Source organism: Plantactinospora sp. DSM 117369 (assembly GCF_053764795.1).
On the sequence record NZ_CM132446.1, the window covers coordinates 3,310,677 to 3,426,019 of the forward strand.

Annotated in this window: 91 protein-coding genes, 2 pseudogenes and 1 riboswitch (2 of these 94 cut by a window edge); of the genes and pseudogenes, 48 read left to right on the forward strand and 45 right to left on the reverse strand. The window is 71.6% G+C overall.

All coding sequences use genetic code 11. The annotated features are described in order from the left end of the window. Positions 1-6,249: the 3' portion of an RHS repeat-associated core domain-containing protein gene (locus ACSMXO_RS14620; protein WP_455418151.1), read on the forward strand. The gene continues 57 nt to the left of window position 1, outside the view; only the last 6,249 of its 6,306 coding nucleotides appear in the window; the start codon falls outside the window, past its left edge; its stop codon occupies positions 6,247-6,249. Between the two features lie 664 nt (positions 6,250-6,913). Continuing rightward, positions 6,914-7,102 carry a hypothetical protein gene (locus ACSMXO_RS14625; protein ID WP_318402260.1) on the forward strand — a complete coding sequence of 63 codons (189 nt, stop codon included), beginning with the start codon at positions 6,914-6,916 and terminating at the stop codon, positions 7,100-7,102. Between the two features lie 351 nt (positions 7,103-7,453). Here ACSMXO_RS14625 and ACSMXO_RS14630 read toward each other — a convergent pair whose 3' ends face one another. The 4 genes from ACSMXO_RS14630 to ACSMXO_RS14645 all read right to left on the reverse strand — a co-directional run bounded on the left by ACSMXO_RS14630 (position 7,454) and on the right by ACSMXO_RS14645 (position 10,933). Beyond that, positions 7,454-8,122 carry a DUF6882 domain-containing protein gene (locus tag ACSMXO_RS14630; protein WP_455418152.1) on the reverse strand — a complete coding sequence of 223 codons (669 nt, stop codon included), beginning with the start codon at positions 8,120-8,122 and terminating at the stop codon, positions 7,454-7,456. Between the two features lie 255 nt (positions 8,123-8,377). Next, positions 8,378-9,037: a DUF2306 domain-containing protein gene (locus ACSMXO_RS14635; protein ID WP_455418153.1), complete on the reverse strand. Its 660-nt coding sequence runs from the start codon at positions 9,035-9,037 to the stop codon at positions 8,378-8,380. A 91-nt stretch (positions 9,038-9,128) separates the two neighbouring features. Further along, positions 9,129-9,797, reverse strand: a complete 669-nt coding sequence (locus ACSMXO_RS14640) for a response regulator (protein WP_455418154.1) — start codon at positions 9,795-9,797, stop codon at positions 9,129-9,131. After that, on the reverse strand, positions 9,794-10,933 hold the full coding sequence (locus ACSMXO_RS14645; RefSeq protein ID WP_455418155.1) for a sensor histidine kinase: 1,140 nt from the start codon (positions 10,931-10,933) through the stop codon (positions 9,794-9,796). Before ACSMXO_RS14645 ends, ACSMXO_RS14640 begins: the two co-directional genes overlap by 4 nt. Before the next feature lie 554 nt (positions 10,934-11,487). Between ACSMXO_RS14645 and ACSMXO_RS14650 the strand changes: the two genes are divergently transcribed. Both ACSMXO_RS14650 and ACSMXO_RS14655 read left to right on the forward strand, forming a co-directional pair. Then, complete coding sequence (locus ACSMXO_RS14650) at positions 11,488-12,825, forward strand: glucuronyl esterase domain-containing protein (RefSeq protein WP_455418156.1); 1,338 nt, start codon at positions 11,488-11,490, stop codon at positions 12,823-12,825. Positions 12,826-13,019: 194 nt separating this feature from the next. Then, a complete protein-coding gene (locus ACSMXO_RS14655; RefSeq protein WP_455418157.1) occupies positions 13,020-14,723 on the forward strand; it encodes a cellulose binding domain-containing protein in 1,704 nt (567 codons plus the stop codon). Between the two features lie 88 nt (positions 14,724-14,811). On the opposite strand, the gene ACSMXO_RS14660 is transcribed toward ACSMXO_RS14655, so the two are convergent. The 4 genes from ACSMXO_RS14660 to ACSMXO_RS14675 are packed head-to-tail and all read right to left on the reverse strand — an operon-like array spanning position 14,812 to position 18,448. Next, positions 14,812-15,693: a hypothetical protein gene (locus ACSMXO_RS14660; RefSeq protein ID WP_346258531.1), complete on the reverse strand. Its 882-nt coding sequence runs from the start codon at positions 15,691-15,693 to the stop codon at positions 14,812-14,814. A 55-nt stretch (positions 15,694-15,748) separates the two neighbouring features. After that, positions 15,749-16,894: a galactonate dehydratase gene (gene dgoD / locus ACSMXO_RS14665; RefSeq protein WP_455418158.1), complete on the reverse strand. Its 1,146-nt coding sequence runs from the start codon at positions 16,892-16,894 to the stop codon at positions 15,749-15,751. Between the two features lie 56 nt (positions 16,895-16,950). After that, positions 16,951-17,661: a FadR/GntR family transcriptional regulator gene (locus ACSMXO_RS14670; RefSeq protein WP_346258533.1), complete on the reverse strand. Its 711-nt coding sequence runs from the start codon at positions 17,659-17,661 to the stop codon at positions 16,951-16,953. 40 nt (positions 17,662-17,701) lie between these two features. Then, positions 17,702-18,448, reverse strand: coding sequence for an SDR family NAD(P)-dependent oxidoreductase (locus ACSMXO_RS14675; protein ID WP_346258534.1), 747 nt, complete (start codon positions 18,446-18,448; stop codon positions 17,702-17,704). Positions 18,449-18,608: 160 nt separating this feature from the next. Here ACSMXO_RS14675 and ACSMXO_RS14680 point away from each other — a divergent pair, with 160 nt between their 5' ends. From ACSMXO_RS14680 to ACSMXO_RS14700, 5 genes are read left to right on the forward strand one after another with little or no spacing between them, the layout of a single operon-like run. Next, positions 18,609-19,904: an ABC transporter substrate-binding protein gene (locus ACSMXO_RS14680; protein ID WP_346258535.1), complete on the forward strand. Its 1,296-nt coding sequence runs from the start codon at positions 18,609-18,611 to the stop codon at positions 19,902-19,904. Then, positions 19,904-20,842: a carbohydrate ABC transporter permease gene (locus ACSMXO_RS14685; protein WP_346258536.1), complete on the forward strand. Its 939-nt coding sequence runs from the start codon at positions 19,904-19,906 to the stop codon at positions 20,840-20,842. Before ACSMXO_RS14680 ends, ACSMXO_RS14685 begins: the two co-directional genes overlap by 1 nt. Then, on the forward strand, positions 20,842-21,666 hold the full coding sequence (locus ACSMXO_RS14690) for a carbohydrate ABC transporter permease (RefSeq protein WP_455418159.1): 825 nt from the start codon (positions 20,842-20,844) through the stop codon (positions 21,664-21,666). The genes ACSMXO_RS14685 and ACSMXO_RS14690 overlap by 1 nt, the downstream gene beginning before the upstream one ends. Next, positions 21,663-23,759, forward strand: a complete 2,097-nt coding sequence (locus ACSMXO_RS14695; protein WP_455418160.1) for an alpha-galactosidase — start codon at positions 21,663-21,665, stop codon at positions 23,757-23,759. Before ACSMXO_RS14690 ends, ACSMXO_RS14695 begins: the two co-directional genes overlap by 4 nt. A gap of 37 nt (positions 23,760-23,796) precedes the next feature. Continuing rightward, on the forward strand, positions 23,797-25,884 hold the full coding sequence (locus ACSMXO_RS14700; RefSeq protein ID WP_455418161.1) for an NPCBM/NEW2 domain-containing protein: 2,088 nt from the start codon (positions 23,797-23,799) through the stop codon (positions 25,882-25,884). A gap of 296 nt (positions 25,885-26,180) precedes the next feature. Here the strand turns inward: ACSMXO_RS14700 and ACSMXO_RS14705 are convergent, their stop codons facing one another. Further along, positions 26,181-26,411 carry a hypothetical protein gene (locus ACSMXO_RS14705; protein ID WP_455418162.1) on the reverse strand — a complete coding sequence of 77 codons (231 nt, stop codon included), beginning with the start codon at positions 26,409-26,411 and terminating at the stop codon, positions 26,181-26,183. A 902-nt stretch (positions 26,412-27,313) separates the two neighbouring features. Here ACSMXO_RS14705 and ACSMXO_RS14710 point away from each other — a divergent pair. After that, complete coding sequence (locus ACSMXO_RS14710) at positions 27,314-28,093, forward strand: helix-turn-helix domain-containing protein (RefSeq protein WP_455418163.1); 780 nt, start codon at positions 27,314-27,316, stop codon at positions 28,091-28,093. After that, the gene (locus ACSMXO_RS14715) at positions 28,090-28,269 is read left to right on the forward strand and encodes a DUF397 domain-containing protein (RefSeq protein ID WP_455418164.1); all 180 of its coding nucleotides are present in this window, start codon (positions 28,090-28,092) and stop codon (positions 28,267-28,269) included. The genes ACSMXO_RS14710 and ACSMXO_RS14715 overlap by 4 nt, the downstream gene beginning before the upstream one ends. A gap of 263 nt (positions 28,270-28,532) precedes the next feature. On the opposite strand, the gene ACSMXO_RS14720 is transcribed toward ACSMXO_RS14715, so the two are convergent. The 7 genes from ACSMXO_RS14720 to ACSMXO_RS14750 all read right to left on the reverse strand — a co-directional run bounded on the left by ACSMXO_RS14720 (position 28,533) and on the right by ACSMXO_RS14750 (position 36,775). After that, positions 28,533-30,194 (reverse strand): amino acid adenylation domain-containing protein, encoded by a 1,662-nt coding sequence (locus ACSMXO_RS14720; protein ID WP_455418165.1) that lies wholly within the window; start codon positions 30,192-30,194, stop codon positions 28,533-28,535. Then, positions 30,191-31,492 (reverse strand): condensation domain-containing protein, encoded by a 1,302-nt coding sequence (locus ACSMXO_RS14725; protein WP_455418166.1) that lies wholly within the window; start codon positions 31,490-31,492, stop codon positions 30,191-30,193. Before ACSMXO_RS14725 ends, ACSMXO_RS14720 begins: the two co-directional genes overlap by 4 nt. Next, positions 31,492-32,724: a cytochrome P450 gene (locus tag ACSMXO_RS14730; RefSeq protein WP_455418167.1), complete on the reverse strand. Its 1,233-nt coding sequence runs from the start codon at positions 32,722-32,724 to the stop codon at positions 31,492-31,494. Before ACSMXO_RS14730 ends, ACSMXO_RS14725 begins: the two co-directional genes overlap by 1 nt. After that, positions 32,717-33,016, reverse strand: a complete 300-nt coding sequence (locus tag ACSMXO_RS14735; RefSeq protein ID WP_455418168.1) for a phosphopantetheine-binding protein — start codon at positions 33,014-33,016, stop codon at positions 32,717-32,719. Before ACSMXO_RS14735 ends, ACSMXO_RS14730 begins: the two co-directional genes overlap by 8 nt. Beyond that, positions 33,013-34,422, reverse strand: a complete 1,410-nt coding sequence (locus tag ACSMXO_RS14740; protein WP_455418169.1) for a condensation domain-containing protein — start codon at positions 34,420-34,422, stop codon at positions 33,013-33,015. The genes ACSMXO_RS14735 and ACSMXO_RS14740 overlap by 4 nt, the downstream gene beginning before the upstream one ends. Beyond that, positions 34,419-35,516, reverse strand: a complete 1,098-nt coding sequence (locus tag ACSMXO_RS14745; RefSeq protein WP_455418170.1) for an SDR family oxidoreductase — start codon at positions 35,514-35,516, stop codon at positions 34,419-34,421. The genes ACSMXO_RS14740 and ACSMXO_RS14745 overlap by 4 nt, the downstream gene beginning before the upstream one ends. A gap of 227 nt (positions 35,517-35,743) precedes the next feature. Next, the gene (locus ACSMXO_RS14750) at positions 35,744-36,775 is read right to left on the reverse strand and encodes a helix-turn-helix domain-containing protein (RefSeq protein WP_455418171.1); all 1,032 of its coding nucleotides are present in this window, start codon (positions 36,773-36,775) and stop codon (positions 35,744-35,746) included. 208 nt (positions 36,776-36,983) lie between these two features. Between ACSMXO_RS14750 and ACSMXO_RS14755 the strand changes: the two genes are divergently transcribed. Both ACSMXO_RS14755 and ACSMXO_RS14760 read left to right on the forward strand, forming a co-directional pair. Further along, positions 36,984-37,898: a hypothetical protein gene (locus tag ACSMXO_RS14755; RefSeq protein ID WP_455418172.1), complete on the forward strand. Its 915-nt coding sequence runs from the start codon at positions 36,984-36,986 to the stop codon at positions 37,896-37,898. Positions 37,899-37,973: 75 nt separating this feature from the next. After that, positions 37,974-39,074, forward strand: a complete 1,101-nt coding sequence (locus ACSMXO_RS14760) for an SDR family oxidoreductase (protein ID WP_455418173.1) — start codon at positions 37,974-37,976, stop codon at positions 39,072-39,074. Here ACSMXO_RS14760 and ACSMXO_RS14765 read toward each other — a convergent pair. Together ACSMXO_RS14765 and ACSMXO_RS14770 are read right to left on the reverse strand one after the other, a co-directional pair. After that, positions 39,071-39,913 (reverse strand): nucleotidyltransferase domain-containing protein, encoded by an 843-nt coding sequence (locus ACSMXO_RS14765; RefSeq protein WP_455418174.1) that lies wholly within the window; start codon positions 39,911-39,913, stop codon positions 39,071-39,073. The genes ACSMXO_RS14760 and ACSMXO_RS14765 overlap by 4 nt on opposite strands. Continuing rightward, complete coding sequence (locus ACSMXO_RS14770) at positions 39,910-40,851, reverse strand: nucleotidyltransferase domain-containing protein (RefSeq protein ID WP_455418175.1); 942 nt, start codon at positions 40,849-40,851, stop codon at positions 39,910-39,912. The genes ACSMXO_RS14765 and ACSMXO_RS14770 overlap by 4 nt, the downstream gene beginning before the upstream one ends. A gap of 281 nt (positions 40,852-41,132) precedes the next feature. Between ACSMXO_RS14770 and ACSMXO_RS14775 the strand changes: the two genes are divergently transcribed. The 10 genes and pseudogenes from ACSMXO_RS14775 (at position 41,133) to ACSMXO_RS14820 (ending at position 51,824) form a co-directional block, all read left to right on the forward strand. After that, entirely contained in the window at positions 41,133-43,190 is a 2,058-nt protein-coding gene (locus ACSMXO_RS14775) for a DNA gyrase/topoisomerase IV subunit B (RefSeq protein WP_346258555.1), read from the forward strand. A 76-nt stretch (positions 43,191-43,266) separates the two neighbouring features. Then, positions 43,267-45,792, forward strand: a complete 2,526-nt coding sequence (locus tag ACSMXO_RS14780; RefSeq protein ID WP_455418176.1) for a DNA gyrase/topoisomerase IV subunit A — start codon at positions 43,267-43,269, stop codon at positions 45,790-45,792. Positions 45,793-45,987: 195 nt separating this feature from the next. After that, complete coding sequence (locus ACSMXO_RS14785; protein WP_455418177.1) at positions 45,988-48,507, forward strand: alkaline phosphatase D family protein; 2,520 nt, start codon at positions 45,988-45,990, stop codon at positions 48,505-48,507. Continuing rightward, positions 48,504-48,638 (forward strand): hypothetical protein, encoded by a 135-nt coding sequence (locus ACSMXO_RS14790; protein ID WP_455418178.1) that lies wholly within the window; start codon positions 48,504-48,506, stop codon positions 48,636-48,638. The genes ACSMXO_RS14785 and ACSMXO_RS14790 overlap by 4 nt, the downstream gene beginning before the upstream one ends. 26 nt (positions 48,639-48,664) lie before the next feature. Further along, positions 48,665-48,865 (forward strand): hypothetical protein, encoded by a 201-nt coding sequence (locus tag ACSMXO_RS14795; protein ID WP_346258558.1) that lies wholly within the window; start codon positions 48,665-48,667, stop codon positions 48,863-48,865. A gap of 37 nt (positions 48,866-48,902) precedes the next feature. Beyond that, positions 48,903-49,337: a DUF1877 family protein gene (locus ACSMXO_RS14800; protein ID WP_455418179.1), complete on the forward strand. Its 435-nt coding sequence runs from the start codon at positions 48,903-48,905 to the stop codon at positions 49,335-49,337. 170 nt (positions 49,338-49,507) lie between these two features. Then, positions 49,508-49,651 (forward strand): annotated as a pseudogene (locus ACSMXO_RS14805) (IS1380 family transposase); the annotation flags it as partial. Between the two features lie 52 nt (positions 49,652-49,703). Further along, complete coding sequence (locus ACSMXO_RS14810; protein ID WP_346258560.1) at positions 49,704-50,510, forward strand: SAM-dependent methyltransferase; 807 nt, start codon at positions 49,704-49,706, stop codon at positions 50,508-50,510. A 244-nt stretch (positions 50,511-50,754) separates the two neighbouring features. Continuing rightward, a complete protein-coding gene (locus ACSMXO_RS14815; RefSeq protein ID WP_455418180.1) occupies positions 50,755-51,132 on the forward strand; it encodes a hypothetical protein in 378 nt (125 codons plus the stop codon). Next, a complete protein-coding gene (locus ACSMXO_RS14820; protein ID WP_455419239.1) occupies positions 51,132-51,824 on the forward strand; it encodes a class I SAM-dependent methyltransferase in 693 nt (230 codons plus the stop codon). The genes ACSMXO_RS14815 and ACSMXO_RS14820 overlap by 1 nt, the downstream gene beginning before the upstream one ends. A 199-nt stretch (positions 51,825-52,023) precedes the next feature. Here the strand turns inward: ACSMXO_RS14820 and ACSMXO_RS14825 are convergent, their stop codons facing one another. After that, positions 52,024-52,683: a hypothetical protein gene (locus ACSMXO_RS14825; protein WP_455418181.1), complete on the reverse strand. Its 660-nt coding sequence runs from the start codon at positions 52,681-52,683 to the stop codon at positions 52,024-52,026. Between the two features lie 138 nt (positions 52,684-52,821). Continuing rightward, positions 52,822-53,286 carry an aminoacyl-tRNA deacylase gene (locus ACSMXO_RS14830; protein WP_455418182.1) on the reverse strand — a complete coding sequence of 155 codons (465 nt, stop codon included), beginning with the start codon at positions 53,284-53,286 and terminating at the stop codon, positions 52,822-52,824. 331 nt (positions 53,287-53,617) lie between these two features. Between ACSMXO_RS14830 and ACSMXO_RS14835 the strand changes: the two genes are divergently transcribed. From ACSMXO_RS14835 to ACSMXO_RS14860, 6 genes are all read left to right on the forward strand, one after another. Beyond that, a complete protein-coding gene (locus ACSMXO_RS14835; protein WP_455418183.1) occupies positions 53,618-54,808 on the forward strand; it encodes a helix-turn-helix domain-containing protein in 1,191 nt (396 codons plus the stop codon). A 224-nt stretch (positions 54,809-55,032) separates the two neighbouring features. Beyond that, the gene (locus tag ACSMXO_RS14840) at positions 55,033-55,251 is read left to right on the forward strand and encodes a hypothetical protein (protein ID WP_455418184.1); all 219 of its coding nucleotides are present in this window, start codon (positions 55,033-55,035) and stop codon (positions 55,249-55,251) included. Then, a complete protein-coding gene (locus ACSMXO_RS14845; protein ID WP_455418185.1) occupies positions 55,221-55,475 on the forward strand; it encodes a hypothetical protein in 255 nt (84 codons plus the stop codon). Before ACSMXO_RS14840 ends, ACSMXO_RS14845 begins: the two co-directional genes overlap by 31 nt. Next, positions 55,472-55,993: a hypothetical protein gene (locus tag ACSMXO_RS14850; RefSeq protein WP_455418186.1), complete on the forward strand. Its 522-nt coding sequence runs from the start codon at positions 55,472-55,474 to the stop codon at positions 55,991-55,993. Before ACSMXO_RS14845 ends, ACSMXO_RS14850 begins: the two co-directional genes overlap by 4 nt. Before the next feature lie 185 nt (positions 55,994-56,178). Next, positions 56,179-57,258, forward strand: a complete 1,080-nt coding sequence (locus tag ACSMXO_RS14855) for an NADP-dependent oxidoreductase (protein ID WP_455418187.1) — start codon at positions 56,179-56,181, stop codon at positions 57,256-57,258. Between the two features lie 358 nt (positions 57,259-57,616). Next, positions 57,617-59,218, forward strand: a complete 1,602-nt coding sequence (locus ACSMXO_RS14860; RefSeq protein WP_455418188.1) for a flavin monoamine oxidase family protein — start codon at positions 57,617-57,619, stop codon at positions 59,216-59,218. A 78-nt stretch (positions 59,219-59,296) separates the two neighbouring features. On the opposite strand, the gene mdlC is transcribed toward ACSMXO_RS14860, so the two are convergent. After that, positions 59,297-60,898: a benzoylformate decarboxylase gene (gene mdlC, locus ACSMXO_RS14865; protein ID WP_346258569.1), complete on the reverse strand. Its 1,602-nt coding sequence runs from the start codon at positions 60,896-60,898 to the stop codon at positions 59,297-59,299. 256 nt (positions 60,899-61,154) lie between these two features. Next, positions 61,155-61,296, forward strand: a riboswitch (cyclic di-AMP (ydaO/yuaA leader). A gap of 482 nt (positions 61,297-61,778) precedes the next feature. Here mdlC and ACSMXO_RS14870 point away from each other — a divergent pair. Then, positions 61,779-62,630, forward strand: a complete 852-nt coding sequence (locus ACSMXO_RS14870) for a C39 family peptidase (protein ID WP_455418189.1) — start codon at positions 61,779-61,781, stop codon at positions 62,628-62,630. 151 nt (positions 62,631-62,781) lie between these two features. On the opposite strand, the gene ACSMXO_RS14875 is transcribed toward ACSMXO_RS14870, so the two are convergent. The 6 genes and pseudogenes from ACSMXO_RS14875 to ACSMXO_RS14900 form a co-directional block, all read right to left on the reverse strand. Continuing rightward, the gene (locus ACSMXO_RS14875; protein WP_346258571.1) at positions 62,782-63,321 is read right to left on the reverse strand and encodes a hypothetical protein; all 540 of its coding nucleotides are present in this window, start codon (positions 63,319-63,321) and stop codon (positions 62,782-62,784) included. Positions 63,322-63,528: 207 nt separating this feature from the next. Next, complete coding sequence (locus tag ACSMXO_RS14880; protein WP_455419240.1) at positions 63,529-64,323, reverse strand: GNAT family N-acetyltransferase; 795 nt, start codon at positions 64,321-64,323, stop codon at positions 63,529-63,531. A gap of 37 nt (positions 64,324-64,360) precedes the next feature. Next, positions 64,361-66,058, reverse strand: a complete 1,698-nt coding sequence (locus tag ACSMXO_RS14885) for a CDP-glycerol glycerophosphotransferase family protein (protein WP_455418190.1) — start codon at positions 66,056-66,058, stop codon at positions 64,361-64,363. Between the two features lie 265 nt (positions 66,059-66,323). After that, positions 66,324-67,772: pseudogene (locus ACSMXO_RS14890) on the reverse strand (D-ribitol-5-phosphate cytidylyltransferase); the annotation flags it as partial. A 251-nt stretch (positions 67,773-68,023) separates the two neighbouring features. Continuing rightward, positions 68,024-68,851 carry an ABC transporter ATP-binding protein gene (locus ACSMXO_RS14895; RefSeq protein ID WP_455418191.1) on the reverse strand — a complete coding sequence of 276 codons (828 nt, stop codon included), beginning with the start codon at positions 68,849-68,851 and terminating at the stop codon, positions 68,024-68,026. Next, on the reverse strand, positions 68,838-69,734 hold the full coding sequence (locus ACSMXO_RS14900; RefSeq protein WP_346258574.1) for an ABC transporter permease: 897 nt from the start codon (positions 69,732-69,734) through the stop codon (positions 68,838-68,840). The genes ACSMXO_RS14895 and ACSMXO_RS14900 overlap by 14 nt, the downstream gene beginning before the upstream one ends. Positions 69,735-69,890: 156 nt before the next feature. On the opposite strand from ACSMXO_RS14900, the gene ACSMXO_RS14905 reads away from it, so the two are divergent. The 3 genes from ACSMXO_RS14905 (at position 69,891) to ACSMXO_RS14915 (ending at position 72,835) form a co-directional block, all read left to right on the forward strand. After that, positions 69,891-70,517, forward strand: a complete 627-nt coding sequence (locus tag ACSMXO_RS14905) for a TetR/AcrR family transcriptional regulator (protein WP_455418192.1) — start codon at positions 69,891-69,893, stop codon at positions 70,515-70,517. A gap of 177 nt (positions 70,518-70,694) precedes the next feature. Continuing rightward, complete coding sequence (locus tag ACSMXO_RS14910) at positions 70,695-71,804, forward strand: DegT/DnrJ/EryC1/StrS family aminotransferase (RefSeq protein ID WP_346258576.1); 1,110 nt, start codon at positions 70,695-70,697, stop codon at positions 71,802-71,804. Beyond that, positions 71,801-72,835, forward strand: coding sequence for a Gfo/Idh/MocA family protein (locus ACSMXO_RS14915; protein WP_346258577.1), 1,035 nt, complete (start codon positions 71,801-71,803; stop codon positions 72,833-72,835). The genes ACSMXO_RS14910 and ACSMXO_RS14915 overlap by 4 nt, the downstream gene beginning before the upstream one ends. A gap of 162 nt (positions 72,836-72,997) precedes the next feature. Here ACSMXO_RS14915 and wecB read toward each other — a convergent pair whose 3' ends face one another. Beyond that, positions 72,998-74,086 (reverse strand): non-hydrolyzing UDP-N-acetylglucosamine 2-epimerase, encoded by a 1,089-nt coding sequence (wecB, locus tag ACSMXO_RS14920; RefSeq protein WP_455418193.1) that lies wholly within the window; start codon positions 74,084-74,086, stop codon positions 72,998-73,000. 358 nt (positions 74,087-74,444) lie between these two features. On the opposite strand from wecB, the gene ACSMXO_RS14925 reads away from it, so the two are divergent. The 9 genes from ACSMXO_RS14925 (at position 74,445) to ACSMXO_RS14965 (ending at position 88,008) form a co-directional block, all read left to right on the forward strand. Beyond that, positions 74,445-76,067, forward strand: a complete 1,623-nt coding sequence (locus ACSMXO_RS14925; RefSeq protein ID WP_455418194.1) for a glycosyltransferase family 4 protein — start codon at positions 74,445-74,447, stop codon at positions 76,065-76,067. Between the two features lie 72 nt (positions 76,068-76,139). Then, the gene (locus ACSMXO_RS14930) at positions 76,140-77,393 is read left to right on the forward strand and encodes a glycosyltransferase family 4 protein (protein WP_455418195.1); all 1,254 of its coding nucleotides are present in this window, start codon (positions 76,140-76,142) and stop codon (positions 77,391-77,393) included. A gap of 2 nt (positions 77,394-77,395) precedes the next feature. After that, positions 77,396-77,980, forward strand: a complete 585-nt coding sequence (locus ACSMXO_RS14935) for a hypothetical protein (protein WP_346258581.1) — start codon at positions 77,396-77,398, stop codon at positions 77,978-77,980. Positions 77,981-78,072: 92 nt separating this feature from the next. After that, positions 78,073-79,629 (forward strand): glycosyltransferase, encoded by a 1,557-nt coding sequence (locus tag ACSMXO_RS14940; RefSeq protein ID WP_346258681.1) that lies wholly within the window; start codon positions 78,073-78,075, stop codon positions 79,627-79,629. 232 nt (positions 79,630-79,861) lie between these two features. Then, the gene (locus tag ACSMXO_RS14945) at positions 79,862-81,424 is read left to right on the forward strand and encodes a glycosyltransferase family 4 protein (RefSeq protein ID WP_455419241.1); all 1,563 of its coding nucleotides are present in this window, start codon (positions 79,862-79,864) and stop codon (positions 81,422-81,424) included. Beyond that, complete coding sequence (locus tag ACSMXO_RS14950; RefSeq protein ID WP_455418196.1) at positions 81,421-82,992, forward strand: glycosyltransferase family 2 protein; 1,572 nt, start codon at positions 81,421-81,423, stop codon at positions 82,990-82,992. Before ACSMXO_RS14945 ends, ACSMXO_RS14950 begins: the two co-directional genes overlap by 4 nt. Before the next feature lie 5 nt (positions 82,993-82,997). Beyond that, positions 82,998-84,281, forward strand: coding sequence for a nucleotide sugar dehydrogenase (locus ACSMXO_RS14955; protein ID WP_346258583.1), 1,284 nt, complete (start codon positions 82,998-83,000; stop codon positions 84,279-84,281). 203 nt (positions 84,282-84,484) lie between these two features. Further along, positions 84,485-85,777: a glycosyltransferase gene (locus ACSMXO_RS14960; protein ID WP_346258584.1), complete on the forward strand. Its 1,293-nt coding sequence runs from the start codon at positions 84,485-84,487 to the stop codon at positions 85,775-85,777. Further along, a complete protein-coding gene (locus tag ACSMXO_RS14965; protein WP_455418197.1) occupies positions 85,774-88,008 on the forward strand; it encodes a glycosyltransferase family 4 protein in 2,235 nt (744 codons plus the stop codon). Before ACSMXO_RS14960 ends, ACSMXO_RS14965 begins: the two co-directional genes overlap by 4 nt. 78 nt (positions 88,009-88,086) lie before the next feature. On the opposite strand, the gene ACSMXO_RS14970 is transcribed toward ACSMXO_RS14965, so the two are convergent. Beyond that, positions 88,087-88,632 (reverse strand): acyltransferase, encoded by a 546-nt coding sequence (locus tag ACSMXO_RS14970; RefSeq protein ID WP_346258683.1) that lies wholly within the window; start codon positions 88,630-88,632, stop codon positions 88,087-88,089. A gap of 45 nt (positions 88,633-88,677) precedes the next feature. Continuing rightward, positions 88,678-90,381, reverse strand: coding sequence for a hypothetical protein (locus tag ACSMXO_RS14975; protein ID WP_455418198.1), 1,704 nt, complete (start codon positions 90,379-90,381; stop codon positions 88,678-88,680). Between the two features lie 179 nt (positions 90,382-90,560). Between ACSMXO_RS14975 and ACSMXO_RS14980 the strand changes: the two genes are divergently transcribed. Beyond that, positions 90,561-91,616 carry an App1 family protein gene (locus ACSMXO_RS14980; protein WP_346258587.1) on the forward strand — a complete coding sequence of 352 codons (1,056 nt, stop codon included), beginning with the start codon at positions 90,561-90,563 and terminating at the stop codon, positions 91,614-91,616. Between the two features lie 70 nt (positions 91,617-91,686). On the opposite strand, the gene ACSMXO_RS14985 is transcribed toward ACSMXO_RS14980, so the two are convergent. Further along, complete coding sequence (locus tag ACSMXO_RS14985) at positions 91,687-92,040, reverse strand: ArsR/SmtB family transcription factor (protein ID WP_346258588.1); 354 nt, start codon at positions 92,038-92,040, stop codon at positions 91,687-91,689. A gap of 141 nt (positions 92,041-92,181) precedes the next feature. On the opposite strand from ACSMXO_RS14985, the gene ACSMXO_RS14990 reads away from it, so the two are divergent. Continuing rightward, positions 92,182-93,048 (forward strand): PhzF family phenazine biosynthesis protein, encoded by an 867-nt coding sequence (locus tag ACSMXO_RS14990; RefSeq protein ID WP_346258589.1) that lies wholly within the window; start codon positions 92,182-92,184, stop codon positions 93,046-93,048. Between the two features lie 11 nt (positions 93,049-93,059). Here the strand turns inward: ACSMXO_RS14990 and ACSMXO_RS14995 are convergent, their stop codons facing one another. The 4 genes from ACSMXO_RS14995 to ACSMXO_RS15010 all read right to left on the reverse strand — a co-directional run bounded on the left by ACSMXO_RS14995 (position 93,060) and on the right by ACSMXO_RS15010 (position 96,740). After that, positions 93,060-94,694 (reverse strand): thiamine pyrophosphate-binding protein, encoded by a 1,635-nt coding sequence (locus tag ACSMXO_RS14995; RefSeq protein ID WP_455418199.1) that lies wholly within the window; start codon positions 94,692-94,694, stop codon positions 93,060-93,062. Positions 94,695-94,735: 41 nt separating this feature from the next. Beyond that, positions 94,736-95,497, reverse strand: coding sequence for a cyclase family protein (locus tag ACSMXO_RS15000; RefSeq protein WP_346258591.1), 762 nt, complete (start codon positions 95,495-95,497; stop codon positions 94,736-94,738). 144 nt (positions 95,498-95,641) lie between these two features. Continuing rightward, the gene (locus ACSMXO_RS15005; RefSeq protein ID WP_455418200.1) at positions 95,642-96,187 is read right to left on the reverse strand and encodes a hypothetical protein; all 546 of its coding nucleotides are present in this window, start codon (positions 96,185-96,187) and stop codon (positions 95,642-95,644) included. A 31-nt stretch (positions 96,188-96,218) separates the two neighbouring features. Then, a complete protein-coding gene (locus tag ACSMXO_RS15010) occupies positions 96,219-96,740 on the reverse strand; it encodes a hypothetical protein (RefSeq protein ID WP_455418201.1) in 522 nt (173 codons plus the stop codon). 162 nt (positions 96,741-96,902) lie between these two features. Here ACSMXO_RS15010 and ACSMXO_RS15015 point away from each other — a divergent pair, with 162 nt between their 5' ends. Continuing rightward, on the forward strand, positions 96,903-98,240 hold the full coding sequence (locus tag ACSMXO_RS15015; RefSeq protein WP_455418202.1) for an MFS transporter: 1,338 nt from the start codon (positions 96,903-96,905) through the stop codon (positions 98,238-98,240). Positions 98,241-98,299: 59 nt separating this feature from the next. Here ACSMXO_RS15015 and glgB read toward each other — a convergent pair whose 3' ends face one another. From glgB to ACSMXO_RS15050, 7 genes are all read right to left on the reverse strand, one after another. Beyond that, positions 98,300-100,405 (reverse strand): 1,4-alpha-glucan branching protein GlgB, encoded by a 2,106-nt coding sequence (glgB, locus tag ACSMXO_RS15020; RefSeq protein WP_455418203.1) that lies wholly within the window; start codon positions 100,403-100,405, stop codon positions 98,300-98,302. Continuing rightward, positions 100,393-102,441 (reverse strand): alpha-1,4-glucan--maltose-1-phosphate maltosyltransferase, encoded by a 2,049-nt coding sequence (locus tag ACSMXO_RS15025; RefSeq protein ID WP_455418204.1) that lies wholly within the window; start codon positions 102,439-102,441, stop codon positions 100,393-100,395. The genes glgB and ACSMXO_RS15025 overlap by 13 nt, the downstream gene beginning before the upstream one ends. Positions 102,442-102,578: 137 nt before the next feature. Further along, a complete protein-coding gene (glgA, locus tag ACSMXO_RS15030; RefSeq protein ID WP_346258597.1) occupies positions 102,579-103,805 on the reverse strand; it encodes a glycogen synthase in 1,227 nt (408 codons plus the stop codon). 69 nt (positions 103,806-103,874) lie between these two features. Beyond that, the gene (locus tag ACSMXO_RS15035; protein WP_455418205.1) at positions 103,875-104,768 is read right to left on the reverse strand and encodes a patatin-like phospholipase family protein; all 894 of its coding nucleotides are present in this window, start codon (positions 104,766-104,768) and stop codon (positions 103,875-103,877) included. A gap of 30 nt (positions 104,769-104,798) precedes the next feature. Then, positions 104,799-105,995, reverse strand: a complete 1,197-nt coding sequence (locus ACSMXO_RS15040; protein WP_455418206.1) for a hypothetical protein — start codon at positions 105,993-105,995, stop codon at positions 104,799-104,801. 15 nt (positions 105,996-106,010) lie between these two features. After that, positions 106,011-107,042: a fatty acid desaturase family protein gene (locus tag ACSMXO_RS15045; RefSeq protein WP_455418207.1), complete on the reverse strand. Its 1,032-nt coding sequence runs from the start codon at positions 107,040-107,042 to the stop codon at positions 106,011-106,013. Positions 107,043-107,488: 446 nt separating this feature from the next. Beyond that, positions 107,489-108,130, reverse strand: a complete 642-nt coding sequence (locus tag ACSMXO_RS15050; RefSeq protein WP_346258601.1) for a LysE/ArgO family amino acid transporter — start codon at positions 108,128-108,130, stop codon at positions 107,489-107,491. 72 nt (positions 108,131-108,202) lie between these two features. Between ACSMXO_RS15050 and ACSMXO_RS15055 the strand changes: the two genes are divergently transcribed. From ACSMXO_RS15055 to pgm, 3 genes are all read left to right on the forward strand, one after another. Further along, positions 108,203-109,093, forward strand: coding sequence for a LysR family transcriptional regulator ArgP (locus ACSMXO_RS15055; protein ID WP_346258602.1), 891 nt, complete (start codon positions 108,203-108,205; stop codon positions 109,091-109,093). 136 nt (positions 109,094-109,229) lie between these two features. Then, a complete protein-coding gene (glgC, locus tag ACSMXO_RS15060; protein WP_455418208.1) occupies positions 109,230-110,492 on the forward strand; it encodes a glucose-1-phosphate adenylyltransferase in 1,263 nt (420 codons plus the stop codon). Positions 110,493-110,564: 72 nt separating this feature from the next. Beyond that, on the forward strand, positions 110,565-112,211 hold the full coding sequence (pgm, locus tag ACSMXO_RS15065) for a phosphoglucomutase (alpha-D-glucose-1,6-bisphosphate-dependent) (RefSeq protein WP_455418209.1): 1,647 nt from the start codon (positions 110,565-110,567) through the stop codon (positions 112,209-112,211). A gap of 39 nt (positions 112,212-112,250) precedes the next feature. On the opposite strand, the gene ACSMXO_RS15070 is transcribed toward pgm, so the two are convergent. The 3 genes from ACSMXO_RS15070 to ACSMXO_RS15080 all read right to left on the reverse strand — a co-directional run. Beyond that, positions 112,251-112,694, reverse strand: coding sequence for a hypothetical protein (locus tag ACSMXO_RS15070; protein WP_455418210.1), 444 nt, complete (start codon positions 112,692-112,694; stop codon positions 112,251-112,253). 116 nt (positions 112,695-112,810) lie between these two features. Then, positions 112,811-114,187, reverse strand: a complete 1,377-nt coding sequence (gene mycP, locus ACSMXO_RS15075) for a type VII secretion-associated serine protease mycosin (protein ID WP_455418211.1) — start codon at positions 114,185-114,187, stop codon at positions 112,811-112,813. Beyond that, positions 114,184-115,343, reverse strand: the 3' portion of a protein-coding gene (locus tag ACSMXO_RS15080) for a hypothetical protein (protein WP_455418212.1). The gene runs 280 nt beyond the window's last position; 1,160 of the gene's 1,440 nt are visible here — the last part of the coding sequence; its start codon lies beyond the right edge, outside the window; the stop codon is at positions 114,184-114,186. The genes mycP and ACSMXO_RS15080 overlap by 4 nt, the downstream gene beginning before the upstream one ends.

Genomic DNA, 115,343 nt, shown 5'->3' on the forward strand with positions numbered 1-115,343 from the left:
ACGGTAGTGTGCGGTATCCCGGAACGGGCGGCAGCCGCACCGGCGGATGACCTCTCGCTCGCCAGGGAGCGCTCGGCGGCCGTCCGGCCGGTGTCGGTACCGGAAGCCAAGCCGGGCCTTGACGAGGAGTTGGCGCTGCGGGGTACCCCTGCGGTCTCCTGGCCCACGCCGGGTAAGGCGGAGGTCAGCCTGGCCACAGCCGGCGCCGCGGTCAGCGCGGACGCCGCCGGCAACGCGCGTGTTCGGGCGGGAAAGCTGCCGGTGTCGGTTGGCGCGGGCAAGACCACCGCCGCCCGTTCGGCAACACCCGGCCGGGTACGGGTCGAGATGCTGCCACGGCGCGCGGACGGTTTGCTGCTACGGGTGAACCGCGCCGACGGCGTGGCAATTGCCGGCCAGGTCAACCTCGAGGTCGACTACTCCACCTTTCGCGACGCCTACGGTGGAGACTGGGCAACCCGGCTGCGGTTGATGGCCCTACCGGAGTGCGCGCTGTCCACACCAGACCTCCAAGAGTGCGCCGGTACGCCGATCGCCACCCGCAATGACGGCTCGGGCCGGCTGAGCGGCGATATCGAAGTGCAGGCCAAGAGCGGGTCCGGCTTGTTCGCGGTCATGGCCGCCGCGTCCTCCGGGGCCGGCGACTTCAAGGCCACCGGGCTGTCGCCCTCCTCCACCTGGTCAGTCGGCACCTCCTCCGGCGACTTCAACTGGCGTTACCCCATGGAGACCGTTCCGGGCCTCAGCGGGCCGCAGCCGACCATGGATCTCGGCTACTCCAGCGGCGGCGTCGACGGCCGGACCTCGTCGACGAACAACCAGCCGTCGTGGGTCGGGGAAGGGTTCGCGTTCGACCCGGGAGGCTACATCGAGCGGCGGTACAAGTCGTGTGGCGAGGACACCACCGGCGGCAACAACAGCGGACGCAAGACCGGCGACCTGTGCTGGGCGACCGACGGCGGGCGTGCCCGAAGTTTCGACAACGCGGTCATGGCGCTCAACGGGCGCGGCGGTGAGCTGATTCGTGACGACGCCACCGGACAGTGGAAGTCGCGCGTCGACGACGGGACCAAAGTGGAGCTGTTGACCGACGGCGACAACGGCGACGACAACGGGGAATACTGGCGGATCACCACCCCGGACGGCACCCAGTACTACTTCGGCAAGCACAAGCCGACCGGCTGGGCGCTGAACAACGAGGTCACCAACTCCGTCTGGACGGTACCGGTCTTCGGCAACCATTCCGGCGAGCCATGCTACAAGTCCACATTCGACACCTCGTACTGCCAACAGGCGTGGCGGTGGAACCTCGACTACGTCGTGGACCGCAACGGCAACACCATGAGCCTGTTCTACGGGACCGAGAAGAACAACTATGCCCGCAACATAACCGCCACCAAGGTGTCGACCTACACCCGGGGCGGCTGGCTGAAGCGAATCGACTACGGGCAACGCGACGGCGAGGTCTACTCGAAGCAGGCGGTCGGCCGCGTGCTGTTCACCGAGGCGGACCGGTGCATCCCCGGCACCACCTGCACCGCTTCGTCGCCGGCGAACTGGCCGGACGTACCGTGGGACCAGGCGTGCACGAGCACCACAAGCTGCACCAACAAATACAACCCGACGTTCTGGACCCAAAAGCGCCTGGCCGCCGTGACGACCCAGGTCTGGGGCGGCACTTCCTACCGCAACGTCGACTCGTGGACGCTGACCCACTCGTACCCGAGCCCCGGCGACGGCACCCGGGCCGGAATGTGGCTGGCCTCGATCCAGCACAAGGGCCTCGTCGGCGGCGAGGCGAGCCTGCCCCCGATCACCTTCGACCCGATCCAGTTGCCCAACCGGGTGGACGGCGTCGACGGCATCCCGCCGATGAACTGGCTACGCGTCAACAGGATCCAACTCGACTCGGGCGGCGAGATCACGATCGCCTACTCGCCGAAGGAGTGCGCCGTACCCGGCAACCTGCCAGCGCCCGACTCGAACACCAAGCGCTGTCACCCGACCCGATGGACGCCGGACGGGCAGAGCACCGATCGCCTTGACTGGTTCAACAAGTACGTGGTCACGGAGGTGACCGAGGTCGATCGCACCACCGGCCTGCCGCCGGTGGTGACGAGGATCGAGTACCCGAGCACACCGGCCTGGCGGTTCGACGAGGCCGACGGCATGGTGCCGGACAACAAGAAGAGCTGGTCGCAGTGGCGCGGGTACGACCGGGTCCGGGTCCACAAGGGCCCGGTGGGCGGCCCGCGGTCCCTCACCGAGTCGCTGTACTTCCGCGGCATGGACGGCGACCGGACCGCGTCCGGCGGGAAGAAGGAGGTCTGGATCACCGACTCGGCCGGCACCCGGCTGCGCGACTCCGACCAGTTCGCCAACGTCGCGCGGGAGAACATCAAGTACACCACCGGCGGCGCGGTGCACGAGAAGGAGATCACCGACCCGTGGCTGTCCGGGGCTACGGCCACCCGAACCCGGAGCTGGGGCACGACCCAGGCATTCCGGGTCGAGGAGGGCAAGGTCCGGCAGAGCGAGGCCAACGGCTCGGGCGGCTGGCAGAACACGGGCGCGGAGAACGTCTACGACGCCGAAGGCACGGTGCTGCGCTCCAACGACCTCAACGATGTCTCGAACCCGGACGACGACACCTGCACCCGCTACTCGTACACGAGGAACGAGTCGGTATGGATCATCAACCTGCCGTACCGCATCGAGACCGTCGCGGTGAACTGTGACCGTGCCCCCGCGTACCCGGACGACCTCATCTCCGACGTCCGGCACTACTACGACGGCAGCACAACGCTCGGTGCGCCGCCGGTGCGCGGCGAGATCACCCGGACCGAAGAGCTGACAGGGTGGCGGAACGGGGCACCGACCTACGTGACGACGAAGCGGGCGAGCTACGACGTGCACGGTCGCGAGATCGAGGCGTACGACGTCAGGGGCGCCCGGACGACGACGGCCTACACCCCGGCCACCGGTGGCCCGGTTACCCAGATCGATGTCACCAACGCGCTCGGCCACCGCGCCCGCACCATGTACGACCCGGCCTGGGGCGAGGAAACCGCCGTCCTTGACGCGAACGACCGGCGGACCGAGCTGCGCTACGACCCGCTGGGCAGGCTGGTCAAGGTGTGGCTGCCGGGCCGGGCGACCACCCAGACGCCCAGCGCGGAGTACAGCTACCTGGTGCGGACCACCGGCGCCAACGCGGTGGCCTCGCGGACGCTGCAACCCAACGGCGACTACGAAACCGAGTACGAGCTCTATGACGGGCTGATGCGGCCACGGCAGACACAGGAGCCCGCACCCGGCGGCGGCCGCATCCTCAGCGACAAGTTCTACGACTCGCGTGGCCTCGTGACGAAGGAGAACGGGCCGTACTACAACGACGCGCCACCGGGTTCCGACGTGGTCATCGCGGACGAGAACACCATGCCGGCGCAGCTACGCACCGTCTTCGACGAGAACGAGCGCCCGACGAACATCATGTTCATGGTCGACGGATTGGAGAAGTGGCGCACCACGCACACCTACGGCGTCAACCGGCACGATGTCGATCCGCCCGACGGGGAGGCACCGACGACACGCATCACGGACGTGGAAGGCAACCTGATCGAGCTGCGCCAGTACCACGGCGCTTCGCCGAGCGGCACGTACGACGCGACGAAGTACACGTACACCAACCGCGGCCAACTCGCCACGGTTACCGACCCGGCCGGAAACGTCTGGCGGTACAGCTACGATCTGCGCGGCCTCCGGATCCGCACTGAGGAGCCGGACCGCGGCGCCACCGACTACACCTACAACGATGCCGGGGACGTCGTCGCGACACGGGACGCGCGCGACATCACCCTCGCGCACGCCTACGACATCCTCGGCCGGCAAACGGCGTCCTTCGAGGGATCGCCGAGCGGCACGAAGCTGACCAGCCGGACCTACGACGCGCTCCCCGACGGCACACCGGCCCGCGGCAGTCAGATCGCCGCGACTCGGTACGTCGGCACCAGCGCCTACATCTCCGAGGTCACGGGGTTCGACGTCGCCGGCCGGCCGACCGGGACGCGGATCACCATCCCGGCGAGCGAACGGGCGCTGGCCGGTAAGTACGAGTTCAGCCAGACGTACAAAGTGGACGGCTCGTTGGACACGATCGGGTTGCCGGCCGGCGGTGGGCTGCCCGCCGAGCAGCTCAGGAGCGGGTACGACGTCCTCGGGCAAGCGGTCACGCTCAGCGGGGCGAGCAGCTACGTCACCGCCACCGATTACACCCAGTTCGGTGAGCTACGCCAGATGACGCTCTCGGCCGGGGGATCGGCCACTCGGCTCGGCTACGAGTACGAGTACGGCACCCACCGGCTGACCCGGGCCGTGGTCTCCCGCGACACAGCGCCGCAACGCGTGGCCGACCTCGTCTACGCCTACGACCCGGCCGGCAACATCACGTCGATCGCCGATCAGGCCGAGGACGCCGAGGAGACCCAGTGCTTCCGGTACGACTACCTTCGACGGCTTTCCGAGGCGTGGACACCGACCTCGGGTGACTGCCAAGCGGCGCCAGCGGCGGGCGCGCTCGGTGGCCCGGCGCCGTACTGGCACTCGTGGACGTTCGACAAGGCCGGCAACCGGCTCTCGGAGACCCGTACCGTCCTGGGTGGCGCTCGGACCACGACGGCGTACAACTATCCGGCCGCAGGCCAGGCCAGGCCGCACGGGGTAAACCGAGTGACCACGACCGGACCCGACGGCGCGGCGCAGGTCGAGGAGTTCGGCTACGACGCCGCCGGGAACATGGCAAGCCGGCGCAAGGGAACCGGCGAGCAGAGTCTCAGCTGGGATGCGGAAGGCCACGTCAGCAGCATCACCAAGGCCGGCGTCACCACGAGCTTCCTCTACGACGCCGGGGGTAACCGGCTGATCCGGCGCGATGCCAACGGCACCACGCTCTACCTCGGCGAGACCGAGCTGCGCCTGGCGCCCAACGGCACGGTGACCGGCACGCGGTACTACAGTTTCGCCGGCCGTACCATCGCGGTTCGCACCTCGGCCGACAACGCGCTGAACTGGCTCGCGCTCGACCATCACGGGACGCCGGAGATCAGCATCGACGCGAGTAGCCAGAACGTGAAGCGCCGCAGGCACACCCCGTACGGCGAACTCCGCGGCGCGGCTGTGGCGTTGCCCGGCGAGAAGGCATTCGTCGGCGGCACCGCCGATCCCGGCACCGGCCTGGTCCATCTCGGCGCCCGCGAATACGATCCGGCGCTCGGCCGGTTCATCTCGGTCGACCCGGTGATCGACCACGGCGAGCCGCAACAGGTCAACGGTTACACCTACGCCAACAACAACCCGGTCACCTACGCCGACCCAGACGGTGATCGGTGGGTCATCAGCACCCGCCACGTCAAGAAGATGAAAGTCCGGACCGTGACGGAGAAGAAGCCCTACTGGCAAAGGTTCTGGGTGGCCGTGACGACCTGGGAGCCCGTGAGATGGGTCACCAAGATCCCGCTCATCGGTAGCCTCGTCAAGTGGGGCTGGAAACAAGTCACGAAGATGGTGGAGCAGGTCAGGCAACTCTGGCGCACGATCCGAAAAACCATCACGGAATGGGTCACGCAGGTCCAGCGGATAAAAACCTGGGTCAAGGACGAGGTCAAGAAGGCGTGGAAGAAGGTAACCCCGCACATCAACCGGATAAAGAAACGAGCCGGGAGCATCGCCCGCGGGGCCGGCCGGCTGGCCAAGTCGACCGGCAGGGGCCTTGCCGCCGCGGGGAAGTGGGCGGGGAACCAGATGAAGCCGGGCGAGAACGGTTGGAAGATTCTCAAAATGGGTCTGGCCATCGGAGCGTTTCTTCCCTTCTGCTCTGCTATCTGCGCCATAGGCGCGGCTGCGATGACCGCCTATGACATGGGCGACGCCGCCAGGCAGGGGAAGTGGAAAACCGCTGGCTGGGAGGCGGCCGGTTTGGCGACGTTCGGCCTTGGCCGGGTGGCGCAGGCCGGGATGAACTCGGCCCGTGTCGCGCAGTCGGCGGCCCGCGCCATGCCGTCCGGCGCGGCCGGCCGGGTCGACATGCTCACCAGGGCCAACGCCACGATCGCCAACGGCGAGCGGACGGAAGCGAGTCTCGGCGGCACCGACGCCGCACTGTTTCTCAAGGACGCCGTATCCTTCGGCATCGAAAAGGGGTTCGGGGACGCAGGGCAAAAGTTCGTCAGCATGGATCCCGACAAGGAGTAGGCCGGCACTTGGATAAGATCAGCGCCGCGTCTCGCGGCGCTGATCTTCGTTCTGCCCCTGAAGGCTCTCCAGGGCCTGTTTCACATTCCTTGCCGTTCAACCTGGACCGCGCGGTGCGTACGCACCGCGACCGATCTTGCGGTCCGTCGGACCGTAAGGGGAGGGTTGAAGAGGCTCATTGAGCCTGATGGTTCGCTCGCCAGCTCGCGCACGGCCGGTAAGGGTGACGCCGGTACGAGCTTGCCGCCGTAGCTGCTGAGCAGCGCACGACGTGGCGTGACCAGGGCCCGGAAGGCTCTCAGGATCTTGCGGGTGCGGTGCGGTATCTGACTGCCGCGACGGTCACAGATGGGCCCTGAACAGGGAACACGGTTCTTATCCTGCCACGTACGGTCTGGCACAGTTGGCAGTACGCGAACCGCGTTCTGCTGCCCGAAAGCGCTGGTCCGGCGAGGGCGCCCGCCGGACCACGCGCACCGGGCGGCGCTGGACCGCTGATTCACGCACTGCCGCCGCGGCCTTGAGGCGATGCTGGCCAGGGGTGTTTTCGATCCAACCTTCGGTCGACACCAGCCGGAACTCCGAGATGCACCTGACGCGGTGGTCCAGGGTGAGATAACGGAGGGTGGACCACCACGCCGGCTAGCCGAGAGGCCAGACAACCATGACCGACGCAACCGCACTCGTCACCGTCTTCGCGGAGCGCGACGCCGAAACCCTCGGCCTCACCGTCCGGGTGCTCGCGGACGGACGGATCCAGATCGTCACCGGGGACCGCGAGTGGACACTGCACCGGGACGACTCGTACACCATCGCCTCCACAGTCATGTCGGCGATGGAGGGCTCACGATGACCGACAACTGCTCGTAAGGTTCCGGAACACTCCGCGAGGTCGAGGCGGATGCGCTCCGCAACGCGCTGAGGGTGTGTTTGAGGGGCAGCCACCCCGGCCGAGGCTGACCGCCCGTTGGGTCGCGTGGCCAGGAAGGCGGCGCTGCGCGTCGAGGTTGCGAGCGAAAGCCCAACATGGCCGAGGAGGAAGGCGGCCATGGGTACCGCGTGCGCTGTTCGACATCACGTTCGCCGCCGGCCTGAACAAGCAGCTCTATCCGGATCTGGGACGGGCCGGCAGGGCTATTGCGTTGTCGGGTTGCTCCGGGTCACGGCGCCGATGAGGTCGTGTGAGCGATGGACCCTCAATCGACTACGCAACAGCCCTGACCGTGCCGGACATGTTGCTGACCCGACCCACGGCGTCGAAGTCGACGCGCAGGGTGGATCCGTCGGAGTGGTGCGCGGTCACCGACGTGGGCGCCTGGTCCAGGCGCCACGACTGCTGGTGCAGGAACGACTCCACGGCAATGCGGTGGTCCACCGGGAAGCCCTGAAGGACCTGGCCCAGAACGGTCAGCACGCGCTCCGGCCGGACAGGCGCGGTGATCTGCGGCGGGGCGTCGTCGAGGTGAAAGAAGACCGCGCCGCCGGGGTACGGGCCGCGGAAGTAACACCGGCCGGTCAGGCCGGAGGCCAGCATGGCGAGGCGGTGACCGTCTGCACGCTGAAGCGCGAACGTGGGCTCGGTGAGCTCGGCAACTCCCTGGCGGTGGCCGTACTCGCGCAGCCAGCCGCACAAATGCAGCAGCGCCGGCGGGAGGTCGCTCGCCTCGTTGGCCCATGCCCACAGCCAGCTGCCGTCGTCGTGGCTCTCAGTGCCGAGTAGCTGGATGTGGTACCGCAGGTCGTTCCCGAAGGTCACGGTGCCACTGGTTACGTCGAGTTGCCAGTCACGCTCGCCGATCAGCTCGCTCAGCGCCATTTGGCGGGCGAGCCCGGTCGCGACATGCTCGGCGAAGAGTCGATCAAACGTCAGCATCGCTGCAGTGTGCCAGACCGCAAGGTGAGGCGTGCCTCCGCATGCGGCGCGGATCCCGGGACAGATACGCCGGCGTCACCTCGTTGTCGCCGCAGGCTAGTTGAGATGTGAGTGGAAGCATCAACCGGAACAGGACCAGTAGTCGGTGTGCTCGCCACCGCGCCAGCCCCAGGGCTGTGGCGTAGTCGGTTGTGGGGCGGCCGGGGCAGCGTGCCCTGTCGGTGGACGGCGGGCTCGGCGACGCCCCGGAGGGCTTCATCCGGCAGCGACACGCGACCGGCGAGCTGCTCGCGCTCGCGCTGTGCGGGCCGGGCGGCGCAGGTACCACTCGGCCACGGCAAGGTTGATCAGCCAACCGGCGAGCACCAGCCCGGCCCGGATGTTCCCGTCGGGCTGTTCGCCGGTCGCCGCGACGTACGGTGCGTGCGTGAACGCCTGCGTACCGGCGCCGAGGCCGATCGCGTAGCCGCGCGCCATCCACGCCCGGTGCCGGGTGAAGTCGCGGCGCAGCGCGGCGGCGAGGCCGAGCAGGATCGAGGCGGCCATGGCCGAGCCGAAGACGAGCCGCATGCCGGCGAGCACGTCGTTGTCGTGGGCCGGCAGGTCGTACGCGAACGTCATCCACAGGCCGGTGAGGGCGACCGTCATTCCACAGGGAACGAGTAGCCGGCCGGCGACGCGGTGCCAGTGGTGGCGGCGCAGGCTGGGTACGAACTGGAAGGCGCCGAGGATCGTGTAGACCACCGCGCCGACGATGTGCAGTACCACCGGCAGCGGGTCGGCGACGAAGCGGATGTTCGCCGGGGTGACCTCCGGGCCGGTGCTCAGCTCGGTCACCCGTGCCGCGCCGGCGATTATCGGTATCAGGGCCAGCAGGATCAACGCGGACGGCAGCCGCCACTCACGCCTCGTCATGCCATCGATGGTGACCGCCGCAGCCGCCCCGGCTCATCGGCACATGGGCCGCGATCGGGCCGGTCCTTGGTCGTACGCCGTCGTCGTACTTTCAGCGGTCGCCCCGCGCCCGGTTGCGGTTGGTCTCGTACGCCCACATCGCGATCTCGACCCGGTTACGCACGCCGAGCTTGGTCATCAGGCTGGTGATGTGTGACTTGACGGTGCTCAGCGTGATGTAGAGATCGCCGGCGATCTCCTTGTTGGTGCGCCCCCGCGCGACCGCGACCAGCACCTGCTCCTCCCGGTCGGTGAGCGCCTCGATCGGCTGCTTCGGCGGCGCGGCGGGACCCGCGTCGGCGAACGCCTTCAACAGCCGCGTGGTGACGCTCGGTGCGATGAGCGCGTCCCCGTTGGCGGCCGCGTGCACGGCCTGGGTGAGCAGATCGGGGCCGGCCTCCTTGAGCAGGAAGCCGCGGGCGCCCGCGCGCAGTGCCGCGTACACGTAGTCGTCGAGATCGAAGGTCGTGATGACGACCACCGCGAGTGGCGCCGCGACCGATGGCCCGGCGAGCGCCCGGGTGGCCTCGATGCCGTCCATGCCGGGCATGCGGATGTCGAAGAGGCAGACGTCGGGGCGGAGCCGCCGGGCGAGCTCGACCGCACGGTGGCCGTCGCCGGCCTCGCCGACGACCTCGATGCCGGGCTGCGCGTTCAGGATCATGGTGAGGCCGGTGCGGACGATCTCCTGGTCGTCCGCGACGAGCACGCGCACCGTCACGCGCCAACCCCCGCGCGCGGGAGCACGGCCGTCACGGTCCACCCGCGGTCGGGGTTGGGGCCGGCCTCGCAGGTGCCGCCGAGCAGGTCGGCGCGTTCCATCATGCCCATCAGGCCGAACCCGGGCGAGCCGGGCGGGTGAGCGGCGCCGGTCTCGCCGTCGTCGCTGACCCGCAGGCGCACGGAGGTGTCGTCGGCCGCGACACTGACCTCGATGCGGGTGGCGTGCCGGGCGTGGCGGCGGGCGTTGGTGATCGACTCCTGGGCCAGGCGGAAGAGCGCGGAGCCGACCGTGGGCGGGAGGTTGTCAAGGTCGCCGCGGATCTCCACGTCGACGTCCGGCCCGGCGCGGAAGCGGCCGGCGAGCCGCTCGATGTCGGCGACCCGCGGACTGGGCGCCAGCTCGGCGGGCTGGTCGCGGCGCAGGACCCGGACCATCGCGCGCATCTCGGCGAGCGCGCGGGACGCCTCGGCCTCGATCACGCGGAGTGCCTCGACGGCGGCGCCCGGCTGGCTGGCCGAGGCGGCGATGCCGGCCTGGGCACGGATCGCCATCGCCGAGACGTGGTGGGCCACGGTGTCGTGCAGGTCGCGGGCGAGGCGCTCGCGCTCCAGGAGCTTGACCCGGTCGAGCTCGCGTAGCCGGGCGGCGGCGCGGAAGCGGACCGCGGCGCCGAGCGTGGCGGCGGCGAACATCACCGCGAAGCCGGCGACCACCTCACCGCCGCCGATCGAGCCGGTCATGCCGGCGGCGGCAACCTTGGCCGCCACGAACGCCGAACCGATCACGGCGTCCCGGCCGGAACCCCAGCGGATCAGCGCGTAGGACAGCAGGACGAGGAAGCTCGACGTGTACATGCGGCAGGCGTCGCCGGGCAGCACGAACGGGGCGACCGCCGTGAAGCCAAACGCGATCGCCACCATCGCGAGCGGCTGGGTGCGCCGCCACAGCAGCGTGGACAGCAGCGCGAGCGCGATGACGACGCAGCCCACCCGCCACGGCAGGTCGGGCCGGAGGATCCCCTCCAGCACGATCGCCGGCCCGAAGACGGCGATCAATGCCCAGTCGCGCCACACGCGGGCCGGGGCATGTGGGGCACGCGGCTCGACCAGCACGGCGCGCAGACGAGGGTGCACCGGACCATCGTACGAACGGTGGTGCGACTTCCAGATCAGCCCAAAGTACGACCGGTTCGTCCCACCGGAGTGCTTCGGGTCGGGTGCTCCCGCGGCGGGCCCAGGAGTGAACCCTTGCCAACCTGAACCGCGCGGCGTCACGCACCGCGTCTGACCTTGCGGTCCACCGCACCGCAAGGGGAGGTTGAAAAGGGTTCAGTGGTACGGCCACAGTGGCACGTCGAACCGCCGCCGCCTCTTGGACAACTTCACGATCTGCCTCCTCCGGGCAGGCGCTCAGCTTTCCATCCGATGCCGCCTGGTCACGCTCAGGCCCGCCGCTTGCGCCTTCCGCGCCGCCGCTCGGACGGTATGCCCGCTTTCGGTTTGGCGGCGGCGGATTCCGCCGAGTTTTGCCGCCGTGCCGGCCCGGGAGCGAGGGTTGCGGGCACATGAAGGTGAGGTTATGTTGGCGATCACATTGACCAACGCCAATGTGTCTCGCCAACGGGCACTCTGCTCCGTCGGATGCGGTCGCCCACCTTCCCACCACCCCTGATGAGAGGAGAGGCCAGATGGTCGTCCGCTCAGGTCGCTCCAGGTTCCGTTCGACGGTCGTCGCGCTGGCGGTAGCGGCGCTCGCCGTCGGTGCCGCGGCAACCGTCGTGGCGCACACCACCACGCCCGCTCGCGCGGCGGCCTCGCCCGTCGAGGACGAGGGCACCGACTGTTCGGTCTCGTTGCCCGGTTCGCTGACCGCGAACTCCCGGCTGCCCGACCCGTTCCGCAGGCTGGACGGCACGCGTATCTCCGGCAAGGCCGACTGGCGGTGCCAGCGCGCGCAGCTCAAGGAGTTGGTCGAGCGTTACGTCTACGGCGACAAGCCGGCGAAGCCGGCAAGTGTCACGGGTACCGTGTCGAACAGCAACATCACGGTGAACGTGTCGCACAACGGCAGGAGTTCCAGCTTCTCGGCCAGTGTCCAACTGCCCAGCGGCACCGGCCCTTTCCCGGCCGTCGTGGTCCTGGGCGGCTTCGGCGCGGACACCGCCGCCATCCGCTCCGCCGGCGCGGCGGTCATCAACTACGACCCGTACGCGGTGGGTCGGGAGGGTACGCCCCGGAACAACAAGCAGGGCGCTTTCTACAGCGTTTACGGCAACACGAGCAGCACCGGGCTGCTGGCCGCCTGGTCGTGGGGGGTCAGCCGGATCATCGACGTCATCGAGTCCTCCGGCGGCAACATCCTGCGCACCGACATCGGCGTCACGGGTTGCTCTCGGTTCGGCAAGGGCGCGTTCGCGGTCGGCGCGCTGGACCAGCGCATCGCGTTGACGATGCCGATCGAGTCCGGCAGCGCCGGTGTCCCCATCTTCCGTGGCATCCCCGGCGAGGGTGCGCAGAGTCTGAGCAGCGCGTACGGCGAGCAGCCGTGGCTCGGCGACGCCTTCGGCTCGTTCACGAGCAACCCGAACAACCTGCCGGTGGACACCCACGAGATCGTCGCGATGATCGCCCCGCGCGGGCTGTTCATCATGGACAACCCGCACATCGCCAACCTGGGCCCCCGGTCGGCCAGCGTCGCGGCGCTGGGCGGAGCGGAGGTCTACCAGGCCCTCGGCGCGGGCGACAACATCACCTACTGGTCCGACGTCCAGGACGGCAGCCACTGTGCCAACCGGGCCGAATGGCGGACCCCGTTGCAGCAGCACATCCAGAAGTACCTGTTGAAGACGGGCAACGCCCCGGGTGCGATGAGGATTTCGAGCCGGGCGGCCGGCTTCAGCTGGGACAGCAGCGGAAACGTGATGACCGTACGCGCCAACGGCAGCGGCAACACGTTCGGCTTCACCACCATGACGAACGGCAACAGTTCAGCCCGACCACAAATCAGGTCCTGCACCGCCGGCTGACGCCAGCGACTCGGCAGATTGTCTCTGGCGGATATCACTTCGACCTGCCGCAACCCATATATACACCGCAGCGGCTCAACGGCGATTGGTATCGAATGGATCAACCATGACAGCGAGAGCTGTCGGCGATCAGGAGCGCGCCATGCCCATCGACACCGCCCCGGCTGTTGCCGCACGAGCTAGTGGAGTAAACCGTGAAAAAATCCCCGATTCTGGTGGTGGCCGCGGCGACCGCGTTGGTCACCGTGGCGGGAGTCCTGACCGCCCCGCCTCTGTTGGCCGCAACGCCTGATATCACCGTCAATACCGCCTCGTCGTACCAGACGATCGATGGGTTCGGGGCGGCGACCCCGATCTTCGGTGGTTCCGGTAGCCCGTGGACGACCAGCGAGACCCAGACGCTCGTCGGCATGGGCCAGGGGCAGCTCGGCATGTCGATCGTTCGGACCGTGGTGTCGCCGGTGTCGAGCGAGTGGGGCTTGTACGCGAGCAGCCTGCAGACGGCAAAGTCGTACGGCTCCGATGTCAAGATTCTTGCTTCGCCCTGGACCGCCCCCGCCCACTTCAAGACGAACAACAGCAGGGTCGGCGGTGGCAAGCTCAGGACCGACTACTACGACGACTATGCCGAGCACCTCAACAGTTACGTGCAGTACATGAAGAGTCAGGGCGTCACGATCGACGTGACCTCGGTGCAGAACGAGCCGGATTGGCACCCTGACTACGATTCGATGGACTGGACCGGCACCGAGTTGCGGAACTTCGTCCGGGACCAGGGCGCCAAGGTCAGGGACACCAAGCTCATGGTTGCCGAATCCTTGAGATTCAACCGCGCGTATTCCGACCCCACGCTGCAGGATGCCACCGCGCGCAACAACATCGGCTATGTCGGCGGCCACCTGTACGACGCCGAGAACAGTGGAAACCTGTCCCCCTATCCGCTGGCGGCGCAGTACGGCAAGAACCAGTGGATGACCGAGTGGAACCTGCACGCGGCCGACGGGAGCGGTTCGAACATCTGGGGGAATCCCAGCAACGCGGCTGTCTGGAACGAGACGCTGGACGACATCATGCGGACCGTGCACCGGTCGATGGAGTCCGGTTGGAGCGCGTACATCTGGTGGTACGGCCGCCGCTTCTACTCCTTTATCGGTGACGGCGATTCGCAGTACGGGACCACGAAGGGCGCGGTCCTCAAGCGCGGCTACGCATTTTCACAGTACTCAAAGCACGTCCGGCCCGGCGACAAGCGGGTCGCCCTCTCGAAGAGCTCAAGAGCCTCTTCGCTGGAGGTCACGGCCTACCAGGGCGAGGGCAAGGTCACGCTGGTGATTCTCAACCGCTCGAACAGCGCGGTCGACAATGCCGTCGTCCAGGTCCCGCAGAACATCTCGAAGGCCGAGTACTCCGTCACTTCGCAGAACCTGAGCGCGCAGTCACAGCCGGCCAACGTGAGCGGCGGACAGGTGACTGTCAACATCCCTGCGCGGAGCATCTCCACGATCACCGTCAGCGAGGGTCCCGCCGCCACCAACCCGCCGACCACCCCGCCCACTAACCCGCCGACCACCCCGCCCACGGGCGCTGGAGGCTGCCAGGTGACCAATTCGATCAGTGCCTGGAACACCGGCCTGGCCGGCAACATCACCATCACCAACACCGGCACGAGCGCCATCAACGGCTGGTCGCTGAGATTCACCCTCGGATCCGGGCAGACCATCACCTCCGGCTGGAACGCCACTTACTCACCAGCCAGTGGTCAGGTGACCGCAACGAACGTCAGCTACAACGCATCCATCCCACCGGGAGGCTCAACCACCATCGGCTTCCAAGCCAGCCACAACGGCAACAGCGCCCCACCGAGCGGCTTCACCCTCAATGGCACCGCCTGTAGCTGAACAACCTGTTCTGGCCGGGTCCGCCGGAGCGCCGGACCCGGCCAGAACATCGAACCTTTTCAAGGTTGAAAAGGTACATTCGGGGTCGTCAGCGGTCGGCGCGGGGCGAGCGGTGAGCCGTGAGGACCAACTCCCACTCGACCTCACCGCTGGCCGGTACCACCGCGGCGTTCCCGCCGGGCGTGGTGTCGAGGTCCGCCTCGGCCAGGTCGAAGACCTGGCCGAGCATCGGCTCGACCCCGATGCTCCGGTACGGTGCCGCAGCCGGCCAGCCCCGCAGGTTGCGCCAGAGCGCGGTGGCGCGGGGCTGGTCCGGACAGTGCAGGCGCAGCCGGAGCAGATCGGCGCCGTCCACCACCCGTACGTCGTCGGCTCCGACCAGGACGGCACCGAGCGCGGTGCCGTCGTCCGGACCGAACCGGTCCAGCGGCAATCCGGCCGGGTCGGGCCAGGCGCCGGTGTGCCACCGGTCGCCGGTCCGCCACGTCCCGGGCGGCAGCAGGTCGGCGGCCTCCGGATAGAGCCGGGTGGGGGTGCCCGGCGGGGCGACCAGCCGGGCCGACGGTGACAGGTCGAGCAGGGCGTGCGCGGCCCAGACGAACCGGTAGCCCGGCTCGGCGGCCAGTCGGTAGCGGGCCAGCACCGCGCCCGCCTGCCCGGTGACCCGGCGGGCGAGAGTGAACTCGGCACAGTCGACGACCGCGCTGCCCGGACCGGTGGTCCGCCAGGGGCGGGACCAGGCGTCGCCGTGGTCCGGGATGCCGCGTACGGTCGGCACGCACTCCTCCAGGCCGCCCGCGTCGACGAACGCGTCGCCCGGGGCGACCCGGTCCCGGCCGGTCGCGCCGCCCCGCCAGAGCCACTCGCGTCCGCCACCGGCCAGGCTGGTCCACCGTCCACCGTGCCGGTGGTCGAGGGTGACCCGCAGCGGCACGGCGACCGGTGCGGGCCCGGCCAGCCGGCTCAGCATTCCGTCCCGCCGGCTGCTCGTCCCACTGCGCGGGCTCGCCGCGCCTCGTCCCGGCTCACCATTCCGCGAAGGAGCCGTCGTCGTGCCGCCAGACCGGGTTGCGCCAGGCGTGCCCCCGCCGGGCGGCGGCGCGAACGGCCTGCTCGTCGACGGTGATGCCGAGCCCGGGCGCCTCCGGCCGGCGCAGGTGCCCGTCGACGAACCGGAACGGCTCCCGGTCCAGCACGTAGTCGAGCAGTTCCGAGCCGGAGTGGTAGTGGATGCCGATGCTCTGCTCCTGGATCAGGAAGTTCGGCGTGGCGAAGGCGACCTGGAGGCTGGCGGCGAGCGAGATCGGTCCGAGCGGGCAGTGCGGGGCCAGCACCGCGCCGTACGTCTCGGCCAGCGCGGCGATCCGGCGTACCTCGGAGATGCCGCCGGCGTGCGAGAGGTCGGGCTGCACCACCGCCACGCCCGCGCGCAGCGGCCCCAGGAATTCGTGCCGGGCGAAGAGCCGCTCGCCGGTCGCGATCGGCACCGGCGAGGCGTTGACGAGATCGCCGAGTTGGTGGTTGTGCTCGGGGAGTACCGGTTCCTCCACGAAGAGCGGTCGCAGCGGGGCGAGTTCCGGCAGGACGCGGCGGGCCGCCGCCGGGCTCGCCCGGCCGTGGAAGTCCAGCGCGATGTCCCGGTCGTCGCCGAGCACCTCCCGGGCGGCGGCGACCCGGCGCACCACGGCCGCCACCTCGGTGGCGCTGGGGATGGCGGCGAGCAGGCCGAAGGCGTTCATCTTGATCGCCGTCATGCCGGCCTCGACCTGCGCGGCGGCGGCGTCGGCGAGTTCGGCCGGCTCGTCACCGCCGATCCAGGAGTAGACCCGGACCCGCTCCCGGACCGGACCGCCGAGCAGCGCGTGCACGGGTGCGCCGTACGCCTGGCCGGCGATGTCCCAGAGTGCCTGGTCGAGGCCGGCGACCGCGCTGGAGAGTACGGGGCCGCCCCGGTAGAAGCCGCCCTTGGTGAGTATCTGCCAGTGCTGCTCGATCCGCAGCGGATCCTCCCCGAGCAGATACTCGGAGAGCACCTCGACGGCGGCGCGGACCACTTCGGCCCGGCCCTCCACCACCGGCTCACCCCAGCCGACCAGCCCCTCGTCGGTCTCCACCCGGCAGAAGAGCCACCGGGGTGGGACGAGGAAGGTCTCGATTCGGACGATCTTCACTAGACGCCTCTCTGTAATGGCTCAGCCCGTGCTCGCGCACCGTCGGGCAGTGCTGCTCACTCGCGGTCGCCCCGGTGCCGGCGTACCTTCTGGACGTCCCGGATGGCCTTGTCCAGCAGGTCGCGCATGGCCTGCTCGGCGCCGGTCGCGTCGGTGCGCCGGATCGCGTCCACCACCGCGCGGTGGCTGGGCACCGGGTCGTCCTCGGGTGCCACACCGTGCACCAGGCGGTCCCGTTCGGCCAGTCCGGTCTCCATCACCACCTCCATGCGCTGCACCAGCTCGTTGTGGGTGGCGGCCAGCAGCGCACGGTGGAAGCCCAGGTCGGCGCGGACGGCGGTGACCGGATCGGTGGCGGCGGACATCTCGGCCAGCGCCTCGTCGAGGGCAGCCAGGTCGGCGCCGGTGGCGCGATCGGCGGCGAGCCGCGCGGCGGCCGGCTCGACGATGGTACGCACCTCGTGCAGTTGGTCGAGCAGGTGCTGCCCGGCGCCCTCGGCGAACTGCCACCGGATCACGTCACCGTCGAGCAGGTGCCAGTCCGACCGGGGGCGTACGAAGGTGCCCCGCTTCTGCCGGGCGTCCACGATGCCCTTGGCGGTGAGAACCTTGAGCGCCTCGCGCAGCGCGGTGAGGCTGACGTCGAGCTCCTGCTGGAGTGCGGCCAGGTTCAGGGTGGCGCCCTCGGCGATCTCACCGGCGAGGATGCGCCGGGCGATGACCTCGACGGTCTGACCGTGGACACCGCGACGTGCGTACTGTGCCAATGCTCTCCGCGCCTTCTCGTTCGTCCGATGGTGGTCTGTGTCAGGCCGAGGCTTTCACCGCGGTCCAACCGCCGTCCACCACCAGGGTGGTGCCGGTGACGTAGCCGGCATCCGGCGAGGCGAGGAAGGCGATGGCCGCCGCCACTTCGTCGGGGGTGCCGAACCGGCCGGCCACAGTCTCCGCGACGCTGCGCTGCCGGTCTACTTCGGACACCCTGTCCCAGGCGGCGGTGAGGATCGGGCCGGGCAGGACGGTGTTGACCCGCACCTCGGGGCCGTACTCGACGGCGAGCTGGCGGCCGAGCGCGACCAGCCCGCCCTTGGCGGCGGCGTACGCCGGGTGGCCGGGCAGCCCGACCATCGCGTGCACGGAGGAGACGAGGACGGCGGCGCCCCGGCCGGCGCGCAGGTCGGCCAGGCACGCCTTGAGGCCGAGGAAGGTGCCGGTGAGGCTCACCGCGAGCTGCCGGTCCCAGGACTGCCGGCTGGTCTCGTGCGCCGGGGCGACCTCGCTGAAGTAGGCGTTGCTGACCAGGATGTCCACCGGGCCGAACCGGTCACGGAGGGTGGTCGTCGCGCCGGCCCAGTCGGTCTCGTCGGAGACGTCGGCGACGATCGGACAGGCCCGGCCACCGGCTGCGGCGATCTCCTCGGCGACCTGCTCCGGTGCCCGGAGGTCGACCAGGCCGACCGCCGCGCCCTCGGCGGCGAGCCGTCGCGCGGTGGCCGCACCGATGCCACCGTAAGCTCCCGTGACCAGGGCAACCTTGCCGTCCAGTCGACGCATTCGCTGGCTCACCACCCGTCGCCGTCCGTAGATCAAAACATTAATTAGGAAGAAATCTTGACAGGCGTGACCCCTGGATGCAACCTTCTGGATCACACCGTTTACCTGAGCGATACACCCGCGACCCGGCCCCCGGGTCGATGAGGAAGGGATACTCCCCGTGAGCGACTTCGACCCCGGTCGTCGCCGGTTCCTCGGCCACCTCGGGCTCGCCGGCCTCGGCGCGCTCGGCGCCGGCAGCCTGCTCGGTTGCGCCAGTTCCGCCAGCACCTCCTCGGGTGGCGGCGGGAGCAACGGCCCGGTCACCGTGCAGTCCAACCTCTCCTCCCCGCAGGCGAAGGTCGCGATGGAGAAGATCATCGAGACCTTCAACAAGCAGGGCAAGGGCAGCGCGACGCTGAACACCATCGCCGCCGAGACCTACCGCACCCAGCTTCCGACGTACCTGACCTCGGCGAACCCGCCGGACCTCTACACCTGGTACGCGGGCTCGGTTGCCAACGACTACGCCAGCAAGGGCCTGCTGCTGGACGTCTCGGACGTCTGGCAGGGGCTGACCGACTACCCCGAGGCGCTGCGCACCATCTCCACCGACGCCTCCGGCAAGAAGGTCTTCGTGCCGATGACCAACTACTGGTGGGGCTTCTTCTACCGCAAGTCCAATTTCGCGAAGTGGGGCGTGCAGGAGCCGAAGACCTGGACCGAGTTCGTCGCGCTCTGCGAGACCCTCAAGGGCAAGGGCGTCCCGCCGATCGGCATCGGCCTCGGCGACACCCCGTGGGTGGCGTCGGCCTGGTTCGACTACCTGAACATCCGGATCAACGGGGCGCCGTTCCACCGCGAACTCCTCGCCGGCAAGCAGCGCTTCGACGACCCGAAGGTGAAGGCGGTCTTCACCCGGTGGCGCGAGGTGCTGCCGTACTTCGACCCGAAGGGCAAGGCGTACCCGTTCCAGGAGGCCACCGCCGCGCTGCTGGCGGGCAAGACCGGGATGTTCCTGATCGGCGCCTTCTTCGCCGACGCCGCCCCGAAGGACGCCCTCGGCGACCTTGACTTCTTCCGGTTCCCGATCATCGACCCGGCGGTGCCGGTCGCCGAGGAGGGCCCGACCGACGGCTTCTTCGCCAGCGCCAAGACCGGTAACCCGACCGGCACCAGGGCACTGCTGAGCTACCTGGCCTCGGTCGAGGCCCAGGAGGAGTACATCAGGCACAGCTCCGGGCTCGTGCTGCCGGCCAACCCGAAGGCCAAGCCGGCCGACTCCCCGCTGGTCGCCAAGGGCAAGGCGATGCTGGAGAGCGCGCAGGAGCTGACCCAGTTCTTCAACCGCGACTCCAGCGACGCGCTCCAGCCGACCGCCGACACCGCGCTGACCAAGTTCATCGACAAGCCCGACCAGATCGACGCGATCCTGCGCGAGTGGCAGGCGGGCGCGGAAAAGGTCTTCAAGGGCTGATGACCGCACTCGCCCCGACCGAGAGCCCCCGGCAGCGGCGGGCACCGGACCGGAAGCCGTCCCGGCGGCGACCGGCCCGGCGCCTGTCGCCGCTGCTGGTGGCCTTCGTGCTCGTACCCTTCGCGGTGGAGAGCATCTGGGTCTTCTGGCCGGCCCTACAGGGCTTCTACTTCTCGCTCACCCGCTGGGACGGGCTCGAACCGCCACAGTTCATCGGCCTCGACAACTACGCCGAGCTGGCCGGCGACTCGGTCTTCCGGGGCGCCCTGCTCAACACCGTGATCTGGCTGGTGCTCTTCGGCGGACTCTCGGTCCTCGGCGGGTTCGGCATGGCGCTGCTGTTGCAGAAGGAGCGGCGCGGCGTCGGCTTCTACCGGGCCGCGCTCTTCACCCCGGTGGTCTTCTCGCTGGTGGTGACCGGGCTGGTCTGGCGGGTCTTCTACCAGCCCGACGGGCTCGCCGACCAGGTGCTCCAGGCGGTCGGCCTGGAACACCTGATCCGCCCCTGGCTGGCCGACCCGCAGACCGCGCTCTACGCGGTCATCCTGCCCGCACTCTGGCGACAGATCGGGTACGTCATGGTGCTCTACCTGGCCGGTCTCAAGGCCATCGACCCGGCGCTGCACGAGGCGGCCCGGATGGACGGCGCCAACCGCTGGCAGCGGCTCCGGAATGTCACCATCCCGCAGCTACGCGGGGTCAACGCGGTGGTGCTCTCGGTCATCGTGATCGACTCGCTCCGCTCGTTCGACATCGTCTGGGCGCTGACCCGAGGCGGGCCGTACCACTCGTCGGAACTGCTCAGCACCTACATGTACTCGACCGCGTTCCAGAGCCTGCGGCTCGGCTACGGCTCGGCGATCGCCGTCGTGATCTTCGTGCTGGCGCTGGCGGTCATCCTCGGCTACCTCGTCCGCGCCTTCCGGGAGGACGACTGATGATTCGCAAGCTCCGGACCGGCGGCTTCCACCTCGGGATGAGCCTGGTGGCGCTGCTCTGGCTCGGCCCGATCCTCTGGGTCGTCAGCATGTCGGTCCGCTCCTTCGACGACATCGCCGCGAACGGGGTGGGCAGCCTGCCGCGCTCGTTCACCCTGGATACCTACCGCCAGGCGTGGACCGACGGCGGCCAGATGCGGGCGCTGGTCAACAGCCTGCTGGTGACCGTACCGTCGGTACTGCTCAGCCTGGCGCTGGCCGCGGTCGCGGCCTTCGCGCTGGCCCGGTTCCGGATCCCTGGCCGGCGCACCATCCTGCTGCTGATGCTCGCCGGCAACCTGCTGCCACCGCAGATCCTGCTCATTCCGGTGAACAAGTTCAGCGAGCTGATCGGTCTCTACGACACCCTCTGGGCACTGATCGCGGTCCAGGTCGGCTTCGGGCTCGGCTTCTACACGTTCGTACTGCACGGCTTCATGCGCGACCTGCCGAACGAGATCCAGGAGGCGGCCCTGATCGACGGTGCCGGGGTCGGGCAGATCTTCGCCCGGGTGATCCTGCCGCTGACCCGGCCGGCGCTGGCCGCCCTCGGGGCACTCTCCTTCACCTGGATCTTCAACGACCTGCTCTGGGCCATCACGGTGCTGCGCACCGACGACCGGATGCCGGTCACCCCGGCCCTGCTGGGCCTACAGGGTCAGTTCGTCTCCTCGTGGAACGTCATCGCCGCCGGCACGGTGATCGCGGCGGTGCCGACCGTGCTGGTCTTCCTCCGTTTCCAGCGACACTTCGTGTCCGGCCTCGCGATCGGAGCCGTCAAGTGAACGCTTCTGAGCCGAGGCGGTGGACGCTGCGCGGCGCGCGTACCGAGTACACGGTGGCGGTGCCCGGGCACGGGCGCTGGCTCGAACTGGTGGCGTGGGGGCCGCACGGGGTGAGCGAGGGGCCGTCGCCGGTGGAATACGGCGGCCCGGTGCCGTTCCTCACCGCCGGGGACGCCGCGCCGATCGAGTACGCCACCGACGCCGCCCGGCCGTTCACCGGGGCCGACCTGGTGGTGGAGACCGCCGGCGGAGACCGTCGGGTCGGCTTCGACTACGTCGGGGCGGAGAGTGCCCCGAGCCGGCTGGTGGTGACCTTCGCCGACCCGGTCACCGGGCTGCGCGCCGCCCTGCACTACGAGATTCCGGACGGCACCGACGTGCTGCGCCGGTGGGTCGAACTGACCAACACCGGCCCGGAGCCGCTGCGGCTGCACCGGGCCGACTCGGCCGGATTCTGCGTACCCACGCCGCACGGGGCACGGCTGAGCTACCAGTGGGGGCAGTGGGCGCAGGAGTTCCAGCTCGACCACGTCGACCTCGGGCACGGCGAGTTCACCATCGGCAGCGCGCAGGGCGTACCGGGGCACGCGTACGTCCCGTGGCTCGTCGTCCGGGACCAGGCCGACCCGGACGGCTCCGCCTGGGCGGTGGCGGTGGACTGGACCGGCTCGTGGGAGATCGCCGCGACCCGGGACACCGGCGGGCTGACCCGGGTACGCGCCGGCCGGCGCCTCGTCGACGGCCCGCTCGACCTGCCCGCCGGGTCGCGGCTGGCCCTGCCGGCGGTCACCGGTGCCTACAGCCCGGACGGGCTCGGCGGACTGGCCCGGGTCTGGCACGACTACCAGCGCCGGCTCGCCGCCGACCGGCTCACGCCCCGGCCGGTGCTCTACAACTCGTGGGAGGCGACCTACTTCGCGGTCGACGCGGAGAACCAGCTCGCGCTGGCCCGGATCGCCGCGGACCTCGGCGTCGAGACCTTCGTGGTCGACGACGGCTGGTTCGTCGGCCGCGACGACGACACCGCCGGCCTGGGGGACTGGACCCCGGACCCGGCGAAGTTCCCGGCCGGCTTCGACGCCTTCGTCACCGAGATCCGCGGCCTCGGGATGAACTTCGGGCTCTGGGTGGAGCCGGAGTGCGTCAACCCGCGCTCGACGCTCTACGCCGAACACCCGGACTGGGTCTACCAGGTGCAGGGCCGGCCACTGACCCCGATCCGCAACCAGTACCTGCTGGATCTGGGCCGCCCGGAGGTGGCCGAGTTCGTGCACTCCACCGTGGACGGGCTGCTCCGGCGGTACGACATCGGCTATCTGAAGTGGGACTTCAACCGGCCGCGTACCGAGCCGGGCCGAAGCTTCGCCGCGGCGACCGGTGCGGCCGGGCGGGTCGACCTCGACGGCGCGCACGTGGCCAACCTGCACCGGATCTACGAGCGGCTGCGCCGCGACCACCCGCACGTACTGCTCGAAGCCTGTGCCGGCGGCGGGGCGCGGACCGACCTCGGCATGGCGGCCCGGGCCGACGTCTTCTGGCCGAGTGACAACACCGGCCCGCTGGACCGGCTCGCCATCCAGTACGGCTTCCTGCATGCCAACGCCCCGCACCTGCTCAGTTCCTGGGTGACCGACTCGCCCGGGCTGTTCGACCAGCGCCCCCGGTCGCTGGCCTTCCGGTTCGTGCTGGCGATGGCCGGCGTGCTCGGCATCGGTGCCGACATCCGGCACTGGACGCCGGAGCAGCGCCGCGAGGCGGCCGGCTGGATCGCCCGGTACAAGGAGATCCGGGACGTCGTCACGCACGGCACCGTGCACCTGATCGGCGGCCCGGACCAGCCGCGCTGCGCCGTGCAGTACACCGCGCCCGACGAGGAGACGGTCGTGGTCCTCGCCTGGCACACCGGCCGGCTCGACGGCGCCGGCCTGCTGCCGTCCCGCCCGGTCCGGCTCCCGCTGGCCGGTCTCGACCCGGCCGCCGCCTACCGACACGACGAACGGCGCTACTCCGGCAGTCACCTGACCACCGTCGGTCTGCCGGTCCGGTGGACGCCCGACCACGACGCGGAACTCGTCGTCCTCCGGCGCGCCTGATCCACCACCCCCGTTCCCCGACAGTGAAGGAAACGATGTGAGACGACATGCGCTCGTCGGCGTACTCGCCCTCGCCGGCGGCCTGCTGGTCGCACCCGTCCCCGCCCAGGCCCAGCCCCTCGCCGCCGAACCGCTCGGCGCGGCACCGGCCGCCGGGCAGGTGCTCAGCCCCACCCCCTACCAGGGCTGGAACACCTACTACGGGCTCGGCGGGGAGTTCTCCGAGGAGTCCGTGAAGCAGGTTGCCGACGCCCTGGTCGACCGGGGTTTCGCCGCGGCTGGCTACGACATCGTCTGGCTCGACGGCGGCTGGCAGGACCCGGAGCCGCGTACCGCGGCCGGCGACCTCCAGGCCGACCGGACCCGGTTCCCCAACGGGCTGAAGCCGCTGGTCGACTACATCCATGGCTTGGGGCTGCGGGCCGGCATCTACACCGACGCCGGGCCGTACATCCCAGGTAAGTGCGGGCTCGGCAGCCACGGCTACTACCAGCGCGACGCGGACCAGTTCGCCGCCTGGGAGTTCGACGCGGTCAAGGTGGACTACCTCTGCGGGATCGCCGCCGACCTGGACCCGAAGACCGTCTACACGGAGTTCGCCGCCGCGCTGCGCAACAACGCCAGCAAGCGGCCGATCATCTTCAACCTCTGCAACCCGGTGACCTCCCCGGACTGGGGCAACTACCCGGAGGAGCAGCAGTCGACGTACTCCTGGAGCTACGCGCCGGCGATCGCGCAGTCCTGGCGGACGTACACCGACGTGGGCTTCGTCGGCGAGGTCAAGTACAAGGACGTGCTGCGCAACTTCGACGCGAACGCGCGGCATCCGGAGGTCGCCGGACCGGGGCACTTCAACGACCCGGACTACCTCGGGCCGGAACTCGGGATGACCGACGAGGAGTTCCGGACCCAGATGACCCTCTGGACCGTGGCCGCCGCGCCGCTGGTGATCGCCAGCGACGTACGCAAGATCAGCCAGACCTCGGTGGAGATCCTCACCGACCCGGAGGTGCTGGCGATCAACCAGGACCCGGCCGGGGTGCAGGCGGTCCGGGTCGGCCCGGCCGGCAGCACGGAGACCTGGGTCAAGCGGCTCGCCGACGGTGACCGGGCGGTGGTGCTGCTGAACCGGGGCGACAGCCCGAAGACCCTGACCACCACGGCGAAGGCGGTCGGCCTGACCGGCGACCGGTTCACGGTCGAGAACGCCTGGACGAACCAGGTCACCGAGAGCGCCGGCACGATCAGCGCGGCGGTGCCGGCGCACGGCGCGGCGCTGTTCCGGGTCGGGACGCACCGGGGGCTGCCGGGCGTACCGCACGTCACCGCCGGCCTGCCGCAGGTGACCCAGGTCGGCGGCGTCGCCACGCCGGACGGTTCGGCGCCGGTCGCCGCCGGCGGGGACCAGGCCCGGGTCGAGGTCGCCGTCCGCAACGACGGCCTGTTGCCGGTGCTGATGCCGCAGGTGACCCTGGCGGCACCCGCCGGCTGGACGGTCCGGCCGCAGGGCCCGTCGACGGTACCGCTGCTAGCCGCCGGGCAGAGCAGCACCTTCGGCTTCACGGTGACCCTGCCGGCCGGTGCTGCCCCCGGTGCCGCCAGCCTGACCGCGACCACCTCCTACCAGGTGCCCGGGCACGGCCGGTTGCGGCAGGCGACGGTCGGCACCCTGACGGTCGCCCCGGCGCCGCCGGACGGTGAGGTCGTGCTCTCGCACCACGACTGGATCAGCGCCACCAGCGGTTGGATGAGCCCGACGGTCGACGCCAGCGTCGGTGGCGGCTCCCCGATCAGCGTGGTCGGCCAGGTCTACCCGACCGGGATCGGCGTCGCCTCGCCCTCCACGGTCCGCTACTACCTCGGTGGCCGGTGCACCCGGCTCTCCGCGCTGGTCGGGCTGGACGACGCGGTCCGCAACGTCGGATCCGAGGGAGCGACGGCGACCTTCCAGGTGATCGGCGACGGCCAGGTCCGGTACGACAGCGGCGTGCTGACCCGGGACGACCCGCGCCAGGTCGACGTCGACCTGACCGGGGTACGGGTCCTCGACCTGGTGGTCGGCGACGCGGGCGACGGCGGCTACAACGACCGCGCCGACTGGGCGGGCCTGACCGCCACCTGCTGACACCGACGACGGACGGTCCGGGCCCGGGTGGTACCGCCATCCGGGTCCGGACCGTCCGGTGGCGAGAGCCGGTGCCGCTCTTCGGGCGGCTGCTCTGGGCCGGTTGTCGGGCGCGGTCGGACTGATCACGGTGGACTCCAACCGGTGAGGGGTGGAATCGACCGGCCCGGCGGACCATTCGACCAGCGCGCCCGGCCGGGGCGTTCCGGTCAGGACACCGGCCCACCCCGGGCCGCCACCGCTACGGGGGAAGAACTGGCGGCCCGGGGTGGGTGTTGGGTGATGAGGCAAGCTGGTCATCGTCGGCGCGGAACCCAGTAGATGATCTGGCCGACAATCAGTGCGGGATGCCGGTCGGGCAGCGCTTCCAGGGCGCGGGCGAGGTGCGTCATCAGCCCCACCCGGTCACCGTCGAACCCGATCAGCAGGGCCAGGCGGGCATCCGGACAGGGCCAGTCGTGTTCGCAGTCTCGACAGGCGTACCTGTCTGTGGGGAGGTGCTGCCCGGCCGCCTGGCGCTCGTGCACCCGCGCCCGCCGTCGGGCGACATGCCGCTCCCATCGCCCCCATGGCCCGATCACGGGTCTACATCCGCTCGGCGTGCCGGGCTCGGTGCTGCTGGGCTCGGTGCTGCTGGGCTGGAGTCAGGCCGCCCACCCGGCCGTTGGCCAGGTGCGCCCGGGTCGGCCCGTTCCACCCGTCATACCGGCCCGCATTGCGGAAGTCGGGGAAGTCGACCCACGGGCGCGGCGACTCCTCCGGCCGCGGGGGTGCCGGGAGCGGCGGTGGCGGCGCTTCTTCGTGCCCGGCCCGTGCTTCCCGGGCGATCCTGACATCGGTCGTGGCGACCCGGACCGCCCGGCGGAACTCGGCGTCCGTCAGGGACGCACTCTCGGCGGGTGCGGTGTCGGCACCCGCCGATCGTGTGCTCCTGCTACCCCGCCGGGGGTAGTAGGAGCACACGCCGGGATCCGAGTCGGGGCAGATCCATCGGTGTCCACACCAGCAATGAACCTTTTTCAACCTCCCCTTGCGGTCCGGCGGACCGCAAGGTCGGACGCGGTGCGTGAGCGCCGCGCGGTCCAGGTTGAAAAAGGTTCAATACCGCCACAAGCGCCACCAGGCCCGACGATGGCGAAGTCTGCTCCCTCGTACCTGTCTCATTCTTTTGCTCTCCCGTTCCGGTAAACAACAGGAATGGGGGCGGCGCCCGCGTGCCGTACGAGCGACCGCCCCCCGTTTGACGGAAAGACGACCCACCATCGGGGCGGATCTTGCGGGCCACGCCTCCGGCATGGTGAAGCGGGGCGCTGTAATGGCTTTTCCGTCTGCCCTCCACCCTGGACTGTCGGCCCAGCTCAGCGAAAGATGGGGGGCGTGGAGCACCGGACACTCAGGCGCGGACGGCTGACAGGAAAGGTCGGGAATAGTGAGTAACAGCGATCTTCCATTGATCCTGAAGTTCTTGCGGGGATCTCGGGGCATGACGCAAGAGCAGGTGGCGGGACGCTTGTGCGTCAGTACCTCATTGATTGCCAAGTTTGAAACGGGTCGGCTGGTGCCGATGCCGGACACGGCAGCGCAACTGGACGAAGTGCTGGAGTCCGGCGAACTTGTGCAGAAGTTGGCCGCCAGGGCGCGGAAGGGCGGGGCGCCCGAGTGGTTCCAGCCGTGGCCGGAGATCGAGCGTGAAGCCACCTCGCTGCGGGGTCACGAACCGAACTTCGTGCCCGGCTTGCTCCAGACGGAAGCGTACGCGCGGGCGGTCCTGCGGGCCGGGCTCCTCAACGGCGACGAGGCGGAGGAGCAGCTAGCGCTCCGGCTGGAACGCCAGGCGGCCGTGTTCAGCCGTGAACGCCCCCCGGTCTGCACGTTCATCGTGGACGAGACGGCGCTGATGCGCGGCCCCGCCGACCTGATGAAGGACCAGCTAGAGCGCCTGGTCGAGCTGTCCATGGAACCGCTGATCTTCGTGCACGTCGTACCGCGATCGGCCGGTCTATATGTTGGACAAACCGGGCCGCTGGTCCTAGCGTCCCTGCCAGGTGGGAGCGACGTGGCATACCTCGAAGACCAGGCGGCGGGCGGAGTGATCACCGACCCGGATCGGGTTGCCGCGTTGGTGCGGGCCTGGGACGCGATACGCTCGGTAGCACTACCCCGGGACATGTCTCGGGACTTGCTAATGAGGATGGCGAAAGAGCTATGACCCCCAAGTGGCGGAAGTCGACCCGCAGCAACACGAACGGCGGCAACTGCGTCGAGGTGGCCGACAACCTCCCCGGCCGGGTGCTGGTCAGGGACACCAAGGACCGGGACGGCGGAACGCTGACCTTCGGGCCGGACGCGTGGCGGGCGTTCGTCAGCCTGGCGAAGCAGCACTGACCCGGGTCCGCACCTCCAGTGCGGCAACCCGGTCCGGGCTCCGCGAGGGTGGTGGCCGCGGTTCCCGGTGGCGTCCCCGCTGTCACTGAGGGCCGCGATCGGCATCCGGGTGGCCCGGGGCGTGACGCGAGCCTGCATGCCGACCGCGCGGCGGTGCACCGGGACGCGGACCCTCCCGAGATGCCGCTCATGCCAGCGAAGTGAGCCTGCTGGCCGAACGGGTGGCGGTGCACCGGGCCGCGGGCCGTCCCGAGGCTGTGCGCTCATCCGGCCAGCAGTGCCCGCCCCCGCCGGTCGAGTTCGGTGTTGTCGATCTTGCCGTTGGGTAGCCGGGGCAGTGCCGCCACCAGCTCGATCCGGGCCGGCAACGCCGCCGCCGGCAGGAGCGCGAGCAGGTGTTCCCGCAGCCGCCGCCGGTCGAGCGGGTCGGCCGCCGGCACGACGAACCCGACCAGCCGGTGCCGCCCGCCCCGGCCGCCGGGTTCCGGATCGGAGACCACCCCGACCCCGGCCGCCCGCACCCCGTCTGCCGTACCCAGCGCGTGCGCGATCTCGGCGCGTTCCACCCGTACCCCGCCGAGCTTGAGCTGGAAGTCGGCCCGGCCGTGGAAGTCGAGCACGCCGTCGGCCCGGACCGACACCAGGTCACCGGTCCGGTACACCCGTTCACCGCCCAGTACACCGAACGGCGACCGGTCGCCACCTCCGGCACGGCCGGCACGGTCGCCACCTTCGGCACGGTCGCCGTCCGGGGCGCTGGCGCTGTCGCCGTCCGGAGCGCTGGCGCCGGCACGCTCGCCGTCCGGGTCGCCGACGCCGGTATGGTCCGTCGGGCCGTCGTCCGGGTCGCGGGAGACCGCCAGCCCGGGACCGCCGATACACAGCTCACCGATCTCGCCGGCCGGGACCGGCCCGCCGTCCTCCCCGCAGACGTAGACCCGGGTGCCCGGAATCGGGCCGCCGATCGGTACGGACCGGCCCTCCGCGTCCGCCGGCCGGCATTCGTGCACGGTGCTCCACACCGTGCACTCGGTCGGGCCGTACTCGTTGTAGAGGCGGGCCTGCGGCAGCGCCGCCAGGTGCCGGGCGACCAGCTCGGGCGGACAGGACTCTCCGGCCACGATGACGGTACGCAGCGAGCCGAGATGCCGGGCCAGCCCGCCGCGCAGCGCGACGCCGTACAGCGACGGGACCATCAGCAGGTGCGAGGCGGCGTACCGGCTCGCGGCCTGGCCGACCGCGACCAGGTCGGTGGGGCGGTCGCTGGGGACAACCAGGGTGCCGCCGCAGGCCAGCGTCCAGTAGATCCCGGCGACCGAGCTGTCGAACGAGATCGAGGAGCAGAGCAGGAACGCCGTCACCGGCTCCGGGTAGTAGCCGAGCCGGGCCGCGGTGGAGTAGGCCAGCGCGGCCGTGGAGATCGTCACCCCCTTCGGGCGCCCGGTCGAGCCACTGGTGAAGCACGTGTAGGCGAGCGTTCCGCGCGTCGACGCAGGGCCGGCGGACGGGGTGGGAAGCGCGTCCAGCCCGAGCGTGTCGTGCCGGCCCGGCAGCGGCGGCAGGCCGGGCTGCGCCAACGCGACCCGGGCACCGGAGGACCCGGCGAGCTGATGCTGCCGCCGCAGCGGAAAGGCGGCGTCGACCGCGACGTACCGGGCGCCGGCCCGGAGCACCCCGAGCATGCCGACCACCGCCCACCGGGACAGCCGGGTGTGCACCAGCACCGGCTCGTCCCGGCGTACGCCCCGGTCCCGCAGCGCCGCCGCGACCGCGCCGGACCACTCACGCAGCTCCGGATAGTCGAGCCCGCCGTCCCGGTCGACGACCGCCGGCCCGGCACCGGCCAGCCGCGGTTCGAGCAGGTCGAGGATGTGCTCCGGGTACGCCAGCTCCGGCCCGGTCAGGTCCGGCCGCCGAGCCGTCACCGGGGCGCCGCCAGGGTCCGCAGGGCCTGCCGGAAGGTGTCCACCCGCTGCCGCACCCAGCTCTCGCCGAACAGCTCGGTGTCGTAGGCGACCAGCCCGGTCAACGAGTCGTCCGAGTACATCGTCCAGAGCAGTGGCCCGGGGATGACCGCCGGTGCCCGCCGGTCGGTGGCGACCGGGGTGAGCGCCAGCGCCGTCGGGTCGGGCGGCGGCTTCACCGGCGTACGCGGGATGAGCTGGAAGAGCGGCAGGATCCGGTCCCGGCGGGGCAGCATCTCGAACAGCTCGGGTACGGCACGCAGCACGGTCAGCAGCGGGATGTCGTTCGCGTACGCCTGCCGGCAGGTCCCGTCCACCCGTCGGCGCAGCTCGGCCAGGTCCGGCCCGCCGGAGCGGTCCACCCGGATCAGCAGCGTGTTCAGCAGGAAGCCGACCGTCTCCCACTCGCTCGGGATCCGCCCGGCGGTGATCACCGGTACCAGTGCGTCGCCCGGATCCGACCCGTCCGGCGGGTACATCGCGGCGGTGAAGGCGGTGAGCAGCAGGCTGAACGGAGTGGTCCGGGCGCGTCGCGCCGCCTCGGTGACCGCCCGCCGCAACTCGTCCTCCACCGTGAAGTGCACGGTGGCAATCGTCCCGGAGCTGCCCGGCCGCCCCGGCGTCTCGGCCGGTACGCCCAATTCGGTCGCCCCGGCCAGCCGCTCCCGCCAGTACGGCTGCACCTGCCTGATCCGGGCCTGCCACTTCGCCGACCGGTCGTCCTCGGCGATCGCGGTGTACTGCATGACCGGCTCGCGCCACGGCGCCCGCCCGGCCAGCCGGGCGGTGTACGCCACCGCGAGGTCCCTTGCCAGCACGGTCATCGACCAGGCGTCCGCCGCCACGTGCTGGGCGACCAGCACCAGCAGCGCCCGCTGCGGGCCACGCCGGCCGAGGTGTGCCCAGAGCAGCGGCGCGGAGTCGTCGGGGTGGTCCCGGTCGCAGACCTCGGTGACGAACTCGGCGGCCGGCGTCACCGGGTCGAGGTCGCGGACGGCGAGCCGGGCCGGCATCGGCGGCAGCACCCGCTGGTACCGCCGCCCGTCGGCGTCCCGGACCAGCACGGTACGCAGCGCGCCGTGCCGGGCCACCACGTCGTCCAGCGCGGCCCGCAGCACCGGCACCTCGACCGGGCCGTCCACCTCGAAGGCGGCGTGCACCAGGAACCGCGGATTCAGCACCCGACCGGGCAGCCATCCGTCGATCTCGGTCAGCAGCTCCAGCGCGTACGTCAGTGGCGCTTCCTCGACCGCCGTCATCACCGCTCCCTCCGTGGCTGCCCGACCACGGGCAGCCGCTTGATCCCCGCCAGGAATGTCGACCGGACCCGGACCGGCTCGCCGACGACCGCCACCGACCGGAACATCCGGAACAGTTCGGCGAAGAGCAGCCGGAGAGTGAGCCGGGCCAGGTGCGACCCGATGCAGTAGTGCCGGCCGCTGCCGAACGCGAGGTGCCGGTTGGGCCGGCGGCGGATGTCGAAGGCGTCCGGATCGGCGAAGACCGCCGGATCGCGGTTTGCGGCACCGAGCCAGGCCACCACCGCGGCGCCGGCCGGGATGGTACGGCCGTGCAGCGACACCGGCCGGCGGGTGACCCGCATGAAGTGGCTCGCCGGGGACGCCCAGCGCAGCGCCTCCTCCACCCCCGGGTCGAGCAGGTCGGGGCGGTCGGCCCAGTCGGCGTACCGGTCGGTGCCGGCCAGCTCGACCAGCGCGGCGGCCGGTACGTGCGGCAGCGTGACGCTGGCCCCGAGTAGCAGGCTGTAGCAGTTGGAGACCACCGCGCCCGGCCGGGCCCGCTCGCCGTCGGTCCGTATCCCGAGCAGCAGGCTGACCAGGTCGTCGCCGGGCGAGCGGGTCCGCTGCCGGACCACCTCGGAGAAGTAGCCGAAGAGTGCCCGGTGCGCCTGGTCGAGCGTGCTCGCACTGCCGGCCGGCAGTTGGTAGTCGGGATCGTCCTCGGCGGTGCACATCATCGCCAGCCGGGACAGCTCCGGCCAGTCCCCGGCCGGCAGGCCGAGCAGCGGGCCGATCGCCACCAGCGGCAGGCCGGTCAGCGCGGCGGCCAGGTCGAACGGCTCGCCGCCGGCACCGGGGGCGAGCAGTTCGGTCACGCCGGCCCGGATCCGCCCGGCGTGCGCCTCCACCGGTCGGGCGTTCATCGCGCGGTACAGCGGGGCCCGCATCCGGTCGTGCCGGGGTGGGTCGGTGGCCGCCAGTTGCTGGCCGCTGGCCGGGTCGCCTCGGCCGAGCAGGTTGAGCAGGGTGCCCTGCTCGGAGCTGAACGACTCGTGTTCGGCGAGTACCCGGGCCACGTCCGGATACCGGGTCACCGCCCAGAAGCCGAGGTCGGCCGGGAGCCCGGGCCGGGACACCGGCTGCCAGTGCACCGGGCTGCGTTCCCGGAGGATCCGCCAGGCCGCGTGCGGGTCGCCGTCCGCGTGCAGGCCCGGGTCCGCCAGGTCGATCGTGGACAGTTCGTCAACCATGCCCGCCGCTCCCGCGCAGCGGGCCGAGTGCCTCGGCGAGGGCGGCGACGGTGGGCAGCAGGAACAGGGTGCCGGTGGTCGCCTCCACGCCGAGTTCGGTGTCGATGTCGAGTTGCAGGTCGGCCGCGAGCAGCGAGTCGCCGCCGAGTTCGAAGAAGTCGTCGTGCACCCCGATCGGCGCCACACCCAGCTTGGCGCTCCACATCCGGATCAGCCGCCGCTCCAACTCGGTGCGCGGTGGCACGTACTCCGAGGCCATCTCCAGCTCGTCCCGGGAAACCGTCGCGGTCACCGTGCCACCTCCATCGCGGCGCGGGCGGTCCGGACGCTGATCCGCGGCGTGGTGACCAGCAGCCAGAGCGCCCGCTGGAAGTCCTCGGCCAGCCGGGCGACGCTGGCCTCGTCGAACATCCGGGGGTTGTACATCACCCGGACCACGAACGAGGTGTACGGCTCCATCACCCAGAGGAAGTCCACCGGCATCACCGGCTGCTCCGCGACGACCTCCGGCGGAAGCTTCATCCGCTGGTAGCGCACGGTCGCACGGTCGTCGGCGAAGTCCGGGATCGGCTGGCAGAGCTGGATCGGCGTCGGTACCACGGTGGTGCTGTCGAAGGCCGAGGCGGCGATGTTCGGCAGCGCCTCCAGCACCCGGATCAGGGGTACGTCGTTGGTCTGCGCGGCGATCCCCGCCCGGTGCGCCCGGGCGAGCACGGTCGCGAGGGTCTGCTCGGCGGGCACGCCGAGCCGCAGTACGTGGCCGTTGACGAAGAAGCCGACGGTGTCCCACTGCTGCCGGCTCCGGCCGGCCCCGAGCACCGGGATCGCGATCTCGCTGCCGCCGGTCCGCCAGGTGAGGCTGAGCGCGTACGCGGTGAGCAGCATCGTGAAGAAGGAGGTCCGGGCGGCCCGGGCGGCCCGGCGTACCTCCTGCACCGTCCGGTCGGACAGCTCGAAGGTGTGCAGGGCGCGTACCCCGCCGGTGCCGTCGAGCGGGCGGGGGTGGTCGGCCGGGATGCCCACCACCGGCAGGTCGCCGAGGGTCCGTTCCCAGTACGGCAGGGCCGCCCGGATCTGCTTCTCCCGCTCGGCCGAGCCGTCGGCGAGGGCGCACTCGACGTACTGCGGCAGCGGGGTGGGGTCCGGCGGCTCGCCGCGCAGTCGGCGCTCGTAGGCGGCCATCACGTCCCGGATAGCGAGCTGCATCGTCCAGCCGTCGGCCGCCGTACGGTGGATCACCAGCACCAGTGCCGAGGCGTCCCCGAACCGGGCCAGGTACGCCGCGAGCAGCGGTACCCGGTCGCTGGGCTGCCCGTCGGCGAGGGCCCGGGCGGTGATCCGGGCCACCTCCGCGTCCCGGTCGTCCGGCGCGGTTTCGTGCCGGTCGAGCACGGTGAGCGGCACCGGGGCGGGTGGGCGTACCCGCTGGAACGGAAAGCCCTCCTCGCGCACCACGACGGTACGCAGCGCGCCCTGGCGCCGTACGACGTCGTCGAGCGCCTGGCGCAGCACGTCGACGTCGACCGGTCCGGTGAGCCAGTGTGCGCACCAGTTGACGAAGTTCGGGCCGAACACGCTGCCGCCCTCGTGCACCGCGAACGCGGCCAGCAGTTGCTGCGCGTACGACAGCGGCGCCTGGGCGCCGGTGATCCCGTCGTGTTCGGTCGGGGGAGCAGCCGCCACGTATGGCCCGGTCATGCCGGGTCCGCCTTCAGCACCATCGGTTTCCCATCCTCGAGACCTCCTTGCTCCGGAATCTGTGCAGCGGTTATCAGCCCCTCGGTCCGCGCCTGGTAGTCCACCGAGGCGACGAAGGCCCGTTCGATCAGGGCGGCGCTCGGCGCGGGCGGCCCGCCCGGGATCGTGCCCAGCCCGGTCGGAAAAGGGCCGGCGCCGTCGAAGAGGCTGGCCAGGGCCATCAGGTTGGCGAACCGGCGGCGCTGCTTCGCCGGCAGCGGGTCGATGAAGACCGGCCGGATGACCCGTTCCACCATGGCCGGCGGCGCGAACCGGGGCAGCGACACCGGCAGGCCGAGTTCGCCGCACCGGGCGACGACCAGGTCCACCAGCCGCTGCACGGTCGGCGCCGCGGCCCCCGCCGTGATCCAGTACTCGGCGGCCGGCCCGGTGGACGGCGTCGGGGGGAGGGCGAGGGCGACCAGCGCCTCCGCCACCAGGTCCCGGGGCAGCACATCGACGGTGGCGCCCGGGCTGAACGGCAGCACCGGCAGCAGGCTCCGCATGATCGCCGAGGTGGTGCTGTGCAGGCCCTGGAACCGGCTGGTCTCGCCACCGGCCGAGTCGCCGATCACCACCGAGATCCGGGCGATCGCGGCCGGCAGGCCGCTGCGGCGTACGACCTCCTCGGCGGCGAGCTTGCTGGCCAGGTACCGCCGGGGGTCCACCGTGCCGCCCGGTTCCTCGGTCCGGGCCGGCCGGGCCAGCTCGTGCCGGGCCACGAACGCGGTCGAGGAGAACACCAGCCTCGCCCCGGCATCGGCGGCGAACCGGACGATCTGTTCGGTGCCCCGGACGTTCTGCGTGCGCATCGTGTCGTCGTCCGCGGTGAAGTCGGTGACACCGGCGCAGTGCAGTACCACGTCGACGCTGGAGGCCAGCTCCGCGTACCGGCTGCGGTGCAGGCCGAGCCAGGGCCGGGTGACGTCGCCGCGTACCGCCCGGCCGGGTACCTCCGCCCGGTAGGTCAGGGCGGTCACCCGGTGCCCGGCCAGCCGGTGCAGCAGCGCGGCACCGACCACCCCGGACGCGCCGGTGAGCAGGATCGAAGTCATCGGTACCTCCCGGGGTGGCCGTCGGATCGCGCCACCGCGCCGACCGGCACCCACTGCTGCCGCGCGGTGTACGGCCGGAGAGCCTGCCCACGGGCTACCGCCCCGACCGCGCCCCGTCCGCTTCAGTTAGCAAAGGACGGTGCGGCCGGAGACGCCAGGTCTGGCTCCGTTCGAGGCTGTTCGGATGCGTTCCGAACGGGTCGAACGGGCGGATCGACGCTTCGGGGTCAGGGCAGCGGTGCGGGCCGGCTCTCCGGCGGTGCCGGTTCGACCAGGAACACCTGACCGGGGTGCCCCGGATCGCAGGGCAACTGGACCACTTCGGCCCACTCGGTGTCGACGTCGTCGACGGTGACGCAGAGCCCGCTGTGCACGAGACGGAGCCGGAAGCCCTGGCTGGGCGACCCGACCGGGTCCAGGTGGAACTCCTCGCCGGCCCCCTCCTGACCGCAGTGGTCGTCCTCGACCCGGGCGCCCACCTTCCGGCTGCCCTCCCGGATGCCCATGCAGCCGAGCTTGAACTCGGGATGGTCGGTCAGGATCAGATACCTGGTATCGCCACCCGCGGCGGTGGTGGGCGGGCTCAGGCTCCGCACCGGAAACGCCCCGGCGCAGTCCGCCTGGAAGACCTGTCCGTCATCGCGTTCCGGGCGTTCGGAGAGGCAGAGCCCGGAGTGCGCCACCCGGATCCGGGTCGCGCCCTGCCCGCCGGCGACCTGGGTTCCCGGGTCGCCGCCGGTCGGAGCGGATTGGCTGGTCACGGTCGGATCCGGCCGGGCGGTGCCGTCCCGGTCGGCCGGTCGCGACAGCCACCAGCCGGTCAGGACGGCGGCGATCGCGACCACCGCACCGGTCGCGGCGGCCAGCAGCAGCAGGGCGGGGCGGGGGCGCCGGTCGGCCGGAACGGGCGGGTCGGCCGGCTCCGGTTTGGCCGGTTCGGCTGGCGCCGGTTCGGCCGTCGGCGGCGTCGCGGCGGCGTCCGCGAGACGTCGGCGCGCCGCCAGCCACCGGTCCACCGACTCCGGGGATTCCCCACAGGCCCGGGTCAGCGCCCGGACCAACTCCTCCCGGGGCAGGGTGTTGCGGCCCAGCATGGTGGCGAGGGTGCTCGCCGGCAGGTTGTCACCGGCGGCTCGGGCCACCCGCTCGATCCGCCGAAAACTCAACCCCGACCGGTTGCGCAACTGCCGGAGCATTCCGACGAGGTCGGCCGACGTCTCGGCGCTGCCGGGATCGAGGTCGTCGGTGCCATCGGGCATCAGAAGGTACCTCCGGCGGGCGGTGCCACGGCCGCCGGCGGGACGGGCAGCCGGTGCGGACGGGTGCGGACCGGAGCCTCGGCACGGCACCGATCGCCGATCCTCGACATGTTAGCGTGCGCCCCGTTACGCCTCAGGGGCCGGCCGTGATCGTGCGGCCCGGCCAGAGCCCCCGCACGGTCGGTCCCGGCGGCTACGATCCTCGGTCGTGACCGCCGCCCGACACACCACCATCGCCAGCCCGATCAAGATGGCTGAGGTGTTTCCGCAGGTCGTGCCGTTCGCGCGGGTGGCGACCCGGCTGCACCCCCGCAAGGGGTCACCCGGCGTCGAGCAGAGTTCGGTCGGCGGGCCGCTACTGTGGCCCGCCGACGAACCGTGGCCCGGGTGCGGTGGCGAGCATCCCGAGGACCACCTCGACGCCGGCCCGGACGATCCCGCGCAAGGCCCGCTGGTACCGGTGCTCCAGCTCTTCGCCGCCGACGTTCCAGACCTGCCGTTTCCCGCCGGGACCGATCTGTTGCAGCTCCTCTGGTGCCCCTTCGACCACCAACCGTGGTATTCGCCCCGGCCGCATCTGCGGTGGCGGCGGCGCGCGGACGTCGGTGCCCGCCGCGAGACGATGCCCACGCCGCACGAGGACGCCGACCCGGCGATGATTCCGGATCCCTGCACGGTCGATCCCGAGCGGGTCGTCGAATACCCCAGCCACGACCTGCCGCGAGAGGTGTGGCGGCAGATCGACGACGCCGTACGCCGGGTGGCGGAGCAGACCGGCTGGCAGTACGAGTACGACCTGTCGGAGGCGTCCGGGACCAAGGTCGGTGGCTATCCCGGCTGGACCCAGAGCCCGGACTGGCCGGTGTGCGGCTGCGGTACGGGAATGACCCACCTGCTCACCATCGCGAGCTGGGAGTTCAGCCGTGGCGACGAGAAGCGGTGGATTCCGGTCGAGGATCGGCCCGCGATAGCCGGCTGGTCGTTCGACGGCGACGACGACCACCCGTGGCGGGCGGTGCAGAACCCGGCCGGGATCATGCTCGGCGACGTCGGCGGCATCTATCTCTTCGTCTGCCCGTCCTGCCCGGAGCGCCCGTTCGACTACCGGTTCGACTGCGCCTGACCGGACTCCACACCGCCGCGACTCCGCGCGTTGTGGCCCGGACCGGTGAGCGGCCATACTGACACCCTCCCGCCGATGGCGAGACCGACACGCGTTCCGGGTGGCCGGTGCGGCATCGTTCCGGGAAGGTCGGCGGCGAGCACAGGAGGTGGCGGCATCAGCGCCCGCAGGGTTCTCTTCGTCGGCGGCAGTGGGATCATCAGCTCCGCCTGTTCCCGGCTCGCCGTCGAGCGCGGCATCGAGCTCACGGTGCTCAACCGGGGCACCACCACCCGACGACCGCTGCCGGCCGGGGTCACCGTGCTCCGGGCCGACATCCGCGATCCGGACTCGGTCCGGGCCGCCCTGGGCGCTCGGGAGTTCGACGCGGTGGTCGACTGGATCGCCTTCACCCCGGCACACGTACGGACCAGTGTGGAGCTGTTCCGGGACCGGACCGGCCAGTACGTCTTCATCAGCTCGGCGTCGGCCTACCAGACCCCGCCGGCCCGGCTGCCGATCGTGGAGTCGACACCGCTGCGGAACCCCTACTGGCGATACTCGCGGGACAAGATCGCCTGTGAGGACCTGCTCGTCCGGGCGTACCGCGAGGATGGCTTCCCGGCCACGATCGTGCGCCCGTCGCACACCTACGACCGGACCCTGGTGCCGTTCGACGGCGGCTGGACCGTGGTCGACCGGATGCGCCGGGGCAGGGAGATCGTCGTACACGGCGACGGCACGTCACTGTGGACGCTCACCCACCACACGGACTTCGCCCGGGGATTCGTACCGCTGCTCGGGCATCCCGCCGCGATCGGCGACGTCTTCCACATCACCTCCGACGAGGCGCTCACCTGGAACCAGATCGCCGAGGCGCTGGCGGCGGCGGCCGGCGTACCGGCCCGGATCGTGCACGTGCCGTCGGACGCGATCGCGGCGGCCGATCCCGAGTGGGGTGCCGCGCTGCTCGGCGACAAGACGCACTCGATGGTCTTCGACAACACCAAGCTGCGCCGGCTGGTACCGGACTTCGTGGCGACCGTGCCCTTCGCGCAGGGCGCCCGGGAGATCGTCGCCTGGTACGACGCCGACCCGGCGCGGCAGCGGGTCGACGCCCGGCTGGACGCGCTGCACGACCGCCTGGTCGAGACGTACCGGATCCGCGACCTGGTCCCGGCCGGCTCGGAGGACTAAGCCGAGGGCACGGTGGCCAGCCGGATCCGGACCAGCAGGTCGTGCAGGGCCGGCTCCGCGGTCGGTCGTTCGGGCAGCCGGGATGCCTGCCCCGCCTCGTCCAGCGCGGCGTGTAGGGCCGTGAGGTCGGCGTCCAGCAGGTCGGCTCCGGGCGCGTCGGAGACCCCGGCGAGCAGGTCGTGCTCGCCGGCCGCCTTGGCCGCGACCAGCGTGCCGAGGTAGTCCGGCGCCTCCGGCAGCTCCGCCGCCAGGGTAGGCAGGTGGGCCACCAGCCGGCCGGTCCGGATCAGGTGGATGCCGGTGAGCAGGGTCCGGAACGTGTAGAGCAGCGGCTTCAGCTCCCCGGTGCGGTCGAACAGCCGGCGCTGGGTGTGCGCGAAACCCCGGTAGTGGTGCGCGTGGTGCCGGGTGAGGCAGTCCGGCGCCAGCGCGACCAGTTCGGCGTGCGCCTCCCCGGTCAGCACGACGAGCGGGGAGAGGAGCTGCTCCAGTACGTAGCCGTTGCGCCGCAGCAGCAGCTGGCCGAACTTCGCCGCGTCGTGGGTGACCAGGTCGATCTCGACCCCGTCCCGGGTCCAGCTCCGGTCCACCGTGGCCGGCCCGTGCCGCAGCCCGACCACCTCGGCGGCCGGCAGCAGGTGCGCGCCGCGCAGGTCGACGTCGGAGTCCCGGGACGGGAAGCCGTACAGGTGCGCCCCGGAGACGGTGGCGAAGAGCAGCGGGTAGGGCTGGTCGGCCAGCACGTCACGCAGGGCGGCCGGCTCCAGCCGGGTCAGGTCGGGCGCCGGCGGAGTCCGGCCGGTGTCGCCGGTGGTCCGGGTGGCTTCCGAGTGGGTCATCGGAGTGCCTCCCGGGCGCTGCGGGCGCGTACCGAGTAGAGCCAGGCGTCGACCCGGGCCGTGTCGGGCACCGCCGGCAGCGGGGTGTGCGTCACGGCGTCGTCCAGGTCGGCGTGCAGGGCCAGCCGCCACCGTTCCACCTCGGCCCAGCCGACCTCGCCCCGGCGTACCGCCAGCAGCCGTTCGCGGTGCGGCCCCACGTCCAGTTCCAGCCGGCCGTTCCGGAGCAGGTCACCGGCGGCGATCAGCAGCCGGAGCAGGTGCATGACGTGCTTCCACCGCGGCTCGCCGCGCTGCCGCAGGTCCGCCTCCAGCTTCTTGAACTGGCTCAGCACGTAGCCGGAATAGGTCTGGTAGGTGAGCTGGGACAGGAACGCCGGGCGCAGCTCCAGGAGTTCCTCGCCGACCGGGGTGACGGTGAGCACGGTGCGGGAGTGCAACACCTCCAGCAGGTTCGGGTTCGCCTTCAGAGCCAGTTCGCAGAAGCGCTCCACCTCCCAGGAGAACCGTTCCGGCTCGGGGCCGTCCAGGTGGCTGGGCGGCTTGGCCAGCGACCAGAAGCCGGTCGCGGGAGCGGCGTAGACACCGCGGACGTCGGTGTCCGACTCGTCGGTGGCCAGTCCGAAGGCGCGGGAGCCGACCACCGCGGCGTAGATGGTGTGCCGGGCGACCAGGCCGGGGCCGTCGACCGCCGCCGTCCCCGCCTCGACCGCCAGGTTCCGCTGGTACGCCTTGCGCAGCGCGAGCTGCCCGCGCGGGCTGCGCAGCCGCCGACCGTCGCTGAGCTGGACCAGGTAGCCGTCGTCGGCCGGGTCGTAGCCGAGCACCCGGCCGGTGGCGCCGCGCTGCACCCGTATTCCCGCCAGGTCGGCGGCGGTCTGCCGGAGCACCACCTGGGTCCCGTCGGGTAACCGGGGAGCAGTTGATCGCCTGGACATGGCGGACATCGTGCCGTACCGGAGATCCCGGCCGCATCCCAGATCACGCCGGCACCGCCGGCACCAGCCGTGCCAGGCGGGGGGCGGGGGCCCTCGAACAACTCCTGTCGTACCCGGCGGCGACAATCGGGTGATGTTCCTCGCCACGCGGCCCGGCCGGGCCGGACTATGCCGGCCCCCGGCCGGCCCAGTGGGTACGCTCGCTACCGGCGTGGGGCCCGCCCCGGCGCCCAGCCCGCCGACCAGCGGCACACGACCGGCGACTCTGGGAGTTCACCTCGTTGACTGCACAGCCTGAAATCCTGTACGGGGCCGACGACCTCACCCACCTTGAGGGTCTGGACGCGGTCCGGAAGCGGCCCGGGATGTACATCGGGTCGACCGACGGCCGTGGCGTGGGTCACCTGTTCAACGAGATCGTGGACAACTCCACCGACGAGGGTGTCGCCGGTCACGCGACCCGGGTCGAGGTCACCCTGCACGCCGACGGCTCGGTGCAGGTCGACGACGACGGCCGGGGGATCCCGACCGACGTGCACGCCAAGTCCGGGCTCTCCGGCGTCGAGCTGGTGCTGACCCGGCTGCACGCGGGCGGAAAGTTCGGCAACTCCGGCTACAAGACCTCCGGCGGCCTGCACGGGGTGGGCGCCTCGGCGGTCAACGCCCTCTCCCGGCGGTTCGACGTCACGGTGCGCCGGGACGGCAAGATCCACCAGATGTCGTTCCAGCACGGCGTACCGGGAATATTCGACGGTGCCGGCGCCGGGGCGCCCTTCGCCGCGCACCCGGGGCTGCGCCTGCTGGGCAAGATGAAGCGGGGCGAGTCGACCGGCACGTCGATCCGCTACTGGCACGACGCGCGCTACTTCGAGACCGGGGCCACCCTCGACGTCGAGGCGGTCCGCACCAAGCTCCGGCACACCGCGTTCCTGGTGCCCGGCGTGACCTACGTGCTGCGGGACGCCACCGGCGGGGCGATCAGCGCCGAGACGTTCCACTTCCCGAACGGCCTGGCCGACATGGTCGACTACCTCGCGCCGGCCGCCGACAAGCCGGTCTCCGGCACTCTGCTGGTCACCGGCGAGGGCACCTACCGGGAGAACGCCGCCGACGCCAACGGCGTGATGCGCAGCAACGTCGAACGCCGGGCCGAGGTCGAGGTGGCGTTCCGCTGGGGCACCGGCTACGAGCGGACCGTCGAGTGCTTCACCAACACCATCCGCAACGTGCACGGCGGCACCCACCGCCGGGGCTTCGAGCGGGGCGCCACCCGGGCCCTGGTCGACGCGATCCGTAACGCCCGCGGCCTGCTCAAGCCGAAGGAGGACGCCCCGGTCCTGGACGACATCCTCGAGGGCCTCACCGCCGTCGTGCACGTCCGGATCCCGGAGCCGCAGTTCACCTCGCAGACCAAGGACGAGCTCTCCACCGCCCCGGTGACCAAGGTGGTGCAGACCGTCGTCGAGCAGCACATCAAGGCCTGGCTGGAGGACCGCAAGACCAAGGCCGAGGCGCGTACGGTGCTTCAGAAGATCGTCGACGCGGCCCGGGTCCGGCTGACCCAGAAGCAGCAGAAGGACGCCGCCCGGCGCAAGACCGCGCTGGAGGGCGCGGCGATGCCGCCGAAGCTGGTCGACTGCCGCTCCACCGGGGTCGAGCGCAGCGAGTTGTTCATCGTCGAGGGGGACAGCGCGCTCGGCACCGCCCGGCTGGCCCGCTCTAGTGAATACCAGGCGTTGCTGCCGATCCGGGGCAAGATCCTCAATGTCCAGAAGGCGAGCCTCCAGCAGGTGCTGGACAACGCCGAGTGCTCGGCGATCATCCAGGTGCTCGGGGCGGGTTCCGGGCGCACCTTCGACCTGGCCTCGCTCCGGTACGGCCGCATCCTGATCATGGCCGACGCGGACGTGGACGGCTCGCACATCCGTACCCTGCTGATCACGCTCTTCGCCAAGTACATGCGGCCGGTGATCGAGGCGGGCCGGCTCTACGCCGCCGTGCCACCGCTGCACAAGATCAGCACCAAGGGGAAGAACCCGGAGACCCACTACACCTACACCCAGGCGGAGATGGTCGCCACCGTCGGCCGGCTGGAGAAGGCCAAGAAGCAGGTGGTCACCCCGATTCCCCGGTTCAAGGGCCTCGGCGAGATGGACGCCGACGAGCTCTGGGACACCACCATGAACCCGGCCAGCCGGATGGTCCGGCGGATCACCATGGACGACGCCGAGGCGGCCGAGCAGGTCCTCGAACTGCTGATGGGCGAGAAGGTCGAGCCCCGGAAGAACTGGCTGATCGACTCGGCGAACCGGGTCGACCAGGAGGCGATCGACGCCTGATCCGCCGGGCGGACAGGCACGCGGAACCGACAGCGGCCGGGGCACCGGCCGGGCGAGGGAAGAGAGCGCTCAAGTCATGGCACGCCGTACGGGTAAGGGACCCAAGGTCGACCTGTCCGCCTTCGACCAGGCGGGGGCCCGGGTCCTCGACAACCCACTGGCCACCGAGGTCGAGGACTCCTACCTGGAGTACGCCTTCTCGGTGATCCACTCCCGTGCGCTCCCGGACGCGCGGGACGGCCTCAAGCCGGTGCACCGGCGCATCCTCTACTCGATGAGCGAGCAGGGGCACCGGCCCGACCGGGCGCACGTGAAGTCGGCCCGGGTCATCGGCGACGTGATGGGTAAGTTTCATCCCCACGGTGACGGGGCGATCTACGACGCGATGGTCAGGTTGGCCCAGGACTTCTCGCTGAACGCGCCGCTCATCGACGGGCATGGAAATTTTGGATCCCCGGACGATGGACCGGCTGCGGCGCGTTACACCGAAGCCCGAATGTCCCGCGAGGCGATGCTGCTGGTCGGTGAGCTGGGCGAGGGCACGGTCGACTTCAAGCCCAACTACGACGGCTCGCTGACCGAGCCCTCGGTGCTGCCGGCCGCGTTCCCGAACCTGCTGGTCAACGGCACCTCGGGCATCGCGGTCGGGATGGCCACCAACATGATCCCGCACAACCTCGGCGAGGTGGTCGCGGCGGCCCGCTGGCTGATCGACCACCCGGACGCCGACCTGGACAAGCTGATGGAGTTCGTACCCGGTCCCGACCTGCCCACCGGTGGCCTGCTGCTGGGGCTGGACGAGGTGCGCAAGGCGTACGAGACGGGCCGGGGCGTGGTGCGGATGCGGGCCCGGGTGGAGACCGGTCCGCTGGAGGGGAGCCGGGGCCGGCAGGCGATCACCGTGGTCGAGCTGCCGTACGGGGTCGGCGCCGAGAAGATCATCGAAGCGATCACCGACGAGGTACGCGGCAAGCTGATCACCTCCGGCCCGCGCAAGGGGCAGCGGCAGGCAGCCCGGCTCCAGGGCATCGCAGACGTCAAGGACCTGACCGACCGGGAGAACGGCACCCGGCTGGTGATCGAGTGCAAGGTCGGGGTCAACCCCCAGGCGCTGCTCGCCGACCTCTACCGGCTCACCCCGCTGGAGCAGTCCTTCGGGGTCAACAATCTCGTCCTGGTGGACGGCCAGCCGCAGACCCTCGGGCTCAAGCGCCTGCTGGAGGTCTTCCTGGCCCACCGCTACGAGGTGGTGACCCGGCGTACGACGTTCCGCCGGCAGAAGCGGGCCGACCGGCTGCACCTGGTCGACGGCCTGCTGATGGCGCTGCTCGACATCGACGAGGTGGTCCGGCTGATCCGGGCCAGCGAGAATGCCCAGGCGGCCAAGGACGGCCTGATGAGCCAGTTCGGGCTCTCCGAGATCCAGGCCACCTACATCCTGGACACCCCGCTGCGTCGGCTCACCAAGTTCGACCGGATCGAGCTGGAGGTGGAGCGGGAGCGGCTGCGCGACGAGATCGCCGCGCTGACCGAGATCCTGGAGGACGACCGGGTGCTCCGCAGAGTCGTCTCCGACGAGCTGGCCGCGGTGGTGGACGAGTTCGCCACGACGCGGCGTACCACGCTGATCGACGGGGACCTCAAGGAGGTGCTGGCGGCCTCGGCGCCGGCCGGGCCGCTGGAGGTCGCCGACGACCCGTGCCAGGTGATCCTCTCCGCCACCGGGCTGGTCGCCCGGACCGCCGCCGAGTCGGAGGAGGCCGCCGAGGGGCGGCGCCGCAACGGCCGGACCAAGCACGACGCGGTACGCGCCGTCGTGCACACCACCGCCCGGGGTCAGGTGCTGCTGGTGACCAGCGCGGGGCGGGCGTTCAAGACCGACGTGCTGCCGCTGCCGGTGCTGCCGGAGCAGGCCGGTACGGTCTCGCTCTCCGGCGGGATGTCCACCGCCGAACTGGTGCCGCTGGAGCCGGGGGAGACGGTCGTCGGGTTGGCGCCCCTCGGCGAGCGCGGTGCCGGTTCGCCCGGCCTGGCCCTCGGCACCCGGCAGGGCGTGGTCAAGGTCTGCGCTCCCGACTGGCCGGTCCGCTCGGACGAGTTCGAGGTGATCGGGCTGCGTGACGGTGACGAGGTGGTCGGGGCGACCTGGCTGACCGACGGCGCGGAGACGCTCGCCTTCGTCACCTCGGACGCCTCGCTGCTGCGCTTCCCGGCCACGCTGGTCCGGCCGCAGGGTGTCAAGGGCGGGGGCATGGCCGGGATCAACCTCGGCTCCGGTGCCGAGGTGGTCTTCTTCGGCGCGGTCCGCACCGACGAGGCGGAGCAGGGCGAGCCGATGGTGGTCACCTCGACCGGCAGCGGCGTGAAGGTGACCCCGTTCGCGCTCTATCCGGCGAAGGGCCGGGCCACCGGAGGGGTACGCGCCCAGCGCTTCCTCAAGGGCGAGTCCAAGCTGGTCGTCGCCTGGATCGGGCCGCGACCGGTGGGCATCAGCAAGCGTGGCGAGCCGATGGCGCTGCCCGAGCCGGACCAGCGCCGGGACGGTTCCGGGGCGGCGATGTTCGGCCCGGACAAGGTGGGCCACCTGATCGAACGCGGCTGAGCCGTGACACTCCCGTCCCGGGTCTCGCCACAGCGAGGCCCGGGACGGGCACGTGTGCCGACGCGGGCACGTGTGCCGACGGCCGATCCGCCATCCGGCGTACCGCCGGGCTTCACATGATCTTCAAGAGCCGGGCGACCGCCCTGTCCACACTGGCCGACGACATCGTCGGTGGTGAGGGCAGGTGCGGCAGCGATGGACGGCTTTCCGATCAGCAGGCGGCGGTTCCTGACGGTCGCCGGTGGCGCCGCCACGGTGGTGGCGGTGAGCCAACTCGTCGCCGAGCTGCCCGAGGCGTACGCGGCGGAGCTGGATGCCGCCCCGTTCACCCTCGGGGTCGCCTCCGGCGAACCGCAGCACGACAGCGTGGTGCTCTGGACCCGGCTCGCCCCGGACCCGCTGGACGCGGTCGACGGCGGGATGCCGGCCGAGCCGGTGCGGGTGCGCTGGGAGGTGGCCCGGGACCCCGGGTTCCGGCATCTGGTCCGGACCGGTGAGGTGACCGCACTGCCCGAGTCGGCCCACTCGGTGCACGTGGTGGTGCCGCACCTGAGCCCGGACCGCTGGTACTGGTATCGCTTCCGGGTCGGCGAGGCCACCAGCCGGATCGGGCGTACCCGGACGTTGCCGGCGCCCGGGGCGAAGGCCGACCACCTGCGGTTCGCCTTCGCCTCCTGCCAGTCCTGGGCCGGCGGCCCGTACCCGGCCTACCGGGACATGGCCGAGCAGGAGCTGGACTTCGTGGTGCACCTCGGTGACTACATCTACGAGACCACCGACGGCAGCCTGACCGAGTTCCGCCGGCTGCACGCCCTCTACAAGACCTCGCCCGACCTGCGCGCCGCGCACGCCCGGTTCCCGTTCATCCTCACCTGGGACGACCACGAGGTGCAGAACAACTACGCCGGGCCGGTCGCCGGGGCGGCCGGGGACGGGCGGCCGTTCCTGGAGCGCCGGGCGAACGGCTACCAGGCGTACCACGAGCACCTGCCGCTCCGCCCCGAGCAGCGGCCGGACGGGCCGGACATGCTGCTCTACCGCCGGTTCGATTTCGGCCGGCTGGCCCGGTTCAGCGTGCTGGACACCCGGCAGTACCGCAGCGACCAGGCCCTCGGCGACGGCCGCAAGGAGCCGACCGGCGAGGTCTTCGACCCGACCCGGACGATGACCGGCCCGGAGCAGGAGCGCTGGCTGCTGGACGGGCTGCGCCGGTCGAAGGCCCGCTGGAACGTCATCGCCCAGCAGACCATCATGGCCGCCTTCGACTACGACCTCGGGCCGGGGCGGATCGTCAACCTGGACCAGTGGGACGGCTATCCGCCGGCCCGGTCCCGGATCCTCGATTTCGTGTCCCGGCACCGGATCTCGAACCCCGTCGTGCTGAGTGGAGACTGGCACACCCACTGGGTCAACGACCTCAAGACCGACTTCGCCGATCCGCGCTCCCGGACCGTCGCCACCGAGTTCGTCGGCACCTCGATCTCCTCCGGTGCCGGCTGGGACGCGGACGTCCGGGCCGGGCTGGCCGCCAATCCGCACGTGCGGTTCTACAACGGCAGCTACCGGGGGTACGTGATCTGCGACGTCACCGAGCGGCGCTGGCGGGCCGACCTGCGGATCGTGCTGGACGCCCGTGACCCGGCCTCGCCGGCGTACACGATCGCGGCGTTCGAGGTGCGCGACGGGGTGCCGGGGGCGCGCCGGATCGACGCCGGGGACGGCATCGTCGGCCGGGTCGCCGACCAGGACACCGGCGACCCGCTGCCGAACGTGCAGGTGGCGGTCTTCCGCACCGACGGCGGCCGGCTGGTGGCCAGCACGACCGATCCCTCCGGCGAGGTGCTGGCCTTCGCGCCGCCCGGCGACTACACGGTCACCGTCAACGGGGTCGGCTACGAGCCGCTGACCCGGCAGGTCGCCGTCCGGGCCGGTACGCCGACCCGGCTCGACCTGCGGCTGACCCGGGCGGCGGCCCGGGCCGGGACGGGCCGGACGGTTCCCGGGCCGCAGTCCTCGGCCGGTGTGACCGACCCGGTGCTCGGCAACGACCTGGTGGCGCTGGCCGTCTCGGCCGGTACGGACGACCCGCAACTGTCCGGGGTGACGGTCGGCAAGCCGTTGGACTTCGCCGCCGTCGGCCACCTCGACCAGCTCGACTGGATCAACCTGCCGTACGCCTCGGCGGCCCAGCCGCGCGGCGGCAACGCCTGGCAGCAGCGCACCGTCCGGTCCACCGCCGTCGAGGTGCTGGACGGGCCGGTGGCGGCGGTCCGGGTCACCGGGGTCAGCACCGCCGTGCCGGACATCGCGGTGGTGACCACATACAGCATCCGGCCGGGTGAGCCGTGGGTGGCGGCGGAGAGCGTCTTCCACAACGGCGGGGCGGTGCCGCGCACGTTCTGGACCGGGGACGCCCTCGACCATGACGGTGCCGGGCAGCGCAGCGGGGTACCGGGGCACGGCATCATCACCAGCGGCACTCCGGCCGACTATCCGCCGGCCGCGCCCTGGATCGGGATGACCGGCTCGGACCGGCAGACCTACGGACTGTGCTACGAGGACACCGGGTTCACGGCGTACGCCGCGTACAACTGGGTGATGAGCCAGCGGCAGGTGACGCTGGAGCCGGGGGCGACGTTCACGCTGCGGCGGCGGATCGTGGCGCTGGACAACGGCGGGGCGACCGACCCGTTCGCCGTACTCGAGAGAATTTGACGGTCCACGGCTCGGGCGTCGTACCGATCACCCGGATGATCCGCTCCGGCTTCTCCTTCGACATCCGGGGCGCGATCCTGATCATGCTGCTCCTTCCGCTGATGGTCGCGCTCGTCGGGCTGGGGGCGTGATGGCGGCCCCGGGGTCCGGTACGGAGGTGCGGCGCATCGCGGTGATTCCCGGTGACGGCATCGGGGTCGAGGTGACCGAGGCGGCCCGGCAGGTGCTCGACGCGGTGGCCCGGCGGCACCGGATCGCGCTGGCGTACGACGAGTTCAAAGAACGACAACTGCGGGCATCGCCCACCCGGCACGTCCGCTCAAGCCGAGATCAGCGCGTCCGAAGGGAGGTCCTATGATCGACACCAGTAGTTATGCCGAGCCGAGAGGACAGCGATGGGCGTAGTCCACATATTCGTTCGGGCCACCGAAGAGGAGTTGACGCGCGCAATCGCCGATCCGACGAGCTTCGAAGGGACGTCAGGCCGTCCCCCGGAGGAGATGGCGGACCTCGACAAGGCGTTGCCAGACATCCAGGAACTCCTCGTCGCAGCGGACATCAAGGTCGACCTAGAACTGGGCGGCGAAATGATCTTTCCCTACGGCAACGACACGGACTTCGTCATGGTCTGGAGCGTTGACGACGTCGCTGACACCGCCGAACAACTCCGCGACGTGCCGTTCGACCGGCTGGCCACCTTCCTTGACGACCCGGACCTCGTTGACGACCCGGACGAGCTCGACTACCTGAAGGAATACTACGAGGACCTGGTCGGCTTCTTCGTTGCCGCGGCGGAGGCTCGCGCAGGTGCTTTCATGATCACGTCTTAACGTCACTGCACGTCCCTCGCGATGAGCGCAGTGAGCGTCTTCTCCGCGCACACCCGAGATCAATGAGGCATCGGTTCCGCTGCGTGTCTCGCGTATCTGAGGCACTGCAGCTCGCCGTGCCGGTCATGCCTCAAGCCCGGTGAGACAGGACAACCGCGGGCGGTACGGGTGTGGTGTCGCACGTCGGTGCGGCGGCGCTGCTGCGGATGCTCGCCGATCGGGCCGGGCTGACCGCGGCGATGTCGGCCGGGCTGGCCCGTAGGGGCTGGGCGCCGGTCCATGATCGGGATCGGGTGCTGGTCGACCTAGCCGTCGGACCACCGCCCCAGTTGCGTCACCGCGCCTTCGGTGCGGAAGAATGCCCTCATGACCGAGGACCGTGAGTTCCCCTCAGGCTCCAAACTGGACACCACGGTTCCGCACTCGGCGCGGATCTGGAACTACTGGCTCGGCGGCAAGGACAACTTCGCGGTCGACCGGGCCGCCGGCGATGAGGTGATCGCACACATCCCGGACATCCCCATCGGGGCCAAGTCCGAGCGCGCGTTCCTCAAGCGCGTGGTCAGGTTTCTCGTCGAGGATGCCGGCGTCCGTCAGTTCCTCGACGTCGGCACCGGGCTTCCCTCGGCGGACAACACCCACGAGGTCGCGCAGTCCCTCGACCCGCGCTGCCGGGTGGTCTACGTCGACAACGACCCGCTCGTCATGGTGCATGCGCGTGCGCTCCTGACCAGCGCGCCGGGCGGCAGCTGCGACTACGTCGAAGCCGATCTGCGGCAGCCGGACACGATACTCGCGTCCGCGCGGCAGACGCTCGACTTCTCGCAGCCGATCGGGCTCATGCTCCTCGGCGTCGTCAACCACCTCATGGACGACGACGTGGCGTACGGCTCCGTCGCGCAGCTGGTGCAGGCGATGCCCGCCGGTAGCTACCTGGTGCTCACCCACTCCACCGCGGAGATCCACGGCGAGCCGATGCTGCGCGTGATGCGGGAAACCACCGAGCGCGGCGGCACGCCAATCCGCGCCAGGACGAAGATGGAGCTCGAACGCTTCTTCGACGGCTTGGATCTGCTGGAGCCCGGCGTCGTTACGTGCTCGCGCTGGCGCCCCGACCCGGAGTCCGACGAGCCGGAGGTCTACCTGTTCGGCGGCGTCGGCCGCATCGGCTGAGCTGAGCCTCTCGACGCCGGTCAGCCACGAGGGCAACCTATCCGCGGGCACGGGGTGTCCCTATCGGTCTGGTCAAGTCCCAGAAGGGGCCGACGTCAACCGGTGGGTGAGTTCGTCGAGGCAGGTGGTGAGGTCGGCGGCGGTGGACATGTCGTAGTGGGTACGGCACCGACGCCTCATCCGACGGTACGGGCACGCAATCGTGCACACCGCCTACCGCACCGCCGGTCAGATTTGGGAGACTTTGACGCACCGCGGCTGGGGAGTCCCCTGCGCCCTCGCCCGTGACATCCACCTGCCACACCGGTTCGGGCACCAGAACTGGCCAGCCGACCCCCGTGACCCGGTCCACCACACGGCGGTCTACCCGGAGTTCGTCACCCTCACCGAACTGCTCGTCTGCCCGCACTGGCGACCGTTCGCGATGTCGGCCTCAGCGGCCGACCGCGACCGGTTCCGCGCCGAGTTCCAGCGCCGCCTCCCACCCGCCTACCACGACCTGGCCAACACCGATCCGCAACTGTTCGCCATCGTGCGACACGCACCCGTCAGCCACAGGCACAGCCCAGCACCCGAGACCTACACATCCACACCAGCGCCACCAGGAGGAGCCCACCGATGATGGAAACCGAGGTACCGCCCGGAGACGCCAATCCATCCGGGTCGCCGAGCAGGGCAGCGGGCTGGTTGGCAGACACCCGGACCTCCTACGACACAGTCGCCGACAGCTACTCCGACTACACACGTGAAGCTCTGGCTAAGCAGCCCTACCTACTCGCGGCTCTGGCGCTGTTCGCCGACCTGGTCCACGCCATCGATGGTGGGCCAGTGGCGGACGTTGGTTGCGGACCAGGACACGTCACTGCCCACCTGCACAAGCTGGGCGTCGACACGTTCGGCATCGACCTGTCACCCGCGATGATCGACCTGGCCCGGCGTGAGCACCCCGACCTGCGGTTCGAAGTGGGCTCGATGACGGACCTGCAACTCGCCGACGCTTCGATCGCCGCACTCCTCGCGTTCTGGTCGTTGATCCACATCCCCGACAACGCGGTTCCCACGGTGTTCGGCCACTTCCATCGGGTGTTGCGTCCCGGCGGACCGCTAATGCTCGGCTTTCACGTTGGCGACGAGTCGCGGTTGAAGACGCAGGGCTACGGCGGCCACCCGATGAAGGTCTACGTCCACCGCCGCCAGCCTGACCAAGTGGCCGCGTGGCTACGCGACGCCGGATTCACGGTCAAGGCCCAAATGATCCTCGACCTCGACCAGAGCGTCCCAGGCGCGATCCTCTTCGCATACCGCCAGCCCTAACCTCGCCTGCGATCCGGCCGGCGCCCGCCACATTCAATGAGACGACGTGCCGCATCCGGCGTCACCACGCCACCTTCGATGAGACTTCACCCGAAGCCGTCTCACCGATGTTGTCGTCCTCCAGGTCAGCGCCCTTGCGCCGCGCCAACTCGGCTGAGACGGGACACTCGGCTTCGTAGCGATGGGATCGAACTCGGCTTCAGTAGTGGCGCCGGCGCGGGTACACCGCGGCGAGCACGAAGCCCGCCAGCCCGATCCCGCCGCCAGCCCAGCCGAGCCATCCGGGGATCCTGCCGAGCGCCACGGAGCTGTCGGGCTGCGCGCCGAATCCGACGCTGGTGGCCCGGTCGCCCAGGATCCGCGCGTCCACTGCGATCGGCTCGCTGGGTTCGGCGGAATACCGGACAGCGTCCTCTCGGAGCCGCTGGAGTTCCTCCCTCGATAAACGGATCGTGACGGGCGTTTCGGTGCCGTCGGAGGCCCAGGAGCCGTCGCACTCACGACTCTGCGTGCAGAAGAGCCTGGGGTTCATCTCGACCTGCCCCGGCTCGCCGTACCTCCAGACGTATTCGGGCCCGCCGCGCTCGAACCATCCCATGCACGCCAGCACGCCGACGGTCAGACCTATCCCGGCCAGGAGCAGCGCCCATCCGGGTGCGTCGCGGAAAGAAGCGATCCGGCCCTCAAGGTTGGCGATGACGAGGACGGGGATCACGAACACCCCGGCGAATCCCAGCATGGCGGCCAGCAGGATCATGCCGGCGAGCCGCGTCCCCGGGTCATCGAGGAGGACCCACACGATCAAGGATGCCGCCGCGACGAGCGGCAGGGTCCAGAGCGTCAGCCTCCGTTTCGACACGCCTCCATCTTGGCACCCGGTCCCGTAAGCGTCGCTCCTGTGCGGGGCAGGGGTACGAGGCACAGCCTTCCGGTGCGCGGCCTCGCAGCAGCTCCAGCTCAACTGGTAACGCGGGCGACAACCGGCAGGGAGACGGGGTCAGCGGGGCGGTTCCGGCTCGGTGACGTCCGCGACCCGGCCGTCCAGGGCGGCGACGGCCGCATCGGCCTCCAGCGCCACGGCGGTGCCCCGCTCGCCGGTACCGAGCGTGATGGTGCGGCCCCGGATCCGTTCGTCCGCCACCACCGGCCAGGCCGTGCGGGAGCCGAACGGGGTGATGGTGCCGCGCTCGTAGCCGGTCGCCGTCTTGGCCTCGTCGGCGTCCGGCAGGGCGAGCCGGTTGACCCCGAGCAGGGTACGCAGCTTCGGCCAGGAGATCACCCGGTCGCCGGGTACCAGGACGAAGACGAAGTCCTGCGCGCCCCGGCGTACCACGATGGTCTTCACCACGTCCGGGACCTCGACGCCGATCGCCTCGGCGGCCTCGGCGACGCTGCGGACCGGCCCGTGCCGGATCACCCGGTGCGGGATACCGGCCGAGGTGAGGGCGGTGATCGCGGACATGGCGTCACCGTACCCGCCGGCCGGGCGGCGCCGTGGCAGGTCCGGCGGACCGGGCGGGGGTAGCCGGACCAACACCGACCCGGTCCCGTCGGGCCGTCCGGGCGTCGACCGCCCCGAGCGGGAGATGGAGTACGCGAAGATCGTCCGCCGGGCCATGGCGCGGAGCGCGAGGTGTCCGAGGCAGGGCGAGGCCCTGGCCGGATCGTGCGAGAGCTCGCGCGTCGTGGCGCACAGCAGAGCCGCGTACTCGATCGGGTGTACCGTCCAAGGTGGTGGGCGGTGGAATAGCGGCCGGCGCCCCGCCACCCAGACCGCTACCTGGGAGCCTGCGATGACCGAGACGTTCGGTGCCCGACTCCGCGCCCACCGCGAGCGCGCCGGAAAGACCCGATCTGTCCTCGGCGGACTCGTCGGCCGGTCGGCCGACTGGGTGAAAGCCCTGGAGAACGGCCGGCTACTCACCCCCAGGCTCCCGATGTTGATGCGCCTCGCCGAGGTGCTCGACATCAGCGACCTGGCCGAGCTGACCGGCGAGCAGGCCATGCCCGTCGCCTCCGTGACCCGGGCCGGTCACCCCGCCGTGGAGCGGGTCGCTGCCGCGATGCAGCGCAGCAATTTGCCCGCCGGAGACCCGACCTCAGCAGACCTGCTGCGCGGCCGGGTTGACCAGGCGTGGACGCTCTGGCACCGGTCGACCACCGAGCGGTCGGCGGTCGCCGCCGTGCTGCCCGATCTGCTCGACGAGGCACGGGTGTCGGTACGACGACTCGATGGGACCGCCCGGCGGGCCGCGCTGGTCGAGTTGGCTCGCGTCTACCACCTGGCGCAGCTTTACGTCGCGAACCAGCCGTACCCGGAACTGGTGTGGCTTGCCGCCGACCGGGCGATGCAGGCCGCCCAGGATGCCGACGACCCGGCCGCCATTGCCGTCGCCGCCTGGTACTACGCGCACGTCTACCGTTCGTCGGCCCAGGTCGACGCCGCCGAGCAGGTGCTGACCGATGCCGCCGTGCTGCTCGACCCGGCCACCGGCACCGAGGTGGCAGCCCGGTGGGGCCAGCTTCAGCTCGGGCTCGCGCTGGGGCACGCTAAGATCGGCCGGGCCGGCCAGGCATGGCGGGCATGGGACCTGGCCGATGAGACCGCCGGCCGGCTTGGCGCCGGATACGTGCACCCCTGGCTGATGTTCGGGGCGACCGCTGTCGACGCATACGGCGTCACGGTGGAGGTCGATTTGGTGCGTCCGGGGGAGGCGGTCCGCCGCGCCGACCAGGTGCACTATTCGGCCCTGCCGTCCCGGACCCGCCGGGCGACGCACTTGGTCGATGCTGCCCGGGCCCACCTGCTCCGCCGCGAGGAGGTCGCCACCGTGCACCTGCTCGGCCGGGCGTTGCGGGAGAGCGTCGACACCGTACGGCACCGACCGGATGCTCGGGTCGCCGTGATCGAGCTATCCGGGCGCCGGGGCACCATCGGCGAGGATGCCCGTGAACTTGCCCTAGCCATCGGCATCGGCGGGTAGGTGTACCACTGGGACACTCTGTCCCCGTTGCTCGCTGTGATCTCTCCTACCGTCTCCGTGCATGGGCGCGCGGACGGTGCTGTCGAGTACCGGTTTGCATCCGTGTGCCCCGGCTGGCCCGGGGCTCCGTCCCCCGGAGTTCCGGGCCAGCCCATCGGATGAGGTTCGGAGTGGCGCACCGTGACTGTGCTCAGGGCGCCGTGGCACGCAGGAGGGTCCGCACGGTGAACCAGCAAACCCAGCAGCAGACCGAACAGACCGACGAGCAGGTCGTGGCCGAGCATCTCGCCGGGCATCGGTGTGCGGAGTGCGCACCCCGGGGCGGTTGTATGCGGATGCTTCGGGTCATCCGCCGCCGCCAGGCGCGTGCCGACCTCGCCGCCGCCCTCACCGCCCGGACCGGGGTGAGGGGATGGTTACCCGGCTGGTCCGACGCTGGCTGACCGTGGAGTGGCCGGTACCGATCGAGTGTGCCTTCGCCCGTCTCGTGCTGGGCACGCACGCGCTGCGGGAGTGTGGCCGGTGCGGGCCGGACGGCTGCCCGCTCTGGTCGTGGGTGATCGAGATCCACCGGCGGGAGCATGCGGTCCGGGTGCTGCTGGGCGGGACGCTGCCGGCGGCGGTAACGGCTGGCGACGTACGCGCGGCCCTGGAGCGGGTCCGGTGAGCATGGTGCCGGAGAGTGCGCCCGGGTTGGCCGTCGACTGGGCGTGGGCCACGATCACCACGCACGCGGAGGGGCGGCATTGCGGCGGCTGCCGGGGCACCTGGTGTCCGACCGCCGAGTGGGCGCTGTGGGTCGTCATCACCGACCGGATCGTGCCCGTGGACCGGCGGCAGCTCGTCACGGTGGTGGCCCGGCAGGTGATGATCGCGCACTGGCCGCGTACGGTCGACGGCTGCCGGCCGTGCGGGCTGCCGGACTGCGGACGAATTCAGCTCGCCGGCACCTGGTTGGAGGTTGTCGGGGATGAGGCGGTGCCGGACTCGGTGAAGATCCTGCGGTCGACGCCGACCGACGCCGAGCTGCGCCGCATCACCGGTATGGACGAGCGGACGGTGGTGCACCGGATCGAGAAGGCCGGCGCGAAGCGGACGGCGTGCAACGAGACGGTCGCGAAGCTGTCGCCGATGGAGGGGACGACAACCGATCCGGCCAGGGTGACGTGTCAGCTATGCCGGTGAGCGTCCGGCCGAGAGCGTGTGCACCGATGCGCTTCGTCCGTGCGGCACAGGAGATGGAGCAGGCGCCGGTGCTGCGCCGATCGGGGCGTGCGACCCCGAACGGGTAGGTGGAACCGGGTTCGGAGCTACCGGCGGACCGAGCAACAATTGCGCACCTACGAGCCGTACCGAAGGGAACAGCCCACATGTCGAGCGATGTCAGCAGCGCAGAGCCGGAGACCCGTGGCGAGGCCGGATCCGCCGGCCCGGACCTGATCAGTCGGGAGATCCGGCTGGCCGCCCGGCCGCACGGCGCACCCGGCCCGGAGAACTTCGCACTCGCCAGCACCACCGTGCCCGCGCCCGGACCGGGCCAGATCCTGGTGCGGAACACCTGGATGTCGGTCGACCCGTACATGCGGGGGCGGATGGACAACCGGAAGTCGTACATGCCGCCGTTCCGGGTCGGTGCCGTCCTGGACGGCGGCGCGATCGGCGAGGTCGTCGCCTCCGAGGCCCCGGCGGTACCGGTCGGGGCGACCGTGTCGCACGTGCTCGGCTGGCGCGAGTACGCCGTACTCGACGCCGCCGCCGCGACCGTGGTCGACACCTCGGTCGCGCCCGCCGAGGCGTACCTCGGGGTGCTCGGCCTGCCCGGGCTGACCGCGTACGTCGCGCTCACCGACACCGCTCCGGTCCGTCCGGGGGACGTGGTCTTCGTCTCCGCCGCCGCAGGTGCGGTGGGCTCGGTCGCCGGACAGTTCGCCCGCAAGCTCGGCGCTGCCCGGGTGATCGGCTCGGCCGGCGGCCCGGAGAAGGCGAGGCGGCTGGTCGAAGAGTTCGGCTACGACGCGGCGATCGACTACCGGGCCGGTTCGATCGGTGCGCAGTTGGCGGCGGCGGCGCCCGACGGGATCGACGTCTACCTGGACAACGTCGGTACCGACCACCTGGCGGCCGCCCTGGCCGCGCTGCACGTCGGTGGCCGGGTCGCGCTGGTCGGCGCGATCAGCGTCTACAACGCGACCGCGCCGGTGCCCGGCCCGACCAACCTGGTGCTGGCGCTGACCAAGCGGCTCAGCCTGCGGGGCATGCTGGTGACCGACCACCTGGACCGGTTCGCCGAGTACCTTCCGCTGGCGGCGGGCTGGCTGGCCGACGGCACGCTGCGGACCGCGACCACGGTCCGGGACGGGATCGAGGCGGCTCCGGGCGCCTTCCTGGAGATGCTCGGGGGCGGCAACGTCGGCAAGATGCTGGTCCGGCTCGCCGACCAGACCCGTTAGCGACCGACCGCGCCGCGTCCCAATGCGGGGTCCGGGAGGCGGCGCGGTGCTGGCTGGACCGGACGTCCTCGACCCGTCCCCACTGGGGTCCACGATGGTCGGTGCGGGCGGGACGGTGAGGTAACCGGACGGACATGTCCGAACCGGTTGCTCGACCCCTCCGGCCTGCCCGGGCCGGTCCTGCCGGCGCCGGTCCGGAAACAAATCGGCAATCTCCTCTATTCCGTTGCGGAAACACACCCCTTACAGACTCGGCGTCCCACGGATCTTCCTAGGGGGACGGCATGAGCGAGAGCGGTGGGCGATTCAGGCAGCTCGGGCTCCGTGGCCGTGCCGACGAGCGCGGCGAGGAGACGGCATGAACCAGCAGGACCAGTCCACGGTCAGCCGGCGGGGCTTCCTCCGCGCGGTCGGCGTCAGCGGCGGGGCGGGCGCGATGCTCGCCACGATGGGCGCGCTCGGGCTCGCCCCGACCGCCGCCTCGGCGGTACCGCCGTTCCGGGCACCGACCCGCGCCGACTTCAGCCTGACCGGCCGGTCCGGTGCCCGGGTGGTGGTGCTCGGCGGCGGCGTCGCCGGCCTCGCCGTCGCGTACGAGCTGGGCAAGGCGGGGTACGACTGCACGGTGCTGGAGGCGCGCTCCCGGGCCGGTGGCCGGAACCTGACCGTCCGGGGCGGCACCGTGGAGACCGACCTGGACGGGCACACCCAGCGGGCCAGGTTCTCCGACGGGGTCTACTTCAACGCCGGCCCCGGCCGGATCGCGCAGTGGATGGTCACCATGGACTACTGCCGCGAGCTGGGCGTACCGGTGGAGGTGTTCACCAACGCGAACGCGGACGCCTGGATCTACAACTCCTCGGCCGGGATGACCGTGCCGGTCCGCTACCGCACCGCCAAGGCGGACGTCTACGGGTACGTCTCCGAGCTGCTGGCCAAGGCGACCGACCAGGGAGCGCTGGACGACCGGCTGACCGGCGACGACAAGCAGCGGCTGCTCTCGTTCCTACAGAGCTACGGCGCGATCGGTGGGCGCACCAGCGGGTGGGCGTACACCGGCACCAGCCGGCGGGGGTACGCCAGCTATCCCGGCGCGGGCAACGACGCGGGCGTACCGCTGGATGCCCCGCCGCCGTTGTCCGACGTCTTCGCCAGCAACGTCGGCCGGTACTTCTCCTTTGAGCTGGGTTACGACCAGGCGATGCTGATGTTCCAGCCGGTCGGCGGGATGGACCAGATTCCCCGGGCGCTGGCGAAGGCGGTCGGCACGCACCGGATCCAGCTCGGCGCCGAGGTGACCGGGGTGACCGACCGGGGCGGCAAGGTCGAGGTGACCTACCGGCGGGGTGGCCGGGAGCGCCTGGTCCGGGCCGACTTCTGCGTGGCGACGCTGCCGCCGCACCTGATGGCCCGGGTGCCGCACAACCTCGGCGCCGACGTGACGGCGGCGCTCGGCAGCTTCCCGACCACCGCCTCCGGCAAGATCGGTCTGGAGTACCGGAGCCGCTGGTGGGAGCTTGACCAGCGGATCTACGGCGGCATCACGGAGACCGACCTCGACCTGTCGCACATCTGGTACCCGTCGCACGGCTTCCACGGCCGGCGGGGCCTGATCGTCGGCTACTACAACACCGGGGCGAACGCGCGGGCGTACAGCGCGCTGACCCCGATGCAGCGGCAGGAGCGGGCGGTCATGCAGGGCGTGAAGATCCACGGCGAGAAGTACCGCTCCGAGCTGGTGACGGCGTACTCGCACGCCTGGGACCGGACCCGCTACCTGGAGGGCGCCTGGACCTCGCCGCCACACGGCACCGCCGGCTACGACCTGCTGCTCCGGCCCGCCGGCCGGGTCTACTTCGCCGGGGACTGGCTGAGCCACGAGGTGGCCTGGCAGCACGGCGCGTTCGTCTCGGCCCGCTCGGTGGTCACCGCGCTGCACCAGCGGGTGATGGCCGGCTGACCCGTCGCCGGGACACCACCTGCGTGACCGCCGGCCGATAAGAGCAGCGGCACCACCACCCGGCGACCGGGCGGCGGATCAGAGCAGCGGGGCGACGTCCCGGGTGATCGGTACGGCCAGCACGGTCGGGCTCTCCGTGCCGAGCGCGGACCGGAACGCCGCCCGGAACTCGTCCACCGACTCCACCTGGTGGGCGGTGCAGCCGTAGCCACGGGCGATGCCGGGGATGTCCAGACCGGGGAGTTCCAGTCCGGGTACCCCCGGCGCGTCCTCCAGTTCGGCGAAGGCCTTCAGCACGCCGTACTCCTGGTTGACCGGTACCACGAAGACGACCGGCAGCCGGTGCTGCGCGGCGGTCCAGAGCGCCTGCGGCGAGTACTGGAACGAGCCGTCCCCGATCACCGCCACCACCGGCCGGTGCTGCCGGGTGTCGCGCTGGGCGAGTGCGATGCCGACCGCCGCCGGCAGCCCGAAGCCCAGGCCCCCGCTGGCCATCTTGAAGTAGGAGCCCGGTCGGGTGATCGTCAGTTGCCGGTGCAGCACGCTGAGGTTGGAGGGGGATTCGGGGACCACGATCCCGTCCGCCGGCCACTCGGCGGCGAGCGCGCCGAAGAGCGCCTCCGGGCTCAGCGGGGTGCCGGCGGCCCCGTCCGGCGCGCCGGCCCGGGGCGGTGGCATCGGCCGGTCGCTCGGCGGCAGCCGCTCGGCCAGCCCGGCGCAGGCCAGCGTGACGTCGCCGACCAGGCTGTCGCCGACCGGTGCCCGGGCCGCCTCGGCCGGGTCGTCGGTGACGTGCAGCAGCCGGGTGCCATCCGGCAGATAACCCCGCCGGCCGGGGACGTACGGGTAGTAACGGAACACCGGGGCACCGACCACCAGTACGGTGTCGTGCCCGACCAGTTTCTCGGCCAGCGGCCCGATCGCCGGCGGCAGCAGTCCCTGGAACTGGGGATGATCCTGGGGGAAGCCGACCCGGTCCGCGAACGGCGGCTGCCAGACCGGTGCCCGGCTCCGCTCGGCCAGGGCGACCGCCTCGGCCCAGCCGCCGCTGCGGTCGACCGCGGATCCGATCACCAGCATGGGGTTCCGGCTCGCCGCCAGGATCTCGGCGAACCGATCCAGTTCCGCCGGATCGGGCGCGACCCGGGTGCTCACCCGGCGTACCTGCGCGGTGCCGTTGGCTGGCTCGTCCCAGTCGTCCAGCGGCAGGGAGAGGTACACCGGCCCGGCCGGCGGCTGTACGGCGGTGGCGAGCGCCCGCATGAACGCCTCGGGAATGTCCTGCGCGCGCAGCGGCTCGTGACTCCATTTGACGTACGGCTCTGGCAGTTGGGTCGGGCGCACGTTCGTCAGCATCGGCTCGGACAAATTCATCGTCCGGGTCTGCTGGCCGGCGGTAACGATCATGGGTGTCTTGTTGTGCCAGGCGGTGACGAGGCTGCCCATTCCGTTTCCGGTGCCGGGTGCGGTGTGCAGGTTGACGTGCACCGGCCGGCCGGTGACCTGGGCGTAGCCGTCCGCCATCGCGACCGCGGAGGCCTCCTGGAGGGCCAGAACGTAGGCGAAGTCGGCCGGAAAGTTCTTCAGGAATGGCTCCTCGGTGGAGCCGGGGTTGCCGAAGAGGGTGGTGAGGCCGAGGGAACGGAGCAGGTCGTAGGTCGCTTCGTGCACCGTTGTCATCGGAAGGAGCCTCCTGGAGTCCTCGTCCCATGCTCGGACCACCGCGTCAAGCCGGTCATTTCCGTCATACCGTACGCGTACATGATCATGCCGGTTTATCTGTGCGACCGTCCACCGCCCCGGGCCCGGTCGCCGGTCGTCCCGATCGCGCTCGCAATCGCTGTTTTCGCTGTTCAGTGGGGTTGGCAACGGTGGAAGGCGGCCAGTAATCTCGGCGGGTCTGGTCCGGCCCCTTGGTCGCCATCTGGGTGACACCGGAGCAGACCCGCCGAGTCGTTCTGTAACGATCCGGGGACCCACAGTTATCTGGGGTGAATCCGCGAGCCGCTGGCCCGTGGTAGGGCGGCCTTCCCGCCCGAATCCGTCAGCTAACCCGGTAGGCGGTGTCGGAAGGAGTAGCTGTTCGTGCCGCACCACCCGGGCCCCGGCCCGTCCCCCCAGTTCCCTCGCTGCGTCGCGGCTCCGCTCCCGGTCGCCGCGACCGTCCCGGACCGCCCCAACCCGGACCGACCGACCCCAGGCCGGCACCTGAACCTGGCCCGATAGCGGTCTGTGACGCGGAAGTCGTCGACGCGCGGGCGCTGCCGGGTCCGCCGGCCAACTGGTCGCGGTCCCGGTGAGGCCGCCGGCCGGTCGCGACGGATCGTGGTGGCGCTGATTCCGCCGGTACGCCGATAGCGGCGCTCCCACCGGCCGGCGCAACCGTCGGTCCGTCCGTACCGTCGGCCCGTTCCGCCGAATTCGTCGGCGGGCCTCTCTCGGACGATTTCGTCCCGTGCGATTCCGTGCGATTTCGCGTCACATTCCGGCAGCGACTGAAACGCCGCGTCATTCCTTGCCCCCCGGTAGCGGTGACGCGCATTTCCCCTGGAGGATAACGTTGAAGCACGCAATTAACGGGCGGTTCCGGACCGCCATGTCGGGCCGGCGCAACCGGCTCGCGCTCGCCTCGGCCGCGGTGCTCGCCGCTGCCGCGTCCACCGGGGTCGTCCTGACCTCGACCGGCTCGGCCGAGGCCCCGGAGACCTCGACCGTCGCCGTCGCCGAACTCGGCATCCCGGCGGCGGGGCAGGCCGGAGCGGCCGTCACCACCGCCCCGGAGACCACCGCCCCGGAGACCACCGCCCCGGCGACCCCGGCGCAGCCGGCGACCACCGCGCCGGCCACCAAGGCGGCGAAGGCGGCCCCGGCCAGCACCCCGAGGAAGCCACCGGCGCCGCCGGAGTCGAAGCTGCTGGACTACCAGTTCCAGGCCCAGATCAACGGCTGGTACTGCGGCCCGGCCGCCACCCGGATCGCGCTGACCGTCCGGGACAAGCAGCCGAGCCAGGACGCCGTCGCCGCCGACCTCGGCACCACGATGAGCGGCACCAACTCGGCCGAGGACACCACCCGGGTGCTCAACAAGATCACCGGGACCGACTTCTACCGCACCACCGCCATTCCCGGCGGTGCGGCCACCCCGGCGCAGATGGACCGGCTCCAGGCGGACGTCGTGCACGCCGTCACCAGCGGGTACGCCGTGGTCGTCAACATCGCCGGCTCGGCAACCGACCTCGACGGCGGCTGGCACAGCTACCCCGGCGGGCACTACCTGACCGTGGTCGGCTACCGCGACGACGGCCGTACGGTGAAGATCGCCGACCCGGCCATCCCGGGCGAGGACAGCAACTACTGGATGACCACCATCGACCTGGCGAACTGGGCAGCCACCCGGGGCTACTCGTCCTGACCCGCCCCGCCCGCCGGTAGTACCGACGAGACGCCGGCCCGACGAGACGCCGGCCCGACCCACCCACCCGGACGACCCGTGCCGACCGGGGGTGTGGAGCGGGCCGGCGTCGTCGTGTCGTCGGCCGTGCGTGCCCGTGCTCAGGCGGGAATCACTGGCCCTGCCACACCGCCTGGGCGCCCGTGTCGCCGGTGCGGAACACGTAGTACAGGGTGATCCCGGCCGCCGCCAGGGACAGCACCCCGAGCACCAGGGTCAGCACCGGCGACCCCTTGGCGGCAGCGGCGGCCGGGCCGTCCCCGCCGCTCCCCTCGGTCCCGGCGGTCACCGGTGCGGCGGTGGCCCGGGGCTTGACCAGGAAGACCAGCGCCAGGGTCAGCACCCCGAGCGCGATCGTCGCGTACAGGGTGTTGGTGCCGAGGTCCTGGTGCTCCGCCAGCCGCGGCACGTACTCCGGGCTGACCCGGTTACGCGACTCCAGCCGGGCGAGGAACCGGTCACCGGAGAGCTTGGCCATCAGCGCGGCCAGCGGGGTGGCGACCGCGAGCAGTCCCAGCACCCAGCGCAGGTGCGGTCGGACGAACGGAACGAACGCGTACCCGACCGCGGCCAACGCGAGCAGTGGCACGAACACCACCGCGGCATGGACCAGGAAGGGGTGGGCGGGAATGCCCATGAACTCCTCAAGCACCGGCGCCTCCTCGGCGACAGATCGGCTGGCGAAAGCAAGGGGTGGACGGCAGGCGTACGGACCGGGCGGAGAGCAGGTCCGCCACGCCTGGCGGACTGGCGGCTTTCGAGAACGTTGACATGGTGCCCGGGGTGCCGACCGTTGACAAGGGTCGGACCGGTTCGGGCCGGTGCGGCGCCTCCCCGGAGGACGTGGTGGTGACCGGGTTCAAAGAGGACGGTCGTCCGCGCCGGGTGCGGGTGCCGGCTCGCCGACGACGTACTCGGTGTACTCGGCGACCGGGGTGAAGCCGAGCCGGTCGTACAGCTTGTACGCGGCGGTGTTCTCCGCGACGACGTTCAGCGCCACCGTGTCGACGGTCTCCAGCAGCCGCCGGCAGAGCGTCGCCACCACCGTGCTGGCCAGCCCCTGCCCCCGGTACGCCGGAGCCGTCGCCACGTTGCCCAGCGCGCCGACCCGGTATCGCGGCGACCAGACGTGCACCCCGGCGACGGCGACCAGTTCGCCGCCCCGGCGCATCCCCACGTAGTGGCCGGTCTCGACCATCCGGGGGTCGAACCAGTTGCCCGGATACGCCGCCCGGTAGAACGCGGTCAGTTCCGGTACGTCGGCCTCGGTGAGCACCTCGCCGCCGGGCGCCACCCGGGCCAGCCGGTCCGGGTCGGTGAGCGCCATCTTCAGGTGCGCCCCGCGCGACCTGACCGAGTACTCCCGGGCCAGCACCGCCGCGCCACCGGGGGAGAGGTGCGCCTCGAAGTGCCGGGGCAGCAGCGGGAGGAGGCCGGTGAGCAGTTCGGTGAGCACCGCCGGAGAGCGGTGCAGCGCCAGCAGCACCGGAGTGGGTCCACCCTGGTAGAGCAGCGCCACCGCATCGTCGCGCCGGTACCAGGTGGTGTACGGCCAGTAGAAGTCGTCGAGGTCGCCGAGCTCGTACGCGTGCAGGTGGGGGTCGCGGCGCAGCAGGCCGGCCAACTCGTTCCGGTCGTGGCTGGTCCTGATCATCGTCACCGGCGCATCATGGCACAGCCGCCGACCGTGCTCAGGAGACCGGCGCGGGGCGCGGCGACGGCACGGACCGCGTGGCGGCGCCGTCCAACTGCCGGCGGGCCTCGTCGAGGAACCCGTCGGCGTACCGCTGCTCCGGGAAGTCGCCGAGATAGCGGGTACGGGTCCGCCACCGGGTCTCGGCCAGCGGATCGCTGTCCAGCAGCCGGTCCAGTACGTCGTCCAGATTGGACATCTGCGAGTCCAGCACGTAGCCCGAGCCGGCCAGCGGGAACCCCGCGACGAACCGGTCACCCTCGCCGACCCGGTCGGTGACCGCGTACGGCTTGCCGGAGTAGAGGTAGTCGGAGATCACCGCAGAGACGTCCGAGACCAGCGCGTCGGAGGCGTTGACGCAGTCGACCAGGCTCATCTTCTTCGCCGCCTCGGCGCCGAAGACGTGCCGCCGTCCCGTGCTGGCCCGGTGCTCGGCGAGGAGCTGCTCGATCCGGGCGAGCTGCCGGGCCGACGCGGGATTCTGCGAGGTGTAGGGGTGGGCCCGCAGGATCACCGTCACGCCCCGGTCCAGCAGCCGGCGGACCAGGGTCTCGCCGACCGGCAGCGAGCAGTGGTCGACGTCGGCGTTGTGCCCGGTCCAGGTCGGCGTGTAGAGCACCACCTTGTCGGCCCGGTCCCGGATCGGCTCCCGACTGACCGCGATCGACTCCACCTGTGGCCGGCCGACGATGGCGAACTTCTCCCGGGGAATCGTCACACCGTTGCGGGCGTACCGGTCGATCGCCGCCTGTCCGGCCACGAAGATCCGGTCGAAGATCGCGGAGACCGGGTTGGCGCTCGGCGCCTTGTCACTGTCGCCGTGGTGCAACTGGATGTGCGTGAGGTGCGCGAACCGGATGCAGTGGCTGTTCTTGGCGCCGTGGTTGACGTAGAACGCCACCCGCAGGCTCGGCACGATCGCCTCGTCGATCGAGCGCGGCGTCGGGCAGACCACCACCGGCGCCGTGGTCGCGGCCGAGATCGTCGGCAGGAAGTTCGGCTCCCGCAGCAGCACCATGAACGGCCGGCCGATCCGCTCCAGGTACGGCAGCCACATCATGACCTGGTATTCCGAGCCGGGCGGCGCGGAGAAGTAGAGCAGGAACTCCGGCCGGTGCCGGCGGAGCGCTTGGGTGACCGCACTCTGCCCGCCGGAGGGCCGCAGCCGGCGCAGCGCGATCGGCCCGACCGCACCGATCGCTGCGGCCGCGCCGACCAGCACGGTGAGTACCAGGACGGGCCAGACCGGCAGGGTCAGCGCCGCGCTGCCGGCGAGTGCGACCAGTAGGACCAGCACCGCCGGGCCGAGCCGGTCGGCGACCAGCAGTGGCGACGACCGTACGCCGAGGTTGGCCGAGCGGACCTCCAGCTCGGCGGCGTCCCGCAGCGGCCGCTCGGCCAGGGTCAGCCCGAGCAGAGCCGCTCCGGTGAGCGCCAGCGCCACCCAGTTCAGCCGGGCCTCCGGCACCTGGTGGGCGTATCCGACCAGGACCCCGGCGATCAGCAGAACCGGCTCGGCGACCAGGTCGGCGCGCGGGTTGATCCGGCGCTCCAGCCAGACCGCGACCGCACCGGCCACCGCCAGGGCGAGGCCCGGCAGCTCGGCCGAGGTGAGGGCGAGGACCAGGAAGGACAGCACGGCCAGGCCGGCACTCAGACACCGGACGGTCAGTTTCCTGACCAGATCGCCACGCATGCGCTTCCTTCCGTGAGGCGGATCGCCGGATGGTGCCCCGACGTGCGGGGCCTGGCTAGGCGGTGCCGACCCGGGGCGGCGGCACCAGTTCGGTGGAGCGTTGCCGGCCGATCCGGCCGAGCCCGGGGTCCTGGCCCGAACCGTCCGGAGCGGTGCCGCTCGGCTCGCCCGGCTGCCCGTCCGGAGCGGTGCCGTTCCGCTCGCCCGGCTGCCCGTTCGGCTCGGTGGGCTGGCCGGTGGTGGGCTCGGCGGCCGGGTCGCCGGGGGAGCGGCGGACGTCGACCACCTGGCCGGTCAGCCCGGAGAGCAGCACGTCCAGTGAGACCCGGGCCACCGTGTCGGCCGCCAGCAGGGTGTGCTCCGGCTCCTCCCCGAACGCCCGGGTCCGCATCGGGGTCGCGGTCCGTTCCGGGTTGACGCAGTTCACCCGTACGCCGAACTCGGACCACTCGTCCGCGAGCGCCTGGGTGAGGTTGACCACGGCGGCCTTGGTGGCGGAGTAGAGGGCGTACCGGGCCCGGCCCCGGGTGTAGGAGCTGGAGGTGTAGAGCAGCAGTTGGCCCCGGGTCTGCCGCAGGTAGGGCAGCGCCTGCCGGGCGATGTCCACCGGGGCGACCAGGTTGACCTGGAGCATCTGCGCGATGGTCGCCTCGTCCATCTCGGCGAGCGCACCCATCCGGAGCACCCCGGCGGTCACCACCACGTGGTCGATCCGGCCCGTCGCCTCGAACGCACCACGCAACGCGGCGGCGACGTCCTCGCCCCGCTCCACGTGGGTGCCGGTGCTCGACCGGCTGACCGGGAAGACGTCCGCGCCGTAGCTCCGGGCGACCTCGGCCAGCCGCGCGCCGATGCCCTCGCTGCCGCCGAAGACCACCACCGTGCGGCCGCTCAACTCCTCGACGTACGCCCGCTCGTCGCGCAGCCGGGGCGCCTGGGCGGCGGCGAGCTGGAAGAGCTTGTCCGCCAGGTGTACGTCGACCGGGTGGGTCACCTTGATGTTCTCGTCCGAGCCCTCGATGACCTTGATCGGCACCTCGGGCAGGTAGCGCAGTACCACCCCGCAGTCGTCGGTGGCGCTGAACTCCGGGTCCTGCGCGGCCAGCGCGTACGCGGCCCGGATGGTGCTGGACCGGAACGCCTGCGGCGTCTGCCCCCGGCGCAGCCGGGACCGTACCGGGATGTCGGTGATGCAGTCGTCGTCGTCCACCTGGATGATCGTGTCGGCGGACGGGATCGCCACGTCGACGGCGGAGTGCGTCCAGAGCGCGTTGACGCACTCCCGGACGATCCGGGGGCTCAGCAGCGGCCGGACCGCGTCGTGGAAGAGGACGTTGCAGTCGTCCGGCCCGATCGCGGCCAGCGCCAGCCGGGTGGTGGCGTTGCGGGTGTCACCGCCCTCGATCACCTGACTGACCTTGCGGAAGCGGGCCTTGTCCACAATCTGCCGCGCCTCGCCCAGGAAACCGGGTGCCATCAGCACGATGATCTCGTCGATCTCGGGCGCGGACTCGAAGACCGTGATGGTGTGTTCGAGGATCGGCTTGCCGGCGATCTTGAGGAGCTGCTTGGGAATGCCGAGTCCGACCCGGGTCCCGGTGCCCCCGGCCAGCACCACCGCCACGGTCCGGGTCGGGCGCCAGGGCGCCCGGACGTCGGGGCGAGGGCCTACGGCCGGGCCGGCGTCCGGCTTCGTCGCCGGGTCAGGTGCCATTGCCGATCCTCACTGACTGGAACTGTCGAATGCCGATACCTCCGGAGCGGTCGCCGTCCGGCTGGTGCGCGCTGACCGCAGCCCGCCGGGACCGGTCACCGTCCGCCACCCCACCCGTCCCACCGGTCGACCTCCGGGCCGGCCGGTGGGAGGTCGACCGGAGCCGACGACCTCTAGGACCCTAGCGCGCGGGCGGTCGGCCCGGGTAACTCGCGCCAGCCGGACGATCGCCGCCCGGAACGGTCCGGGCGTCACTTCTGGTTCATGAAGCTCTCGTACTCGGCGATCACATCGGCGGTCGGCCCGTCCGCCCGGATCAGCCCTGACTCCAGCCAGATCGACCGTTCACAGGTGTCCCGGATCGAGCCGATGCTGTGGCTCACCAGGAACACCGTGCCGGCCCCGGCGCGCAGTTCCCGGACCCGCCGCTCGCTGCGCCGCCGGAACCGCGCGTCACCGGTGGCGAGCGCCTCGTCGATCAGCAGTACGTCGTGCTTCTTCGCGGCGGCGATGGAGAACCGGAGCCGGGCGGCCATTCCGGACGAGTACGTCCGCATGGGCAGCGAGGCGAAGTCACCGCGCTCGTTGATGCCGGAGAACGTGATGATTCCCGGGGTGAGTTCGCGCACCTGGGCCGGGGTCATACCCATCGCCAAGCAGCCGAGCATGACGTTGCGTTCCCCGGAGAGGTCGTTGAGCAGGGCCGCGTTCACCCCGAGCAGCGAGGGCTGGCCCTGGGTGTAGATCGCACCCCGGCTGGTGGGCAGCAGCCCGGCGATCGCCCGCAGCATGGTCGACTTGCCGGAGCCGTTGCTGCCGAGCAGCCCGATGGCCTCTCCCCGGTACGCGGTGAAGCTGACGCCCTTGACCGCGTGCACTTCGCGGATCGCGGCGGGCTTGCCGCCGGTCACCATCCGCTTCAGTGCGGCGACCGGATTGCCGCTGCCGCCCGCGCCGGCGCCGTACACCCGGTAGGTCACGTGTACGTCGTCGACGACGACGGTGGGAATCCGGGAACCGTCGGCGGCGGTGGACGCCGAAGCGTCGATCCGCACGTTCGTTGACTCAGCCACGGCCATACTCCCTTTCGCCCCGCCAGAAGTAGACGAATCCGAGGACACCGGCGACGACCGCCCAGCCGACGGCGAGGAGCCAGCTCTGGGTCGCCGGCGCGGTGACCGGTGCCGTCTCCATCAGTGAGTGCCGCATCAGCTCGATGTAGACCAGCAGCGGGTTGAGCTGGACCAGCCAGGCCACCGCCTCCGGCAGGTGCTTCTCGAAGTAGGCAACGCTGTAGAGCACGCCCGAGCCGTACATCCAGGTGCGCATCACGAACGGGACGATCTGCTTCACGTCGGTGATCTTCGAGCCGAGCCGGGCCATCGCCATCGCCAAGCCGGCGTTGAAGATCGACTGTAGGACCACCGCCGGCACGACCAGCAGCCATTCGAAGGTCAGCGGTTCGCCGTCGACCAACACGATGGCGGCCAGCACGACGATGGACGCGAGGAGCTGCTGGAACTGGGTCAGTGTGATCGCGATCGGCAGGCAGGCCCGGGGGAAGTGCAGTGCCCTGATCAGGCCGAGGTTGCCGGTGATCGCCGAGACCCCGGAGCTCACCACGGACTGTGTGAAGATGAACACGAACAGTCCGGTGCAGAGGTAGGCGATGAAGTTCTGCACGTCCCTGCTGGTGCCCAGCACCACCCCGAAGATCAGGTAGTAGACGGCGGCGTTGGTCAGCGGGGTGAGGACCTGCCAGAGCCGACCCAGCCGGGCGGTGCTGAACGACGCCGCCACCTTGGCGTTGGCGTAGGCGGCGATGAAGTGCCGATAGGACCACAACTGCCGGATGTAGCTGACGAGGCCGGGTCTTTCGCCGGCGAGGGTCAGTCCGTACCGGGCGGCGAGCTGGGCTCCGGTCAGTCCTGAATCAGGATCGGCTACCGCCGTAGTGGCCATAGCAAGGCGCTCCGATCTATTCGGGCTTGAAAAACGCGCGACAGGGGTGACCGTGGCCGGAACGATCGAACGCCGTGCGGTCGTCGCTTCGGGCAAGAAGGTAGTCCATCGTACGTCGGGACGCAACCGTACCGTCGCCGCGCTATATTGGCCGGCGTGGCGACTGACAACCGGCGTGCTCCGGCGGGAGCGGCGGTACTCCGAGGGGAGATCACCGTCGCCATCCGCCAGGCGGTGATGCAGGAACTCGCCGCGGTCGGCTACGGGCGTCTCTCGATAGAGGGAGTCGCGCGTCGGGCCGGCGTCGGCAAGACGGCGATCTACCGCCGCTGGAACTCGAAGCTGGAAATGGTGCTGGAGATCGTCTCCCGGGTCGCGGGGCAGAGCCTACCGCTACCGGACACCGGGAGCCTAAAGGGAGATCTCGACGTGCTGCTGCGGATCGTGGCCAGGGCGCTGCGACATCCGCTGGCCTCGCAGATCATCCCGGATCTCCTCGCCGAGGCGTCCCGCAACCCACAGATCGCGCAGACGCTCCAGGAGGCCCTGCACGCCAACCAGCGGGACGTCGGCATACTGTTGATCGGCCGGGCGGTCGACCGGGGTGAGCTACCGGCGGGCGCCGATCCGGACGTCGCGATCGACCTGATCATCGGCCCGCTCTACTGGCGGCTCGCCGTGGCCCGCACCCCCATCCAGGAGGACTACCTGCGACGAATGGTCGCCGCGATCGCCAGCGCCCTCGGCGCGGGCGACGCCGTCGTCGCGGGAGGGAGCACCTGAGACTCCGCCCCCACCCTGCCGGTCTGCTCTGGTGACGGCGCCGGCCACCCCCCGACCCCGACAGGTGACCGGCGCCACCGCCAGCCCTGGACGACTCCGCACCACCCGATCGACGTACCGCGCAAAGAGCTAGCATCGCATGCCGAACGCGAATCCCTCATCGACAGGAGGATGCCCATGACTGGGCAGCACCCAGACCTGATCCCACCCGCCAAGCCAGTGATCGGAGAAGCCGAGATCGAAGCCGCCGTGCGGGTGCTCCGCAGCGGCCGGGTGGTGCAGGGGCCGGAGGTGGCCGCGTTCGAGGAGGAGTTCTCCGAGCTGGTGGCGGGCCGGCACTGTGTCGCGGTCAACTCCGGCACGTCCGCGCTGCACCTGGCCCTGCTCGCCCTGGGCATCGGGCCCGGTGACGAGGTCATCGTGCCGTCGTTCTCCTTCGCCGCGAGCGCGAACGCGGTCCGGCTGGTCGGCGCCGAGCCGGTGTTCGTGGACATCGAGCCGGACAGCTTCTGCGTGAACCCGGACGCCGTCGCCGCGGCGATCACCCCGCGCACCGTGGCGATGATGCCGGTCCACCTGTACGGCCACCCGGCCGCGATGGACCGGCTGGTCCCGATCGCCGAGCAGCACGGCCTGGCGATCGTGGAGGACGCCGCCCAGGCCCACGGCGCCGCGCTGAACGGGATCCCGGTGGGCAGCTTCGGCGCCGCCGGCTGCTTCAGCTTCTACCCGACCAAGAACATGCACGCCCTGGAGGGCGGCATGATCACCACCGCCGACCCGGAGTTGGCCCGCACCCTGCGGCTACTGCGCAACCAGGGCATGGAGCAGCGGTACGCCAACGAGATCGTCGGCGCCAACATGCGGCTGACCGACGTGGCCGCCGCGATCGGCCGGGTACAGCTCAAGCAGCTCCCGGAGTGGACCGAGCAGCGCCGGTCGAACGCGAAGTTCCTCGACTCCCGGATCACCGGCATGATCACGCCGCCGGTCGCCGACGCGGCCCGGCACGTCTACCACCAGTACACGGTCCGGGTCACCGGTGACCGCGACGCCGCCCAGCAGCACCTGACCGAGCGGGGCGTCGGCAACGCCGTCTACTACCCGACCCCGATCCACCGGCTCAAGCCGTACCTGGGCGAGGACGGGAAGCCGGGTCCGTGGGACCTGCCGGAGACCGAGCGGGCCGCCCGCGAGGTGGTGTCGCTGCCGATCCACCCGTCGCTGACCCAGGCACAGCTCGAGCGGATCGCCGACGCCGCGAACACCGTGGCGGGCACCCGATGAGCGGCCAGGCGCGGAAGCTGCGCGCGGGCCTGATCGGGCTGGGCGCGATGGGCCGCAACCACGCCCGGGTACTGTCCGGTCTGGACGGTGTGGACCTGGTCGGCGTCGTCGACCCGGCCGGCGATCCGACGGGTGCGTTGCCGGTACCGGTGGTGCCCACCGTCTCCGAGCTGCTCGCCCTCAAGCTCGACTACGCGGTGGTGGCCTGCCCGACCGCGCTGCACGAGCCGGTCGGCCTGGAACTGGCGGCGAACGGCGTCTGCGCGCTGATCGAGAAGCCGCTCGCCCAGTCCGTCGAGGCCGCGACCCGACTCGTGGACGCCTTCGAGGCGGCCGGGCTCGTCGCGGGGGTCGGGCACATCGAGCGCTACAACCCGGCGTTGCAGAGCCTGCGTGTCCGGTTGGAGGCGGGCGAGCTGGGCGAGGTCTACCAGGTGGTGACCCGCCGGCAGGGCCCGTTCCCGCACCGGATCGCCGACGTCGGCGTGGTGATGGACCTCGCCACCCACGACATCGACCTGACGAGCTGGGTCACCGGGCAGGAATACACCTCGGTGTCGGCCCGCACGGTGTCGCGCAGCGGGCGGCTGCACGAGGACATGGTGGCGGCGGTCGGTCAGCTCGCCGACGGCACGATGGTCAACCACCTGGTCAACTGGTTGAGCCCGCTCAAGGAGCGGTCCACCGTGATCACCGGGGACCGGGGATGTTTCGTCGCCGACACCCTCACCGCCGACCTCACCTTCTATGCCAACGGCGCCATCGACACCGAGTGGGAGGCGCTGCGCGCGTTCCGGGGCGTCGCCGAGGGTGACATGGTGCGCTACGCGATCCCGAAGCGGGAGCCGCTGCTCGTCGAGCACGAGCGGTTCCGCGACGCGGTGGAGGGCAAGGAGAGCGACATCGTGACCCTCCGCCAGGGCCTGCGTACGGTGGAGGTCTCCGCCGCGGTGCTCCGGTCCGCGTCGGACGGCAGCACGATCCACCTGACCTCACGAGGTTCCGCCGCGGACGTCGCCGCCGTGTCCTGAGCCGAGGCTCAGCACCGTACCGGCCTGCCCTGCCCGGTGGTGCCGGCGACCGGACCGGCGCCGCACCACCGGGTCGCGCGGGTAGTCGAGGCCAGCGCCGCCGGCCCGGCGGGACCGGCGGCGGCCGGACGCGCGATCGCCGGAATCGCCGGACCGGGGCGGTCAGCCCAGTCGACGTTCGAGGATCTCGACGACGCGTTCGGCGGCACGTCCGTCGCCGAAGGGCGTGCCGAGCGGCGTCCCGGGTGCCGGTCGGGTGGCCGTCGCCACCCACTCGCCCGGGCCGAGCAGCGCCGGATCGGGGACGAGCCGGTTCCAGTCGCCGTCGAGCGTCTCCAGCCATTCGGTCTCGGACCGCAGCGTCGTGCAGGGGCGGCCCAACAGGTACGCCTCCTTCTGCAGGCCGCCCGAGTCGGTCACCACACCGACCGAACCGAGGACCGTGGCGACCATGGCGGCGTAGCCGACCGGCGGGCCGACCCGGAGCGCACCCTGGGCCAGCTTCAGGCCCTGCGCCTCGGCCCTGGCCAGCAGCCGGGGATGGGCGAGCAGCACGACCGGGATCGGCAGGTCGGCCAGGGCCGCGACCAGCGTCGCCAGCCGGGCCGGATCGTCGGTGTTCTCCGCCCGGTGCAGCGTGGCGAGCAGGTACGGCTCCGCCGGGTCGACGCCCTCGGGCAGTTCCACCGCGGGCCGCTCGCCGGCGAGAATCGCGTCCCTGATCGACAGGCAGACGTCGACCATCACGTCACCGGTGAGCACCGCCCGGTCGGCGAGCCCCTCGGTCGCCAGGTGGCGCAGCGCCTCCTCGGTCGGGGCCAGCAGCAGGTCGGCGGCGTGGTCGGTGAGGACCCGGTTGTGCTCCTCCGGCATCCGCCGGTTGAACGAGCGCAGGCCGGCCTCCAGGTGGGCCACCCTGATGTGCTGCTTCACGGCCGACAGGGCACCGGCCAGGGTCGAGTTGGTGTCCCCGTAGACCAGTACCCAGTCCGGGTTCTCGGCGGCCAGGACCGGGTCCATGGCCTCCAGGATCCGCCCGGTCTGCGCGCCGTGGCCACCGGAACCGACGCCGAGGTGTACCGCCGGGTCGGGAATGCCGAGCCCGGAGAAGAAGACGTCGGAGAGGTTGACGTCGTAGTGCTGACCGGTGTGCACGATGACGTGTTCGTGCTCGGTACGGGCGAAGGCGGCCGCTATCGGTGCCAGCTTGACCAGTTGTGGACGGGCTCCGACGACACTGACTACCTTCACCACTCGTCTCCCGGAAAGTCTGGACCTCGACGGGGATGTCCGGCCAGAACGGCCGGCCCGGATCGTCACCGGCGCGCCTGACCCCGCACCCGGCGGCAATACAATATGTCATGGAACGCCGCCTCCGGCGACTTCCCGGCCGTGCCTTGCTGTCCCACCTCGCCCGGTTCGCCGGCCGGACTTCTCCGTCCCCTTCGTACCCGCCGGGGCCGCCCCGGGTGGTTGCGCAGCAGGTGGGGCGGGGGGCCGATATGGCGACGAATGCCGGAGAAGGCCCGGGACGATTACCCGCCGGGTTGCCGTACACTCGCCGGGGTTCTCGGGAAGTCGCGCTGCGGGAGAGGCAGAGACAGGCATCATGGACTTGAACGGGCCCGCCGGAACACGGCGCACTCGGGGTCGGATCGTCATGCTGGTCGACAACGGGGTCGACGGAGACTCCCGGGTGCAGAAGGCCGCCCGCTCGGCGGCCGAGGCCGGCTGGGACGTGACCCTGATCGGCAAGAAGGGCGACTCCGGGCCGGATTCCTGGCGAATCGGTGACGCCGAGGTACGCCTCGTCCCGGTCTCCCCGGAACCGCTCGAACCGTGGTTCCGGCGCGGGCGCTCGCTGCGCCGGCCGCTGGCGTACCCGCCGGGCAAGCAGGTGATCTACCGGCTGGACGCGATGAAGGCGTGGCGGGTGGACATCGTGGCCCGGATCGCCGAGCGCCGCGCCGCGCGGGCCGCCGGCCGGAAGCCGCCGGGCGGGTTCCTCGCCGAGCCCCGGCTGCTGCTGTCCCGGCTCGGCCTCGCGGTGGCGAGCCGCTGGGTCCGGTTCCGGGCCCGGGAGAGCCGGCTGCTGCGGGAGGCGCGCAACAACCCCCGTTCCGCGGCCAACCGCTTCGCCATCTGGTTCTTCTCCACCACCATGGGCGCGCGGTGCTGGCGGCGGCTCGACCCCTCGCTCTGGCAGTGGGAGTTGGCCTTCGGAAAGGTGATCGACGGGCTGAAGCCCGACCTCATCCACGCGCACGACTTCAAGATGGTCGGCGTCGGGGCCCGCGCCGTGGCCCGGGCGCGCGCCAAGGGCCGGGCGGTGCGATTCGTCTGGGACGCCCACGAGTACGTCCCCGGGCTGCGCCCCCGTACGCCCGGCTGGATCGAGGCGCAGTCCGCCTACGAGCGGGAGTACGCCCCGTGCGCGGACGCGGTGATGACCGTCTCGGACGACCTCGCCGAGCTGCTGCGCAAGGACTACAAGCTGGCGGAGAAGCCGGTCGTGGTACTCAACGCACCGGTGCTGGCCCCGGCCGACGAAGAGCGCGGCGTCGCCGTACCGAACCTGCGCGAACTCTGCGGCCTCGGGCCGGACACCCCGCTGCTGGCCTACTCCGGCGGCATCACCCCGGTGCGCGGGGTGGACCTGATCGTCGACGCGCTGCCGAGCCTGCCGGACGTGCACGTGGCGATGCTGTCGGTACAGCCTCTCGGCGCGAACCGGGCGGCCAACAAGCTGCGGGCCCGCGCCGTGGAACTGGGCGTGGCGGACCGGGTCCACCTGTTGCCGTACGTGCCGCACTGGCAGGTCTCGAAGGTGCTCTCCGGCGCGGACGCCGCGGTGAGCCCGCTGCACCACCTGCCGAACCACGAGATCGCACTCAGCAACAAGTTCTTCGAGTACTCGCACGCCCGGCTGCCGCTGGTGGTCAGCGATGTCCGCACGATGGCCGCGATGGTCCGGTCGACCGGACAGGGCGAGGTGTTCCGGGCCGAGGACCTGACCGACTTCATCCGGGCGGTGAAGCTGGTGCTGGCCGAGCCGGAGCGCTACCGTGCCGCCTACGACCGACCCGGCCTGCTGCAGCAGTGGAGCTGGGAGGCCCAGGCGGAGATCATCGACCAGCTCTACACCCGGCTGCTGCCGCAGTTGCCCGGCCGGGAGCCGGCGGCCGGGGCCGAGTCGAGCGCCCCGTCCGTGCTCTCCACCGCCCAGGTCTGACCCCGCGTCCGTCCGAATCAGACACGACCGCCGGCGCCCGCGCGCCGGCCCGGGAAAGAGAAGGAGAACCTGGTGGGGGTGCCCGCTGTCCGGGACGTGGCCGTGGTCACGCCGTGGTATCCGACCAGGCACGTGCCGTTCGCCGGCGCCTTCGTACAGGCGATGGTCGAGGCGACGGCGTCGTCGTGGGACCGGGCTACCGTCTACCACGTCGACCCGTGGGGGGCCCGGATCTCGGAGGCCCAGGACGCCGCGGTGATGCGGGCGCACCGGACGCTGTTGCAGCACGCCGTCCGGGAGACCGGCACGGTGGCCGGGGCCCGGCTGCGCTACCTGCCGGTCCCGACCCGGGTCGGGATGACTTTCGCGGAGTTCGCCCGCCGGCACGCGGAGTCGCTCCGGATCGTGCTCGGCGGCCGGCCGATCGACGCGCCGGTGGTGCACGCGCACGTGGGTCTGCGCGGTGGCTGGACGGCCCTGGAGAACGCCCGCCCCGACGCCCGGGTCTTCGTCACCGAGCACGCGACCTTCCTGCCCCAGGTGTTGGCGGAGCCGGACTCCCGGGCGATGTACGACGAGGTGATCCACCGCGCCACCGGCTTCTTCGCGGTCGGCAACGCGGTGCGGTCGGTACTCGTCGAGGCGTTCCCGCACCACGCCGACAAGATCACCTTCATGCCGAACCCGGTGGCCTTCGGTGCACCGCGTGAGCAGCCGGTCACCGAGCTGCGTCGCTGGCTGTACGTCGGGACGCTGAGCGAACGCAAGGGCGTGAACCTGCTGCTCGAGGCGTTCGCCAAGTGTCACGCCGAGGACCCGGCGCTGACCCTGACCTTCGTCGGCGAGGGGCGGTTGCGGGCCGCCCTGACCAGCCGGGCGGCGGCGCTCGGCGTCGCGGAGGCGGTCACCTTCGCCGGGCCGGTGGAGCCGGAGCGGGCGCTGGAGCTGATGCGCGAGCACGATCTCCTGATCCATCCCAGCCGGCTGGAGACCTTCGGCATGACCATCGTGGAGGGGATCGCGGCCGGCATGCCGGTACTGGTGACCCGGTGCGGCGGGCCGGAGGAGACCCTGGCGGGGATCGAGGACGCCGCCGGGGTGCTGATCGACGTCACCGACGACCCCGACACCATCGCCGACGGCTACCGGCGGCTCCGCGACAGGTTCCCGGACCAGGTGGATCCGGTACGCGCCCGGGCGGTGCTGACGAGCCGCTACGGGTACGACGCCGTCGCGCGGGCGCATCTGCGGGTCTGGTTTCCGGACGCCGACACCTCCGCGCCGGCCGCCGTGTCGTCGTCCGCCGCCACCGATCCGACGGAGTGACCGTGCAGGTGTTGATTCTCGCGCTCGGCGCGAACCGTGGCCGGGGAGTCGCGGCGGAGGCCGCCCAGATCGTCGCCGACGGTGGCCGGGTGGTGGTGCTGATAGACCAGGCGAAGCTCTGGCGGCGGGTGAAGTTCGCCAAGGGCGTCCGGGTGGTCGACCTGTCGCGGCTGGAGTCGAGCCAACCACTCGGCAAGGTCGAGCAGGTCCTGTTGTACCGGGGCCCGCGCAAGCTGTTCCGGGTGGTGGGCCGAGGGCCGCTGCGCGGTCGGGCCCAGCGCGCTTCCGGGGTCTACGAGACCCGGGTCGCCGATCCGGTGCACCGCCGGCTGGTGCAGCCGCTGTTCCGGCGGGGCTGGGGCGACGGCTCCCGCAACCTGATCCGGAGCCGGGTGCTGGACGCCGAGCGGTTCGACCTGATCGTCGTGGCGGACCCGACGTCGATGCCGTACGCGGCCGGTCTGCTGGCCGACTACCAGCGTGCCGGTGGCGAGATGCCGCGCTTCTCGTTCGGGCTCGACTACGCCGCCTTCGCGGAATCGCCGGCCGGGCACGGCTCGCCGGATACTCGACAGAACTCACTGTGATCCCGGCCGGGTCGGCCGGGGCGGAAGAGGGTAGGAGCGTCATGCACGTCTCGAACGGCGTCGGGTCCGGCGAGGCCCGTGGCCGGGTGGTGATGCTGGTCCACAACGCCGTCAAGGGTGACTCCCGGGTGCAGAAGGTGGCGCGTTCGGCTGCCGACGCCGGCTGGGAGGTGATCCTGCTCGGACGCTCGAAGGACCGGCAGCCGCACACCTGGCGGGAGGGGGGCGCCGAGGTCCGGCTGCTGCCGATGTCGTCGCCGCTGACGAAGCGGCCGCACGACTTCCGCCGTCGCTGGTTGCGCGGTCCGCTGGGTTACCCGCCCACCGGGGTCGCGGCGTTCCGGCAGCAGTCGGTGAAGGCGTGGAAGGCGGACCTGCGGGTCCGGCAGGCCCTGCTGGTGCTGGCCGCACGCTCCGGGAAGCCGCCGGCCGCCCTGCCGGTACGCAAGGCGGCGCTGCGCGCCCAACAGCTGGCGGCGAAGCTGGTCGGCGGCTGGGTCGGGCTACGGTACCGCCAGTTGAACCGGGCCCAGGAGGCGCGTCGCCGGCTGACCGGCCCGTGGGACCGGGCCCAGGCGTTCGTCTGGCAGAAGTGGATGGGTGACCGCGCCTGGCGCCGGCTGGAGCCCCGGCTCTGGGACTTCGAGCTGGCGTTCGGGCCGACCATCGACAAGTTGAAGCCGGACCTGATCCACGCGCACGACTTCCGGATGATCGGAGTCGGTGCCCGCGCCGCGATCCGGGGCAGGGCCGCCGGCCGCCCGGTGAAGCTGGTCTGGGACGTGCACGAGTTCCTGCCCGGGATCAACCCGGGCGGCAACACCGCACAGTGGCTGCCCGGCCTGCGAGCTGCGGAACGGGAGTACGGGCGGTACGCGGACGCGGTGATCACGGTCTCGGAGAGCCTCGGCGATCTGCTCGTCAAGGAGCACAAGCTGACCCAGCGGCCGTACGTGGTGCTCAACGCGCCGCACGCCCAGCCCGGCCCGGGCGAGGCGGAGGCCGACGGGCCGGCGCCGGATCTGCGGGCGCTCTGCGGTGTCGGGCCGGACGTGCCGCTGCTGGTGTACAGCGGTGGGGCCGCCGTACAGCGCGGGCTCGGCACGATGGTGGAGGGGCTGCCGCAGCTCGACGGGGCACACGTCGTCTTCGTGGTGCCCAGCTCCACCGACTCGTACATCCAGGGGCTGCTGGCCCGGGCCGCCGAACTCGGCGTCGCCGAGCGGGTGCACGTGCTGCCGTACGTCCCGTTCTCGCAGGTGTCGGCGTTCCTGTCGGCGGCGGACGTCGGAGTGATCCCGATCCACCACTGGCCGAACCACGAGATCGCGCTGATCACCAAGTTCTTCGAGTACTCGCACGCCCGGCTGCCGATCGTGGTCAGCGACGTCAAGACGATGGCCGAGACGGTACGCCGGACCGGCCAGGGCGAGGTGTTCCGGGCCGAGGACGTCGCCGACTACGTCCGGGCGGTACGCGCGGTGCTGGCGGACCCGAAGGGCTACCGGGCCGCGTACGACGAGCCCGGCCTGCTGGAACGCTGGACCTGGGAGGCGCAGGCCGAGGTGCTGGACGACGTCTACACCCGGTTGCTGGCGGATCGTCCGGGTGCCCGCCCGGCCGCGTCCAGCGGCGGCGTTTCCGGGTAATCGGTCGACAGCCGATCCGGCCGCCGGAAGGCCCGTTTCCGGGACGCAAACGCGGTGAACGGGCCTTCACGGTCGGCTATGCACGAACAGTACAAGCGTGTCAAGAGCTCTGCGAGGGTTGCCGTACACTCGCTGGGGCTTGCCGTGCGGGACGCACTGCGGGAAGGCGGAGACACAGATCATGGACGTGGACCGGGCTGCCGGAGGTCGGGGCTCACGCGGGCGGGTCGTCATGCTGGTCGACAACGGCGTGCACGGTGACTCCCGGGTGCAGAAGGTCGCCCGCTCGGCCGCCGAGGCGGGCTGGGACGTGACGCTGCTCGGTCGCGCGCCGGTCGGGGCTCCGCAGACGTGGCGGCTCGGTCGCGCCGAGGTACGCCTGGTGCCGATGCCCGATCCGCTGGCCCGCCGCCGGCACGAGTTCCGGCGGGCCTGGTTGCGCTGGCCGTTGGCGTACCCGCCGAGCGGGATCGCGGCGAACCGGGCGGCCTGGGTGAAGGCCTGGCAGACGGACATCCGGGTCCGCGAGGCGGCGTTGACCGTGGCGGCCCGGTCCGGCCGGCCGGACCCGCGGCAGGCGCGCCGGCTGCGCACCGAGCGGATGGCGGCGGAGTGGCTGCGCCGCTGGGTCTCGTTCCGCTACTGGCAACTGACCCGGGCACGCAAGGGTCGCCGGCTGCACGGCCCGTGGGACCGGCTCTACACCTGGTTCTGGCAGACCGTCCAGGGCGGCCGGGCCTGGCGGCGGCTGGAGCCGGGGTTGTGGGACTACGAGCTGGCCTTCGGCCCGGTCGTCGACGAGTTGAAGCCGGATCTGATCCACGCGCACGACTTCCGGATGATCGGGGTCGGCGCCCGGGCCAAGACCCGGGCCGCCGCCGCCGGCCGGTCGGTCAAGCTGGTCTGGGACGCGCACGAGTTCCTCCCCGGGGTGCAGCCGTGGCAGGACAACGCGCGGTGGTTGCCGGCGCACCGGGCGCACGAGCGGGAGTACGTTCCCTACGCCGACGCCGCGATCACGGTCTCGACCAGCCTCGCCGAGCTGCTCCGCAAGGAGCACGGCCTGGCCAGCTTGCCGGCCGTGGTGCTCAACGCCCCCGACGTCGAGCCACCGTCGGCGGCGGACGGCCCCGTGCCGGACCTGCGGGCGATCTGCGGCGTCGCGCCGGAGACCCCGCTGCTGGTCTACAGCGGGGCGGCGGCGCCCCGGCGGGGACTACAGATCATGGTCGAGGCGCTGCCGCAGCTGCCCGGGGTGCACGCCGCCCTGGTGGTCAACAAGCCGGACGGCGCGTACATCCGGGAGCTGGTGTCCCGGGCCACGGCGCTGGGGGTGGCGGACCGGCTGCACGTGCTGCCCTACGTGCCGCACTGGCAGGTGGTGCCGTTCCTGTCGGCGGCGGACGTCGGGGTGATCCCGATCCACCACTGGCCGAACCACGAGATCGCGCTGATCACCAAGTTCTTCGAGTACTCGCACGCCCGGCTGCCGCTGGTGGTCAGCGACGTGAAGACGATGGCCGAGACGGTCCGCTCGACCGGCCAGGGCGAGGTGTTCCGGGCCGAGGACCTGACCGACTTCCTGCGGGCGGTCCGGGCGGTGCTCGCCGACCAGGAGCGCTACCGCGCGGCGTACGACCGGCCGGGCCTGCTGGCCGAGTGGACCTGGGAAGCGCAGGCCAAGGTGCTGGACGAGGTCTACCGGAGGCTGCTGCCGGAGCCGGAGCCCGCTCCCGAGCCGGAATACACCCCGGCGCGGGCGGTGAGCGAGCGGTCCGCGGGATCTGTCAGGTGAACACCCCCGACGTCAGCGTGGTGGTGGCGGTCTACAACACCATGCCCTATCTGACCAAGTGTCTGAACTCGCTGGTGCGGCAGAGCATCGGCCGGGACCGGATCGAGGTCATCGCGGTGGACGACGGGTCCACCGACGGCAGCGGCCGGGAGCTGGACCGCTTCGCCCGGCTCTATCCGGAGACCGTCAAGGTGGTCCACCAGGAGAACTCGGGTGGTCCGGCACAGCCCAGCAACCGCGCCCTGGACCTGGCCACCGGCCGGTACGTCTTCTTCGTCGGTGCCGACGACTACCTGGGGCACGAGGCCCTGGAGCGGCTGGTGGCGGCGGCCGACGAGTACGGCTCCGACGTGGTGCTCGGCAAGGCCGTCGGGGTGAACAGCCGCAACATCCACCAGGCGGTCTTCGCCCGCAACGAGATGGAGATCGACCTCTTCGACTCGGCGCTGCCCTGGTCGCTGGCGAACACCAAGCTCTTCCGCCGCGAGCTGATCGAGCGTCACCAACTGCGCTATCCGGAGGACATGCCGGTCGGCAGCGACCAGCCGTTCACCCTGGAGGCGTGCTTCCGGGCGAAGCGGATCTCGGTACTGGCCGACTACGACTTCTACCACGCGGTGCGCCGGCTCAACGCCCGCAACATCACCTACCGGTCGAAGCACCTGGAGCGGCTCCGCTGCGCCGAGGCGATCATGAACTTCGTCGCGAAGTTGATCGAGCCGGGCGAGCAGCGGGACGCCGTACTGGTGCGGCACTTCAGCTGGGAGGTCGCCCGGCTGGTGGAGGACGACTTCCTCGGCGTCGACCGGGCGGCTCAGGAGCAGGTGGTGGCCGGGATCCGGAACCTGGCCGACCAGTACCTCACCGACCGGATCCGGGCCAAACTCGAGATCGAAGCGCGGCTGCGGATCTCCACTGCCCAGCGCGGTACCGTCGACGACGTTCTCGCGGTGATCCGGCAGGACGCCGAGCAGGGGGTTCCGCCGACGATCGTCGACGGCGACCGCTGGTACGCCGGATATCCGGGTTTCCGGGACCCCCGGCTGGATCTGCCGGACGCCTGGTTCGACGTCTCGGACACCGCCGCCGACTGGCTCGCCCGGCTGGAGGCGGTCGCCATCACCTGGGAGACCTGCGAGGACGGTGAGCGGGCGCTGACCGTCACCGCCCGGACCCCCCGCCGGGACCTGGCGTCGCTGACCTCCGGGCCGATCGGGCTGACCGCGGGCGACGTCACCGGCATCACGCTGGAGACCAGCCGGGACAGCACCGGCAGTACCGTCCGGGCGCAGTTCCGGGCGAGCCTGCTGCTCGCCGGCGCCGGAGTGGGCGGTTCGCTGCTCGGTGTCCGGTCCCAGTTGACCGCCTTCGGCGGGGTCGGCTCCGCGCCGGTACGGGCGCCGACCCGGCCCACCGTGTCACGCTTGATGTTCCGCCGGGGGATGCGGTTCTTCGTGATCACCCCGACAACGAGTCACCGAGGCCAACTCGTGATCGCCATCGCACCTGTCACCCCCCGTCGGGTCCTGGCCCGACTGCGGCGCAGGTTGCCCCAGGGAGGAAAGTAGAAGGCATGAAAATCTGCGTCGTCGCTCTCGGAAAGATCGGACTGCCGCTCGCCGTGCAGTTTGCCGACAAGGGGCACTCGGTGGTGGGTGCCGACGTCTCCGAGCGGGTCGTGAAGCTGGTCAACGACGGTGCCGTGCCGTTCCCGGGCGAGGCCGACCTCGACGTCAAGCTCAAGGAGGCGGTGGCGGCGGGCCGGCTCTCCGCCACCACCGACACCGCGGCGGCGGTCGCCGAGTCCGAGGCCGTGGTCGTGGTGGTGCCGCTCTTCGTGGACGCCGAGGGCGTGCCGGACTTCGGCTGGATGGACGACGCGACCCGGGCCATCGCGGCCGGGCTCAAGCCGGGCACCCTGGTCAGCTACGAGACCACGCTGCCGGTCGGCACCACCCGCAACCGCTGGGCCCCGATGCTGGAGGAGGGCTCCGGCCTGACGGTCGGCAAGGACTTCACCCTGGTGTTCAGCCCGGAGCGGGTGCTGACCGGCCGGGTCTTCGCCGACCTGCGCCGCTACCCGAAGCTGGTCGGCGGGGTGGACGAGGCGTCGGCCCGGCGGGGTGTCGAGTTCTACGAGGCGGTGCTGGACTTCGACGACCGTCCCGACCTGGCCCGGCCGAACGGGGTGTGGGACCTGGGCTCGGCCGAGGCGTCGGAGTTGGCGAAGCTCGCCGAGACGACCTACCGGGACGTCAACATCGGCCTGGCGAACCAGTTCGCCCGGTTCGCCGACACCGTCGGAGTCGATGTCATGAAGGTCATCGAGGCATGCAACACCCAGCCGTACAGCCACATCCACTCGCCGGGCATCGCGGTCGGCGGGCACTGCATCCCGATCTACCCCCGGATGTACCTGTGGAACGACCCGGCGGCCACCGTCGTACGGTCGGCCCGGGAGGCCAACGCGGCGATGCCGGAGTACGCGGTGGACCTGCTCGCGGCGGCGGTCGGTGACCTGACCGGGGTCGAGGTGCTGGTGCTCGGCGCCGCCTACCGGGGCGGGGTCAAGGAGACCGCGTTCTCCGGCGTCTTCCCGACCGTCGAGGCGCTGCGCCGCCGGGGTGCCCGGCCGTACGTCTCGGACCCGATGTACACCAACGACGAACTGACCGCGCTCGGCCTGCCGGCGTACGCCGGTGAGCCGGTGACCGCCGCGGTGGTGCAGGCCGACCACGCCGAGTACCGGACCCTGGGTGCCGCCGACCTGCCCGGGGTGAAGGTGCTGGTGGATGGCCGTCGGGTGACGGATCCGGCACGCTGGTCCACGGCCCGCCGGCTGGTGATCGGCGGCTGACCGTCGTCGTTCGGTGCGCGGTCGGATATTCACGTTCCTGTGGTAGAACCGTTGGGCCCCGGAATCCATCCCGCTTATGACGCCGCCGTCCCGTCAGCCTGGCCAGCCGGCAGGGGACGCCGACGGCGGCGCCTCGGGTATCGAGAGGAGCAGTGACGATTTCCAGGCCTGTACGTAGGGGATCCCCTCCCCGGGTCCTCTATTTGTCGTTCTACTTCCCGCCCAGCCGGGCCAGTGGCGTCTTCCGAGCCCGTGCCACGGCCAACCACCTCGCGGAGGCCGGCTGGGACGTGACCGTGCTGACCGCCCCGAGGAAGTTCTTCAGCCACTACCTCGAGAACGGCAGCGACGAGTCGCTGGAGGCGACGGTCGACCCCCGGGTGCAGGTGGTCCGGGCGCCGATGAACGCGTACATCTGGGAGACGGACGTCCGGCAGTTCGGATGGGTACGCGGCAATCTCCCGGTCCTCTCGGACCGGATCTACCAGCAGATCTTCCGGTCGGTCTTTCCCGAGCATTACAACGGGTGGGTTCCCGGGCTGCTGTCCAAGGCGTTCGGCATGCACCGGCGGCGCAAGTTCGATCTCGTCGTGGCGACCGGCAACCCGTTCGTCTCGTTCGCGGTGGCCTGGTTGCTCGGGCGCACGCTGCGGATCCCGTACGTCGTCGACTACCGGGACGCGTGGACCTTCAACCAGTTCACCGAGGAGATCCGGATGGGCCGGAACACTCCGGGGGGCCGGTGGGAGGCACGGGTACTGCGCCACGCCGCCGAGGCGGTCTTCGTCAACGACGGGATGCGGCAGTGGCACGCCGAGCGCTATCCGTACGCCGCGGAGCGGATGACGGTGGTGCCCAACGGTTGGGAGCCGGAACTGCTGGGTCGGCCGGAGTTCCGTCCCGTTCCGGCGGATCGGCCGCTGCGCTTCGCCTACGTCGGGACCGTCACCCCCTATCTGCCGTTGGACCTGCTCTTCGCCGGCTGGCGCCGGGCACAGAGTCATCCGCTGCTGGCGGGCGCCGAGCTGAACATCCACGGCCACCTCGGATTCTTCGCGAACACCGTGGCGCCGCTGCGCCAGCGGATCGAGGAGGAGCAGAACTACGGGGTGCGTTACCACGGTGCCTTCGGCAAAGCGGACGTCAGCACGATCTACGACCAGGTCGACGCGCTGGTCTTCTGCGTACCGGGCGCCCGGTTCGTGACGTCGGGAAAGGTCTTCGAATACATGGCATCCGGTAAGCCGGTGGTCTCCGTGCACGAGCCGCTGATCGCGGCGAGCGAGGTGCTCCGCGACTATCCACTGTGGTTCACAGGGGACCGGATGGACGCCGACGCCGTCGCCGAGTCGTTCATCGGTGCCGCCAAGGCCGCCCGGGACATGGACAGCCAGCTCCACCAGCGGGCCCTGGACCATGCCCAGCAGTACACCAGGGACGCCACGCTGCGCCCGTGGGAAGCGAGGCTGCGCGCCCTGGTGGAGGGGTCTCGTTGACCGGCAGCCACCGCAACATCCTCTACATCGCGCTCGGGCCGTCGCGGGTCGGCGCGGCGCGGCACCACACCGCCGCACTGGCGGCGGCGGGTGCCCAGGTCACGTTGGTCGTGGCGGACATACCACAGTGGAACGGGACCGCCCCGTCCCCGGGCGTGACGCTGCACCGGGTAGCCGGTGCGGCACGTGCCCTGCACCGAAACGCCCGGCGGGCCGTGCTCGGCGGACCACTCCGCGCCGCCGACCTGCTGATCGCTGGTGACCCGGAGGCACTGCCGGTGGCCTGGGCCGCAGCCGGGGCCCGGCCGGATCTGACGATCAGGTACGAGCCGGCGGACGATCCTGCCCGCCGGCCCGCACCGGCCGACCTGGCGGTGGTCACTCCCTGGCATCCCTCGCCGAACGCCCCGTCCTCCGGGACGGTCGTCCGGGCCATGCTCCGGGCGGTCGGCGAGCGGTTCGAGCGGGTGTCGGTCCTGCACACCGAGGACTGGACGTACGCGCACCGGTCGCCGTCGGCGAACCTGATCGCGGCGGCGGCCGAGCGATTCGCTGACCGGGGCGGCGGTGCCGTCGTGCAGGACATTCCGGAGGGTGAACTGACCCGGGTGCCGGTGCACGTCCGGTCGGTGCCGGACCACGCGGTCTGGGCCCGCGCCCACGTGGACGCGTTGGCCGCGATCCTGCCGACCGGGCGGATCGAGGCGCCTGTGGTGCACGCCCACACCGGCATCTACGGCGGGCTGGTGGCCGCCCGGCTCGCCCGGCCGGACGCCCGGATCGTGGTGACCGAATCCGCCCCGCTGCTGTCGGCCGCGCTGACCCGGCCGGCGGCCCGGCGCCAGTACGAGGAGATGCTGCAACGCGTCGACGAACTGCTCTGCGCCGGCCCGTACGTGTACAACCTGCTCAAGGCGCGGTTTCCGCACTACGTGGACAAGCTGCGGATCGTGCCGGATCTTGTCGACCTCGACGGGATCGTGGTCCGTCCCCGTCCGGTCGAGGAGCCGTTGCGGTGGCTCCACCTCGGTCAACCGGCCGACGACGAGGCCGTGCCCGGGGTGGTGGAGGCGTTCGCGCGGATCGCGATCGAGGAGCCGCGCGCGACGCTGACCCTGGCCGGATCCGGCAACGAGGCGGTCCGCGGCAGGGTCGAGGAGTTGCGGTTGACGGGCCGGGTGGTGCTGCGTCCCCCGGTCGCCGCGGACGAGTTGGTCGGGGTGCTGCACCAGCACGACCTCCTGGTGCAGCCCGGTGACATCGGGCTGCTCGGTCCTGCCGCAGTGGAGGCGGTGGCGAGTGGACTGCCGGTGCTGGTCGGCCGCAGCCCGGAGGCGACGGAGACGCTGGCCGGGCTGGACGGCGTCGCCGGGCAGTTCGTCGACGTCGGTGACGACCCGGACGTGATCGCGGCCGGCTGGCGCCGGTTGCGCGACCAGTTCGACGTCCTCGACCTGCCGGCGGCCCGGGCCAGGTTGCAGGCCCGGCACGGCCGGGAGGCGGTGGCGGCCGAGTTGCTGGCCAGCTACCGCCCGGGAACCGGCGCTGCGGTGGACGAGGCGCCCGGGTTGCGGCCGGGGGCGACGGCCGCCGGGGCGCCGGTCGGGCCGGCACCCCTTCCCGCGCCGGCCGGGCTGTCCGGATCGGTGCCGATGATGCGGGACGCGGTGGGGCCGGACTCCCGCCTCCTGGTGGTGGCGGTCAACCCGCGCAAGATCGATGTCACCCGGGACTTCGTCAACGAGATGTCGGCCCGGGGCTACACGGTGGACCTCGTCGTCAACGAGCCGGAGGCGTGGTCGCGGGCTCGACTGGACGAGCGGGTCCGGATCCATGCCCTGACAGCGGCGGAGAACCGCCGGCTGCTGCTCTGGACCGAGCAGCTGCTGGTCTTCCGGATTCCCGGGAAGCTGCTCTACGGCGCCCAACGGGTCGCCCGCAGGGTGCATCGGCTCGGGCCGGAAGTCGCGATCGGCAGGCTGCGACGGTGGCACCAGCGCGGCGCGAGGGGAGTGCACAACAAAATCTTCTTCCCCGGCTACCTGATGCTCCGGCCGTTCATCCTGTGGCGTATCACCCGCCGTGTCGTGCTGCCGCGGCTCGATCTGGCGCACACCCGTGGGGTGGTCATCTCCGGCTCGTACGGCACCACCATCGGCTGGCGACTCGCCCGCAGGTACCCCGAGTTGGCGGTCACCACGTCGCTGACCGCCTTCCGGGACGACTCCTAGATCGCGATGGTCCGTGCTCCGCCGCCACTCGGAGAGTCGGCGGCGGAGCACGATGGCGGCCGGGCAGGAGCGTGCCGGTCAGCCGAGGTCGGCGGGCGGGTTCTCCTTGTCCCGGGAGACCACCTGACCCAAGACGTCGACCCAGCCGAGCGGGCGGGCCGGGTTGCCGGCCACCAACTGATGCGGCTTGACGTCCTTGGTCACCACCGAGCCGGCCGCGATCATCGCGTACTCCCCGATCTCGACCCCGCAGACGATGGTGGCGTTCGCGCCGATCGAGGCGCCCCTGCGGACCATGGTCGGGGTGATCTGCCAGTCCGGGTTCTGGGCCCGCGGCCGGAGGTCGTTGGTGAAGACCGCGCAGGGGCCGACGAAGACCTCGTCCTCGATGGTCACGCCCTGGTAGACGGAGACGTTGTTCTGGATCTTCACCAGGTCGCCGACCACGACGTTCGCGTCCACGTAGACGTTCCGGCCGATCACGCAGTTCGCGCCCACCTGGGCGGTGGAGCGGACGTGGGCGAGGTGCCAGACCTTGGTGCCGTCGCCGATCCGCGCGCCCTCGTCGACCTCGGCCGAGGGGTGCACGAAGACCGTGTCGGGGAGGGCGGGAGGCTCGTTCATCGCTTGAGTCACGGCTTCGCAGGATACGCCGAGCGGCCCGGCCGGTCAGGGCGGGGGACGGAGCGTCGACTCCGGCAGATAGATCGTGTGCCGTCCGACCCGGGTCACCCGGGCCGGCACGCCAGAGCGGCGCAGGTGGGCCTGGAACGCGGCGTCCGCGGGCGCGCCGGCCTCGAAGACGAAGGCCGGCCGGTCGGCGGTGCCGACCCGCCTCGGGTACGCCGGATAGCGGTCCTGCCCCGGCCGCAGGTTCGCACCGAGTACCGCGCAGGCGATCCGTTCCCGGGTGACGAACACCAGTCGGTTGCAGGTCCAGTACTCGGCGTACACCGCGCTGACCCCGGCCCGCTCCAGGGTGCGGGCGAGCTGCCGCTGCTGCCGTTCCTCGGTCCGGATCGTGCCGATCTCGCCGACCAGGTGTCCGGTGGTGCCGAGCAGCAGCACCATCAGCAGGGCGAGTACGGCGGTGCCGAGCACCCCGGCGAGCCGGGTCACCGGTCCGGTGGCGAGCCGCCCCGACCAGCGGGCGACCAGCCAGAGCGGCCAGAGTACGGCGGGCAGCGAGATCTGCAGGATCGACAGGTACCGGGCGCTGGCCAGCGGCGCGCTGCCGGCGAGCGAACTGCGGGCGTACGCCGCCACGGTGAGCGCGGCGCCGATCAGCAGGGCGAGTTGGGTGGCGTACCCGACCCGGGCGGCCCGGACCGCGTCACCGGCCCGGGCGTCCCCCGGCGTACCGACGGCCGCGGCGCTGCCGGACGTTCCGCGGGACTCGGCACCGCTGCCCGGAGTCGGTCGGCCGGCCCGGACGAGTCCGACCACCGCCAGCACCCCGGCGGCGAGCAGCAGCGCCAGGTAGAGCCCGCCCCAGGACATCTCCACGGCATCGCAGCGCTCCGGCCGGCAGAGCCCGGTGGCGAGCGGGATCCCGACCAGCAGCGCGCCGTGCAGTCGGGCGGTACCCGGCGTCGACTCCGCCTCGCCCTCGCTGACCTGCCGCAGCACGGAGATCGAGTCCTGCCCGGCCGGCGCGGTCAGGTTGTCCACGACCAGCGGCGCGACCCCGAGCAGGAACCCGGCGACCAGTACGGCGCCGGCCGGACCGAGCAGGTCCCGCCAGCAGCCGACCAGCAGCACGGCGAAGGCGACCACCAGGTAGGGCAGCACCAGCCAGTCGTCCCAGACGCAGAGCCCGGTGACCAGGCCGAAGAGGCCGAAGGCCCAGCACCGGTGCCGGGTCCGCCGCTGGCCGAGGGCGAGCGCGATCAGCAGCAGGCCCAGCACAGCGGGCTTGACCTCCGGCCGGCCGCCGACGGCGGTGATCTGGTCCCGGATCACTCGTTCGCCGCCGAGCGCGAGTACCCCGACAGTGAAGGTGGCCAGCCAGGGGGAGTAGAGCCGCCGGGTGAGCCGGTACGCCAGGTAGAGGAAGGCGGCGTACAGGAACAGCAGGGGTATCCGCAGCGGGATCCAGCCGGCGCCGAAGAGCAGGAAGAGCGGCGCGGCGAGATAGCTCTGCACGGTACCCATGTAGTGCTGGCCGTAGAGGAAGACCGGCAGTTCGCGGCCGTCCGCGATGTGCAGCGCGGCGAGCCCGAACGTGGCCTCGTCGCTGTTGGAGCCCGGTACGGTCAGCAGGATCAGCGCCAGCCGGTAGGCCAGGGCGAGCAGGCCGAGGCCGAGCGCCACCGCGCCCGGCCGGTCGAGTGTTCGCACCCGCCGCCCCCCGCGCGGCACCGCCACCGACACCCCCGCGCCCCCGTCGCCGTCCCGCCTCGAAGTCTCGCACGGCGTCCCGCACCGGAGGTCCGGATCGGCGCAGGTCGCACCGGTTCCGTCCGGCCCGGGAGCCCGGCGCGGGGAGCGTGCCGGCGGGTTAGTTGATCTGTCTCGTAGCCGGACCGGGTGCTCTGTGGCAGGGTGGCTAGGTGTCGCTGATACCCGCCGGTCCGGCGCCCGCGCCCCGGCTGCACCGAGCGGCCCGGATCGAGGACGCGGTGCACCAGTTCATCGAGCGTCGCCTGGGGCAGGGCGGGTGGGATGTCACGATCATCCCGTACGCCGGCTATGGCGCGCCCGGGTGGATCCGGGTGCTGGGTCGGGTCCTGCTGACCCGGCTGCGCCGCCGCCCCCGCCGCCGGCCGGAGAAGGTACGCGGCTGGCGTAGCTTCGCCACCCTGCCGGTGCAGCACGCGCCGGTGGTGATCGAGGCGGGTGGCCGCCGGCACGAGGCCCGGGCCGACCGGAGCGGCTTCATCGACCTCGTCGTCGAGGCCGACCTGGCGCCCGGCTGGCAGAGCGTACGCCTGGCCAGTCCCGGCGCCGAGCCGGTCGACGCGCCGGTCCGGATCGTCGACCCGGCGCTGCGGATCGGGGTCCTCTCCGACATCGACGACACGGTGATGGTGACGGCGCTGCCCCGGCCGCTGCTGGCCGCCTGGAACACCTTCGTGCTGGACGAGCACGCCCGGATGGCGGTACCCGGGATGGCGGTGCTCTACGAGCGCCTGGTCAACGCGCACCCCGGCGCCCCGGTGCTCTACCTCTCCACCGGCGCCTGGAACGTCGCGCCGACGCTGACCCGGTTCCTGTCCCGGCACCTCTATCCCGCCGGCCCGCTGCTGCTGACGAACTGGGGCCCGACGGCGGACCGTTGGTTCCGGAGTGGGCGGGAGCACAAGCGGGCCACCCTGGCCCGGCTGGTCCGCGAGTTCCCGGAGATCCGGTGGTTGCTGATCGGCGACGACGGCCAGCACGACCAGGAGATCTACGCCGAGTTCGCCGCCGAGCACCCGGACAACGTGGCCGCGGTGCTGATCCGCCGGCTCTCCCCGACCCAGGCGGTGCTGGCCGGTGGTTTCCCGGCGCCGACGGGCAGCACCGACGGCAGTACCCCGGCGGCTGGCCTGCTGGGCGAGCGCTGGTTCTGCGCGCCCGACGGCGCCGGACTGTGGCGCCTGCTCCGGGAGGCGAATCTGGTCTGAGGCGCGCGGCGACCTGGGTCCGGGCGGTGCGCGAACCTCGTCCGGGCGCGTGGCGGAGCCGGATCGGTTCTCAGCTCTCCCGGGTCGGTTCCGCCGCCCGGCGCCGTTCGCGTCTGCCCCGGGCGATCTCGGTGCCGAGGGCGTCCAGCCGTTGGGTCCAGAACCCCCGATAGCGCTCCAGCCACCGGTCGATCTCCTGGAGCGGGGCGGGGTCCACCGCGTAGAGCCGCCGCGTGCCGGCGGCGCGTACGGTGGTGAACCCGTTCTCCCGGAGCACCCGCAGGTGTTGTGAGACGCCCGGCTGGGAGATCCCGAACTCCTCCTGCACCACCGCGCTGACCTCGCCCGCCGACCGCTCCCCGTCGGCGAGCAGCTCCAGGATCCGCCGCCGGACGGGATCGCCGAGAACGTCGAACGCGTGCACGCCGCCATCCTTTCAGCGCTCACTTATATAACCGAAGTCTACCCAATCCGGGGATCGGTCCGGACGACCCTACCGGCCCGGCCCCGGCCCGAGCCGGCCACCGGTCCCGACGAGGTGGCCCGGTACTGGTAGACAGGGGCGATGCGGCTCCGCCTGATCCAGATCGACGCCTTCGCCGACCGGGTGTTCCAGGGCAACCCGGCGGCCGTGATGCCCCTGCCCGGCTGGCTGCCCGACGCCGTCCTGCAGGCCCTCGCCGAGGAGAACAACCTCTCCGAGACCGCCTTCTACACGGCGGAACTGCCGGCCGACGCCGACCGGCCGCCCGGTGGCGACCCCGCCTACCACCTGCGCTGGTTCACCCCGGCGGTCGAGGTGGACCTCTGCGGGCACGCGACCCTGGCCACCGCTGGGCAACTCTTCGACGACGTGCATCCGGACGCGCGGCGTCTGCTGTTCTGGACCCGCAGCGGCTGGCTCCCGGTGCGCCGGGCCGCCCGGGACGGCGAACTGGAGCTGGACTTCCCGGCCGGACGGCTGCGGGCGGTCGCGGACGGCGACGAGGTCTCCGCCGCCGCCGTGGCCGCGCTCGGCATCGAGCCGCAGCACCGGTTCCAGGACAGCGACCTGGTCTACGTGGTGCGCAACGCCGCCGAGGTCCGGGCCGTCGAGGCGGACTTCACCACCCTGGCCCGGCTGCCGGTACGCGGAGCGATCGTCACCGCCCCCGCCGACACCGACGGCGTCGACTTCGTCAGCCGGTGGTTCGGGGCCGGGGCGGGCGCCTTCGAGGACCCGGTGACCGGCTCCGCGCACAGCCAGATCGCACCCTACTGGGCGGAGCGGCTCGGCCGGACGACGCTGACCGCCCGGCAGCTCTCCGCCCGGGGCGGCACGGTGCACTGCGTGGTCGACGGCGACCGGGTACGCCTGCGCGGCAGCTACCGCCGCTACCTCGACGGCACCGTCACGCTGCCCGAGCCGGCCGGGGGTGACGCCGATCGGTGACACCGGCTGGCTCAGTGCCCCCGGAAAGCCTCCTCCAGCCACCAGGCGCCGCGCTTGCTGGTGATCTTGGCGTCGACCACCAGCGGCCGGTCACGCGGGCCGGCCAGCCACTCCCGCACCGGGGCGAGGTCGTCGACCTCGCGGACGGTCAGCGCGGCGCAGCCGTAGCCCCGGGCGATCGAGGCGAGGTCGGTGTCGGGAAACCGGACCAGGTCCAGCGGGTGGCCGTCCGGGCCGAAGTGGTGCACCTCGGCGCCGTACGCCGCGTCGTCGTAGACCACCACCAGCAGGGGCGGGCCGAGCCGGCTGGCGGTGACGAGCTCGGCCGCCGACATCAGGAACCCGCCGTCGCCGAGCGCCGCCACGGTGAGCCGGTCCGGCCGGGCCACGGCGGCGCCGAGCGCACTGGCCAGACCCAGCCCGACGGACTGGAACGCCTGGGTGAAGCAGAACCCGGCGACGTCCGGTACGGAGAGGAACATCGACGGATAGCCCATGAAGTTGCCGGAGTCGACCACCACGGTCCGCTCGGTCGGCAGCAGGTCGTCCAGGGCGATGGTCAGGGTACGCGGGTCGATCCGTCCCTCGCCGCTATCGTCCAGATAGGACACGTCCCGCCACCGCCCCTCGGCCGCGATCCGCGCTCGCAGCTCGGGCGTGCGCTGCGTGCCGGGCGGCCGGCCGACGCCCGGTTCCCGGTCCAGCCAGCGCAGCGCGTACCGGACGACCCGGGCCACGTCGCCACTGACGTACCGGTCGATCCGGGAGTGCGGGGCGGTGCCGATCGGCAGTTCGTCGACCTGGACCACCACGGCCGACGGGGAGATCAGTCGACCGTGCCGGGTGGTCCACATGTTCAGCGTGCTACCCCAGGCGACCACCAGGTCGGCCTCGGCGATCAGCTCGGCGGCGAGCGGGGTGGCGAAGCCGCCGGAGACGTCGAGATACCACGGATCGCCGACGAAGAGTCCCTTGGCGGCGGCGGAGACCGCCAGCAGTGCGCCGCACTCGTCGGCCAGCCGGATCAGCGGCTCCCGGGCACCCCGGGCGCCCCGGCCGGCGACGAAGACCGGGCGCCGGGCGGTGGTCAACGCGCTGACCAGCGGCTCGACGTCGGGAACCCAGTCGGTGTGGGCGGGCCAGGGATCGAGAGGGCCGGTCCAGGGTGCGATCTCCCGGGCCTGCACATCCAGCGGCAGCCCCAGCAGCACGGTCTCGCCCCGGGCTGCCCGCCGGTAGGCGGCGTCGACGTCCACCACCACGTGCTCGGGGCGTACCCGTTGGTAGTGGATGCCGAGCGCGGTGGCGGTGTGCGGCAGGTCGATGTAGAAGTTCGACCGTGGCTCGGTCGCCTCCGGCGCCAGCACCAGGAGCGGCGTCCGGCTCTTGGCCGCCTCGACGATCCCGGTCAACGCGTTGGTGACCCCCGGCCCCTGGTGCACCGAGAGCACCCCGACCGTGCCCGAGGTACGCGCGTAGCCGTCCGCCATGCTCGCCGCGCCGCCCTCGTGCGCGGCGGCCACGAACCGGGCCCCGCCGGCCACCAGCGCGTTGGTGACGTGGAAGTTGCCGCTGCCGACTACCCCGAAGACGTGCCGTACCCCGTGCGCGGCGAGCACCCGACCGACCACCTCGGCGACCCGCATGCCCGTCACCGCCATCCCGTCGCCCGCATCCGCTCCGCCCGCTACCGCTCGACCAGGGCGAGTACCCGGCACGGGCTGCCGGACCCCCGCACGATCGGCAACGGTCCGGCGACCACCACCGCGCCGGTCGGCGGAAGCTGTGCCAGGTTGCGGAGCTGGGTGAGGCCGTACTTGTCGGCCCCGAGCAGGAAGGAGTGGCAGGGGAACGGCGGGTCGAAGGAGTGCGCGGCCCCGGCGTCGGTGCCGACCGTCTCGACCCCGACGCCCTGCACCGGGGCCTCCTCGGCGAGCCACCTGGCGCAGGCGGCGGAGATCCCGGGGGTACGGCCGGCGTTGGCGTACCGCTGCGCGTCGTCGCCGTACGCGTCCCAGCCGGTCCGGTAGAGCAGCCAGCCGCCGGCCGGCAGCGGGCCGTGCTCCGCCTCCCAGGCCCGGACGTGTTCGACCTCCAGCAGGAAGTCCGGGTCGGCGGCGGCTTCGGCGGTGTGGTCGAGCACCACCGCCGGAGCGATCAGCCGGCTCGGCGGCACCTGGGAGACGTCGTCGCCGTGCTGGCCGCTGACCCAGTGCACCGGCGCGTCGAAGTGCGTACCGGTGTGCTCGCCGGTGGTGAAGTTGTTCCAGTACCAGGCCGGGCCGCGCTCGTCGTAGCGGCTGATCTCGCTCAGCGCGAACGGGACGGTCTGGCCGAACGGCTCGGGGAGGGTGAGGATCGGCGTCTGCGCCGAGAGCGGGGCGGTGAGGTCCACGACCTCGACCCGGCCGGTGGCGAGCGCGGCAACAAGATCTTGCAGCACGGTCATGGCGGGAACCTACCGGAGTTTCCGGGAAACCGATTCGCGCGATCGGTCAGGAGTTGCCCCGCCCGGCGGGCGGCCCGACCTGTGGGACGCCACCGGCGGGGGCGTCGCCGCTCGACTGGACGGGCCGGCCCCCGGGGCGGGTTGTCACCGGCCGGTGGTCACCGCCGCGTCGGGGCGGTGGACCTGTGGCGCGCCGCAGTACATCGGACGGAGCCGGGGATCCGCCGGGACGCGACAGACCCGGACGACGACCGAGTCGACGACCGGCGGTGTGTTCGGGGCGAGGCCGACGGTGACCGGGACGACATCGTTGTCGGCCCAGATTCGCGCCTCGTCCACCAGGGTCCGCTGGCGATAGGCGGAGTAGACGGCGACGGTGCGCCAGCCGTCGTCCTCGCAGATCCGGACCGGGTCGATCGGCAGCGGCTGGTCGCCCACGCTGCCTCGGACCACCACCGAGGCGAGCCCGGGCGGCGCGGTCGGTGGATACCAGTCGAGGGTGCCCTCGGTGACCCCGTACGGGCAGTCGTCGCCGGAGTCGGCCCGGAACGGCTGTTCGGCCCGGGTGCGCGGTTCGGCGCCGGTACCGGCCGACGCGGGACCGGCGGTGCCGATGCCGGCGGCGGAGACTACGGCGGCGGAGAGTACGGCGGCGAGTACGGCGGCGACCGGGTGGATGGAACGCGGCATTGTGCTCCTCCCAGGGCGTTCGACCGGCTGGTCAGCCCCAGTGCAACGAGTAGACCTGGGGCGTTCCGCAGTAGCCGGTCGGTGTCGGCAGCGGTGTCGGGGCGTTCGCCGTCGCTGCCCGGCAGACCTGGACGACGACGGTGTCGACGCCGCCGAACGGCTCCTGCGGGGCGAGCCGGAAGCTGTACTTGGTGATGTCGTTGTCCACCCTCGACGTGCCCTGGGTGATGGGGCGGCCGTTGCCGTAGGCGTAGAAGGTGACGAAGCTGAAGAGCCCGTCGTCCGGGCAGATCGGGCCGGGATCGCGCTCGTAGGGGCGGTCGGCGATGGTGCCGGTGACGGTCACCGAGCCGAGCCCGGGAGGTGCGGAGATCGGAAGGAACTCCAGGGTTCCTTCGGCGAGGCCGTACCGGCAGCTGTCGCCGCTGTCGGCGGCGAACGGTTGCGGTGCGAGGTCGGTGTCGCTGCCGGCCCGGGCGGGGCCGGCCAGTGCGGTGAGGGTGAGCAGGGCGGCGGCGAGTAAGACCGCCGACCGGCGGATCGGTCGCGGCATGACGTTTCCTCCTGAGTGGACGGGACGTGCGGGTGGCGAAGAACATTGTCACACGTCGATCTAATATTTCCAGGGCCTGCGCCGGAGGTTGCCGGATTCAGCAGTACGGGCCGGGCGGGCCGGGGTTGACCTCAACCAAACTCGAGATCCGATCCTGTGCACATGACCGCCACTCCGGAACACGCCGGGAACCCCCGCCGCCGCGCCGGGCGCGGTCCCGCCACCCGGCCGGGCCGCGCCACCCGGCCGCCCGTCGGGGATACACCGCCGAGCCCGCCCAGGGGTCCGCTCTGGGTACTCCTGCTCGGCTCCACCCTCACCGTGCTGGCCGGGGCGGTGCTGGCGCCGGTGGTCGAAGTTCTCCGCTCCGACCTCGGAGTCAGCGCCGGTGCCGCCGGACTGGTGTTGACCGCGCACGGGCTGTCGCTGGCCCTCGTCGGTCCCCTGGTCGGCCGGGCCGTCGACCGGTGGGGCGTACCCGGACCGCTCGCCGCCGGACTCGTCGTCTACGGCGTGGCCGGCGGTGCCGGCCTGCTGCTGGACGACTACGTGTCGCTGGTCGCCAGCCGCCTGGTGTTCGGGATCGGCGCCGCCGCCGTCTTCACCGGCACCACCCTGGGCCTGCTCGACCTCGCCGAGGGGGCGGCCCGGGACCGGATGATGGGCTGGCGCAGCACCGCGATCAGCCTCGGCGGGGTGCTCTGGCCACTGCTCGGCGGCGCCTTGGGCGAGATCTCCTGGCACGCGCCGTTCGCGGTATACCTGGTCGGCGTCCCGCTCGGCGTGGCCACCCTCCGAGTGCTGTCCACTTCGGATGGCGGACGACGGTCGAGGTACGCCGATGCCGCCCGGTCGCGGACGGCCGCTGCGGAGGAGGCGACCCTGTCCGCCACCGGCCACGGCACGCGGGCCCGCCCCGAGCCGCTGCTGCGGGGGCGTCCCGGACTGCTCGGGATCTACGCGCTTCAGGCGATCGCCACCGCGCTGCTCTACGGCGTACTGGTGTTCCTGCCACCGCGCCTCGCCGAGGTCGGTGTCCGGGACAGCTTCCGGGTCGCGCTCTTCGGCGCGCTGCTCTCGCTGGTGATGAGCCTGACCGGGCTCCGGTTCGCCCGGGTCCGGGCCCGCCTCGGCTGGTCGGGACTGCTGCTCCTGGCCTTCGCCGCCTGGACGGTGGCGCTGGTGCTCCTCGCCGTCGGCGCGTCGCCGGTCCCGCTGCTGGCCGCGTCCGCCGTCTTCGGCTTCGGCATGGGTCTGGCCGTGCCGGCCCTGACGGTGCTGGTCGCCGAACACGCCCCGGCCGGCCGGCGCGGGCAGGCGACCGCACTGCTCGGTACGGCCACCTTCGCCAGCCAGTTCGGCTCGCCGCTGCTCTTCGGGCCGGTCGAGGCCGCCACCTCGCCGCGCGGGGTCTTCCTGGCCGCCGCCGCCCTCGCCGCGTTGACCCTGCTGGCAGTGCTCCTCACCGGGCGCCGCCTCGGTGCCCGGCCTGCCGGGTAGCGACCGCACCCGGGCCGGAGAGGCGGCTCCGCCGGAGTCGCCGTGCGTCCCGCCGCCGCTCAGCCCGGGCGGAGCCAGAGTACGCCGAGCGGCGGCACCCGCAGCGCCGCCGAGGCGGGCAGCCCGTGCCACGGCTGGTCGTCGGCGGTGACCGCGCCGAGGTTGCCCACCCCGGAGCCGCCGTACCAGTCCGCGTCGGTGTTCAGGATCTCGGACCAGCGCCCGGCCAGCGGCAGCCCGATCCGGTAGCCCTCGTGCGGCAGCGCGGCGAAGTTCGCCACGCAGACCAGTGGCGAGCCGTCGGCGGCGATCCGGGTGAAGGCCAGGGTGTTGTTGGCGGAGTCGTCCGAGACGATCCACCGGAAGCCGGCCGGTACGGTGTCCTGGGACCAGAGCGCGGGATTGTCCCGGTAGCCGCGGTTCAGGTCCCGGAGCAGCCGCTGCACGCCGGCCCGGCCCGGATCGTCGACCAGGTGCCAGTCCAGCCCCCGGGTCTCGCTCCACTCCCGGTCGTCGCCGAGTTCGCAGCCCATGAAGAGCAGTTGCTTGCCCGGGTGCGCCCACATGTACGCCAGCAGCGCGCGTACCCCGGCCAGCTTGCGCCACTGGTCGCCGGGCATCTTCCCGAGCAGCGACCCCTTGCCGTGCACGACCTCGTCGTGGCTGATCGGCAGCACGTAGTTCTCGCTCCAGGCGTACACCAGGGAGAAGGTCAGTTCGTTGTGGTGGTGCTGCCGGTAGATCGGGTCCTTGCCGAGATAGGTCAGGGTGTCGTGCATCCAGCCCATGTTCCACTTGAAGCCGAAGCCCAGCCCGCCGGCATCGGTCGACCGGGTCACCCCCGGCCAGGCCGTCGACTCCTCGGCCACCATCAGCACACCCGGATGCTTCCGGTAGACGGTCGCGTTGACCTCCTGGAGCAGGGCGATCGCCTCAAGGTTCTCCCGGCCGCCGTGCTCGTTCGGCAGCCACTCGCCGTCGCCGCGGGAGTAGTCCAGATAGAGCATCGACGCGACCGCGTCCACCCGCAGACCGTCCACATGGAACTCTTCGCACCAGTAGAGCGCGTTCGCGACGAGGAAGTTGCGGACCTCGGGGCGGCCGTAGTCGAAGACGTACGTGCCCCAGTCCGGGTGCTCGCCGCGGCGCGGGTCGGGGTGCTCGTAGAGCGGGGTGCCGTCGAACCGGGCCAGCGCCCAGTCGTCCCGGGGGAAGTGCGCCGGCACCCAGTCCAGCAGCACCCCGATGCCGGCGGCATGCAGCCGGTCCACCAGGTAGCGGAAGTCGTCCGGGTCGCCGAAGCGCGCGGTCGGGGCGTAGTAGCCGGTCACCTGGTAGCCCCAGGAGCCGCCGAACGGGTGCTCCATCACCGGCAGGAACTCGACGTGCGTGAAGCCCAGGTCGAGCACGTACGCGGTGAGCTGGTCGGCCAGCTCCCGATAGGAGAGCCCCGGCCGCCACGAGCCGAGGTGTACCTCGTAGACGCTGATCGGCTCCTGGTGTGGCTGCCGCCGGGCCCGCCGGTCCAGCCAGTCGGCGTCGGACCACTGGTAGCCGGACCCGTCCACCACCGAGGCGGTGGCCGGCGGCGCCTCGGTCCGCCGGGCCAGCGGATCCGCCTTGTCCCGCCACTGCCCGTCCCGGGACAGGATCCGGTACTTGTACCGCTGCCCGGCCGCCGCCTCCGGGACGAAGATCTCCCAGACCCCGCTGCTGCCCAGCGACCGCATCGGCCAGCCCTGGTGCGCGCCCCAGCCGGTGAAGTCGCCGACCACCCGCACACCCAGGGCGTTCGGCGCCCAGACCGCGAACGACACCCCGCCGCCGTCGGCCGGCCGGGCGCCGAGCGCCGTCCAGAGCCGCTCGTGCCGGCCCTCGGCGATCAGGTGCAGGTCGAGTTCCCCGACGGTCGGCGGGAAACGGTACGGGTCGTCGCGCGGCTCGCCGTCCACCACCACCCGGTAGTCGAGCACCGTGCCGGGGACCGTCGCCTCGAAGATCCCCTCGCCGTGCACCCGGTGCATCGGCCGGCGTTCCCCGCCGACCAGCAACTCCACTGTGCCGGCACCCCGGCGCAGCGTACGGATCACCGTCCGGTCGCCGTCCGGGTGGGCACCGAGCAGGGCGTACGGGTCGTGTGCCGTACCGGCGATCAGCTCGTCCATCCCTGGCCTTCCGGTCCGGCGGGTTTGTCGGTGCCGTTGGCCCCGGCCCCTGTCCCGTCGCCCGCCCGGCCGTCGTGCCGGTGCACGGTGAAGACGTGCGCGGGGGAGAGGAACGGGTCGAGGCGGACGGCGTTGTGCTGCCCCCAGTCGTACCGGGCGCCGGTCAGCTCGTCGTGCACGGTGAACCGCTCGTGCCAGTCGAAGCCGAGCGCCGGCATGTCCAGCACGGTGTTGCCCCACTGCACCTGCCCGGGGTCGACCGAGCAGACCACCAGCACCGTGTTGCCGGTCTGCTCGTCCCGCTTCGACCAGCAGAGCAGGGCCGGGTTGTCGATCTGGTGGAAGACCAGGTTGCGCAGCCAGTGCAGCGCGGGGTTGTCCCGCCGGATCGCGCCCAGCCGGGCCAGGAACGGGGCCAGCGACCGGCCCTCGGCCTCGGCCGCCGCCCAATCCCGGGGGCGCAGCTCGAACTTCTCGTTGTCGAGGTATTCCTCGGCGCCGGGCCGGGCCAGGTGCTCGAAGAGTTCGTAGCCGGCGTAGATCCCCCAGGAGGGCGAGAGCAGGCTGGCCAGCACCGCGCGGATCTTGAACATCGGCGGCCCGCAGTGCTGGAGGTGCTCGGGCAGGATGTCCGGGGTGTTCGGCCAGAAGTTCGGCCGCATGTAGTCCGCCGCCGCCACCAGCTCCTGGCAGTACTCGCGCAGCTCGGCGGTGCTGGTCCGCCAGGCGAAGTAGGTGTACGACTGGGTGAAGCCGATCTTGCCGAGCCCGTGCATCACCGCCGGTCGGGTGAACGACTCGGCCAGGAAGAGCACGTCCGGGTCGTGCCGCTTGACCTCCCAGATCAGCCAGTGCCAGAAGTCGAAGGGCTTGGTGTGCGGGTTGTCCACCCGGAAGATCCGGATGCCCTGGTCCACCCAGTGCAGCACCAACCGCAGTACCTCGGCCCGGATCCCCTCCGGGTCGTTGTCGAAGTTGACCGGGTAGATGTCTTCGTATTTCTTCGGCGGGTTCTCGGCGTACGCGATCGACCCGTCCGCCCGGGTGGTGAACCACTCCGGGTGCGCGGTGACCCACGGATGATCCGGCGCGGCCTGGAGCGCCAGGTCCATCGCCACCTCCAGGCCGACCCGCCCGGCGGCGGCGACGAAGGACCGGAAGTCGTCGAGCGTGCCCAGGTCGGGGTGGATCGCGTCGTGCCCGCCCTCGGCCGCGCCGATCGCCCACGGCGAGCCGATGTCGTCCGGCCCGGCGACCAGGGCGGCGTTGCGGCCCTTCCGGTTGATCCGGCCGATCGGGTGGATCGGCGGCACGTAGAGCACGTCGAAGCCCATCGCGGCGACCCCGGGCAGCCGCTCGGCGGCGGTGCGGAAGGTCCCGGACCGGGCCGGCTGCCCGTCGGCGGCCAGCACCGCCCCCTCGGAGCGCGGAAAGAACTCGTACCAGGCGGAGAAGAGCGCCCGCTGCCGGTCCACCCAGATCGGCTGGGCCGGGGCGCTGGTCAGCAGCGTCCGGACCGGGTACGCCCAGAGCAGGTCGGCCAGGTCCAGCGCGGGGGAGACCCGCTCGGGCAGCGGCCGCTCGCCGTCCCGCAACGCGGTGGCGGCGGCCCGGACCCGGTCCCGCTCCTGCACCGGTACGCCGTCGGCGGCCCGGTCCAGCAGGTCGGCGCCCTCGGCCAGGTCGTTGGCCAGCTCGGCTAGCCCCTGCCCGGCGTCGATCTTCTTTCCGACGGCGTCCCGCCAGGTCAGATAGGGATCGTCGAACGCCTGCACGGTGAAGCTCCACTCGCCCACCGCGTCCGGCCGGATGGTGGCGTGCCACCGGTCGTCGAAGTGCGGGCCGGGGCGCATCCGGACCACCGGCCGCTGCGCGCCGTCCGGGCCGCGCCAGGCGACCTGGCAGCCCATCGCCGCGTGCCCCTCCCGGTACGACAGCGCGGTCACCGGGACCAGTTCGCCGACCACCGCCTTGGCCGGGTACCGACCACCCGCCACGGACGGCGTCACGTCTTCGATCGGAATCCGTCCACTCACCCTGCCCAACCTACTGTGATTGATCGACGGCCGCGCGCCGGACGCATTCCGGCTGGCCGGCCCGCCGCCCCGACAGCCAGGCGTCATGATCCGGGAGCGTCCGGCGTGCCAGGCGGGGCGTGCGGAACGCTCCCGCATCAGCCGAGGGCTTCCCGGTAGACCGCCACGGTGCGGTCGGCGATGGCGTCCCAGGAGAAGTGTTCGACCGCCCGGCGCCGGCCGGCCCGGCCCAGCTCGACGGCGCGTCTCGGGTCGTCGAGCAGTTCGGTGATCGCGGCGGCCAGGTCGGCGACGAAGCGCTCCGGGTCGAGCGGCGTGCCGGTGCCGTCGCCGGCCTGGGCGATCGGCACCAGCAGGCCGGTCGCGCCGTCCGCGACCACCTCGGGGATGCCGCCGGTGGCGGTCGCCACCACGGCGGTCTCGCAGGCCATCGCCTCCAGGTTGACGATGCCCATCGGTTCGTAGACGGACGGGCAGACGAAGACGGTGCTGTGGCTGAGGATCTGGATCACCTCGGGCTTGGGCAGCATCTCGGCCACCCAGACCACCCCCTCCCGGCTGGCCCGCAGTTCGGCGACCAGCGCCTCCACCTCGGCGGCGATCTCCGCCGTGTCCGGGGCACCGGCCAGCAGCACGAGCTGGGCGGTCGGCGGCAGCCGGTGGGCCGCCCGGAGCAGGTACGGCAGGCCCTTCTGCCGGGTGATCCGGCCGACGTACGTCACGCTCGGCCGGTCGGGGTCGACACCGAGCCGGTCCAGCACGTCGGTGCCGGAGTCGGGGGCGTACTGGTGGGTGTCGATGCCGTTGTGCACCACCCGGACCCGCTCCGGTGCGACCGCCGGATAGGCGGCCAGCAGGTCACGCATCATCCCGGCGGAGACCGCGATCACCGCGTCGGCGGCCTCCAGCGCGGTCCGCTCGCACCACGAGGAGAGCGCGTAGCCGCCGCCGAGCTGCTCTGCCTTCCACGGCCGCAGCGGCTCCAGACTGTGCACGGTCACCACATGCGGTACCCCGTGCAGCAGCTTGGCGACGTGGCCGGCGAGATTGGCGTACCAGGTGTGGCTGTGCACCACGTCGGTGCCGGCGGTGCCGGCCGCCATCGCCAGGTCCACCCCCATGGTGCGCAGCGCGGCGTTGGCGTGCGCCAGTTCCGCCGGCTCGGGGTACGCGGTGACGCCGGGATCGGCGTACGGGGACTGGCGGGGTGCGCCGAAGCAGTGCACCCGGGTGTCGGCACGGGTACGCAGTTCGCGGGCGAGGTATTCGACGTGCACCCCGGCCCCGCCGTACACCTCCGGGGGGTACTCCCGAGTCAGCAGGTCGACCCGGAGCCGCCGGTCGTCGGGTACGGATTCGGTCACAGCCGGCACCCTAGTGCAGCCCGCCGCGCTCCGCCGGACAAGTCCGCTGCGCTGTCCAGGTCGAGAGCTCTACTGCCGCTTCAACTCTCCGAGGGGCGCCAGAGCGCTCAGCGCACGCATGCCGTCCTGGTAACCCATCTCTTCGAGCACGAGCAGCTTCTGCCTGTCGGTCTCCAGCCGATGCCCCAGCCGCGCCTGGTCTACCGGCGCGATCCGGATGACCCGCACTCCCGCCACCGACCCGTACTCGGTCAGGTCCTCGATCGCGGCGCCGAGCGGATTCCTGGCCAGCAGCAGGTGTTTGATCGACGACGAGAGGTTGGGCAGGAGCCTGACCACGTACGACTCGCGACGGCTCTCCAGCTCCCTGCCGAGATTCGGCTTCGCCACGCTGGAGATCGCGATGATGGCCGTCGGATTCCGGCGCGCCGCCCGCAGCACCGGTAGCGGATCGCTTATGCCGCCGTCGATGTAGCGGCGATCGTCGATCATCACCTTCCTCGGGTACAGCAGCGGGATGGCCATCGTCCCGCGCAGCGCGCGGTAGAGGTCGTGGTCCGACTCGCTCCGGGCCAGGTCGACGTATCGGGCCGAGCCGTCGTGCGCGTCCGTCAGGCCCACCTCGAAGGTGAGGTCTCGGCTGGCGAGCGCCTTGACGGAGAGCGAGGTCACCGCAGCTATGGTGTCGACGAGGAGGTCGACGTCGACGATCTTCCGGAGGCGCCAGAGGTTGATGAAGCGATCGCCGCCGAGCCTGTCCAGGAACGCATCCGCCGCTTCGGCGACCGCCCGGCTCTCCGGCCTGGCGAGATGCGCGGCGAGCACGGCTCCCGAGACGCAGCCGGCGCTGGCCGTGTGGATGGTCTGCACCCGGTCCGCGTAGCCACCCTCGACGACCGCCCGGATCGCGCCGAGACAGTATATCGAGCGCATTGCGCCGCCCTGGATCACAACGGAGATCATTCTGGGGCTCCTAAATGGGTCGGCCGATGGTCATGGTGAGAAGTATTTGACCACCTGAATGGAAATCGCAGAGATGGGGCCGAGGATGGAGAGGGCGCCGGCGACCAGCCATCGCTGTCGTATCGGGGTTGAGGGAATCTTGGCAATGTATTCGAGTCGTTGATAGGCGACCAGGAGCAGCAGCAGGCCCTCCGTATCCGTCCGTCCGGCGTTCTTCTTTATCTCCTCCGCCACCTCCCGCGTCTGGGCCTCCTTGTCTCGCCGGACCTGACGGCGGAAGTTTATGTTGACGGCGAAGAACACATAGCCGACGACGCCGATGAACACCGAGAGCAGGACGACGGTCGCGATGGTGCCGGTCGCCGGCTCCAGAAAGAAGGACAGCGCCCAGGCGCTGAGTAGCGTGCACAACGCTCCGGCCTGCATGTTCGTGATTAACTGCCGTAGTCGGAGCCAGCCGAAGAACCCGTCGGGGTTTAGCATGTTGGCCCTGAACTGGTAGTCGTTGTGGAGACGCTTCAGGAACGAGACATACGTGAGACCCACCACCGCCTCCGCGTAGACCATATAGATGCCGATCGCCCCAAAGAGAATCCAGGCTACACCTCCGGGGCGTAGCGGTTGGAGACTCGCCCACCACTCGTCGTAAAGCCCGGGAGCGAGAAATCCGAACAGCCCGGACTGGAGCGCCAGGTTGGTGAGAGTCGTGAAGGCGAGGGCGACCGCGAATGCGAGAGGCGAGAACTTTCCCCAACGCCGAAGCCGGAGATTGACCGCTTCCACGGCCTCGGTGAGCTTCCGCCGGCCGGCCTCGTCGTACTTGACGCAGCCGGACGCCTCCATCTCGGAATGCAGGCTGGCGGCTCCCCAGTACAGGGCGTAGACCAGCGGCACCGAGGCGGCGATGGTGAAGGTCAGGATGATGGACGGATAGTCGCGCAGGTAGGGAACGGACGTGTCGACACCGTTCGACTCGTTGCGGAGCGCGAAGAGCCAGATGTCGTTCCACAGGGCGTCCGCGTCCTTCGACCGCAGGAACAGGCCGGATGCGGCTGCCGACCAGATGGCCGCCAGCGCGGTCAGTGCGGCGGTGCAGAGGGCGACGGTCAGGTTGCCCGCCGCGGCGCCGTCCAGCCTGGCCAGGATCAGAGGTTCCACGACGAATGGCCTCAGGTCCGGGATGGGCGCCGGTTCGGTGCGCTGCGTTTGTTTCGGTACTGGCTGCACCCTGAATCCTTTCGGCTATCTGTCGAGGCTGCTGCCGAGCCTGTGCGGGAGGCTGTCGGAAGGGCGCCGGGCGAGGCTGCGGACGAGCGACGCGTGCGACCGGAGGGCCTCGATCATGTTCCTGTGCACCGGTAGGTCGATGCCGATCTCCCGAAGGTCCGCCCGCAACCGCGCGGTCACGGCCGGCAGTTCGAAGAAGGTGAGACTCGGTGCCAGGTGGTGGGCGACGTGGAAGTTCACCCCACCGCAGAGCCACCACCAGAAGTCCTGCGACCGGCCCACGTCGGTGGTGCGCAGTACCTGCTCGCACAGGGGCCAGCGGGCCGAGTAGTCGTCGCTGGCGTCGGAGAGCGCGGTGTTGTGCTGGACCTGGGTGACGAAGGAGACCAGCGTGCCGGTGAGCAGGTGGAAGACGAGGAAGGTCAAGACCGCCCCCCGCAGGGACTGCGCGAGAAGGACCGGGACCCAGACGACCACCGGCCCGGCGTACTTGTCGACCAGGAAGAACCAGCCGGGCGTCGTGATCCTGATTCCGGGAAGGTTGTTGTAGCGGCGTACGAGACCGGGCTCGGCCGGCTTGAGCATGTTCAGCGTCGAGAACGGGAGCAGTAACCACATGTGGACGTGTTGGGTCAGGTGCAGTGGCTGCCACTGCTGCGCGGACGAGACCCGGCCCAGCCGACCGAACTGGATGTCGGGATCGAACTCCGGGTTTCCGGGGTATCGGTGATGGAGTCGGACATGCTTGTAGGCCCACCAGCTCGGACTGAATCCGACGGGACTCGCACCGAGTCGGGCCAGCAGGAAGGCGACGGTGGCGGGTGCCTGGACGCTCCGGTGGACCGAATCGTGGAACCAGGAGCCGAGTACGGAGACGGTGGCTATCGCGAAGACGGCTATTGCGGGCAGGTTGTAGGGAAAGGCGAACAACAAGATCCCGGTGTAACCGCCGAGCAGTGGCAGTACGCGTGACGCCGCGTCCGCGGCCACCCGGGTAGGTGTCGGATGCTGCCGGTCGGCGAGTTCGCGGGCCCGGAAGGCGCGCAATCTGGCCTCAAGATATTCCGACCTACGGAGACCGGTGACGGTCGCTCCCGTGGCCTGCGTTCGGAGTGTCATTCGGCCCACGCTCACAATGTCGGCCCTAGCTGGGATGACGAGCACCGTGCCGGTGGTCCGTCCACCGTTGTCTCGGCATCCTCCGGTGCCGGGTGATGGCGGTCGGACGGGACTTCCGCTCCGGGCGGAACGGGAAATGCCGGGTGCGGTGATCGACGGACGGAACCGCGTGGTGGGCTTGTCGGATCACGATCCTTGGTGGGCCACGAGGAAGCCGCATATCGATCGGTACGACTATAGGGGCTGTTTATATGACCTTCCTCAACCGAACGGTCATCCTTGCTGTCGTCTCGCCGACGTCCCTGATGTCGTCACCTGTCGCCGTGCCGTCGACCCTGGGCGCCCGATGCGCCGCCGACCTCGGGCGGGGCCGCTCAGCCCGCCACCAGGCTCACGCCGATGGTGATCATCGTGATCGCGATCAGAGCGTCCAGGACCCGCCAGGCGACCGGGCGGGCGAAGACCCGGCCGAGCAGCCGGGCCCCGTAGCCGAGCGCGGCGAACCAGACGAAGCTGGCGAGCGCGGCCCCGGCCCCGAACGACCACCGGCCGGCCTGGCCGTGCGTGTTGGCGATCGAGCCGACCAGCAGGACGGTGTCCAGGTAGACGTGCGGATTGAGCCAGGTCATCGCCAGCACGGTGAGTACCGCGGTGCGCAGCGTCGAGGTGCCGCCGCCGGTGCCGGCCCGGAGGCTCTGGGTGGCGAAGACCCGGCGGGCGGCGAGCAGGCCGTAGCCGACCAGGAAGGCGGCGCCGGCCCAGCGGACCACGGTGAGCGCGACCGGGGCGCGTTCGACCACCGCCCCGATCCCGCTGATGCCGGCCAGGATCAGTGCCGCGTCCGAGACGGCGCAGATCGCCACGATCGGCAGGACGTGTTCGGCGCGTACGCCCTGCCGGAGCACGTACGCGTTCTGCGCCCCGATCGCCACGATCAGGGAGAGGCCGACGCCGAACCCGGCGACGAGGACGGGCAGTACACCGGAGGTGGCGGCGGCAGTGGAGGAGAGGATCACGGGCCCGACCCTAGGTAACCCGTCCGGACCACTCCAGCTAATCATTCTTATGATTCATTAGACTTGCTTAACGTGGACCTCCAGTTCGAGCAGCTCCGGACCTTCGTCTCCGTCGTCGACGACGGCTCGTTCGAGGCGGCGGCCCGGCGGCTGCACGTCACCCCCTCGGCGGTCAGCCAGCGGATGAAGGCGCTGGAGAGCACCGTCGGCCGGGTGCTGGTCGAACGCGGCAAGCCGGCCCGCCCGACCCCCTCGGGGCAGGTCGTGCTCCGGCTGGCCCGCCAGGTCGCGCTGCTCGCCACCGACGCGCTCCAGGAACTCGGGCAGGACTCGGCCGAGCCCGCGGAGTTCAGCCGGATCCCGATCGTGGTCAACGGCGACTCGTTGAACACCTGGGTACTCCCGGCGCTGGCGGCGGCCGCCCGCGAGCGGATCTGTGTCGACGTCTACCGGGAGGACCAGGACCACTCGGTCGAACTGCTCCGCCAGGGTACGGCGATGGCGGCGATCACCTCCGAGTCCCGGCCGGTACAGGGCTGCGCGGTACGCCCGCTCGGCCGGATGCGCTACCGCCCGATGGCCAGTCCCGAGTACCTCCGGACCTGGTTGCCGGACGGCCCGACCGTCGAGGCACTGGCCCGCGCCCCGATGGTGGTCTTCGACCGCCGGGACGACCTCCAGGAGCGCTACCTGCGGCAGCGGTCCCGCCGGGACTGGAACCCGCCGCGCAACTACGTCCCGTCCTCGGGGGATTTTCCGGAGGCGATCCGGCTCGGGCTCGGCTGGGGGATGGTGCCGCCCCAGCAGAGCGAGCGCTATCCGGCCGGCAGCCTGGTGCCGATCGACCCGGCGGCGGTGGTCGAGGTTCCGCTCTACTGGCAGCAGTGGCGGCTCGACTCCCGGCTCCTCGGCGTACTCGCCGACAGCGTCGCCGCCGCGGCCGCCGAAGCCCTCGACGGGTAGCCGAGCCCGGGCAGGTCCGCGCCGGCCCGCTGAACCCCGTCGCGGGCGTCCTCGGCCAACCCCGGCTGGTGCCGTGGATCCGGACGAATCGGGCCGTTGAAGATCTTGCTGGGACGAAGCCGACGAGCCCCGTGCGGTGGGCTGCCGGCTCCGTTACCGTCGGGACATGTCAGCCAAGGTCCTCGCGATCGTCCTGGCCGGGGGTGAGGGCAAGCGACTGATGCCCCTGACCGCCGACCGTGCCAAGCCGGCCGTTCCGTTCGGCGGCATGTACCGCATGATCGATTTTGTGCTGTCCAACCTGGCCAATGGCGGGTTCCTGAAGATAGTGGTGCTGACCCAGTACAAGTCGCACTCGCTGGACCGGCACGTCACCAAGACCTGGCGGATGTCGAACCTGCTCGGCAACTACGTGACGCCGGTACCGGCGCAGCAGCGCCGCGGACCGTGGTGGTTCGCCGGCTCGGCCGACGCGATCTACCAGAGCTTCAACCTGATCAACGACGAGCAGCCGGACTACGTCATCGTGTTCGGCGCCGACCACATCTACCGGATGGACCCCCGGCAGATGCTGGAGCAGCACATCGACTCCGGCGCCGGGGTGACGGTCGCCGGCATCCGCCAGCCGCTCGCCTCCGCCGACCAGTTCGGGGTGATCGAGGTGGGGTCGGACGGCCGGCGGATCCAGGCGTTCCGCGAGAAGCCGACCGACGCGAAGGGCCTGCCGGACGCGCCCGACGAGATCTACGCGTCGATGGGCAACTACGTCTTCACCACCAGGGTGCTCTGCGAGGCGGTGGAGACCGACGCGGCCGACCGGGCCAGCAAGCACGACATGGGCGGCAGCATCATCCCGATGCTGGTCGAGCGGGGCGAGGCCAACGTCTACGACTTCCGCGACAACGAGGTGCCGGGCAGCACCGACCGGGACCGGGCGTACTGGCGGGACGTGGGGACGCTGGACTCGTTCTACGAGGCGCACATGGACCTGATCGCCGTACACCCGGTCTTCAACCTCTACAACTACGAGTGGCCGATCTACACCGACCACCCGCCGTGGCCGCCGGCCAAGTTCGTGCACGGGCTGGAGGAGCGGATCGGCCGGGCGGTGGAGTCGATGATCTCCCCGGGGGTGGTGATCTCCGGTGCGCTGGTGGAGAACTCGGTCGTCTCGCCGAATGTCCGGGTGCACTCCTGGGCCCGCGTGGAAGGCTCGGTAGTGATGGAAGGGGTGGAGATCGGCCGGCACGCCGTGGTCCGCAACGCCATCCTCGACAAGAACGTGGTGGTGCCGGAGGGCGCGGAGATCGGCGTCGACCTGGACCGCGACCGTGAGCGGTACACGGTCTCCGACCGTGGGATCGTGGTCATCGGCAAGGGGCAGCGCGTCGAGCCCTGACCCGTCGGCCGCCACCGGCGGAGCCGGCACCCCCGGTTCCGCGTTCCCACACCCGTGCCAGAAGGAGGTCACATGTCGGTACACGCCCGCGCCGGCCAGCCCGCCGAGCCCGAGGACCTGGTGGACGTGCCCCGGCTCGTCACCGCGTACTACGCCGAGCAGCCGGACCCGGCCGACCCGGCGCAGCAGGTCTCGTTCGGCACCTCCGGGCACCGTGGGTCGAGCCTGCGGGCGGCGTTCAACGAGCAGCACATCCTGGCGATCACGCAGGCGACCTGCGAATACCGGCGGGACCAGGGCGTCGACGGGCCGCTGTACCTGGCCCGGGACACGCATGCGCTCTCCGAGCCGGCCATGGTGAGCGCGCTGGAGGTGCTGGCCGCCAACGAGGTGACGGTGCTGGTCGACAGCCGGGACGGCTGCACCCCGACCCCGGCGCTGTCGCACGCGGTGCTCCGGCACAACTCCGGGCGTACCAGCGGGCTCGCCGACGGGATTGTGATCACCCCGTCGCACAACCCGCCCTCGGACGGTGGGTTCAAGTACAACCCGACGCACGGCGGCCCGGCCGACACCGACGCGACGAGGTGGATCCAGGACCGGGCGAACGCGCTGCTGGCCGACGGACTCCGCGAGGTCAGGCGCATCCCGTACGCCCGGGCGCGCGCCGCCGACACCACCGGCCGGTACGACTTCCTCGCCGAGTACGTCGACGACCTGCCCTCGGCGCTCGACCTGCCGGCGGTACGGGCCGCCGGGGTGCGGATCGGCGCGGACCCGCTGGGCGGGGCGAGCGTGGCGTACTGGGGCGAGATCGCGGACCGGCACGGCCTGGACCTGACCGTGGTGAATCCGCTGGTCGACCCGACCTGGCGGTTCATGACCCTGGACTGGGACGGCAAGATCCGGATGGACTGTTCGTCCCCGTACGCGATGGCCTCGCTGATCGCCCGGCGCGCCGACTACCAGGTCGCCACCGGCAACGACGCCGACGCCGACCGGCACGGTATCGTCACCCCGGACGGCGGCCTGATGAACCCGAACCACTACCTCGCGGTGGCGATCTCCTACCTGTTCGGCAACCGGCCCGACTGGTCGGCGGACGCGGCGGTCGGCAAGACCCTGGTCTCCTCGTCCATGATCGACCGGGTCGCCGCCGACCTGGGCCGGAAGCTGCTGGAGGTCCCGGTCGGCTTCAAGTGGTTCGTGCCGGGGCTGCTGGACGGCTCGGTCGGCTTCGGCGGCGAGGAGAGCGCCGGGGCGTCGTTCCTGGCCCGCGACGGCCGGACCTGGACCACCGACAAGGACGGCATCCTGCTCTGCCTGCTGGCCGCCGAGATCATCGGGGTGACCGGGCGGACGCCGAGCGAACACTACGCCGACCTGGTGTCCCGGTTCGGCGAGCCGGCGTACGCCCGGATCGACGCGCCGGCCGACCGGGCCCAGAAGGCGGTGCTCGGGCGGCTCTCCCCGGACCAGGTCACCGCCACCGAACTGGCCGGGGAGCCGATCACCGCCATCCTGACCGAGGCGCCGGGCAACGGTGCGGCGATCGGCGGGCTGAAGGTCAGCACCGAGTCCGGCTGGTTCGCCGCCCGCCCGTCCGGTACGGAGGACGTCTACAAGATCTACGCGGAGTCCTTCCGGGGACCGGAGCACCTCGGCCGGCTCCAGGAAGAGGCGCAGGCACTGATCACCGAGGTGCTGAAGGGCGCCTGACCGGGCCGGGAGCCTCGCGGTGGCAACCCGGACGTCGGGTCAGGCGGTCTCGGGCCACCGGTCACCGGCGTCGAGCCGCTTGCGCAACAGCGCGGCCAGCGGCATCGACTGGCCGTCCGGCCCGCCCTCACCGACGACCAGCTTCGCGGATTGCGGCCGGACAGTCGCACCGGTGAACCGGGCACGCAGGCTGGTCGGCACGGTCAGCAGGTAGAAGTTGCCGGCGTCGTCCACCGCGTGGATCCGGGCGAGGTCCAGGTACCAGCCGGTGAGCTTGGTGCGGTAACGGGTACGGCCGTTGTAGGCGAGTGCGGTCAGTCTGGTCTGCCGCAGCCCCCGCTCCCGGGCCTGCGCGATGAACGCCGCGACGAGCTGCCGGGCCTGCTCGTGCTCCGCGTCCCGACGGTGCTGGTCGGCCAGTGCCCGGGCGGCGACCGCCTGCCGTCGTTGCTCCGCCCAGTCACCGGACCCGTCCTGCCGCATCTCAAGGACGGTACGCCCACCCCGCGTCCCGCCCACGACCGACGTGTCCGGCCTGAACCCGACCTGCCAGCGGCCTGGATCGTGTACCGGTGGTTGAGGTAGGCGCGTACCCGCAGCTATCCGCCCGGCGGCGGTGTGCCAGGGTGCCTCGGCGGGTACGGCGGTCCGGGTGGGCCGTAACCGGGCGGATGGCCGCCCGGGGGGTGCTGCGGTGGCGCCGGATATCCGGACGGATACGGCCGTGCACCCGGTGGTCCCGGGTACCTCGCCGTCGGAGCGGGACGGGGCGGCACCGGGTGCCCAGGAACGGAAGGCCCCCCGCCGCCTTGTCGCCGGCGTCGGCCACGCACCAGCAACCAGCCGAGTACGCCGGCACCGGCCAACGCCACCAGCAGGCAGAGCCCACCGACCACGTACGCGGCGGGGCTGAGCCGGACCTCGGCCGACCCGTCGCCGGGCGGCGGTGCGGCCACGGCCGGTGACCTCGCGTCCCCCGTGGGAGTCGGTCGGGTGCCGGGGCTGGGCTGGGCCCCGGCCGGCTCGACGTCGGCGGTCAGCGCCTCGACGAGGTTTAGCACCCCGTGGCCGTACTCGGGATCCCGGCCGCGGGCGCCCCGGTCGGTGGCGGTCGCGGTGAGCCGGTGCACCACCTCGGCGGCGGAGAGATCCGGATATCTCGCCCGGACCAGGGCGGCGGCCCCGGCCACGATCGCCGTGGAATCGCTCGTCCCGGTGGCGGACTGGTACGCCCCGGTCCGGCTGGTGGAGGCGATGTCCACGCCGGGCGCGACAAGCCCGATCGCGTCGCCGGTGACGCTGACCGGGGCGAGTTTCCCGTCCCGTCCGGTGGCGCCGACGGCGAGCACTCCCGGGTAGGCCGCCGGATAGCCGACGAACGCGTCGTCCGGCCGGTTCCCGGCGGCAGCCACCAGAACGACGTCGGCGGCCAAAGCCTCCTGGACGGCCTGCTCCAGGCTCTCGCTGGCGCCGCCGGAGAGCGATAGCGACAGCACGCCCGCCTTGCGGCGAACCGCCTCCCGGATCGCCGGCGGCAGGTCGTCGCCGGCACCGACCTTGGTCCGGGAACTCCGTACCGGCAGGATCTTGGCCTTAGGGGCGATCCCGAGCACGCCGTCGGCGTTGTCCGGCCCGTGCCCGTGCCCGGCGATCAGTCCCGCCATCGCGGTGCCGTGTCCGTCGGTGTCCTGCCGGCCGTCGGTCCCCGCGCCGGTCACGTCGACGCCGGGCAGGACGTTGCCGGTCAGGTCCTTGTGGTCCGCCCGTACCCCGGTGTCGATCACCGCCACCACGACCCCGGCGCCCTGGGTGACCCGGTGCGCCTGCGCGACGCCGAGCGCCCGCAGGTGCCACTGCCGGTCCCGGGCCGCGTCCGCCATTGCCGGTGGGGCGCCGACCAGTGCCACGAGCAGACCGCAGACGGCTGCCGCGCACCAGCGCGGCAGCCGTGCGTGGAACCTGGTGGCTCTCCTCACCGGTCCTTCCCGAGGATTCCGCCACCGGGCTCGTGTCGGCCGACGTCCCGGTTCGGCTCGATTTCGGGCGCGACGCCCTGCTCGACCTCCCACGGATTGTCGGGGTCCCAGTGCTTCTGCTCGGGTTCCTCCTGGTCGCGACGGCCCCGGGTCCCGCTGGCCGCGCCGGGCACGCCGCCGGTGCCGGGTCGGCGGGGGCCCGACCTGGCGCCGGCCGGGCCGGGTCGGCCGCCCTGCGGCCCGATGACGCCACCGACCGGATTGATCCCCTTGGGTACGCCGCCCGAGCGGGGTGCGCCGACGCCGCCCGGTGGCACGCCGACGTTTCCGCTGGGCCGGGCACCGATCACACCGCCCGGCGGCACACCGGTCGGCACCGTACCGAGCGGGCCGACCTTGCCCGGCACGCCGGGGACGCGTGGCCCGTTGCCGAGTCCCGGGCCGGTGCCCGGTGGTCCGCCGGGACCGGGTGGCACGCCGATGGTGGGCGGGACGACCAGTGGTACCGGAGCCGGCGGCCCGGTGGTCGGCGGGGCGGGCGGAACCGCTGTGACGGGCGGGGGCGGCCCGGTGGTCGGCGGGGCGACAGCGGTCAGGCTCGGACCCTCCTCCACCGGGTAGGTGGGCGGAGTGACCTGTTCCGGGGTCAGTTCGGTGTGGATGTCCGGCGGCGGCGTCCCGTCGATGTAGCCGGGCCGGGAGTCCTCCACCTCGCCCCGGCGGCGCGGCGGCGGGTTGACCACGGGCGGCCGGACCGTCCCGTCCGAGTCGTCGTCGAATTGCCGGGGATCGCCCTCCTTGTTGGTCAACGGTGGGACGTACTCCGGCGGCGGCTGGATCCGGCCGCCACCGTCCCGCGCCGCGCCGTCCACCTCCGCCTGCACCGCGCGGGCCCGGGCGACCAGCGCCGCCTGCTGGGCATCGCTCACCGGCGGATCCGTGAAGAGCGTCATCCCGCCCTCGCCGAGGAAGTCCCCGGCCTTCTGGCCCAGGCTGGTCAGGCCGAAGCGCGATCCGGCGACTCCGCCGGCCGCCGCCCCGACGTCGCCGGCCAGTTCGACCTGCCGCTGATAGTCGGCGAGCTTCCGCTGGTTTTCCAGGTATTCCTTGTAGATCGGTTCCAGCTTGGTCCGCGCCTGCTCGATGGCGTCCGCCA

Excerpts from the sequence above, each read along its gene's own strand:
- ACSMXO_RS14625 (WP_318402260.1), top strand. The coding sequence starts at position 6,914 with ATGACCGACGCAACCGCACTCGTCACCGTCTTCGCGGAGCGCGACGCC.
- ACSMXO_RS14630 (WP_455418152.1), bottom strand. The coding sequence starts at position 8,122 with ATGCTGACGTTTGATCGACTCTTCGCCGAGCATGTCGCGACCGGGCTC.
- ACSMXO_RS14635 (WP_455418153.1), bottom strand. The coding sequence starts at position 9,037 with ATGACGAGGCGTGAGTGGCGGCTGCCGTCCGCGTTGATCCTGCTGGCC.
- ACSMXO_RS14650 (WP_455418156.1), top strand. The coding sequence starts at position 11,488 with ATGGTCGTCCGCTCAGGTCGCTCCAGGTTCCGTTCGACGGTCGTCGCG.
- ACSMXO_RS14660 (WP_346258531.1), bottom strand. The coding sequence starts at position 15,693 with ATGCTGAGCCGGCTGGCCGGGCCCGCACCGGTCGCCGTGCCGCTGCGG.
- ACSMXO_RS14675 (WP_346258534.1), bottom strand. The coding sequence starts at position 18,448 with ATGCGTCGACTGGACGGCAAGGTTGCCCTGGTCACGGGAGCTTACGGT.
- ACSMXO_RS14685 (WP_346258536.1), top strand. The coding sequence starts at position 19,904 with ATGACCGCACTCGCCCCGACCGAGAGCCCCCGGCAGCGGCGGGCACCG.
- ACSMXO_RS14690 (WP_455418159.1), top strand. The coding sequence starts at position 20,842 with ATGATTCGCAAGCTCCGGACCGGCGGCTTCCACCTCGGGATGAGCCTG.
- ACSMXO_RS14715 (WP_455418164.1), top strand. The coding sequence starts at position 28,090 with ATGACCCCCAAGTGGCGGAAGTCGACCCGCAGCAACACGAACGGCGGC.
- ACSMXO_RS14725 (WP_455418166.1), bottom strand. The coding sequence starts at position 31,492 with ATGACGGCGGTCGAGGAAGCGCCACTGACGTACGCGCTGGAGCTGCTG.
- ACSMXO_RS14730 (WP_455418167.1), bottom strand. The coding sequence starts at position 32,724 with ATGGTTGACGAACTGTCCACGATCGACCTGGCGGACCCGGGCCTGCAC.
- ACSMXO_RS14740 (WP_455418169.1), bottom strand. The coding sequence starts at position 34,422 with ATGACCGGGCCATACGTGGCGGCTGCTCCCCCGACCGAACACGACGGG.
- ACSMXO_RS14745 (WP_455418170.1), bottom strand. The coding sequence starts at position 35,516 with ATGACTTCGATCCTGCTCACCGGCGCGTCCGGGGTGGTCGGTGCCGCG.
- ACSMXO_RS14750 (WP_455418171.1), bottom strand. The coding sequence starts at position 36,775 with ATGCCCGATGGCACCGACGACCTCGATCCCGGCAGCGCCGAGACGTCG.
- ACSMXO_RS14760 (WP_455418173.1), top strand. The coding sequence starts at position 37,974 with ATGGCGAGACCGACACGCGTTCCGGGTGGCCGGTGCGGCATCGTTCCG.
- ACSMXO_RS14765 (WP_455418174.1), bottom strand. The coding sequence starts at position 39,913 with ATGACCCACTCGGAAGCCACCCGGACCACCGGCGACACCGGCCGGACT.
- ACSMXO_RS14770 (WP_455418175.1), bottom strand. The coding sequence starts at position 40,851 with ATGTCCAGGCGATCAACTGCTCCCCGGTTACCCGACGGGACCCAGGTG.
- ACSMXO_RS14780 (WP_455418176.1), top strand. The coding sequence starts at position 43,267 with ATGGCACGCCGTACGGGTAAGGGACCCAAGGTCGACCTGTCCGCCTTC.
- ACSMXO_RS14785 (WP_455418177.1), top strand. The coding sequence starts at position 45,988 with ATGGACGGCTTTCCGATCAGCAGGCGGCGGTTCCTGACGGTCGCCGGT.
- ACSMXO_RS14800 (WP_455418179.1), top strand. The coding sequence starts at position 48,903 with ATGGGCGTAGTCCACATATTCGTTCGGGCCACCGAAGAGGAGTTGACG.
- ACSMXO_RS14810 (WP_346258560.1), top strand. The coding sequence starts at position 49,704 with ATGACCGAGGACCGTGAGTTCCCCTCAGGCTCCAAACTGGACACCACG.
- ACSMXO_RS14820 (WP_455419239.1), top strand. The coding sequence starts at position 51,132 with ATGGAAACCGAGGTACCGCCCGGAGACGCCAATCCATCCGGGTCGCCG.
- ACSMXO_RS14830 (WP_455418182.1), bottom strand. The coding sequence starts at position 53,286 with ATGTCCGCGATCACCGCCCTCACCTCGGCCGGTATCCCGCACCGGGTG.
- ACSMXO_RS14835 (WP_455418183.1), top strand. The coding sequence starts at position 53,618 with ATGACCGAGACGTTCGGTGCCCGACTCCGCGCCCACCGCGAGCGCGCC.
- ACSMXO_RS14845 (WP_455418185.1), top strand. The coding sequence starts at position 55,221 with ATGGTTACCCGGCTGGTCCGACGCTGGCTGACCGTGGAGTGGCCGGTA.
- ACSMXO_RS14855 (WP_455418187.1), top strand. The coding sequence starts at position 56,179 with ATGTCGAGCGATGTCAGCAGCGCAGAGCCGGAGACCCGTGGCGAGGCC.
- ACSMXO_RS14860 (WP_455418188.1), top strand. The coding sequence starts at position 57,617 with ATGAACCAGCAGGACCAGTCCACGGTCAGCCGGCGGGGCTTCCTCCGC.
- mdlC (WP_346258569.1), bottom strand. The coding sequence starts at position 60,898 with ATGACAACGGTGCACGAAGCGACCTACGACCTGCTCCGTTCCCTCGGC.
- ACSMXO_RS14880 (WP_455419240.1), bottom strand. The coding sequence starts at position 64,323 with ATGATCAGGACCAGCCACGACCGGAACGAGTTGGCCGGCCTGCTGCGC.
- ACSMXO_RS14885 (WP_455418190.1), bottom strand. The coding sequence starts at position 66,058 with ATGCGTGGCGATCTGGTCAGGAAACTGACCGTCCGGTGTCTGAGTGCC.
- ACSMXO_RS14895 (WP_455418191.1), bottom strand. The coding sequence starts at position 68,851 with ATGGCCGTGGCTGAGTCAACGAACGTGCGGATCGACGCTTCGGCGTCC.
- ACSMXO_RS14900 (WP_346258574.1), bottom strand. The coding sequence starts at position 69,734 with ATGGCCACTACGGCGGTAGCCGATCCTGATTCAGGACTGACCGGAGCC.
- ACSMXO_RS14910 (WP_346258576.1), top strand. The coding sequence starts at position 70,695 with ATGACTGGGCAGCACCCAGACCTGATCCCACCCGCCAAGCCAGTGATC.
- ACSMXO_RS14915 (WP_346258577.1), top strand. The coding sequence starts at position 71,801 with ATGAGCGGCCAGGCGCGGAAGCTGCGCGCGGGCCTGATCGGGCTGGGC.
- ACSMXO_RS14925 (WP_455418194.1), top strand. The coding sequence starts at position 74,445 with ATGGACTTGAACGGGCCCGCCGGAACACGGCGCACTCGGGGTCGGATC.
- ACSMXO_RS14940 (WP_346258681.1), top strand. The coding sequence starts at position 78,073 with ATGCTGGTCCACAACGCCGTCAAGGGTGACTCCCGGGTGCAGAAGGTG.
- ACSMXO_RS14945 (WP_455419241.1), top strand. The coding sequence starts at position 79,862 with ATGCTGGTCGACAACGGCGTGCACGGTGACTCCCGGGTGCAGAAGGTC.
- ACSMXO_RS14955 (WP_346258583.1), top strand. The coding sequence starts at position 82,998 with ATGAAAATCTGCGTCGTCGCTCTCGGAAAGATCGGACTGCCGCTCGCC.
- ACSMXO_RS14970 (WP_346258683.1), bottom strand. The coding sequence starts at position 88,632 with ATGAACGAGCCTCCCGCCCTCCCCGACACGGTCTTCGTGCACCCCTCG.
- ACSMXO_RS14990 (WP_346258589.1), top strand. The coding sequence starts at position 92,182 with ATGCGGCTCCGCCTGATCCAGATCGACGCCTTCGCCGACCGGGTGTTC.
- ACSMXO_RS14995 (WP_455418199.1), bottom strand. The coding sequence starts at position 94,694 with ATGCGGGTCGCCGAGGTGGTCGGTCGGGTGCTCGCCGCGCACGGGGTA.
- ACSMXO_RS15000 (WP_346258591.1), bottom strand. The coding sequence starts at position 95,497 with ATGACCGTGCTGCAAGATCTTGTTGCCGCGCTCGCCACCGGCCGGGTC.
- ACSMXO_RS15005 (WP_455418200.1), bottom strand. The coding sequence starts at position 96,187 with ATGCCGCGTTCCATCCACCCGGTCGCCGCCGTACTCGCCGCCGTACTC.
- ACSMXO_RS15010 (WP_455418201.1), bottom strand. The coding sequence starts at position 96,740 with ATGCCGCGACCGATCCGCCGGTCGGCGGTCTTACTCGCCGCCGCCCTG.
- ACSMXO_RS15015 (WP_455418202.1), top strand. The coding sequence starts at position 96,903 with ATGACCGCCACTCCGGAACACGCCGGGAACCCCCGCCGCCGCGCCGGG.
- glgB (WP_455418203.1), bottom strand. The coding sequence starts at position 100,405 with ATGGACGAGCTGATCGCCGGTACGGCACACGACCCGTACGCCCTGCTC.
- ACSMXO_RS15035 (WP_455418205.1), bottom strand. The coding sequence starts at position 104,768 with ATGATCTCCGTTGTGATCCAGGGCGGCGCAATGCGCTCGATATACTGT.
- pgm (WP_455418209.1), top strand. The coding sequence starts at position 110,565 with ATGTCGGTACACGCCCGCGCCGGCCAGCCCGCCGAGCCCGAGGACCTG.
- ACSMXO_RS15070 (WP_455418210.1), bottom strand. The coding sequence starts at position 112,694 with ATGCGGCAGGACGGGTCCGGTGACTGGGCGGAGCAACGACGGCAGGCG.